The organism is Geminicoccus roseus DSM 18922 (assembly GCF_000427665.1).
GTDB lineage: Bacteria > Pseudomonadota > Alphaproteobacteria > Geminicoccales > Geminicoccaceae > Geminicoccus > Geminicoccus roseus.
On sequence record NZ_KE386572.1, the window covers coordinates 2,940,517 to 3,050,599 of the forward strand.

Genomic DNA, 110,083 nt, shown 5'->3' on the forward strand with positions numbered 1-110,083 from the left:
CATGCGCACCGAGCTGAAGGCCCTGCAGCGGCGCACCGCGATCACCTTCGTCTACGTCACCCACGACCAGGCCGAGGCCATGGCGCTCTCCGACATGGTCGCGGTGTTCAACCGGGGCGAACTGCAGCAGCTGGGCACGCCCCGGGAGATCTACGACCGGCCGGCCAACCTGTTCGTCGCCGACTTCATGGGCTCGACCAACATGCTGGAAGGAAAGGTCGCCGAGCACGGCCCGGACGGGCTGCTCGTCCAGGCCGGACGGCTGACGCTGCGGGCGCAGCCAGGTCCCCGCGTGAACCCGTCCGGCCGGGTCACCCTGGTGGTGCGGCCGGAGGCGGTGCGGCTGGGCGAGGACGCGGTCCGCGACGCGGCCCCAGGAGCGGCCGACGGCGCGGCCAACCGGTTCGAGGCGACGATCACCGACGCGACCTTCCTGGGCAACCTGGTCGAGTACGTCGTCGACATCGCCGGGACCACGCTCAAGGCGCAGTGCCAGCCCCATCTCCACCACCCGGTCGGCTCCATTGTGCCGCTTTCGATCCCGGTCGCGGCCTGCACCGCCATGGCGACCGAAACCCCCGCCTGAACCCCGTCAGCCCGGCATACCGCCAGTCACTCAGGAAGCGATCATGAGGAAACCCAACGTCCTGGTCATCATGTCGGACGAGCACGGCCGCGGCATGTCCGGCGCCTATGGCAACCGCGTCATCCAAACACCCCATCTCGACCGGCTGGCCGAACAGGGCACCCTGTTCGAGAACGCCTACTGCAACTCGCCGATCTGCGTGCCGAGCCGCGCCAGCTTCGTCACCGGCCGTCATGTCCACGAGATCGGCACCTGGGACAACGCGATCCCCTATACCGGCACGCCCCGCTCCTTCGGCCACGAGATGCAGGATGGCGGCTATCGCTGCGACTCGATCGGCAAGCTGCATTTCCGCTCCAGCGAGGATCCCAACGGCTTTCAGAACGAGATCCTGCCGCTGCACGTGCTGGACGGGGAGGGCGACGTGCAGGGCATGCTGCGCAGCCCGCCCATGCCGCGCAAGAGCACCCAGGACCTGGCCGGCGACGCGGGCGAGGGCGATTCCACCTACCTGGACTATGACCGGCGGATCACCGAGCGCAGCGTGCAGTGGCTGGCGGAGGCGGCCGGCCAGCCGGAGCAGCCCTGGTGCCTGTACGTGTCGCTGGTCTGCCCGCATTTCCCGCTGGTGGCGCCGCCGGAGTTCTTCCGGATGTACCCGCTGGACAGCCTGCCGATGCCGGACCTGCGCGACCCGTCCGACTTCCCCGACCACCCGGTCCTGCGCAAGCTGCGCGAGGTCCAGGATTATGAGGACTATTTCCGCGACGAGACCCATGTCCGCACGGCGATCGCCGCCTATTACGGCATGGTGTCGTTCCTGGACGACAATATCGGCAAGATCCTGGCGGCGCTGGACGCTAATGGCCAGGCGGGCAACACCACCGTGGTCTACACCAGCGACCATGGCGACAATCTCGGCCGGCGGACCTTCTGGGGAAAGTCCAACATGTACGAGGAGGCCGCCGGGGTGCCGATGCTGATGCGGGGCCCGGGGGTCGAGGCGGGCAAAAGGGTGGCGACGCCGGTCTCGCTGGTCGACGTCCATGCCACCATCATGGACGTCACCGGGATCCGGCCGAAGGCGGACAAGGAACTGCCGGGCCGTTCGCTGCGGGCGATCGCGGAGGGCGCCGACCCGGACCGGACCGTGTTCAGCGAGTACCATGCGGTGGGGGCCATGACCGGCATGTTCATGGTCCGGTTCGGCCGCTTCAAGCTGGTTCATTACGAGGGCTACGCGCCGCAGCTGTTCGACCTGGAGGCCGATCCGGGCGAGACGAACGACCTGGCGGGTTCGCCTGAACATGCCGATGCGCTGGCCGAGGGCCAGCGGCGGCTGCGCGCGATCTGCGACCCGGCGGAGGTGACCAGGCGGGCGTTCGCCGACCAGCAGAAGCGGATCTTGGACCTGGGGGGCGAGGAGGCGATCCGCAACCGGCCCACCTATCCCTACACCCCCGCACCCGGGGAGGCGCCGCGCTACTCCTGATCCGGGGACCGGGGGGCGTAATGCTCCGCCCCCCGGGTCCTGCTCACTTCAGGAGGACCGGGCCGGCGTCGATCGGGATGCGGAACAGGCTGTAGGGCTTCTCGCGCAGGTCCTGGCCCTCGTGGAACTGGGCCTGGCGGTGCAGCTGGTTGGCGGTGACGTAGAGATGACCGTCGCCTGCCACCGACAGCGTGTCCGGCCAGAGCAGGCGCGGGTCGTGGACGAGCGTCTCCCAGGTGCCGTCCGGGTCGCGCCGGTGGATGGCGTTGTTCTCGTAGTCGGTGGCGTAGACGCGGCCCTGCGCATCCGATTCCAGGCCGTCGGAGGCGCCCTTCTCGCCCAGGTCGGTGACGGCCTGGGCCAGCGTTTCTTCGGAAGCCTGCCGGTCGCGCAGCAGGTCGGTCGGCACCGAGTAGAGGTGGCGGCTGGAGAGCGGGCTGTAATAAAGGGTGGCGCCATCGGCGGAGAGGGCGATGCCATCCGAGGCGACCCGGAAGGGCTGGGGCGGCTGGCCCGGCTGGCGGATCGCCAGGCGCTGGCCCTCGACCACCCCCACGAAATCCGGGTCGGGGCTGGTGGAGGGATGGCCGCTCAGCTTGCGCCAGGCTTCGCCGGTCTGGAGGTCGACCACGATGATGCCGCCCGGGCCGTTGGTCGAAGAATCGGTGATGTAGGCGATGCCGGCCTCGCCTTCGGTCAGGTCGAAGCGCACGTCGTTCAGGTAGGTCGTGTCCAGGACCACGTCGGGCGGCAGGACGATGGTCTGCGCCACCTGGTTGGTTGCCAGGTCGACCGCCACCAGCTTGGCGGCGCCGTCCAGGGGCTCGGCGAAGGACGGTGCCGCGGTGTCGAGCAGCCAGAGCCGGCCGGCCGGGCCCACCACCACGCTCTGCACGCTGCTCAGGGTCTCCGCCGGGCGATCCGGGTCGAAGACGTTGGTGGCGGCGTCGGGGAAGGGCCGGACCTCGCCGTCGCGCAGCTCGCCCACGGTGAACGGCACCGCGTCGCCCCAGCGCGGGAAGTTGACGAAGATCCGGCCGTCGGCCGCGACGGTGACGCCGGTCGGCATGGCGTCCCGGAAGGCGAAGACCGGCTCCAGCTGGCCGATGGCCTTCTCGGACGGCAGCGGTTCGGCCAGGGCCGGGGCGCCCAGCGGCGCCAGAAGGGTGCAGGCCAGCAGCAGGTGGCGCATGGCAGGGGTCCTCATCGCAGGCTCTTTGGCGGGGTCAACGGCCATGCAGGGCATGGGTTGCCCAGGCCGTCCCCGGGCCGCGTGCCCAGGGTGCCCGTTCGCCAACCAGACGATGATCGCCACCCAGCGCGCGCGGTTCTTGAACAGAACCCGCCTGGCATGAAGGCGCCGAGGCGGCGGCCGCGACAGCCGCCGCCCCGCAGGCCTGGACCTATTCGATCACCAGGCGGTCGGCGCTGTTCTTCCGGATGAAGTCCCAGTCATAGCTCACCCCCAGGCCCGGGCCGGTCGGGACCGGGAAGCAGCCGTCCTTGCCGACATCCTCGGGCTCGTCCGAGTAGCCGCAGGTATAGATCGGCGGCTTGGGGTTGCCGATCTTGGGCGCGCACAAGGCGAGCTCGTAATAGTTGGTGTTGCGCATCGCCGCCATGCAGTGGCGCTGGGTGGGGCCGGCGCCGTGCATCTCGGCATCCAGGCCGAACGCCTCGGCCAGGTGGACCATCTTCATGGCGCCGGTGATGCCCATGTCCAGGGTCGGGTTGACCCGGACATAGTCGGTGGCCTCGGCGGCGATCATGTCGGCCTTGGCCTCCAGCCCGCGGACATGCTCGCCCATCAGGATCGGGGTCTTCAGCATCTGGCGGAGCTTCTTGTGCGCATGGCGGGAATAGCCGCCGTCGCGATAGGGATCCTCGTACCAGAAGAACTTCGCCTCGTCGCAGGCGCGCCCGACATAGAGCGCATCGCCGAAGGTCTTGAGCTCGCAGGCCGGGTCCAGCATCAGGTCCATGCGGTCGCCGACCCGCTCGGCCACGTGCAGGACGTTGGCGGCCTCCTCGCGGCGGTCGGCGTCGGTCCAGCCATGGATCTTGAAGGCGCGGAAGCCCAGCTCGTAGCAATACTCGGCATAGTCGCCGAACGCTTCCTTGGAAGAGAGGCCGCCGTTGCGGTCGCCGTGGAAGGTGCTGGCATAGGTCGGCAGGCGCTCGCGGAAGCCGCCCAGCAGCCGGGAGACCGGCACGCCGTAGCGCTTGCCGGCCATGTCCCAAAGGGCGATGTCGAGATCGGCATAGCCCAGGCCCCAGGTCTTGCGCTGGGCGCGCTTGCAGTCGTCGTACATCTTCTCGCGGCTGTCGGCGTCGCGGCCGATCAGCATCTTGGCCAGGTACTTGGCCTGGGCGAGCAGGGTGGCGTCGTGGTTGATGTTGACCCACTCGCCGACGCAGCCCTCGCTGTCGGTGATCGTCACCGCGTAGCCGGTGCGGGTGATCCGGCCGCCGGGCGTGTAGGTGGCGTTCATGCTGTGGTCGACCGTCAATCCCTCGATCGGGAAGGTGAAGGTCTCGAACTCGATCCGCTGGATGGTCGGCACGTTCGGCAGGTCCTCAGGTTTTATCGGGAAAGGGTCAGCCCTTGACGGCGCCGGTGGTGAGCCCGCTCACCAGCACGCGCTGGATGAAGGCGAACAGGACGACGACGGGGATGATGCTGATGACGCCGCCGGCGGCGAGCATCCCCCAGGGCAGCTGGAATTCGCCGATCATCAGCTGCAGCCCGACCGGCCAGGTGCGCGAGCCCTGGCTGGTGGTGAGCATCAGGGCGAACAGGAACTCGTTCCACGCACCGATCGCCACGAACACGGTGGTGGCGACCAGGCCGTTGCGCGCCAGCGGCAGGACGATGCGGACCATGGCCCCCAGCCGGGTGCAGCCATCGATCCGCGCGGCCTCCTCCAAATCGTCGGGCAGGGCGTCGAAGAAGCCCTTCATGATCCAGACGAACAGCGGCAAGAGGAAGCTGGAATAGGCAAGCGCCAGGCCGAAGCTGCTGTCGAGCAGGCTGAGGGAGCGCATGATGATGAACAGCGGGATGATCTTCACCACGGCCGGGAACATCCGCACCACCAGCAGGCCCAGCAGCATCTGGTTGCGGCCGGGGAAGCGGAAGCGCGAGAAGGCGTAGGCGCCGAGGCTGCCGGCCACCAGGCAGATCGCGATGGTCATCAGCGTGGTCTTGGCGCTGTTGAACACCAGCACCGAGAAGCCCGACTGCCACCAGATGTTGGTGTAGTTGTCGAAGGTGATCTGGTCCGGCCAGTACTTGACCCCGAGGGCGGTGACGATCTCGTTCTCGGGCTTCACCGAGGTCAGCACCAGCCAGACCAGCGGCAGGGTGGTGAACAGGAGGAAGGCCAGGACTGTCGCATAGGTCACGATGGTCCAGGTGCGGCGCGACTTGCGCGAGCCGACGATCACGAGTTGGCCATGATGTTGGAGGCCCGCACGTAGAGGTAGCAGAACAGCATCAGCAGCAGCAGCATCACCACCGAGAGTGCTCCGGCATAGCCGAAGTCGAAGGCCCGGTACGCGGTCTGGAAGGCGTAGAGCGAGAGGACCATGGTGGTGTTGGCGGGACCGCCATTGGTCAGGATCAGCAGGAGGTCCGGCGAGTTCACGATTGAGATCACCCGCAGCACGACGGCGGCCACGATCACCATCTTCAGCATCGGCAGGGTGACGTGCCAGAACCGGCCGGCCACCGTGGCGCCGTCCACCGCGGCGGACTGGTGCAGTTCCTCCGGCACGCCTTTCAGCGCCGCCAGGAGCAAGAGGGTGAAGAACGGGAAGCCGTGCCAGGCCTCGACCACCACCGCGGCGCCGAGTGCCGTGGACGGATCGGCGAACCAGGCCTTGTAGCTCTCCAGCAGGCCGACCCGGACCAGGATGTCGTTGATCACCCCCAGGCGCGGATCCAGCATCAGCGCCCACATGTTGCCGGCCACGACGTTGGGCAGGAACCAGGGCAGCAGGATGATCACGCCCATCCAGCGCAGGCCCGGCAGGCGCTGGTTGAGCGCCAGCGCGCTGGCCAAGCCCAAGGACAGCTCCAGCGCGATGGCGAGCGTGGTGTAGGTGACGGTGTTCTTGACCGAGATCCAGAACGTGCCGTCCTGGAGGATCGCGGCGTAGTGCTTCAGCCCGACAAAGCCGGTGCCCAGGCCCGGCCGGGTCAGGCGCATCTCGCGGAAGCTGAGCGAGATCCCGTAGATGGTCGGGTAGATCACGATCAGCGCCACGATCACCACGCAGGGCAGCAACAGGAACCAGGCCCAGTGGCGGCTTTCGGAGAACTCCGCGATCCGGGTGAACGGGTTCAGCCGGTCGAGGGCGGGGGCGCCGCCGCCCGGCCCGCCCCGGTTCCAGTTGCGCGTGGCCATGATCCGCTCACACGCTGGCCAGCGCGGTGCGCTGGACATGATCCCAGTCGAAATCCTCGCCCAGGCCCGGCTGGTCGGAAACGGTCAGGTAGCCGTCCACCACCGAGAGCGCGCGCTGGTCGTCGAGCTGGTCGATCTGCCCGGTGCCCATGACCAGCTGCTCGTAATAGTCGTTGTTGCGCATGGCGGCGCAGATCTGCGCGTTGGGCAGGCCCATGCCATGCACCTGGCAGCGCATCCCGAAGCTGTCGGACAGGTGGGCGACCTTCATGGCGCCGGTGATGCCGCCCTTGAAGAACCAGCTGGTGCGGGTCATGTCGAGCGCGCCCATCTGGATCCAGGTCGCCATGTTCCAGTGGCAGCCGTCCGGGGTCTCCGCGGCCAGGACCGGCACGTCGAGCGCGTCGCACAGCTTCTTGTAGGAGCCCAGCTCGAACTCGCGCATCGGCTCCTCGTACCAGAGGAAGTTGCACTCCTCCATGACGCGGCCGAACTTGAGCGAGGTGACATAGTCCCAGCCGGCCGAGCCGTCGAACATCAGGTCGGCGTCGTCGCCGGTCCATTTGCGCAGGTTGCGCGAGAGCTTCGCGTCCTCCTTGGGATCGCCCCAGGCATGCAGCTTGAACGCGGTGAACCCCTTGTCCATGCAGTGTTTGATGTGGCGCTCGTACTCGTCCATCGTGTCCCAGGTGACCGTGGACGCATAGACCGGGACCTTGCGGTCGTTGCCGCCCAGCATCTGGTAGACCGGCATCCCGGCCTTCTTGCTCTTGATGTCCCACAGGATGCAGTCGAGGATCCCTAGGTGCCGCACCGGGATCTCCTCGACCCGGTCGATCTCCCAGACCAGCCACCACAGGCGCTCGGTGAGCAGCGGGTCCTGGCCGACCAGCGTCTTCAGGCGCCGCTCGACCAGGCTCATCACCGACGGGCCCTGCGGGACGCGCATCGCCCCGTAGATGCCCTCGTCGGTATCCACCCGGATGATCGCCTCCAGGGGCTTCTTGTCCAGGGCGGTGCCGTCGCCGGAGCCGGCCAGGCCCTTGCGCCAGGCGAACGGCCAGCGCGGGTGCTCGCCTTCGACCAGCCAGCAGCGGATGTCGGTGATCTTCATGGGTAGGTCCGGAAAAGAGATGCCTGGAACGGGACGAGGTTAACGAAGCCTCAGCTCTCCAGGCCCTGGATCATGGTGTCGACCGCCTGCTCCACGGTGGAGGAGCCGATCAGCACGCCCTGCATCGCCGGCAGGACGATGTTCTCGCGCCAGTGGTTGGAGCCGACGAAGCTGATCGGCGGCTGGCCGTTCGGCACGGTGTCGGCTGCGGCCTTGTAGATCGGGTTGTCCGCGATGCGCGGGTCCTCGGCGACCTTGGTGGATGCCGGGAAGTAGCCGGTCGCCTCCAGCATCGCGATCTCGGGATCCGCCTCGCCCCAGAACGTGATCCAGTCGAAGGCGGCATCGACCTGGGCGTCGCTCATCAGGCCGTTATAGGAGAAGGAGGTGCGGCGGTAGGACTCGACCGGGCCGGCCGGCACCTGGGCGGTCATGAACTCCTCGCCGGGCTTCAGCGCGGCGGAGATCTCGGCGAGCGAGCCGGTATGGTGCCAGATCATCCCGGTCTGGCCGGTGCGGAAGCCTTCCATGACCTGGCGGTAGCTGTCGCCGGTGACGCTGGGCGGCACCGCGTTGCGCTTGGTGGCGATGCCGGTGAAGTACCCGACCGCGTCGATCGCCGCCTGGCGGTCGATCACGCCGCGGCCGTCCTCGACCTTGATGGCGCCGAACTGCAAGAGCACCGCCAGCATGTAGTTGTCGCCGCCGGCCCCGCCGCGCATCCCGTAGCCGTAGCGGCCCTTGGACGGGTCGGTCAGCTTCTCGGCGATCTCGGCGAACTCCTCCATGGTCTTGGGCGGCCCGTCGATGCCGGCCTCCTCGAACCAGTCCTTCCGGTAATAGATCCAGTCGACGAAGGTGAAGGCGGGGGTGCCGTAGATCTTGCCGTCGCGGGTGATCGCGTCCCAGGCGGACGGGGTGAAGTCGCCCTTCAGCTTCCAGTCGTTTACCCGGTCGGTCAGGTCGACCAGCCCGTCCATGGCGACCAGGTCGTCGACCCGCTCGGCCTGGACCATCACCGTGTCGGGCCGGCTGCCGGTGAGCACCGCCGAGGTGACCTTGGCCATGAAGTCGTTGTTCGGGATGTTCTCCTGGACCACCGAAATCTCGGGGTGGCGCTCCTGGAACATCTGGATGACCCGCTCCAGCCCGGCGAACTCGCTCTGGCTGGTGAAGGAATGCCAGTAGGCGATGGTGGACGCGGCCAGCGCCGGGTTTCTCCGGGCGAGCAGCCCACCGGCGGCCATCGCCGTGGCGAGCATGAGCTGGCGGCGGTTCAAGCCTGGATCGAACCTCATCTTCGGCCTCCCTGCGGGGTCTGCGCCCCGTCGGCACGTTCTGGAGGCAGCGCATGGCGGCTGCCGGGCGAACCCCGGGCCGGCGGTGCGGCGCGCGATGGTCCAACCCCTCGTGCCTTTGATGATCCCTGATCGACGGGCCGGATGCTCGCACCACATCCGCCGTCTGACAATAGTTATTGTCACGACTGATCGGATCAGGTTGCATTGCTGAACATATCAACGGGTGCTGCCTGCGGAAAACCGGCTGCCGGATCCGGCGCGGGCGCGCTATAGCGGGCCCGGCGGAGGGCCGATGCGGCCGGCCGGGCCAGCCCTGCCGCCGATGCCGGGCGGGCCGTGCAGCGAGAGAGAAGCATGTCGTCGTCTGACCCGATCGAACCCGCCATCCAGGAGACCGAGAAGCGCGCGGCCAAGGTCGGCCAGCTGGCCTATGAACGCTTCAAGCAGATGCTGTTCGACCAGCGCATCCCCACCGGCGCCACCATGACCCAGGCCGAGCTGATGACGCTGATGGAGGTGCCGATCGGGCCGTTGCGCGAGGCGCTGCAGATCCTGGCGAGCGAAGGCCTGGTGACCATGCTGCCGCGCTCAGGGATCCGGATCGTGAAGCCGGACATCACGCTGATCCGCAACTGCTTCCAGCTGCGCCGGATCATCGAGTGCGAGGCGGTGCGCAAGTATGCCGACCACGCGGCCGCCACCGAGATCGAGCGCTGGCTGGCCCGCCACCAGGACGTGCTGGCGAGGACCGAGACGGTGAACGAGGACCTGATCGTCGAGGCGCACGGGCTGGACGTCGCGTTCCACACCGCCATGGTGAGCAGCCTGCGCAACCCGCTGATCGACGAGATCTATGCCCGGACCAAGGACCAGGTCCGGCTGATCCGCATGGACAATCTGTACCGGCTGTCCTGGGCGATGGTCGGCAAGACCATGAACGAGCATCTGCGGATCCTGGAGGCGGTGCGCCTGCGCGACGGCGATGCGTCGGTGCGGGCGATGGAGGACCATCTGAGCGCGTCGCTGCAGCGGGCGATGGGGATCTGAGCGGCCGAAACAGACCGGAGCCGGCCTGAACTGGAGCGTTTCCGCCCGGCGGCGGGCCGCGCTTGCTCGTGCCGGCGCGGAACTCCCGGCTGATACTTGGTCACGATATCAATACTGACAATGCACCGGCAAATAACAATAATGTATCCGGGAAATCTTTTATAAACAGTCAGCCGACAGAAATAGTGAAGTTACGTGGGTAAAGGTCGATGGAATCTGTCAAGATTGCTCATGAGAACTTGCCGAATGTCCAAGATTGCTCGATAGTGGAATGACGCTGATTAGCGTGTCGGCCAGGCCCCACCTGCCGGGGTCCGAGGCGGCCGATCAGGGAGATTCCACATGATCCGCAGCATTTTCCTCGCATCCCTCCTCGCCCTCGCGGTGAGCGGCGCCCAGGCCCGCGAGCCGTATGAGTGGAAGCGGCCCGACCCGCCCAAGCCCCCGCAGCGCAGCCTGTTCGTGGTCAAGCTCGACAGCTACCAGGAAGTGCCGGCCGTGGTGACCAAGGGCAGCGGCACCGCGACCCTGCGCATCCTGGGCCAGACGATCCAGTATGTCCTGGACTACCGGAACACCGAGAGCACGGTGAAGCAGGCGCACATCCATATCGGGCGCAAGGCCACCAATGGCGGGGTGTCCGCCTTCCTGTGCAGCAACCTCGGCAACGCCCCGGCCGGCACCCCGGCCTGCCCGAAAGCCGGCAAGGTCAGCGGCACGATCAAGCAGGTCGGCGGCCCGGCCGCCCAGGGCGTCGACAACATCGCCGAGCTGATCAAGGCGATCCGGGCCGGGGCGATCTACGTCAACGTGCACAGCGAGAAGTATCCGGCCGGCGAGATCCGCGGCGATCTCGGCCATGGCCACCATACCGGCCACCACTGAGCAGGGGCGCGCTTTCCGCTAGCTCCCGGGCCGGGCCCGTCCGGACAAAGAAAAGGCCCACGGCGATCGCCGTGGGCCCGAGGGGGGAGGAGAAGGATGCCGGCCGGTCGCGGCCGGCCCGGCCCTGCAGGTCAGCGCAGCTTGCCGACCACGATCAGGCTCTGGCTCCAGGTCACCAGCTCGTCCTTGCCGTCGTTGTTGACGTCGTACAGCAGCGGGAAGGCGACCCACCGGTCATAGATGTTGGAGGTGCTCTTCTCGGTGACCTTGCTGCCCTTCAGGTCCCAGTACCAGTTCTTGGACAGGATCCGCTTGCCGGCACCGTTATAGACCTCGCCGAACATCGACACGATCTCGTCGGTGCGGGCGTCGCCGTCCAGCTCGGCGTTCTGCAGCGGCAAGAGCCGGGCGCCGATCACCTTGACGATCTTGCCGCTGGCATCGAGCACATGGGTCTTGCCGCTGCTGGAGCCGCGCTCGGTGACGGTGATCGACAGGGGCTTGGGCGCGGGATCGAGCTGGGCGATGCCCAGTTCCTGCGGGTTGGGGATCAGCTTGGAGAAGCCCCACAGCCACTTGCAGTTGCTGGCGTCGAACGCGCCGCCGCCGGTCATGCCGACCGCCACCGCGGTGATGCGCGACGAGTTCGGATCGAGCTTGGCCACCCGGATCGCGTCGACATGGTCGGTGGAGGTCCAGCCCTTCAGCGTGCAGCGGATCTTGCCGTTGAAGTCCAAGGCGTACTTGCCGACGAAGAAATACTCCTGATAGCCGTCATTGTTGGCATCGACGCCCGCAGTGACGTGGCCGGCATGGCAGGTGTCGGTCTTCCACAGCTCCTTCAGGCTGGTATCGAACGCGGCCACCTGGGTCCAGTTGTCGACCCAGTTCTTGCCGTTGCACTTGGCGCTGCCGCCCGGCTGCTGGTGCGCCACCAGCACGATCGGCTTCTTGGTGGCCTGCTGCCGGTAGACCGAGATCAGGCACAAGGACGCAGCACCGTTGCTCTGGCCGCTCAGGTTGATGGTCTTGATCGCCTTGCCGGTCTTGCCGTCGCGGGCGACCAGCTGCTTGGTGGAGCCCGACTGCCAGCAATGCAGCACGTCGTCGATCTTGTCGCCGTTCAGGTCGAGGATCGCCGCGGAGTCGCGATGGGTGTAGGCTTCGGAGCCCAGGGTGCGGCCAGTGCTGTTGGTGACCTGCCAGATCTTGTTCCCGCCGCTGCCGTAGAGACGCATGATCCGATGGCCGTTCCAGTGCAGGAACTCGGAGGTGCCGTTCTTATTGTAGTCGAGCGGGAGGACGCTGGAATAGACGTTGGTGATCGGGTTGCCGTCGAGGTTGATCTTGTTGAGGACGTCGACGCCGAGGGAGGACTTGCCGGACGCCGAGGAGCCGGCCTTGGCGGTGGGCACGTATTCCATGCCGCGGGCGGGGGCGCGGTGCAGGAGGACCCGGTCCTTCAGGCTGAGCGGCACGACGCTGCTGCTGCCGCCCGTGTTGCCGCCGGTGCTGCCGCCGGTGCTGCCGCCATCGTTCGGCGTGCCGGAGCCGGAGCCGAACATGGCCTCCACCGCGGCCGCATAGGCGGCGACGTAGGCGTCGGTGACATTCATCTTGACGAGGTAGGCGGCGTACTGCTCGGCCTTGAACGGATCGGTCTTCGCCTGCTCGCGCATGACCGTCATGTTGTAGCGCCAGCCGCTGGTGTCGATCACCGCGTTGCCCAGGATCGGGTCGGGGACGAAGCCGCTGCCCGATTCGGCCGAGGAGCCGCCGTTGAACTTGGCGTCCACCGCCGCGGCATAGGCGACGATGTACTCGTCGGTGACGTTCATCTTGTCGAGATAGTAGGCGTACTGCTCGGCCTTGAACGGATCGGTCTTGGCCTGCTCGCGCATGACCGTCATGTTGTAGCGCCAGCCGCTGGTGTCGATCACGACATTGCCCAGGCTGACCGCCCCCCAGGCCGCAGTCGGACCGACCATCAAGCTGACGGACAGGCCAAGAAACAGGGCAGCAGAAATTGCCGCGCAATTGCCACGCTTCATGATCCCCCCACGGATCCATCAGAAACACCCAAGGCAAGGGCAGCCGAATTCCCAGCGAGGCACCGACGGGCCTGGCGATCTGATCGGATCCAGCGTTATTCGCCCTTCAAGATTTCCGGATATTTTGAAGATATCGCGGAAATCCCGTTACGAGGCCCTAGATGATCGGGGCGGGGGTGAGAATGGCGAGGTATCTCAAGATGCATAAGGTGAAGTGATTTTCATGATTCCGGAAAAAACACATTCATCATCTGGATGGATGTTAAATTTCTCAACCCATTGCGCAATCGGGTGTTTTAGCTTTCCGGAAAGAGATCATTCAAAGCGAGAAAGACTATAGTATTACCAGTAACAGGTGAGATGTTCTGCCACAGTTACAAGCGCAGCCGAACATGACCCAGCCGCCGGCAAGCAACCTAAAGGTGTCCGCGGCAACGTTTGTTCGCTCGGGAGGATGAATAGGCCGCGCTGGCGGGGCTCAGGCACCCGCCGGGCTGTCGGCCCGCTCGTGCTGGCGGCGCCACATCTGCGCGTACAACCCGCCATGGGCCAAAAGGCGGGCATGGCTGCCGCGCTCGATCACCTTTCCGTGCTCCAGCACCAGGATCTCGTCGGCATCCACCACGGTGGAGAGGCGGTGGGCGATCACCAGCGTGGTGCGGCCGCGCGCCACCCGCTGCAGGCCGTCCTGCAGCGCCTGCTCGGTGCGGCTGTCCAGGGCCGAGGTCGCCTCATCCAGGATCAGGATCGGCGGGTCCTTCAGCATCACCCGCGCCATGGCGACCCGCTGCTTCTCGCCGCCCGACAGCTTCAGGCCGCGCTCGCCGACCACGGTGTCGTAGCCCTCGGGCAGAGCCTGGATGAAGTCGTGGATCTGCGCGGTGCGCGCCGCCCCCACGATGTCCGCCTCCGGCGCGTCCGGCCGGGCATAGGCGATGTTGCTGCGCACCGTGTCGTTGAACAGCACGGTGTCCTGCGGCACCACCCCGATCGCCTGGCGCAGGGAGTGCTGGCGGACCGTGCGCACGTCCTGACCGTCGATCCGGATCGCGCCGGAGGTCACGTCGTAGAAGCGGAACAGGAGGCGGACCACCGTCGACTTGCCGGCCCCGGACGGTCCCACGATCGCCAGCTTCTTGCCGGGCGGGATGGTGAAGGACAGATCGTCCAGGATCGGCCGGCGCGGGTCGTAGGCGAAGCTGACATGCTCGAAGCGCACCTCGCCGCCGGCATGGTCGGCATGGCTGGCCAGCTTCAGAGGCTGGGCATCCGGGGCGTCGGCGACCTCGGGGCGCAGGCCGGACAGGCCGGCCAGGTTCTCCAGGTCGGTCGTCGACTGCTTGAGCTCGCGGTAGAGCACGCCCAGGAAGTTCAGCGGCAGATAGAGCTGCAGGATGAAGGCGTTGATCAGCACCACGTCGCCGACCGTGGCCTCGCCGGCGACCACGCGGGAGGCGGACAGCGCCATCAGCGCGGTGACGCCCACCGCGATGATCGCGGCCTGGCCGGTGTTCAGGATCGAGAGCGAGGTCTGCGAGCGGACCGCGGCGTCCTCGTACTGCGCCATCGCGGCGTCGAGCCGGCGGGTCTCGTGCTCCTCGGCGGTGAACGCCTTGACCATCTCGTAGTTGATCAGCCCGTCCACCGCCTGGCCGGCGAACAGGTTGTCCAGCCGGTTCATCTCGCGCCGGTACTTGGTCCGCCAGTTGGTGGTCCAGATGGTGAAGACGGCGTAGAGGCTGATGGTCAAGAAGACCGTGAACGCCCAGGTCCAGGGATAGAGCTTGAGCAGGATGCCCAGCACCAGGACCAGCTCGACGATCACCGGCACCATCGAGAACAGGGCGGTGGTCAGCAGGAAGCTGATCGCCTTGACGCCGCGCTCGACCGAGCGGCCGAGCTCGCCGGTGCGCCGCTCCAGGTGGTAGCGCAGCGACAGGTCGAACAGATGGCGGTAGACGCCGATCGCGACCCGCCGGCCGGCCCGCTCGCCGACCCGGGCGAAGATCGCGCCGCGCAGCTCCTGGAGCAGGGCGGCGCCGAGCCTGGCGGCGCCGTAGGCCAAGAGCGCCGCCAGCGGCAGGGTCACCAGCAGGTCGTCGGGCAGGCTCAGCGCATCGACGATGCGCTTGAGGAAGAACGGCACCTGGATGTTGAGGAGCTTGGCGGCGACCATCACGATCGTCGCCAGCACCACCCGGGTGCGCAGCCCCGGCTCGTTCTTCGGCCAGAGGTAGGGCAGGACGAAGGCCGTCAGGCGCTTCAGTTCGGCCATGGCCGGCCGCTTCTCGATCCGCTCGCTCATCCGGTCCCCGTCGCCCGACACGGCCCGGGAACAGGCCGACAATCTCGACAGGACCGGTGGTTACGCCCGGATCTGGAGCGGGTCCAGGGAAAGTCCGGCTTCAGCCGAGGTCGAGCTGCACCGCGACCGGCTGGTGGTCGGACAGATCGCCCTCCAGGATCGTGCAGGAACGGACCAGCGGCACGAGGCCGGCGGTGACCAGCACGTAGTCCAGCCGGCGCGGGTTAACCGCCGGGTCGTCCCACCAGGTCAGTCCCTCGTCCTCGGCATGGCCGGTGAGCGTCCAGCTGTCGGCGAACCCGTCCAGATGGGCGACCCGGCCGAAATAGCTGTCCCTGGCGCCGACCAGGCGGGTGTAGGCGTCCTCGGTGTGGACCATGTTGAAGTCGCCGACCAGGACCATGTCGGCGGGCACCGGCGGCGCGTCGATCTCCTCGCCCCACCAATGGTCGTCGCTCGCCCGGGCCCCATGGCTGACGCCGCCGGAAAGCTGCCCCTCGCGGAACAGGCGCAACAGCGCCTCGGCCTGCTCCAGGCGCAGGTCGGGCTGGGCATGGTCCAGATGGGTCGAGCAGAAGCGCAGGTGCCGGCCGGACGGGAGCTGGAGGATCGTGTCCAGGGCGATGCGGGCGCTGGTGGGGATGCCGATGGCGGCGCGGCGCGGCAGGCTGACCGGGTTGGCGGTCAGGATCGGAAAGCGGGAAAACACCGCGTTGCCGAACTGGCGGCGCACGGCGCCCTTCGGCCCCGGCCCGTGCTGCTTGAGGATGTCGGTGGCGGGCGCATAGACATGGTAGTGGTCGGGCAGGAGCTCGGCCAGGCGGGCGACCTGGTCGACCTCGCCGGTCCGGCGCCAGCAGCGGTCGACCTCCTGCAGCCCGATGACGTCGAACGAGCGGAGCAGATCGGCCTGGCGCTCCAGGTCGACGCGGTCGTCGCGGCCGCGTCCGTACTGGATGTTCCAGGTGACGAGCGAGATCATGCGGTGGGGTCCAGCGTGAAGAGTTCCTGGGGGCGGGTGACGCCGCGCAGGGCGTAGCGCCCCAAGGAGACGAAACGGTGACGCTCCGGCCCCGCCGCCGCGGCGAACGCCTCGCTCAGGATCACCGGCTGGTCCAGCCCGCGCGACATCGCCGCGATCCGCGCGGCCTGATTGACCGCCTGGCCCAGGACGGTGAAGTCCATCCGGGTGGTGCTGCCGAAATTGCCGTAGAGCAGCTCGCCGTGGTGCAGGGCGATGTAGACCCCGGTGGTGGGGGCCGAGCGCGCCCGGCGCTGGTCGTTCAGCCCCGATACCGCCAGGCGGACGCCCCGGACCGCCTCCAGCGCCCGGGCGGCGCCGTCGCCTTCCTGGAACACCGCCAGGATGCCGTCGCCGGTGAACTTCAGGACGTTGCCGCCATGGCGGGCCAGCTCGTCGGCGACGGTGGCGGCATAGTCGTTGAGCAGGGCCAGCACGCCCTTGGGCGGCTTCTCGTCGGTGATCTTGGTGAAGTCGGCCAGGTCGGAATACCAGATCACCGCCTCGATCGGGTCGGCGCGGCCGCGCACCACGTTGCCGTCCAGCACCTTCTGGGCGGCGTCGGTGCCCAGATACACGCCCAGCAGGCCGCGCGCGGTGGCCACGGCGGCGTTGGCCTGGATGATCAGGATCAGAAGATGCGCCAGGCGCTGCAGGCCCTTGGCGGTGGGCTCGTCGATCTTGAACCGGCCGCCATGGGCGAACGAGACATAGACGTCGTTCTCGGCGGTGATCCGCAAGGCGCCGCCGACCCGCTCCACGAACAGAAGATATTCGGCGGCCCCTTCCTCGCGCATGTCGGCCAGGATCGGGAAGCGGGCGACCATGCGGTCGTCGTCCACGGGCAGCTGCAGCGAGCGCCCGCTGTTCTCGATCAGATGGAGGATCGGGCTCTTCAGCCAGTCGTCGCTGTCCCAGTTCTCGCGGCGCTCCAGGACCCGGGGGACCACGCCGCTGTCCGGCCGCCACAGCCAGCCCATGGCCTCGATGGTCGGGTGCAGCAATTCGCCGCCGGCGGCCAGGCGGAGGATCGGCAGGCCGATCCCGGTCAGGCGCTCCGCCACCAGGGTGATGAACGCGCCCGGATCGGGGAAGTCGGAGGCGCGGGCCAAAAGGTCGTCGCACAAGGCGGCGATCGCCTCGGCGCAGTCCGGGCACTGGTCAGAAGGAGGCGCGGCCATGCAGCTCCACCCCGGTGAGCAGGGACAGGAGGTGGGCGGAACCCAGCACGATCCCGATCACGCCGACCCCCAGCCAGAACAAGGGCGGCACGAGCGGCGCCGGGGCCAGGCCCACCGGCCGGCGGTCCTGCCAGATCCCGACTCCGGCGAAGGTGAGCGAGGCGACGAGCCAGGCGATGGTCCAGGGCAGGGTCATGCGGGGCAGGCTCGCTTGGGAGGTGGCGCCGGCGAATCGGGCGGGAATGCATGTGCGCCTTCCTCCCGCCCGGTTCAACACCCGCCGGCTGCCGGGGGGCTCAGGGAACCACCAGCACCTTCACCTCGCCCGGCGCCGGCGGCGCGCCGATGACGGAAGGGGCCTCGTCCAGGCCGACCTGCCGCGTGACCAGCCGGTCCAGCTCGATGGCGCCGGACGCCACCAGCAGGGCAGCGCGGCGGTGGACGAACGGGTTGATGAACGAGCCCAGCACCCGCAGCTCGCGGAACAGGATGTCAAACGGCTCGATCTCGACCTTGGCCCCCTGCGGCATCACGCCCAGGATCACCACGGTGCCGCCGGCCTTGGCCAGCCGGGTCGACTGCTGGACGGTCTCGGCGACGCCGGCGCACTCGATCACCACGTCGACCCCGCCCGGCGCCAGGCCCTCTGGCCCGGCGACCTGCTCCACCACGTCGGCGGCGGTGGGATCGACGCTGTCGGTGGCGCCGATCTCCAATGCCAGCTGGCGGCGGGACTGCTGGCGGGTGGAGAGGATGACGCGGGCTGCACCTGCCAGCCGCGCCAGCTGCACCACCAGCAGGCCGATCACGCCGCCGCCCAGCACCACCACCGAGGCGCCCGGGCGGATCTGCGCGACCTCGATTCCGTGCAGGCAGCAGGCCAGCGGCTCGCAGAACGCGCCATGTTCGGGCTTCACCTGGGGCGGCAGCTCGACCGCCTGCTTTTGCGGCACGATCACGTACTCGGCCAGGCCGCCGTCGCGATGGATGCCGATCGCCTGGAGGTTGCGGCACAGATTGACCCGGCCGTCCTGGCATTGCGGGCAGCGGCCGCAGGCGATGTTCGGGTCGCCGGTGATCCTGGCCCCGACCTCGAAGCCCTGCACGGCGCTGCCGCGCGCCTCGACGATGCCGCAGAACTCGTGGCCGAGCGTGGTGTTGGGGGTGGAGGGGAACTCGCCGTGCAGGAGGTGGCGGTCGGTGCCGCAGATGCCGCAGGCTTCCACCCGGACCAGGAGGTCGTCCGGGCCGGGGGTGGGCTTCGGCACCTCGCGGACGAACAGGTTGCCGATGGATTCCAGCCGTACGGCCTTCATGAGCCATTTCCTTTATTCTCGGGCGTCCGCCGGCTTCCTCGGCCGGCGGGCGGTCCGCCGTCAACCGCGCAGCCCGGGCGGTCGGTCGCCGGGAAGAGAGACCGCGCTTGAAGAAGGCCGGTGGAGGCAGGGCGGCCACGCCGATCACGAAGCCTGTTGCGAGGGATGGTCGACATCCCGTGCCTGCGGGGCGATCCGCCACGGCTGATCGTTCTACCTCCCACCGGAAGGTTCGTCGCGCGCTTCGGGCGTGCCAGGGTCAGGGCACAGAAAGAGGGATTTCCCGATGATGCGCTTGCTTGCCGCGATGACCGTCCTGTCTGTGTCGCCGGCCCATGCCCGGGCGGAAACCTATGCGGCGGACGTCTGGGCCGACAACTGGTTCGAGATGCGGATCAACGGCGCGAAGGTCGCCGAGGACAGTGTGCCGATCACGACCGAGCGATCGTTCAATGCCGAGAGCTTCCAGTTCCAGGCGGAGCGGCCCTTCGTCGTCGGCCTGGTCGCGAAGGACTTCAAGGAGAACGATACCGGGCTCGAATATATCGGCACGCGGCGGCAGCAGATGGGAGACGGCGGCGTCATCGTGCAGATCAGGGACGCATCGGGCGAGACCGTCGCAGTCAGCGATGCGGCCTGGCAGTGCCTCGTCATCCACACCGCCCCCATGGACAAGGCCTGCGAACGCGCGCCCCACCCGGTGGCCGCCGAAGGAGCCTGCATGTTCGAGGCCGCCGAAGAGCCGGCCGGCTGGGACCAGGCCGGGTTCGACGCGTCGGACTGGCCGCAGGCCACGGTCCATTCCGAGCGCGAGGTGAGCCCCAAGGACGGCTATGACGACATCCGGTGGTCCGCCGCCGCGAAGCTGATATGGGGGCCGGACCTGGAGCAGGACAACACGATCCTCTGCCGGTTCACGGTCGAGTGAGCCCTGCCGGTGCGACGGCCACACCCCGCTGTGCACCGGCAGGGTGGAAGGGCTGCTGCGAGTTCGCCACCCGAACGGCCACGCGGGGTGGGGAAGCCCATCCGGGTCGATGTTCTTTGCTGAACGGGTCAGGGTCCCAGCACAGTGCATCGTGCCGACCGCGCCGCTGGCGTCGATGGCGAAGGCGTCCGGTCGCTCGGCCTCCCTTTGCGGACAGGACCTAGACCAGCGAGGCGATGTCCGAGCCGGCCGAGGGATAGGCGCTGTGGAAGCCCTGCAGCTGCTCGGCAGTCAGGCCGGCATGGACGGCCAGCGAGAACAGGTTGATCAGCTCGCTGCTCTCCGGCCCCAGGAGATGGGCGCCGACGATCCGGCCGCTGTTCCGGTCGACCAGCACCTTGCCGGCGGCATGGCTCTCGCGCACCCGCTTGACCGTGAACCATTCGCGCATGTCGGTGAACTTCACCTCCACGTCCAGGCCCTGCTCCCTTGCCTCCTCCTCGAGCAGGCCGACCCTGGCCAGGGCGGGCAGGCTGAACACGACGCTGGGGACGCCGCGATAGTCCGGCCTGGAATGATTGCCCTCCAGGAGGTTGGCGGCCACCGCCTTGGCCTCCAGGGCGGCCACCGGGGTGAGCGGCGGCCCGTCGGTCGCGGCCACGTCGCCCGCGGCATAGACGGCGGGGTTGGAGACGCTCTGCAGGTACTCGTTGACCAGGATGCCCTTCCTGCCAGCCTGCACCCCGGCCTTGTCCAGGTCGAGCTCGTCGATGTTCGGGACCCGGCCAGCACCATGCACCACCAGGTCGGCGTCGAAATGGCGGGTCTCGCCGTTCACCTTGGCGCGCACCCGCAAGCCGTCGCCCTGGCGCTCGATCGCCTCGACCTCGGCCCGGTCCTGCAGGTCGATGCCCGTGTGGCGGGAGCGTTCGGCCAGCATGTCGACCAGGTCCGGGTCGAAGCCGCTCAACGGGCGCGGGCCGCGGTTCAGCACGGTCACCGCCGCATCCGAGTGCGCCGCCATGTGGGCGAACTCGAAGGAGATGTAGCCGCCGCCGATGAACAGGACCCGGGGCGGCAGCGATTCCAGCTCCAGGAAGTCGTCGCTGACGATCGCGAGCTCGGCGCCGGGGATGGCGAGGGGGCGCGGCTTCATGCCGGTGGCCAGCACGACGTGGCGGGCCTGCAGCTCCCGGCCGTCCACTGCCAGGCTGGTGCCGCCGGTGAAGCGGGCCATGCCGTGCAGGGTGGCGATGCCGGCGTCGGCGAACTGCTTCTCGCGCTGCTCCGGCACCGGGTCGGTGAAGCTGCGCTTGTGGGCCTGCATCCCCGCCCAGTCCAGGTGCAGCCCGTCCGGCGCCACGCCCCGCCCTTTCATCCGCCAGGCCGCGTCGATCACCTCGGGGGAGCGGCGCAGCATCTTCTTGGGGTCGCAGCCGCGCAGCTGGCAGGTGCCGCCATAGGGGCGGGCATCCACGATCGCCACCGACCATCCCTTGCCGGCGCAGGTGGAGGCCACGGTCCCCGCGGCGACGCCGGTGCCGATCACCACCAGATCGTACTGCTTCATGGGTCGGGGTCCTCCCTTGGCCAATCAGAAGTAACCCCGGGGACGAGCCGGCGTTCCGTCCGGCCGGTCAGTAGCGGTGCTGCTGGATGAACGTCGCCGCGCTGCCGTCGGCCGGGTCGACGAAGATCACGTCGGACGGGTCGCGGCGCGGGGTGTCGATCGAGAAGAACACCAGCGGGCCCTCGGTGATCTCCGGCAGGGCGTGGACGGTGTTGCGCTGAAAGAACAGGAGGTGGCCGGGGCCGAACGCGCCGCCCTGGTCGGGGCTGCCGATCCAGAAGGTGCCCCGGCCGGACAGGACCAGGAGATGCTCGTCGCACCCCGCATGGTAATGGGGCGGGGTCGGCCGGTAGACGCGGAAGACCCGGGCGCTGGCGCTGGACTGGTCGGTCAGGTAGCGGTCCAGCAGCAGGGTCTCGGCGCTGTCCGGAAAGGAGCGGGCGATCTCGTTCAGGTCGAAGCGGCCGGATCCGGCAGCGGGCTGGTTCTGGTCCATGGCGCTACTCTCCATCTAGGGGGTGCCGGCCGATCTGGTCCGGCGACCGTGGGGCAGGGGAGGTGGTGATCCGCCGGGAACGCGTCAGGGCGCTACCTGGAAGCTCCGCTCCAGCCGGTAGGGGGTTCCGTCGCGCCGGACCTCGGCCCGGGCCTGCCAGGTGCCGGGCATCCAGCCGCCCTCGGGCCGCTTGCGCCCGGCGAACAGCATGGTGCGCGCCTGGTCGCGGGCCTGGTCCTGCTGGTGGCTCACCATCTCGGCGCCGTCCGGGGCGACCAGGGTGAGTTCGATCCGGTCGCCCTGGCGCAGGGCATAGCCGCCCAGGAACACCACCAGGGCCGGCGAATCGGCGGTGACTGCCTCGGCCTCGGCGCGGCCGTCCCAGACCGCCTCGCTCTCGACCGGGCCGTCGGCGATGCCCAGGAGGGTCAGCGCCAAAGGCTGGTAGGCGAGCTGGTCGGCGGCGGCAGCGCTCCACAGGGACGGGCCGCCCTGGCCGCAGGCCGCCTCGACCGGGGTGCCGTGGAACGGGTCGAGCTCCTCGCCGTCCTTGCGCAGGCTCAGATGCAGGTGGGGGAAGCTGGTCATCCCGGACAGGCCGACCAGGCCCAGCTTCTGCCCCGCGGCCACCTTGTCGCCGGTACGGACCGCAATGCTGCCCTCGCGCAGGTGGCAGTACTGGGTCTCCCAGCCCTGATCGTGCTGCAGGAGCACGCCGTTGCCGCAGTCGATCCCGGTCACCGCCTCCTTGCCGCCCTTCTCCACGGTGATGTCCGGCACGCCGTCGCGGACCGCCTTCACCACGCCGCCCGAAGCGGCCAGCACGTCGACCCCGGCGCGCATCGCAGCCCCGTCGCGGATCGCGAAGTCGGTGCCGTCATGGCCGTCATAGGTCATGGAGCCGCAAAAGCTGTCGGCGACACCCGGGCCGGGATCGTGGTCGACGTAATGGATGATCCAGCAGTCGGCGCCGGGCGTGCAGGCGACCGGCAGGTCCAGCTCCAGCGCCCCGGCCGAGGCCGGCAGCAGCGGAAACAGGAAGAGCGGCAGCAGCGCCAGGCGACAGGTCATTCCGGGGGTGCTCCCACCGCGTAGAACACGAACTTGGCGGCGCCGTAGCGGCGCACGTCGTCCACATGGAAACCCTCCAGCTCCGGCGGGTCCTCCTTGCGGCCGATCTCGGCCACCATCAGCACGCCCACGTCCAGCCAGCCGCCCAGCATCAACCGCTCCACGGTCGGCCGGACCAGGTCCTTGCCGTAGGGCGGGTCGAGCAGGACCAGGCCGTGCGGCCGGTCGGCGGCGGTCAGCTTGGTGGCGTCCGCGCGGATCACCTTGGACCGCCCCGCCTCCTTGCAGGCTAGGACGTTCTTGCGGGTGATCGCCACCGCGTCCGGGCTGCTGTCGACGAAGGTGGCGTGCGCCGCCCCGCGCGAGAGGGCTTCCAGGCCCAGCGCCCCGGTGCCGCAGAACAGGTCGAGCACCACCGCGTCCAGGAGGACCTGGCGGGAGTGCAGCATGCTGAACAGGGCCTCGCGGGCCCGATCGGAGGTGGGACGCACGCCCTCGCCCTCGAATTCCTCGAGGCGGCGGCCGCGATGCTGGCCAGCGATGATCCTCATGCCCGGCGCGTCCGGTCGCGGCGCACCACCTTGGGCGCCGCAGCGCCCAGCTGCTCGCGCACCACCCTGGGGTTGACCTCCTCGACCTCGCCGCGCGGCAGCTGGCCCAGCTGGAACGGGCCGTAGGCGATCCGGATCAGGCGGCTGACCGGATGTCCGATATGTTCCATGACGCGGCGCACCTCCCGGTTCTTGCCTTCCTTCAGCGAGACCATGATCCAGCTGTTGTCGCCCTGTGCGCGGTCGACGCTCACCTGGATCGGCCCGTAGGTGATGCCCTCGATGGTGATCCCGGCCAGCAGGCGCGCCAGCGCCTCGGGCTCGGGCATCTTGTGGACGCGCGCCCGGTAGCGGCGGGTCCAGCCGGTGGAGGGCAGCTCCAGCCGGCGCTTGAGCTCGCCGTCGTTGGTGAGCAGCAGCAGCCCTTCGGAGCCGATGTCCAGCCGGCCGACCGGCACCAGCCGCGGCAGGTCCGGCGGCAGGCGGTCGTAGATCGTCGGACGGCCCTCGGGGTCGCGGGCGGCGGTGAGCACGCCGCGCGGCTTGTGGTAGCGGAACAGCCGGGTCGGCTCGGCGGCCGGCAGCGGCTTGCCGTCGACCACGATCCAGTCGTCGGCGCCGACATTCAGGGCGGGCGAGGGAATCACCTTGCCGTTCACCGCGACCCGGCCCTCGGCGATCAGCCGCTCGGCGTCGCGGCGCGAGCAGAGCCCGGCCCGGGCGATCCGCTTGGCGATCCGTTCGCCGCCCGGCGTTTCGTCGCTCATGACCGCACCCCCCGCGCCGCGTCGACGAAGGCCTGGAAGATCGCCCGGTCGCCGGGCGAGATGGCGTATTCCGGGTGCCACTGCACGCCCAGCAGGAAGCGGCGCGCGGGATCCTCGATCGCCTCGATCACCCCGTCGGCGGCGCGGCCGGTGACCGCCAGGCCAGGGGCCGGGCGGTCCACCGCCTGGTGGTGGGCGCTGTTGACCGGCAGGGTCGCCATCCCGGTGATCCGGTGCAGGAGGCTGCCGGGCTCGACGGCCACGTCGTGGCCTGGCTCCGTGCGCGGGTTGGGCTGCTCGTGGGCGAGACCGTCCGGCACGGCGTCCGGGATGTGCTGGATCAGGCTGCCGCCCAGCACGACGTTGAGGAGCTGCTGGCCGCCGCAGATGCCCAACACCGGCAGGTCGCGCGCCAGGGCCGCCCGGGTGACCGCCCACTCGAACTGGGTGCGCCGGTCCTTGGTGGTCACGGTCGCGTGGGTCTCGCCGGCGCCGTACAGGCCGGGGTCGACGTCGAAGGCGCCGCCGGTGACGATCAGGCCGGCCAGGCGGCCGGCATAGGCTTCGGCCAGTTCCGGCTCGTGCGGCAGGGCCACCGGCAGGCCGCCGGCTTGCGTCACCGCCTCGAAATAATTCTGGCGCAGCGCGTACCAGGGCAGCTTCGACCAGCCGCCCGCGGGCTCGGCGTCGAGCGTCAGGCCGATCAGCGGCCGGGTTTGGGCGTTCGTCATGACAATGTTCCGATCAGGCACCGGGCGCGGTATGCGGCGCATTCACCTCGGCGCGCAAGGACGCGCGCTCCAGGCCCAGGTCCATCTGCTCGCAGAACCGGCGCAGGTTGGGGAACTCGTCGGCGATCCGGCGCAGCTCCGTCTCCATCGGCACCAGCAGGATGTTGGCCAGAAAGCCGTAGGCGACCGCGTCGATGGTCGAGGTGTGGGAGCCCATGAAGAAGCGGTTGCCGCCCAGGAGAATCGAGGCGGCGGCCAGGTCTTCGCGCGCCATGGCGTAGATCTCGCGGGCGCTGTGGCGGCCAAGGCCGTGGCTGCGCAGCTGCCGGTTCATCCGCCGGCGCAGGAGCGGCCCGATCAGCCGGTCGGCCGGGGCCGGGAAGGTGGCGGACACCACCTGCTTCAGGGAGGCCCAGCCCTCCGGGTCGATCCAGCGGGCATAGACCAGGGCGTGGTAGAGATGATTCTCGAAGGTCCGCTGCAGGGCCAGGCTCTCGGCGAGCTGGCGGCCGTCCAGCCAGGCGTCGGGGTCGATCAGCCGGCTGCGCTTGAGATGCTCGATGATCAGGCCGCTGTCGCCGACCCGGCGGCCGCCATCGATGATGAAGGGCAGCTTGCCCTTGGGCGAGAGAGCCGGGTTGCGCTGGAAGCGGACGGTGTAGGGGACGCGGGCCAGGCGCAGCCAGGTCTCCAGCTTCAGGGTGAACGGGCTGAAATTGCGGCCCCAGACCGGCGGGAACTGCACCAGCACGATCTCGTCGGCCGCCGGCGCTTCCAGGGCGGCCGCGTCGGTGGCGGGGTCCTCGGGGGCAGGGGGCTTTGGGGCCGCCTCGTCCAGCTCGACGTCGCTCGCCATCACCCTCGCCTGTCCCGCCCCGCCATGGCACCGATCGCGATCGCCCCCGGCAAGGCCACGGCCGCCAGCACAGCGTAGGCGGGGCCGAAACCGCCGGCAAGCGAGGCCACCGCGGCGAACAGGAGCGGCCCGGCCACGATCCCGCTATAGGTGAAGAGCTGCACCCCGCCGGTGGCTGCGGCGGCCTCCTCGGGGCGCACCAGCCGCACGATCTCGGCGAAGAACACCCCGTTCCAGGCGAGCGAGGTGGCGCCGAACCAGGTGGAGAGCAGGATCATCGCCGGCAGCGGCCAGTCCGGGTTCAGGATCGCGGTGAGGAACCCGGCGATCGAGCCCAGGACGCCGATCAGGCCCAGGGTGCGGGCGGCCGAGCCGGTCCAGTCGGCGAGCCTGCCCCAGAGCGGCCGGGCGACAGCACCGCCGATCTGCGAGCAGGCGAACACCTGGCCGGCCGCGACCAGGGACAGGCCGCCGTTCAGCACCAGATGCGCGGTCAGGAAGGTCGACAGGCAGAGTTGCAGGGCAGCCAGGGCGAACGAGCCGGACGCGAGGACCAGCAGCGGCCGGTGGGTCCGCAGCAGGCCGACCCCGCCGGGCGGGCTTTCGCCCGAGCCGCGCCCCTGCCGGAAGCCGCGCAGGGCGATGCCGGCGAACGGCAGGACCACCAGGACGCACAAGGCCGAGATCAGGAACAGGGTCGCCTGCCAGCCGATCGCGTGGGCCAGAGGCGGAGCGAGAAAGCCGCCAAGCGCGCTGCCCAGCGGCACGCCGGTCTGCTTCACCGAGAACACCCAGCCGCGCCGCTCCGGCCGGGTCACCCGCACCAGCAGGGCCGAGGCGGTCGGGTTGACCAGGCCGTAGCCGAACCCGGCGAACAGGACGGAGGGGGCCAGGAGCGGCAGCCAGCCGGCCGAGAGGACGGCGATGCCCAGCCCGATCAGCACGATCGAGGCGAGGCTGCCGGCAAAGGCGCCCACGACCTGGGCGACCCGGCCGGCCAGGGCCGAGCCGGCGATGGCGCCGGCGAACAGGGTCGCGGTGTAGAGCCCGGCCACCACCGGATCGAGGCCCAGATCGGCGGCGATGTCGGTGGCCAGGACCGGCACGGTGAAGATGGCCAGCGCCGCCAGCACCTGGACCAGGAAGGTCTGCACCAGGATGGCGCGGGTCAGCTTGGGGTCGAGCTCCAACCGGGCGGACGCGGTCAGCGCGACAGGTTGCGGGCGGCCAGCGCTTCCAGATAGGCCGACCACAGCCGGTCATGGTCGCGGCCCATCCGGTAGAGGGTCGGCCAGGCGAAGATCCCGGTGGAATGGCCGTCCGAGAAGACCAGGCGCACCGCATAGTTGCCGACCGGGTCGACCGCGGTGATGGTCACGTCGCGCTTGTTCGGGACGATGGTCTTCTGGTTCGGCCCGTGGCCCTGCACCTCGGCGGACGGGCTCTCCACCCGCAGGAACTCGGCGGGCAGAAAGAAGCTGGCGCCGTCGTCGAAGGCGACCTCCAGGGCGCGCGCCCCCGGGGTGACGCGGATCTCGGTGGGCCAGGGCTCGCCCTTGGCCGCGCTCATCGGCGCAGCTCGGGCGGCACGCGCGGGAGCGGGTCGTCCTCGATCCGGCGGGCCTCGTCGACCAGCATGATCGGGATGCCGTCGCGGATCGGGAAGGCCAGGCCGGCCTTCTCGGAGATCAGCTCGCCGGCTGCCCGGTCGTAGCGCAGCGGGCTCTTGGTGAGCGGGCAGACCAGGATGGCCAGGAGATGGGGATCCACCGGAGAGGGGGCGGGGGCGGTCGGCGGAACCGGGGCTACGGACATGGGGCGTCGTCTCGCTGGTCAGTGCATCTGGGTGGGCGTGCCGCCGGGGCTGGTCAGCGCGTCCATCTGCATGAGCGCGGTCAGGATCTCGGTCTGCCGGTTCAGGTCGGCGGCTTCCAGCAGCGCCTGCTTTTCCGACGGCTCGAACGGGCAGATCATCGCCAGGGAGGTGACCAGGCCCGACATCGGCGCCTGCTCGATCCCCGACCATTCGGCGGCCAGCTCGTGGGCGTCCAGGAATTGCCGGAGCGCCTCCAAAAGCTCGTCGCGCAGTTCGGTGGAGGGCTCGGACGGCTCCAGGTCGCCCAGCCAGCGGCTGAAATCGGCGCGGACCTGGCGGTAGAGCGTGCCGCAGTCCAGCTCCTCGGCCACGTCGAACCGGCACACCCCGGTCAGCGCGATCAGGAAGCGGCCGTCGTCGTTTTCCTCGAAATGGGTGATCCGCCCGGCGCAGCCGACATCATAGAACTTCGGCTTGCGCTCCCGCTCCTGGTCCGGGCGGGGCTGCACCATCCCGATGATCTTGTGGGTCTGCATGGCATCCCGGACCATCGCCAGGTAGCGGGGCTCGAAGATGTTGAGCGGCAGGTTGCCGCCCGGCAGCAGCAGGGCCCCGGCCAGCGGGAAGACCGGGAAGTGCAGCGGCAGGCTTTCGACCGACGCCGTCATCAGGAAAACAGTACCGAGCTCAGCTGGCGGCGGCCCTTCAGCGTGGCCGGATGCTGCAGGCCGAGCACGTCGAAGAACTTCACCAGCTGCTTGCGGGCGCGGTCGTCCTCCCATTCGCGGTCGCGGCGGATCACGGTGAGCAGCTGGTCGATCGCCTGCTCGACCTGGCCGCGCAGGAACATCAGCGTCGCCAGCTGGCAGCGGGCGTCGTGGTCGGCGGGATCGGCCTCCAGCCGCGCGGCCAGCGCCACCGGGTCGCCCAGCTCGCCGGACTCCTTGGCCAGCGCCACAGCGGACTTCGCCCCGGTGATCTCGGCATTGTTGGTCAGCGCCACCGGGGCCTGGCCCAGCACCTCCTCGGCGCTGGGGATGTCGCCCATGGCCACCAGCGCGCGGGCGAGCCCGCCCAGCGCCGCCGGGTTCTCCGCCTCCAGCTGCAGGACCTCGCTGTAGATCGCGGCAGCGCCCTGCACGTCGCCGGCCTCCGCCATCTCCTTGGCCTGGGCCAGCGCCGCGGCGATGTCGTCGGCACCGCCGGCAGCGCCGCTGGACCCGGCCATCTTCAGGAGCTGGTCGATCAGCGCCTTGATCTGGCTCTCCGGCTGGGCGCCCTGGAATCCGGTCACCGGCTGGCCGTTGAAGAAGGCGTAGACCGTCGGCACCGACTGGATGCGGAACTGCTGGGCGATCTCAGGATTCTTGTCGATGTCGATCTTGACGAGGCGGATCTTGCCCCGGGCGTTGTTGACGGCTTTTTCCAGCATGGGCGTGAGCTGCTTGCACGGCCCGCACCAGGTTGCCCAGAAGTCGACCAGCACCGGGACCGGCGACTGGATGACGTCCTGGGCGAAGGTCTCGATGCTGCCGTCGACGATCCAGTCGTTGCCGCTCGCTTGTGCGGGTGCCGGAGCCGTACCGGTGCCGAACAACGCCATGACGCCTCACCAGGGAAGAAGATCAGAAAGACCGGCGCCGGGATCGGCCCGCCGCCTCGCGCTCTTGCAAGATGGCGGCAGGCTCCTGCCGATACAAGGGCTGCGAAAAGCTGCGAAATGGGGCTTGCCGGCTCCGCAATTTCCCCCTAGAAGCCGCTTCACCCAAGGACGCGGGCGTAGCTCAGGGGTAGAGCACAACCTTGCCAAGGTTGGGGTCGAGGGTTCGAATCCCTTCGCCCGCTCCAAAGACTTCCCAAGATCGCAAGTTGCCGTGAACAGTCGCTCCAGACTGTTCGAGCTGTCCCGGCACCGCTGAAGCAGCGGCCGGCCTGCATCATCCCTTTATCGCGAGAACTTCAGTCCAGCGCACCGGCTCGTCTGCGCCGCCGCTCCCGGCGACATGGCCTGGCGGTCCGGCCGCCGCCCGGGCGGGGCGGCGGCACTTGCCCGGCGGCCTCAGCGCGGCGGCACCCGTCCCAGGAGGGGACCCAGCGCCTCGGCCATGGTCGGGTGCGCCAGGACCGCCTCGCGCAGGACCGGGAAGGGCATCCCCGCCAGCATCGCGACCTGCACCACCGCCACCACCTCGCTGGCATCCGGGCCGATCATGGTGAAGCCCAGGATCCGGTCGCTGTCGGCCGCGACCAGCACCTTCATGAAGCCGTCGGTGGCCGAAAGGGTCCGGGCGCGCAGGACGCCCGCGATCGGCAGGCTGGCCGTGCGCACCGCGATCCCGCGCCTGGCGGCCTCGCCCTCGTCCAGCCCGACCCGCGCCAGCTGCGGCTCGGTGAACAGCGCGTAGGGCACCAGCCGGTCGCCCGTGCTGCGGCTGCCGCCGGCGAGGTTGTCCCGGATGATGCGGAAATCGTCCAGCGAGGCGTGGGTGAATTGCGGGCTGCCGGCGACCTCGCCCAGGGCCCACACGTTCGGCTGGCTGGTCTCCAGCCGGTCGTTCACCGCAATGAAGCCGCGCCCGGTCAGCTTGATCCCGGCTTCCTCCAGGCCGATCCCGGCCGTGTTGGGGATGCGGCCGGCGGCTGCCAGGATGTGGCTGGCCTGGATGGTGAGCGAGCCGTCCGCGGTCTCGGCCAGGACCAGGACATGGTCGCCGGAGCGGCCGGAGACCTGCCGCAGCTTGACACCGGTGCGCAGCTCGATCCCGTCGGCGCGCAGGATGCCGCCCAGGGTCGCCGCGACGTCGGGATCCTCGCGGCCGGCGATCTGCCCGCCCTGTTCCAGGACGGTGACGCTGGCGCCGAAGCGGCGATAGGCCTGGGCCAGTTCCAGGCCGACATAGCCGCCGCCGATCACCACGAGATGCTCAGGCACATGGTCGAGGTCCAGCGCCTCCACATGGGTGAGCGGCCGCGCCGCCGCCAGCCCGGGCACGTCCGGCACGGCGGCGTGGGTCCCGAGGTTGAGGAACAGCCGCTCCGCGGTGAGGGTGACGGCGCCGCCCTCGTTCAGCTGGACCTCGACCCGGCGGTCGCCCACCAGGCTCGCCTGGCCCATGATCAGCTCGGCGCCGCTGCCGCGGAACTGGTCCAGATGCATGTCGATCAGGCCGTCGACCATGGCGCGCTTGCGTTCCTGGACCCGCGGCATGGTGACCCCGCCGGGGGCCGGGGCGATGCCGTGGCGGGCGGCCTCCTGGCCCAGGCTCACCAGATGCGAGCTCCAGATCACGTTCTTGCTGGGCAGGCAGGCGATGTTCGGGCAGGAGCCGCCGATCCAGCGCCGCTCGACCACGGCGGCGCACTGGCCGGCGCGCGCCAGATGCCATGCCAGGTACTTGCCGCCCTCGCCGCTGCCGATGACCAGGGCGTCGTAATGGCCGGTTTGCGCCATGATGGAGGTGCCTCGCGTTGCTTGGGGCGGTCGGAACAGGCGGCCTGTGCGCCGCACGCCACCTGATCCCGCGTCCGGGCACTGCCGTATTGAATGAAAGAGCCGATGGCCCGGGCGGTACGGCACCCAAGTGGACGGAGCTTTTCCGGCGACATGCCAGGAACGTCTGGGGTAGGTGGGGTTTGATCTGCTTGACGAAGACAGCCCGTGAGGAGCCGAAGAATGACCTGGGAAACCCCGATCCTGATCGAAATGCGCGTCGGCATGGAGGTCACCAGCTACGAATCGGCCGAGATCGAGGCGCCGGAAGGCGACCTGATCGACTGATGCCAGCGCCGCACGGCCGCGGGCCTGGTGCGGCGTCGTGAGGATCATCGTTCTCGGATCGGCGGCCGGCGGCGGCTTTCCCCAGTGGAACTGCCGCTGCCCGGTCTGCCGGCTGGCCTGGGCGGGCGACAAGCGGGTCACGCCCCGGACCCAGTCCGGGCTGGCGGTCAGCGCGGACGGCGAGCGGTGGATCCTGCTCAACGCTTCGCCCGACCTGCGCCAGCAGATCCTGGCGACCCCGGCGCTCCACCCGAAAACAGGCCTGCGTCACAGCCCGATCGCGGCCGTGATCCTGACCAATGGCGAGCTCGACCACATCGCCGGGCTTCTGACCCTGCGCGAGCGGCAGGCCTTCCGCCTGTACGCGACCGAGACGACCCATGCTTCGGTCAGGAGCAACGACCTGTTCCGCGCGCTCGACGAGAAGCTGGTCGAGCGCTGCCCGATGCAGCCGGGCGAACCGCTGGACCTGCCGGGCCTGCGCTTCGTTCCGTTCGTGGTGCCGGGCAAGGTGCCGCTCTACCAGGAAAGCGGCGACGTCGCGCTGGGCGAGGAGACCGAGCATGTGCTGGGGCTGGAGATCATCGCGGACGGCCAGCGCTGCCTCTATGTGCCGAACTGCGCCCGGATCACGCCGGAACTGCGCGAGCGGCTGGCGGGAGCCGACCTCCTGTTCTTCGACGGCACCACCTTCACCGACGACGAGATGGTCCGCCACGGCCTCTCGCCCAAGACCGCGGCGCGGATGGGGCATCTCGCCATGGACGGGCCCGACGGCTCGATCGCGGGCCTGGCCGGCCTCCCGCTCGGACGGCGGGTCTTCCTTCACCTGAACAACAGCAACCCGGCCCTGGTCGAGGGTTCAGCCGAGCGGCTGCAGGTGGCCGCCGCCGGCTGGGAGCTGGCGCATGACGGCATGGAGTTCACGCTTTGACCGAACGGCTGGGACGCGGGGAACTGGAGGCCGCGCTGCGGCAGGTCGGCGCCGAGCGCTACCATCACCTGCACCCGTTCCACCAGCGGCTGCACGGTGGTGCCTGCAGCCGCGGCGAGGTGCAGGCCTGGGCGCTCAACCGCTACTATTACCAGTCGATGATCCCGGTCAAAGACGCGGCCGTGCTCGGGCAGATGCGCGATCCGGCGCTGCGGCGGGCCTGGCGGCAGCGGATCGTCGACCATGACGGCGACCGGGACGGCGAGGGCGGCATCGCCCGCTGGCTGGCGCTGACCGACGGGGTCGGGCTCGACCGCGACCTGGTGGTGTCCACCCGCGCCGTCCTGCCGACCACCCGGTTCGCGGTCGAGGCCTATGTCGCGTTCTGCCGGGACCGGACGCTGCTGGAAGCGATCGCGTCCTCGCTGACCGAACTGTTCTCGCCGCAGATCATCGGCGAGCGGATCGCCGGGATGCTGGCCCATTACGACTTCGTCGACCAGGGCGTGCTGGCCTATTTCACCGCCCGCCCGCCCCAGGCCGAGCGGGACAGCGCCTTTGCGCTGGCCTACGTGCTGGAGCATGCGGTCACGCCGGAGACGCAGGCGGCCGCGCTGGCGGCCTTAAGCTTCAAGACCGAGGTGCTGTGGGCGCAGCTCGACGGGTTGTGGATGGCCTATGTGGAAGGCCGCCCGCCGCCGGGCGCGTGGAGGCCAGCACCATGAGCCACGCGATCCCAAACGACGCCCGCCCGCGTTTGCCGCGCGGGGTGCGGCTGCGCCAGGACAAGGCGCGGAACTGCTGGCTCCTGCTGGCGCCGGAAACCCTGTTCGAGCTGAACCAGAGTTCGGTGGAGATCCTGCGGCGATGCACCGGCGAGCAGAGCTTCGCCCAGATCGTGGACGAGCTGGCCCAGAGCTTCGGCGTGGACCGGATGCGAGTCGAACAGGACAGCCAGGCCCTGCTCGGCCAGCTGCTGGCCAAGCGGTTGATCGACCTGTGAGCATGCCGCCACCGGTCGGCCTCCTGGCCGAGCTCACCCATCGCTGCCCGCTGGGATGCCCGTATTGTTCCAACCCGCTCCGGCTGGACCAGAAGGGCGCCGAGCTGGACACCGCCGCATGGCAGCAGGTGTTCCGGCAGGCGGCGGAGCTGGGCGTGCTGCACGTCCATCTGTCGGGCGGCGAGCCGGTGGCCAGGCCGGACCTGGCCGACCTCGTCGCCACCTGCGCAGAACAGGGCCTCTACACCAACCTGATCACCTCGGGCATCGGCCTGAGCGAGCGGCGGGTGGCGGCGATCGCGGAAGCGGGCCTGGACCATGTCCAGCTCTCGATCCAGGACGCGCTGCCGGACAGCGCCGACCGGATCGCCGGCTATAGCGGCGCGTTTGCGCGCAAGCGGGAGACCGCCCGGCTGGTGGTGGCGGCGGGCCTGCCGCTCACCGTCAACTTCGTGCTGCACCGGGCCAACATCGAGCGCGCCGCCGGCCTGATCGAGCTGGCGATCGAGCTTGGCGCCCGGCGGGTCGAGATCGCCCATGCCCAGTATTATGGCTGGGCGCTGGCCAACCGCGCGGCCCTACAGCCTGCGCCCGACCAGGTGCGCCGGGCGGTGGCCGAGGTCGAGCGGATGAAGGCCTCGACCGGCGGCACCATCGTGATCGACCATGTGGCCCCGGACTACCACGCAAGGTTCCCCAAGGCCTGCATGGGCGGCTGGGCCAGGCGCAGCCTGAACGTCACGCCGTCCGGCCGCGTGCTGCCCTGCCATGCCGCCGAGACCATCCCGGGCCTGGAGTTCTGGTCGGTGGCCGAGCGCTCCCTGGCCGAGATCTGGGCGCAGTCGCCGGCCTTCAACGCGTTTCGCGGGACCGACTGGATGCAGGAGCCCTGCCGGTCCTGCGCGCGCAAGGAGGTCGATTTCGGCGGCTGCCGCTGCCAGGCGATGGCGCTGGCGGGCGACGCCCGCGCCACCGACCCGGTCTGCGTGCTGTCCCCGCACCGGGGCCTGGTCGACGCGGCCCTGCAAGGCGAGACCGCCGGCGACGCCAGGCCGGACTATGTGTACCGGCGCTGACGGTCCGGGGGAGCCGGGCATCCTTTGGAGGATGCCGGGCTGACCCATCCGGAGCGGGGCAGCACCTTCAGCCGGCCGCGAGCGGCAGGCCCGGCAGGAGCTGGTCCAGCGAGACCGGCAGGCTGCGCACCCGGACACCGGTGGCGTGCCAGATCGCGTTGACCACCGCCCCGGCGGTGCCGGTGATCCCGATCTCGCCGACCCCCTTGGTGCCGATCGCGTTGACGTGCGGGTCGTGCTCCTCGACCAGGATCGCCTCGATCGACGGCAGGTCGGCGTTCACCGGGACATGGTACTCGGCGAGGTTCGGGTTCATCGGCCGGCCGCTGCGCCGGTCGAGCAGGGCATGCTCGTGCAGGGCGAAGGAAACGCCCCAGATCATCCCGCCCCGGTACTGGCTCTCCACCATGCGCGGGTTGACGATCCGCCCGGCGGCGAACGCGCCGACCAGCCGGGCGACCCGGACCTGACCCAGTTCCGGATCGACCCGCACCTCGGCGAACACCGCCCCGTGGGCGTGGCGCGCGAACGGGTCCTGGGCGCCCGGCGGGGGTGCACTCTGGCCGTGGCCGCTGATCGAGGCGAGGCCGGCCCGGTCCAGGATCGTGGCGAAGCTCTCGCTGACTCCCGGGTCGTCGCGCCGCACCAGCCGGCCGTCCTGGGCGCTCACCCCGGCATTGTCCGCGCCGAACAGGAGCGAGCCCGGATCGGCCATGGCCAGGGCGGCCAAGGCGGCGATCGCGTCCGCGCCGGCGGCATGGATCGCCGAGCCCGCCGTCGCGGTCTGCGCCGAGGCGCCGGCGATGCCGCCCGGGGGCAGGTCCGAGCGGCCCATGCGCAGCTCCACCAGCCCCAGCGGCAGGCAGACGCTGTCCGCGGCCAGCTGCGCCAGCGCGGTCCAGGCACCCTGGCCCATGTCGATGGCACCGGTCTCCACCAGCGCGGTCCCGTCGCGGCGCAGCTCGACCGTCGCTTCCGCCTGGAACATCCGGGTCGGGAAGGTGGCGGTGCCGACGCCCCATCCCAGCAGGAAGTCCTGCTCGTCCCGCATCTGCCGCGGTGCCAGCGGGCGGCCCTGCCAGCCGAACCGCTCGGCCCCGGCGGCGTAGCAGCGGCGCAGCTCCTTGGAGGAGAACGGCTTGCCGGAGATCGGCTCGCGCTCGGCATGGTTGGCCAGGCGGAACGCCAGCGGATCCATGCCGCAGGCCTCGGCCATCTCGTCGACCGCCGCCTCCAGGGCCACGCTGCCGGACGCCTCGCCGGGTGCCCGCATGTAGATCGGCGTGCCGATGTCGAGCCGGACCGCCTCGTAATGGGTCCGGAGCGCGCCGGTCGCGTAGAGCGTGTGCGAGATGCTGCTGCTGGGCTCGTAATAGTCGTCGAACCGGCTGGAGGCGGTCAGGGTGTGGTGGTCGAGCGCCGCCAGTGTCCCGTCCGCGCGCGCACCCAGCCGGAGCGTCTGCCGGGTCGCCGAGCGGTGCCCGACCGGGCCGAACATCTGCTCGCGCCGCAGCACGAGCTTCACCGGGCGGCCGACCAGCCGGGCGGCGAGGATGCCCAGGACCTGCGGCCCGGAGATCACGAATTTCGAGCCGAACCCGCCGCCCAGGAAGGGTGCCCGGATCAGGATGTGCTCTGGGTCCATGCCGAGCAGCCCGGCTATCCGCTGCCGCGCCACGCCCAGCCCCTGGTTCGGCGTGTCGATCACCAGCCGCTCGCCCTGCCATTCCGCCACGATGGCGTGGGGCTCGATCGGGTTGTGGTACTGCTCCGGGGTCTCGTAGACCGCCTCGATCCGCCGGACCGCGCTGTCCAGGGCGGCCTCGATCTCGCCGCCCGCGGTCTCCACCGGCAGTTCGCCCACCCCCACCCGCTCCGGCACGAACCGGCCGGGCGCGTCGAGGCCGACCTGGACCGGCTCCGCCAGATAGGTCGGCGCAAGCAGGGCGGCGCCCTCGGTGGCCGCTTCCAGGGTCTGGGCGATCACCACCGCGATCGGCTGGTGGGCGTAGCGGACGCTGTCGTCCTGCAGCAGCTCCATCTTGAAGGTGAGGATCTCGCCGACCTGGTCGGGATCGCGGGCGATCTTCGGCACGTTGCGCGGCGTCATCACCTCGACCACGCCCGGATGGGTCCTGGCCGCCGCCTCGTCGAGCGCCAGCACCCGGCCGCGCGCGATGCTGCTAACCGCCAGCACCGCATGCAGCATGCCGGGCGGGTGGTTGTCGGCGGCATAGGTGGCGGCGCCGGTCACCTTCAACTCGCCGTCGCGCCGGGTCAGGCCCTGGCCGATGCTGGAGCCGAACCGGGGCATGCCGTTCGAAAGGTCAGCCATGGGCCAGGGCCTCCTTGGGGGTGGCGAGGGGCGAGGCGGGCAGCGGCGGCAGGCGCTCGGGCGTGCCGGCCGCGGCCAGGCGCAGCGCGCGGGCCACGACCCGGCGCGCCAGCTCGATCTTGAACGCGTTGGCGCCGGAGGGGCGCGCATCCGCAAGCGCCGCCCAGGCAGCGTCGGCATACGCCGCCTCGCCGGGCGCGCGGCCCGCCAGCGCGGCCTCGGCGGCATGTGCCCGCCAGGGCCTGGCGGCGACGCCGCCCAGCGCCACCCGCGCTTCCTGGATGATCCCGCCTTCCAGGCGCAGGGCCGCCGCGGCCGAGACCACCGCGAAGGCATAGGAGGTGCGCTCCCGCAGCTTGACGTAGCGGGCGTTTCCGGAGAACGCGGCGGCCGAAGCCGGCAGCCGCACCGCCAGGATCAGCTCGCCCGGGCGCAGGCTGGTTTCCCTGGCCGGATCCTCGCCCGGCAGAAGGTGCAGTTCCTCCACCGGCAGCTCGCGCGGGCCGGCCGGCCCGTCCAGTTCCAGCACCGCGCCCAGCGCCACGAGCGGCACCGCAAAGTCGGAGGGATGGGTGGCGATGCAGGCCGGGCTCCAGCCCAGGACGGCGTGCAGGCGGTTGTCGCCCTCGCGGGCGTCGCAGCCGGCCCCGGGGCTGCGCCGGTTGCAGGCGCTGGCCGGGTCGTAGAAATGCAGGCAGCGGGTGCGCTGCAGAAGGTTGCCGCCGACCGTGGCGGCATTGCGCAGCTGGGCGGACGCGCCGGAAAGCAGGGCTTCCGCGACTGCCGGGAAGGTGCCGGCGAACTCCTGGTCGTGGGCGAGGTCGCTGTTGCGCACCAGGGCCCCGATCCGCACGCCGCCATCGGCCAGGCGCTCGACCCGGTTCAGGCCGGGCAGGCGGGTGATGTCGACGATCCGGCCGGGCTGGGCGATGCGGCCCTTCATCAGGTCGAGCAGGTTGGTCCCGCCGGCCAGGTAGACCGATCCGGGCGCGGACCCGGCGTCGATCGCCTCGGCGACGCTGGCCGGGCGGAGATAGTCGAACCGGTTCATGCCGCCTCGCTGGTGCCGGGGTGGGAGGCCTGGGCGGCCATCGCGTCGAGGATCGCCGCGGTGATTCCGGCATAGGCGCCGCAGCGGCACAGATTGCCGCTCATGGCCTCCCGGACCCGCTCGGGCGTGTCGGCCTGGTTCTCCCGGATCATGCCGGCGGCGCTCATGATCTGCCCTGGGGTGCAGAAGCCGCACTGGAAGCCGTCATGGGCGATGAAGGCGGCCTGGAGCGGGTGCAGCCCGTCCGGGCCGGCCAGGCCCTCGATGGTCTGCAGGCTGGCGCCGTCATGGCTCAGGGCCAGCGCCAGGCAGGCATTGAGCCGGCGGCCGTCGACCAGGATGGTGCAGGCGCCGCACTGGCCGCGGTCGCAGCCCTTCTTGGTGCCGGTGAGGTGGAGACGCTCGCGCAGGAGGTCGAGGAGCGTCACCCTGGGATCGTCCAGGGTCAGGTCATGCGGCTGACCGTTGACGACGAGATGCAGCGGAAAGGTCATGCGAATATCCCACCAGGTGGGGGTGCGCCTGCCGGCGTGGCGCCAGACGGTTCCGGCCGATGCCGGGGATATCCAGGGTGCGGGGGGCTGCGGTCTTGCACGAAACGGCGCAGTCCGGAGCGGCTAGAGCCGGCGGAGCATGTCCATCAGCTGGCCGACCCTGACGCGGTGGGCGTCGGGATCGGCGGCGAGATTGGCGTCGATGCAGGCGCCGGAGAAGAAGGTCGCGATCAGCCCGGCGATGGTCTCGGCATCGGCGTCAGGCCGCTCGGCCCGGACGTTGCGGGCGATGTCCTGCAGGCGCAGGCGACCATGGTCGGCGATCAGGGCCACCGCGCGCGGCGGCAGCCCGGCGACGTCGCGGGTAGAGTTGATCGAGAAGCAGCCCGGCCGCCCGGTGGTGGCGAAGGGGGCCTGCAGCAGGAACTGCTCGATATTGTCCCAGCCGGCCGGCTCCCGGGCCAGGATCCGCCGGGCGGGCCCGGTCTCGAGATAGCGCTGCAGGGCGGCGACAAAGAGATCCTCCTTGTCGTCGAACTCCGCATAGAGCCCCGACTTGTTGACCCCGGTGGCCCGTTCGAGCTGCTGCAGGTTGGTGCCCGCCAGCCCGAACTGCCAGAACACCGGGATCGCCTTGTCGAGCACGCCGTCGCGGCTGAATTTCCTGGGTCGCGCCATGGGCAGGAACATACTGTTCTGAACCGAAAGGTTCAATACGCGCCGTGCCGGTTCCGCCGAGAGTGGCCGCATTCCGGTAATGAACCGTTTGGTTCGAAACGTGGTTGACGCGCCGGACCAGGCGCCGCTAGGTTTTGAACTGTTCGGTTCGTTAAGGCCGGGCGTTCCCCTCGGAAAGGAGTCGAGGCATGGCCGCGCAGCTCCCGCCAAAGGCGGGCTTCCTGGTCGCATCGGCGGTCGTGGCGCACACGCTGTGGACCAGCGCAGCGCCGGCCATGGTCTATCCGCTCTACGCTGAAGAATGGGGCCTCTCCCCGGCGGTCACCACCGCGATCTTCGCGGTCTACCCGGTGACGGTGGTGGCAGTCCTGATCGGGTTCGGCGACCTGGCGGAGCGGGCCGGGCGGCGGGCGGTCATGTCCTGGGGCGTGGCGGCGTCGGCCGCCGGCACGCTGCTGTTCGTCCTGGCCGGCGACGTGGCGACCCTGATGGCCGGTCGGGTGCTGATGGGGATCGGGGTCGGCCTGGCGGCCGGGCCGTCCGCAGCGGCTCTGGTCGCCGCCGCCGGCGGGGCGCGCCAGGGCAGCGCCGCCACCATCATCGCCCAGGCCGCCGGGCTTGCCGCCGCCCTGCTGATGGGCGGCGCCCTGGTGCAGTACGCGCCCTACCCGACCCGGCTCAGCTTCGTTGTGCTGTTCAGCCTGCTCGTGCTCCTGCTGGCCGCCCTGTCCCGACTGCCGCCGGAGCGGCAGGCCGCATCGGCCCGCCCCTGGCGTCCAAGCCTGCCGCAGGTGCCGGCCGACCTGCGCCGGCCGTTCCTGTTCGCCGCGCTCACGGTCATGACCGCCTACAGCCATGGCGTCCTGATCGCGTCCCTGGGCGCGCAGGTCGCCCATGACCTGGTGCACTCGGCCAACGCCCTGGTGAACGGCGCGGTGCTCGCCCTGTTCGCGGTGACGCTGGGCCTGACCGGCGTCCTCGCCCGGCGCCTCCCCGCCCATGCCGCCGTCCTGTCGGGCTCGCTCGCCTCGATCGCCGGGATGGGCAGCCTGGCTGCCTCGGTCCTGGACCACAGCCTCGCCTGGTTCCTGGCGGCCACGGTCGCTTCGGGCGTGGGCTATGCGCTGATGACGTATGGCGGGCTCGCCGCGGTCGGCGCGGCCGCGCCGGGCCGGCGCCAGGACGGGCTGATCTCCGGCGTCCTGATGCTCGCCTACCTGTTCAGCGGGCTGCTGGCGCTGGGCCTGGGCGAGATCGCCACCCTGGCCGACATGACCAGCGCCGTGCTGATCGGCGGATCGATCATGACGCTGCTGTGCGCCCTGGTCGCGCTGCTGGCCGGCACCGGGCGCCGTGCTTCCTGCGACCATTATGAACCAATTGGTTCATAACAAGCCATTCCCACCCGAATACATTCAACCAAGGAGTCTCGACATGGCCCTGAAGATCTTTCCGATGAGCTACGGCCGCCTGACCATGGACGCCTCCGGCCTGGTCCTGTTCCGCACGCCGGGCACCAAGACCACGATCCCGTTCCTGGGCTTCCTGATCACCGGCGGGCAGGAGCCGGTCCTGGTCGACACCGGTGCCCGCGCCACCCAGGACTTCGCGGCGTTCGGGATGGACTTCGTCCGCACGCCGGAGATGACGATCGACCACCAGCTCGCCCGGCACGGCCTGCGTCGCGGCGACATCCGCTACGTCGTCCACACCCATGCCCATATCGACCATGCCGGCGGCGACGACCAGTTCCCGATGTCGACCACCGTGGCGCTGGCCCGCCGCGAGCTGGAATTCGCCGCCTCCGGCATCATGGGGTCGGTCATGTACACCGCCGAGGACACCAAGCACCTGATCGACCGCCTGCACACCCGCAACGCGCTGCGGCTGTTCGACGTCGACGGCACCTTCGAAGAGGAGGTGATCCCCGGCGTCGCGGTCCGCCTGTCGGGCGGGCACACGCCGGGCTCGCTCTCGATCCTGGTCGAGACCGACGAGGGCATCGCCAACCTGGCCGGCGACATCGCCTACCATGTGGACGACCAGCTGGTGTCCCCGCTGCTGGACCACGGGGCGCACGAGCCGACCATCTCGGCCAACCGGGCGATGACCTCGCTGGAGGAGAAGAAGGCCATCAAGCGCGCCTTGTCCGACAGCCGCTTCCTGCTGGTGGGCCATGACGATCCGGCCCTGGTATCCGGCGGCCGGATCGTCGGCCGCTATGCCGGCGCCACCGACAACCCCCGGGCGGACGTGACCGCCGCCGCCAACTACGCGCCGCTGCGCAGCACCTCTCTCCAGGCGGCGTGAGGAGGGGGCCCTATTTCTCGAAGTCGCCGAACATGTCCTGGAGCCGGGTGAGGCGGGCGACCCGGTCGCTCACCTGATCGCCCAGCACCACGATGATGTTGCTGATCAGGAGGTCCAGCACCGCCACCACGGTGGCGGAGCCGTCCCACAAGGGGCTGCGCGAGCCCGGCACCACCAGGCAGATGTCGGCGGCCTCCTCGGCCCAGGTGCAGTACTCGTCGGTGACGAACACCACGGTGATGCCCTGTCGGCGGGCTTCCTGCGCCAGCGGCCGCGCCTTGGCGGCGAAGCGGCGGACATCGAACAGGAACAGGCAGCGGTTCTCGACCGCGCCGTCCAGCAGTTCGCCATAGGTGCCGTTCAGCCCGTCGACGAACCCGACCCGCGGCCGGGTGTAGGATAGCTGGGTGGCGAAGTACTGGCCGATGCCGCGCACGTTCTGCCAGGCCGCCACGTAGACCTCGCTGGCGCCCACCAGCGCGTCCACCGCCGCCTGCCAGGAAGGGGAGGCGGTGAGCTCGTAGATCCGGTCGAGGTCCTCGATCTGGCGGCGGATCTGGTCGGCCAGGAGCTTGCCTTCCCTGGCATCCGCCCGGAGCCGCTCGAAGCGGTCCTTGACCTGCCAGGCCGGGTTGCTGCCGCCGTCGCGCAAGGCGTGCTTGAGCGGCTCCAGCCCGTCAAAGCCCAGCCGGCGCAGGTAGCGCCCGACCGTCATCGGGCTGACGCCGACCCGGCGGGCGATCGACTTCGCCGTCTCGAACGGCAGCTCGGCCAGGTGCCGCTCCAGGAAGTTGCCGATCAGAAGGTCGGATCGGGTCTGCCGGAGCGCCTCGTCGCGCAGCCGGGCCAGGATGTCGGCGGACATGGTTCCTCCGGTCTTCCGCCGATATCCCCTGCCGGACCCGGGACACCGCCGGTCCCTCGGGCCGGCGGTCGGGGTCGCGGCCGGCGCGCCTACTGCGCGGTCTTGATCTTGGTCCACACCCGGTCGACCTGGCGGATGTCGCCGCCCAGGTCCTCGAAGATCTGCAGCCGCTCCATGGTCTCCGGCGGCGGGTTGATCTCCTCGCTGTTCCTGATGTGCTCAGGAGTCATCTCGCGCGCCGGCACGTTGGTGGTGCCGTTGGTCTGCTGCGAGACGTTCAGCGCCGCCACTTCGGGCCGGGTGTAGAACTTCATGAACTCGATGGCGTTGTCCTTGTTCGGCGCGTTCTTCAGGACGCAGATGTCTTCCTGGTACATGGTCGCCCCTTCCTCGGGGATCACGTAGCCCAGCGTCTCGCTGTCCTCGAACACGTCGATCATCGCGCCGATGAAGAAGTGGGCGGCGGCGACGTCGCCGGACTTCACCATCGGCCGGGAGTCGTAGGTGAACGCCGCCACGTAGGGCTTCATGTCGATGATGGTCTGGGCCGCCTCCTGCAGCGCCTCCGGGTCGGTCGAGTTGACCGAGTGGCCGTTCAGGATCAGGCCGACCCCGATCACCTCGCGCATGTCGTCCAGGAGGGTGAACTTCAGGTTCTTCTCCTTGACGGTGGCGAGCAGGTCGTTCCAGCCGGTGATGTCCTTACCCAGCGCCTTGCGGTCGTACATGATCCCGACCGAGCCCCAGGCATAGGGCAGGCAGTATTCGGCGTTCGGGTCGCTCTTCGCGCGCAGGGAAGCCGGGTCGATGTTCTGGAAGCCCTCGTAGGAGCCGATGTCGGTCTCCGCCAGGAGGTCCAGGCTCGCCATGATGTCGTGCATGTGCACCGACGGGAACACGATGTCGTAACCGGCAGCACCTGCCTGGATCTTGGCCAGCATCTCCTCGTTGGACGAGTAGGTGTCGAGGTTGACCTCGGTGCCGGTTTCCTCCTCGAACTTCTTCAGGACCTCCGGGTTGATGTACTCGCCCCAGTTGTAGACGTTCAGGGTGCCGTCGGCGGCGGCCGGCGCGGCCGCACCCAGGAGCGCGGCGAAGGCCAGTGCGGCCGCCCCGGCCGGGGCCGTGGCTCGGTTTCTCTCAACCCGGGCTGCCGGAAAACATGCGTGCTTGTCGTGACGTGTCATGCTGATTCCCTGAAAAAAGGACCGCCTGAGCGATCCGAGACGATCCTCACCACCCGTTGGCCCGGTTTTTGTTTGGAAGCATTGACTTCGATAAGTCCACGTTATCAACGTAACGGGATCGCACAAGCGCTATCTCGATAACATCGACCCGGCGGGCGCCCATCCATGCAGGACAGCATCGTCAAGCTCTCGAAGGCCTCGAAGACGTTCGCCCTGCCCGAGGGCGGCACCATCACCGCCCTCGGTGGTATCGACCTGGAAGTGCGCCGCAACGAGTTCCTGACCCTGCTGGGGCCCTCGGGCTGCGGCAAGACCACGCTGCTGCACGCGATCAGCGGCTTCGTCGACCTGGATGCCGGGCGGATCTTCGTGGACGGCGAGGACGTCACCCAGACCCCGCCGCACCGCCGGCCGGTCAACACCGTGTTCCAGAACTACGCCCTGTTTCCGCACATGAGCGTCGGCGACAACACCGGCTATGCCCTGGACGTCGCCCGGGTGAACCGGGCCGAGCGCCAGGAGCGGGTCGCGGCCGCGCTGCGCATGGTCGGGCTGGAAGGGCTGGAGAACCGCCGGCCGCGCCAGCTCTCGGGCGGGCAGCAGCAGCGGGTCGCCTTGGCCCGGGCGATCGTGGCCAGGCCCAAGCTCCTGCTGCTCGACGAGCCCCTGTCGGCCCTGGACCGCAACCTGCGCCAGGCCATGCAGATCGAGCTGAAGACGCTCCAGCACGAGCTGGGCATCTCCTTCATGTTCGTGACCCACGACCAGGAGGAGGCGCTGACCATGTCCGACCGGGTCGCGGTCCTGCATGGCGGGGTGATCCAGCAGCTCGACACGCCGCGGCAGATCTACAACCACCCGGCCAACACCTTCGTCGCCACCTTCATCGGCGCCAGCAACCTGTTCGAGGGGCGGCAGTGCTCCGGGGTGGTGGCGACCGAGGACGGGGAGGTGGTCCGGCTGGACGACGCGCCGGCCCGGCCGGCGGTGCAGGGCGGCACGGTCACCGCGATGATCCGGCCGGAGCAGTTCTCCCTGGACGGGCCGCGCGACGCGCCCGGCCTGGAGATCACGGTCGACCAGGTGGTGTTCGTCGGCGCCTCCTTCGAGGTGCTGGGCCGCACCCGCAGCGGGCGCAAGCTGATGGCCCAGGTGCCGGCCAGCCAGCAGGCGGCGGTGGCGCTGGTCGAGCAGCAGCGCCGTGCGCGCCTGACCTACGATCCGGCTGCCGTGCACCTGATCCGGCACAGCGGGCCGCAGCCGGCGGCCGTTCCATGACCGGCATGCGCCTGCGCCGCCGCCTGCAGCTCACGGCATTGCTGGGCCCGGTCACCCTGTTCCTCGGCATCTTCTTCCTGGGTCCGCTGGTGATCATGGTGATCACCAGCTTCCTCGCACCCGGGCTCTATGGCGGGGTCGTCTGGGAGTTCTACCCGCACAGTTTCGGGCGGATCCTGGGTTTTGCCGACCCGATGTTCGAGGACTACGACCCGGTCTATCTCGCGATCTTCTTCCGCTCGGTGCAGATCGCGGCGCTCACCGTCGTGGTGGCGCTGCTGGTCTGCTACCCGGTGGCGTTCCAGATCAGCCGGCTGTCCGACCGCTGGAAGAATTTCTGCCTGTTCCTGATCACGCTGCCCTTCTTCATCAGCCTGATCGTGCGGCTGTTCATCTGGGTGCTGATCCTGCGCCAGACCGGCATCGTAAACGGGGTGCTGATGGCGACCGGCCTGATCGAGCGCCCGCTGGAGCTGATCTACACCGACGGCGCGATCGTGCTGGGCATGGTCTACGTGTTCATCCCGTTCATGTTCATGCCGGTCTATGCCAGCGTCGAGAAGCTGGACTGGTCGCTGGTGCGCGCCTCGCAGGACCTGGGGGCCGGGCCGGTGCGCACCTTCTTCCGGGTGATCCTGCCGCTCACCCTGCCGGGCATCATCGGCGGCTCGATCATCGTGTTCATCCCCGCGCTCGGCAATTTCGTGGTCCCGGCAGTGCTGGGCGGGGCCAAGGTCCTGATGCTCGGCAACCTGATCGAGCAGCAGTTCCTCTCGGCGCGCAACTGGCCGTTCGGCGCGGCGCTGGCGATGCTGGTGATGGCCGCGGTGCTGCTGATCCTGTTCGTCCATGTCTGGCTGGACGGCCGGCGCGGCGGCGACGCCGTGCCCGGCCGGTGAGGGAGGCCGCCATGCAGCTGCTCAAGCGGATCGCCAGCGCCGGCCTCGCCGTCCACACCCTGCTGTTCTTCGCCTTCATCTACCTGCCGCTGGCGCTGATCGTGGTCTACTCGTTCAACGCCGACCCGGTGAACATGATGAACTGGTCGGGCTTCACCACCGAGTGGTACGCCCAGGTGCTGGGCTTCAAGACCGCGGTGTCGGAGAGCGCGCTCTACATCGAATCGACCGACCAGCTCCTCGAAGCCCTGCGCAACAGCCTGCTGATCGCCGCCTCGACCACCACGATCGCCACGGTGTTCGGCACCGCCATCGCGCTTGCGGTCTACCGCTTCGAGTTCTTCGGCCGGCGCTTCTACCGGGTGCTGATGTTCGCGCCGATGCTGATGCCGGACATCGTGCTGGGCATCGCCCTGCTGATCTTCTTCGTCGGCGCCGGCGTCCATCTGGGCCTTGGCACCATCATCATCGGCCAGTGCACCTTCCTGGTCTCCTACGTGTTCATCGTGGTTTCGGCGAGGCTGGCCGGGATGGACCGGACCCTGGAGAACGCCTCGGCGGACCTGGGCGCCAACGAGTGGGTGACGTTCCGAAGGGTGGTGCTGCCGCAGGTGCTGCCGGGCGTGATCGGCGGGGCGCTGCTGGCCTTCATCATCTCGATGGACGACCTGGTGATCACCTATTTCATCGCCGGCGTCGACACGACCACCCTGCCGATCTTCATCTTCGGGATGCTGCGCCGGGGCATCAAGCCGGAGATCAACGCCATCGCGGTGATGATGCTGGTGTTCTCCTTCCTGGTCGCCTCCCTCGGCCTCTACTTCCGCACGCGCCAGCGCTGACCCCCCGACCAACCATCAAGGCATTGCCATGACGAAGCCACGCGCCCGCGACCTCGGCCTCGACCTGGCCGGCACGCCCGGCCCGCTCAACGCCATCACCGACGTGCCGGGGGTCGCGGTCGGGCTTGCCACGATCCGCGAGGAGACGCCGCGCCCAGGGCGCCGGCTGCCGGTGCGCACCGGCGTCACCGCGATCCTGCCGCGCGGCCACGAGGCGGCGCCCGAGCCGGTCTATGCAGGCATCCACCGCTTCAACGGCAATGGCGAGATGACCGGCAGCCACTGGATCGAGGATGGCGGCTATTTCCTGGGCCCGGTGCTGATCACCAACACCCACAGCGTCGGCATCGCCCACCATGCCGCCGTGCGCTGGATGCTGGACCGCCACGCTTCGACCTATGGCGGCGACGACCTGCTCTGGGTGATGCCGGTGGTGGCGGAGACCTATGACGGGATGCTGAACGACATCAACGGCCAGCACGTGACCGTGGAGCATGTCCACGCGGCGCTGGACGGGGCGACCGGCGGGCCGGTGGCGGAGGGCTCGACCGGCGGCGGCACCGGGATGATCGCCTACGAGTTCAAGGGCGGCACCGGCACCGCGTCCCGGCGGGTCACGGTGGACGGGCGGGACTACATGCTGGGTGCCTTGGTCCAGGCCAATCACGGCCGGCGCGACTGGCTGACGGTCACCGGCGTCCCGGTCGGGCGCCACCTCCGCCAGGGCCTGAACGAGGGGCAGGTCCAGGAGCGCGGCTCGATCATCGTGGTGATCGCCACCGACATTCCCATGGCGCCCCACCAGCTCCAACGGGTGGCCCGGCGCTGTTCGATCGGGATCGGCCGCAACGGCACGCCTGGCGGCAACAATTCCGGCGACATCTTCCTGGCGTTCTCGACCGCCAATCGTGGGCCGATGCCGCACCAGGCGCCCGGGCACCGCCGCATCGAGATGGTCAACGACGAGCTGTTCGACCCGATCTACCTGGCGGTGGTGGAGAGCGTGGAGGAAGCGGTGCTCAACGCCATGCTGGCGGGCGAGGCCACCGGCGGCACCGTCCACGACCGGTTCCGGATCGAGGCGCTGCCGGTGGACGAGCTGCAGGATGTGCTGCGGCGGCACCGGCGGCCGCTGGCCGCCTGACCGCTCAGCGCCGCGCGCGCCCGGCCGCGAAGCCCAGGATCGCCGCGAGACCGAGCGCGCCGGCTGCCGCCAGCCCGCGCGCCGACCCGCCGCTCAGGCGCAGGGCGCGGTCGGTCGCCTCGTTGCTGAAGCTGCCGCGCACGGCATGGAGGCCCGGCACCGGCTGGAACAGGTTGTCCGGCCGGTCGGGACGGACCGGCACCTCGGTCGACTGGCCCTCCACGGCGTTGTGGGCGAGGTAGCTGTCGGCCAGGGAGGGGGCCAGCATGTCGCCCAGGATCGCGACGTCGGTGCTGGCGCCAAGCCAGTATTCCCGTTCGGCCTCGTGCGCGGCGCGATGGATCGCGTCGGCGGCGACCTCGGGCTGGTGGATGGTGCCGGCGGGCCTCGGCTGGTGGTTCAGATGGGTGCGCGCCCAGTCGAACTGGGGGGTGTTGACCGCGGGCAGGTGGACCATGGAGAGGCGGATGGCGCTGTTGGCGTGCAGCAGCTCGCTGCGCAGGGAATCGGTGAAGCCGCGTGCCGCGTGCTTGGCGCCGCAATAGGCGGACTGCAGCGGGATCGCCCGGTAGGCCAGGGCGGAGCCCACCTGGACGATGGTGCCCCGGTCGCGCGGGCGCATGTGGCGCAGCGCCGCCATGGTGCCGTGGACGAAGCCCAGATAGGTGACCTCGGTGACCCGGCGGAACTCGGCCGGGGTCAGTTCCCAGAACGGCGAGAACACCGTCACCATCGCGTCGTTGATCCAGACGTCGATCGGGCCGAGCTCGGCCTCGGCCCGCGCGGCGGCGGCGAAAACGGCATCGGGGTCAGCGACGTCGGCCGGCAGCGCCAGGCCCTGGCCGCCCATCTGCGCGACCTCACGGCACACCGCTTCCAGGGCGTCCGGGTCGCGGGCGATCAGGCCGATCCTGGCACCCTCGGCGGCGAAGCGGTGCGCGGTGGCGCGGCCGACGCCGGCCGAAGCGCCGGTGATGACGACCGTCTGCTGGGGATGATGCGCTGGCTGCACGGGCGGGACCGATCTCGGGCTGGGGTTGGAGCCTTTTCCGCGCCATGAACCCGGAAGCGGCCCCGCCCGTTCCTCCCGCTGCCGGCCGCTCCCCAACCCGGAAGACCATGATGGCCCTGTTCTTCACCAGCGACACCCATTTCGGCGACCCCAGGGTGCTGCGCATCGACCGGCGGCCGTTCGGGTCCTTGGCCGAGCACGACCTGGCGCTGGTGCAGCGCTGGAACGAGCGGGTCGGGGTGGACGACGAGGTCTGGCACCTGGGTGACGTGGCGCGCGGCGACCGGGCCAGGGTCGAGGACCTGCTGGCGCGGCTCCACGGGCGCAAGCACCTGATCACCGGCAACAATGACGGGCCGGGCACGCTGTCGGCCGCGGGCTGGGCCAGCGTGCAGGCCTATGCCGAGATGGAGGTGGACGGGCGGTTCCTGGTGCTCTGCCACTACCCGTTCCGGACCTGGAACCGGATGGGCAAGGGCGCCATCGACCTGCACGGCCATTCGCACGGAAGGCTGAAGCCGGCGACCCGCCAGTTCGACGTGGGCGTCGATGCCTGGGACTGCCGGCCGGTCACGCTGGACGAGGTCCTGGCTGCGCGGCGGCGGCGCGCCTCGAACTGAAGGCGCTCCCTGCCGGCGGAAGGGGGGGAAGCGCAGCCGCCGGCAGGGAGGCGCGATGCCGTGAGGACTTCTCCCGGCATCGTGCGGGTTCAGGACCAGGCGATGTCCGACTTCATCTGCAGGTCGGTCGGGAGCACATGGTCGAGGGTGACCACCAGGCTGGCGGCGGCACCGCCGGCACCGTCGGCATCCACCGAGATGTCGGTGCCGCCCCGGCCGTTGGCGGCGAGCAGCAGGTGCTGGTCGGCCACCGGGTCGGTGCCGGCATAGTCCTCGAACAGGTCGGTGAGGTCGATCTGGTCCTGGCCGGTCCGGAAGTCGGTGACGTGGCGGCCGGCGCCGGCGCTGTCGAACACGAACAGGTCCTCGCCGCTGCCGCCGGTGAGACGGGCCTTGCCGTCGCCGGCCACCAGCATGTCGTCGCCGCCGCCGCCGCTCAGGAACGACTTCACGTCGTTGCCGACCAGGATGTTGTCCAGGCGGTTGCCGTAGCCGATCTGGGTCGAGGAGCCGACCAGCTCGAGATTCTCGACATGGTCGGGCAGGGCGAACCAGGTCGCCTTGCTTTCCACGGTGTCGGTGCCCTGGTCGTGGCGCTCGACCACCCGGTCGCGGCCATGGTCGACCCGGTAGGTATCGTCGCCGCCCCGGCCGGTCATCCGGTCGGCGCCGCCCAGCCCGTCCAGCAGGTCATGGCCGTCGGTGCCATAGAGGCGGTCGCCCCGGCTGGTGCCGATGACCTCGTTGTCCGGCTCGGCGCTCTTCGGCAATTCGTGCGGGTCGGAAGGGGCAGGCTCGGGCATGGGCTCCGGGGTCGGCTTGGGCTCAGGCTCGGGCTCGGGCTTCGGGGTCGGCTCCGGCTTGGGCTGAGGAACCGGCTCGGGCTCCGGGATCGGCTCCGGCTTGGGTGCCGGCGTGGGCGTCGGGGTGGGGGCGGGGGCCGTGCTGGAGCCGGTCACGTCCAGCTTGACGTTCTGCGCGCCGATGGTGACCTGCTGGCTGTGGCTCACCCCGGCGCCGGCATAGGTGACGGTGTAGGTGCCGGACGCCAGGTCCATCTGGTAGCCGCCAGTGGCCATGGTGGTGGTGGTGAAGCTGCCGCCTGAGCCGGTCGCGGTCACGGTGACGCTGCCCAGGCCTTCGCCCGGGTCGTAGAACCTGTCGCCGTCGGCGTCCTTGAAGGCGACGCCGGTCAGGATCGACTGGCTGCCCTGGCGCCCGAACACCTCGGTGAGCATGGCGGTGTCGCCGCCGCGATACTCGCCCGTCTGCAGGCCGATGCCGATCTCGCGCAGGCCGGTATTGAGGATGTTGGCCCGGTGGCCCGGGCTGTTCATCAGCCCCTCATGCATCCGGTCGGCCTCGTCGCGCAGGCCGGAGGGAGCCCGGACCGACTGCAGGGCGACGTTCTCCGCCCAGCCGTTCCAGCCGGTATAGCCGGCGGCGGTGATGCGATCCCCGGGGTTCGAGCCGTTGGCGCCGGTATGCGAGAAGGTGTCGGTGGCGAGCATCCAGGAACTGTGCTGGTCGGCGGCGCTGTTGAGCGCGCTGTCGAAGGCCAGGGGCTGGGCGCCGGTCTTGGCGCGTTCGACGTTCACGAGTTCGAGCAGGTACTGCTCGTCGGCGGTCGGCTCTGTCGGCACGGTGCGCTTTCCTTCTGTCGGGGATCACCGCAGGGCGAGCGGCGGGCTTCCCGGGAAAGGCCTGTTTCCGGGTTGGCCGCTGTGCTGCGGGAGGTTCTTGCGGTCGGTGACCGTGGGAATTTCCACCACAGAGTTGATCCTGCCGCCAGAGGGCGCGGCAGGAATTATGATTAATTTCTGGTATGCGGGCTGAAATCTTTCCAAATATCCGGAACTCGCCAGTACATGCGTCTGATTTCCGGCAGGTAGGTGGTCGTTCCCTCAACCGCCGGCCGGCCGGCGGGACATGGACCGCGAACCGCCCGCCATCCTAGAATGGACGCGCATGGCGAAGGGCCGGCGGCCAGCCGGCACCTCGTGGACCACCGCATGCAACCGGCGCTTGCCTCGTGCGCTTAGCGGGTGACGCCGCGCCCCGTGCGCCCCCTTTAGAACGCCGAAGGATGGTTCCTTGCCGGAAGAACCGGTCGATCTGCTCAAGTTCTATCGCAGCGAGATCCAGTTCGAGAGCCAGATGCTCTCCAGCCGGCTGAACTCGTTCATCTCCTCCCAGTCCTTCCTGCTGATCGCCTATGGCTCCTCGATGGGCGTACTGGTCGGCCAGTGGCGCAACCCGTTCACCCTGGCCCTGCCGCCGTTCCTGGGACTGCTGGGCCTGGTGCTGGCGCTGCAGACCTGGCCCGGCATCCGCACCGCCTACGCGGCGGTCGAGGAATGGCACAAGAAGCAGGGCGTGCTGCTCGCCCGGCATCCCGACCTGGAGATCTATTTTCGGCGGTCCTTCGTCGACTTCCGGACGCGCGTCCAGGGCGAGACGGTCGAGTACCGGTTCCAGCAGGGCACCATGTTCACCCGGCACTCGCCTTGGATCCTCAGCATCGCCTGGTGCTATTTCACGGCACTGCCGGTCGTGATGTACCTGTTCTTCTGACCGGGCCAGGGCCGCGGGCAGGGCTGTCGGTTTTCCCTCAGCACCAGCGTGAGTGGCCTCGCTCTGTCGGTTTTTCTTCACTATCGGCAGCCGCTGGTTCATGCTTTGCGACAGCATGGATCCAGTGACGAGGTGACCGCCGATGGGAAATCGATGCCCCTGCGCGATCGGCTGACGCAGGCCGGCCTGTCGCTCACCCCCTCCGAGGCGAAGATCGCCCAGGTCCTGCTGTCCGACTACCCGATGTCCGGGCTGGGGACCGCCACCAGCCTGGCCCGCCGGGCCGGCGTGAGCGATCCGACCGTGGTGCGCCTGGTGGTGAAGCTCGGCTATGGCGGCTTTCCCGACTTCCAGGCCGATCTCCTGGAGGAGGTCGAGGCGCGCCTGCATTCGCCGCTCCTGATGATGGAGGCGAAGCGGCGCGGCGCGCCCAAGGAGAATGTCGGCCAGAGCTACCTGAACTCGGTCTTGCGCAACATCGACGAGACCCGCAGCAGCACCCCGGCGCAGAGCTACGACCACGCCACCCGGCTCCTGTGGGAGACCAAGGGCAAGATCCTGGTGCTGGGCGGCCGGTTCAGCCGCAACGTCGCCTCGATGCTGGCGGGCTACCTGGCCCAGCTCCGGCCGGGCGTGCAGGACCTGGGCGTGCTTTCCCCCGCCGACTGGGACCGGCTGGTCGACCTTGGCAAGCGCGACCTCCTGGTGGTGTTCGACTACCGCCGCTACCAGTCCGACGTGGTCGCGTTCGCCCGCCAGGCCCGGGAGCGCGGCGTCGCCATCGTGCTGTTCACCGATCCCTGGCGCTCGCCGATCGCCGAGATCGCCGAGGTCGTGCTGGTGGCGCCGATCGAGGCACGCTCCCCCTACGACACGCTGGCCCCGGCCGTGGCGCAGATGGAGGCGGTGATCGCCCATGCGATCGAGGAGATCGGCGAGCCGTCCCGGCGGCGCCTGGAGGCGATCGAGAAGATCCGCCACGCCAACGCCGTCACCATCGGCGACCCGCGGCCGCCGCCCGACCCGCGCCGGCGGGCCCGCAGGCCGAGGAGCCGGCCCGAGCCATGACCGCCTTCTGTTCCGTTCTTCCCATGACCCTGCCGAGAATGGCTTGCCGATGACCCCGACCCTGCCGCGCCGCGACGAACCCTATGCCCGAGGCGCGACCGCGCTGCTGCTGGTGGACATGCAGCGGATCTGGCTGGAGCCCGGCCTCGATCCGGCGCACGCCGACTGGGGCCCGGACCACCATTTCTACAAGGTCACCCGGGAGACCGTGATCCCCAACCAGCGCCGCCTCCTGGCGGCGGCCCGCGCGTCGGGGGTCGAGGTCCTGCACACCATCATCCAGAGCCTGACCGAGGATGGCCGCGACCGCTCGCTCGACCACAAGCTGACCCCTATCCACATCCCGCCGAGCCTGGCCGAGGGCCTGCCGCCGCCGGAGCTGGCCCCGGTCGGCGACGAGATCCTGCTGCCCAAGACCTCCTCCGGCGTCTTCAACTCAACCAACATCGACTATGTCCTGAAGAACCTGGGCATCCGGCACCTGGTGGTGGCGGGCGTGCTGACCGACCAGTGCGTCGACATGACGGTGCGCGACGGCGCCGACCGCGGCTACCTGGTCACCTGCGTCTCGGATGCGTGCGCCGCACCCACCCCGGAGCGCCATGCCATCGCGCTCAAGGCGTTCGGCGGCTATTGCTGGGTCGCGGACACTGACACCGTGGCGGCGCGCTTCGAGGCGCTGGGCAGGGAGGCCGGCTGATGGCCGATTGGACCACCACGCCGCTGGCCAGCATCGTCACCACCGACCTGGCCGGGATCACCCGGGGGCGGCCGGTGACCCATGAGCGGCTGGAGCGGGTCGCCACCGCCGGGGTCGGCTGGGTTCCGGCCAATCTGTGCCTGACCCCCTTCAACACCATCGCCGACCCGAACCCCTGGGGTTCGTCCGGCGACCTGCGGCTGATCCCCGACCTGCCGGCCCGCTATGCCACCGACCGGACCGGCGCCGACACCCAGTTCGACATGGTGATGGGCGACCTGGTCGAGCTGGACGGCCGGCCCTGGCCGGGCTGCACCCGCACCCAGCTCAAGGACGCGCTGGCGGCGCTGAAAGCCGCGACCGGCCTGTCGGTGCTGGCGACCTTCGAGCAGGAGTTCCAGCTCGCACCCGCCGACCCGGCCACGCCGCCCGGCCACGCCTTCTCGTTCGAGGCGCTGCGCCGGGCGGACCCGTTCGCGCCGCGCCTGGTCGCCTCCATGGAGCAGGCCGGGATCGAGCCCGAGATGGTGCTCACCGAATATGGCGACCACCAGTTCGAGGTCACCCAGGCGCCGGCCGACGCCCTGGTGGCGGCCGACCGGGCCATCGCGACCCGGGAACTTGCGCGCGAGGTCGCCCGCGTCCTGGGCCGGCGGGCCAGCTTCGCGCCCAAGCCGGCGCGTCACGCGGTCGGCAACGGCGTGCATGTCCATTTCAGCTTCGTCGACGGGCAGGGCCGCCCGGCCATGTACGACGCAAGCGGGCCGGGCGGGCTGTCGGGAGCGGCCGGCGCGTTCTGCGCCGGGGTGCTGCGCCACCTGCCGGCGATCACCGCGTTCACCGCGCCCAGCGTGCCGTCCTACTATCGCCTGGCGCCGCACAACTGGAGCGCGTCCTACACCTGGCTCGGCCAGTGCGACCGCGAGGCGAGCCTGCGGATCTGCCCGGTGGTCACGCTCGGCGGGCGGGATCCGGCCCGGCAGTACAATGTCGAGTACCGGGCCGCCGACGCCACCGGCAATCCCTACCTGACGCTCACCGCCATCGTCCGGGCGGGCCTGGCCGGCATCACCGGCAAGCTGGCGACCCCGCCTCTGGTTAGCGGCGATCCCAGCACGATGGACGCGGCGGAGCTGGCCCGCCACGGGCTGAAGCGGCTGCCGGAATCCCTGCCGGACGCGCTGGCGGCGCTCAAGGCCGACCCGGTGGTAACCGGCTGGTTCCAGCCGAGCTTCATCGAGAGCTTTTTGGGCGTGAAGCGCGCCGAGATCGAGTTCCTGAAGGGCCGGGACGAGCCCGCGATCTGCGCGGCCTACCGGATGCTCTACTGATGCTGGACGCCTGCCGGGTGGATACCGTCAAGAGCTCGACCGACTGGCCGCCGGCGGTCTCGGTGGTCAACGAGGCCGGCGGCTCGGACGTCGTGCTGATCTGCGAGCACGCCTCCAACCACCTGCCGGCGGAGTATGGCCGGCTGGGGGTGAGCGAGGCCGACCTGCAGCGCCACATTGCCTGGGACATCGGCGCGGCCGAGGTGACCCTCGGCCTGTCCCGCGCCCTGGACGCGCCGGCCTTCCTTGGCACCTATTCGCGCCTGCTGGTCGACCTGAACCGGCCGTTCGGGGTGCCCTCCAGCATGCCCGCGCGCTCGGAGGCCACCGACATACCGGGCAACCGGGAGCTCTGCCCGGCCGAGCGGGAGCGGCGGCGCCGGCTGATGTTCCAGCCCTTCCACGACCGGATCGCCAGCTTCCTCGATGCGCGCGCCGAAACGGAACGGCCGACCCGGATCGTCACGATCCACAGCTACACCCCGGTCTTCCTGGGCGAGCGGCGGCCCTGGCATGCCGGGATCCTGTTCGAGCGCTCCGAGGCGTTCGCCCGGCAGGTGATCGAGGGCCTGGCGGAGGACCGCTCGCTCCTGATCGGCACCAACGTGCCCTACGGGATCGACCGGGCCGAGGACTATGCGATCCCGGTGCACGGCACCGACCGGGGCCACCCGGCGATCCTGGTCGAGATCCGCCACGACCTGATCGCCGACGAGCGGGGCGTGGCCGAGTGGACCGAGCGGCTGCGCGCGGTGCTGGCGTGACCGCTGGCCGGGGCCGCGGCAAGGACGCGGTCCCGGCGACGAGACGACGAGCCGCCCGCACACCGCCGGCGGCGGAACGACCAAGGGGGTGACGGAGTGTCGACCAAAGAAGCCGCGATCTCGGCCGTGCAGGCGCAGATCGATTCCGAGCGGGACTGGGTGGTCGGGCTGACCCGGGACATGGTGCGGATCCCCACGGTCAACCCGAAGTTCCAGGAGGACGCGGCCCTCAACCGCGAGGCCGACCTGCAGGCGCTGCTGGAGCCGATCCTGCGCGACGAGGGTTTTGCCACCGAGCAGTGGGACGCCCTGCCGGGCCGGCCGAACCTGGTCGGCGAGAAGGCCGGCGCGGAGGAGCGCAGCCTGATCCTGTGCGGCCATATCGACGTGGTGCCGGTGGGGGCTGCCGGCGACTGGACCGTGGACCCGTTCGGCGGCGAGGTGAAGGACGGCCGGCTGTACGGGCGCGGCTCGATCGACATGAAGGGCGGGGTCGCCGCCTGCATCGCCGCATCGCGGGCGATCCGGCAGGCCGGCATCGACCTGGTCGGCCGGCTGGCCTTCCATGCGGTGGTCGACGAGGAGGCCGGCGGCTTTGGCGCCATGGACGCGGTCAAGCGCGGCAAGCTCGCCAAGGCGGTGCTGGTCGCGGAACCGACCTGGGGTGACGTGCTGCCGGCCGAGGGCGGGCTGGAATGGGTGCGCGTCACCATCCGCGGCCGCACCGCCCATGCCGGCTGGCGCTACAACGAGATCTACCCGCAGCGCCATGAGGAAGGCCGGCTGGAGCCCGGGGTCAACGCGATCGACCTCGCCAACCGCTTCATGCAGGCGCTGCGCCACTACGAGCTGGACCGGGCGCGCGCCAAGGACCACCCGCTGGTGCCGGTCGGCCTGAACACCATCAATGTCGGGGTGATCCAGGGCGGGGCCGGGCTCGGCGGGAACGGCCTGCCGACCATCATGACCAATCCGGCGATCATCCCGGACGTGGTGGTGCTCGACCTGGACATGAAGTTCCTGCCGAACGAGAGCTCGGCGGAGGTGCGCCGGGAGTTCGAGGCCTTCGTCCACCACTTCGCCCAGACCGACGCCTGGATGCGCGGCCATCCGCCCGCGGTGCAGTGGGAACTGGGCGGGCTGCATTTCCCGGCCATGAACACGCCGGTCGACCATCCTTTGGTGACCTCGCTGGTCGAGCACCAGACCCGGCTCGGCAAGGCGCCGGAGGTCCGCGGCTTCGTCGCGGTCTGCGACGCGGCGCACTATGCCGGGGCGGGGGTCGACGGGGTGATCTTCGGCCCGTCCGGCGACGGCTTCCACGGGGTCGACGAGTATGTCGACATCGATTCGCTGGTGCGCTCGACCAAGGTGATCGCCGCCTCGGTCATCGACTGGTGCGGGGTGCGCTAGCAGCCGCATTCCGCAAAGGGCTGCAGTAGGATAGAGCAGCGGGGCTGATCGGATCGTCCCCTGTGCGGGAGCGGCATGTCGAGCATTCGCGTGCGCCTGGCCCTGGTTGTTCTGCTCGCGCTGCTCCCGGCGCTGGGCCTCACCCTTCATGGCGCCTGGCAGGACCGCGCGGAGCATCTGGAGCAGGGCGGCCAGCGGCTGCTCCAGGCGGCGCTGCTGGTCGCGGAGGAGCACGAGCAGCTGGAGGAGGGGGCCCGGCAGCTCCTCCTGGCCCTGGGCACCTCCCCAGTCCTGGAAGGCGACGACATGGCGGCCTGCCGCGAACGGCTGGCCGAGGTGCTGGCGGATGCGGCCGGACGCTACGCCAATGTCCGCCTGTTCGGCCCGAACAGCCGCATGATCTGCGACGGGCGCGGCACTGGCTGGACCGAAGGCCCGGACGGGCAGCTCTATGCCCAGGAAGCGCAGGCTGGCGGGCTGGCGATCGGCGCGCGCATGGCTGTCCATGATGCAGCCGGCCGGCCGGTGCTGCCGATCTCCATGCCGCTGGAGGCGGCGCCCGGCCAGCCGGCCAGGATCCTGGTGGCCGACCTGTCCCTGGACTGGATGGCCGCCCATGACGAGCGCCTCGAACGGCCGGAAGGAGCGGCGCTGGTGATCGAGGACACCGACGGCCATGTCCTGGTCGCCCATGGCCCGGGCAGCCGGTCCGAGGGCGCGATGCCCAGGGTCGAATCCGGAACCGGGCCACGCATCGTCTCGGCCGCAGGGCGGCTGGTCGGCCTGGCGCCGGCCGCAGGCGGCGTCCTGAAGGTGGCGGTCTCCCTGCCGGAGGCGGAGGTGACCGCGGCGGCGGACCGCGTCCTCCGGATCGAATTGGTCGCCGGCGTGCTCGCCCTCCTGCTGGGCTCGGGCCTGGCCGCGGCCTTCGCCGAGATCGCGGTGGCGCGCCGGCTGCGTGCGCTCACCCGGTTCGCCACGCGCCTGCGCGACGGCGACCTGGCGGCGCGGCCGGTGGCCGGCCAGGGCGGCGACGAACTGGAGGAACTGGCGCGCGAGCTGGGCGTCATGGCCGGCCAGCTGGAATGGCGGGTGGGCGAGCTTGCCGCCAGCGAGGCCCTGCAGCGCCACCGCGCCCGCCACGACGAGCTGACCGGCCTGCCCAACCGGCGTGGGCTGGGCGAGCGGCTGAGCGGAGAGCTCGCGGCGGCGCGGCGGCACCAGGGCGCGCTCGCCCTGCTTTTGCTGGATCTCGACCACTTCAAGGAGGTCAACGACCGGCTGGGCCATGCCACCGGCGACGCCCTGCTGGCCGCGGCCGCCAACCGGATGCGCGCGGTGCTGCGGGAGGAGGACATGGTGGCGCGGCTGGGCGGCGACGAGTTCGCGGTGCTGCTGGTCGGGCGGGGCGGGCCGTTTTCGCCCGAGACCACCGCGCAGCGCCTGGTCGAGGCGCTGGCGCGGCCCTTCTCCCTGGAGGACCAGGAGGTCCGCTCGGGCGCCAGCCTGGGCATCGCCTTGTTCCCGGAGCACGGCGCCGCTGCGCAGGAACTGTTCGTGGCGGCCGATCGGGCGCTCTATGCCGCCAAGCAGGCCGGCCGTGCCACCTGGCGGACAACGGACCGCATGATGAGCGGCAAGGCCGGCCAGCGGCAGGAGACTTCGGACCCGGCCTGAGCATGGGCCTGCTCTTAATCCCGGCCGCCGGTGGCGCTATGGACTGGTGCCGATCGAGCCACGGGAGGTCCCTGATGTATGCAGTGATGGGAGCGACGGGAAAGACCGGCGGGGCGGTGCTGGCCGAGCTGCGCCGGCGGGGCGCCAGGGTGCGGGTGCTGGCACGCGACCCGGATAGGGCCCGGCACCTGGCGGCCAAGGACGTCGAGCTCGTGTCGGCCGACCTGGCCGACCCGGACGGGCTGGCGGAGGCCATGGAAGGGGCGGAGGGCGCCTATGTGCTGCTGCCGCCGGATCCGCAGGCCGCGGACGCGCTGGCTGCCGGCCGGGCCCAGGCCCAGGCGATCGCCCAGGCGGTGACTTCAGCCGGCCTGCCCCATGTCGTGGCGCTCTCCTCCGGCGGCGCGCACCTGCACCGCGGCACCGGCCTGATCCGGACCCTCTACGAGCTGGAGGGGGCGCTGTGCCGGACCGAGGTGGCGGCCACCCTCGTGCGCGCCTGCGACTTCATGGAGAACTGGTCCCTTCTGCTGCCGGGCGCGGTGGAGAACGGCGTGCTGGCCAGCCCGCGCCTGCCGCTGGACGCGAAGATGCAGATGGTCTCGGCCGAGGATGTCGGTCGGATCGCCGCCGCCTGCCTCCTGGAGCCGGACGGCGACCTGCGGATCGTCGACGTGCTGGGGCCGGAAGACTACGCGCCGCAGGACGTCGCCGACGCGGTGGGCCGGGTGGCCGGGCGCCCGGTGCGGGCGGTGCCGCTGCCGGGCGAGGCGCTTTATCAGGCGCTGGTGGGGGCGGGGATCGGACCCGACTACGCGCGCGGGACGGTCGAGATCTACGAGGGGCTGAACAGCGGCCGGATCCGGTTCGAGGAGGGGGTCGGCGAGATCCGGCGGGGCAGCGTCACGCTGGACGAGGCGGTCCGCCGGATGCTCACGGCCGGCTGAGGCCCGGGCTGCCCGTCTCCTGGCGGCGGAACCGCCCGGCCGTCGCCAGCCAGCCGGCCCGGATGATCCCGGCCAGGCCCGAGGGGTAGGCCAGCATCACCGCGATGATCAGCAAGGCGGTGATGATCGGCCGCCATGCGCCGAAATCGGCCATCGCTTCGCCGAAGAAGGTGAGCACGAAGGCGGCCACGATCGCGCCGTAGATCGTGCTGGTGCCGCCCAGCAGCACCATCGACAGGATGATGGTGGTCAGACTCGCTCCGAACACGTCGATCGAGGCGTTGCGCTGGTAGCCGGCGTAGAAGCCGCCGGCCATGCCGGTGAAGAAGGCGCTGGCCGCCAGCGTGATCATGCGCTGGCGCACGATCGAGATGCCGCGGCTGATGGCGTATTCCTCGTTGTCGCGAAGCGCCACGATCCCGGCCCCGATCCGCGAGCGCACGAAGACGCGCAGGAACACGGTGCTGGCGCCCAGCAGCGCCAGGGCGATGAAGAAGTAAGCGAACTTGCCGTCGCGGACCATGTTGTGGTCGAACCAGTACAGGCCCGGGATCCGCACCAGGCCCTGGGTGCCGCCGGTATAGTCCGACTGGCTGAGGATCACCTGCATGACCAGCTGGGCGAAGCCGAACGTCACCAGGATGATGAAGATGCCCTTCAGGCGCAGGATCGGGATGGTGACCACGATCGCCGCGATGGTCGCGATGACGCCGCTGGCCAGAAGGGCCAGCCAGGGATCCAGCCCGGTGAGCTTGGTGAGCATGCCGTAGGCGTAGACGCCGATCCCGAACAGGGCCAGGTGGCCGAAGTTGAACACCCCGCCATAGCCCAGGCTCAGGTCCCAGTTCGAGGCCACGACGGCGTAGATGAACGCCATGATCAGGACATGGCGGCTGTAGCTGTCGTCGAAGACCAGCGGCAGCAGCGCCAGGGCCAGAAAGCCCAGGGCCAGGCCAAAAGCCTCGGCCTTCCAGGAGGCGCGGCCGGGCATGCCGGCCACCGGGGCTATGCGGGCAAGGTCGGTCATGCTAGGCGCCCCGCCCGGCCGGTGAAGATGCCCTCGGGGCGGACCATCAACGTGAGGATCAGAACGGCAAACAGCAGGGCCGGGGTCCAGTACAGGCCGAAATAATAGCTGGCGGCGGCCTCGAAGAAGCCGATCAGGTAGGCGGCGAAGATCGGGCCCGAGATGCTGGAGATCCCGCCGAACACCACCACGATCAGCGCCTTGAGCAGGGGGTCGCTGCCCATCACCGGCGACATGAAGCGGTAGCCGCCCATGAAGATGCCGGCGAGGCCGGCCAGCGAGGCGGCGATGGCGAAGGCCAGGCCATAGAGGGCGGTGACGTTCAGCCCGACCAGCAGGCTGGCGTCCTCGTTCTGGGCGACCGCGCGCAGGGCGAGACCCAGCCGGGTCCGGTTCAAAAACAGCCACAGCGCCAGGAGGATCAGCGGCGTGACCAGGATGATCGCGATCTGGTGGAGCGACACGCCGATGCCGCCGATGGTGGCGGTGCCTTCCAACAGCGCCGGGATCTGCTTGGAGCGCGGTCCCCACAGCTCCAGCACGCCGTTCTCGATCAGGGAGGCGGCCGCCAGCGTGGTGATCACCACCACCAGCACGATGTTGGGCCGGCCGATCAGCGGGCGGACCACGCTCGCCTGCAGGATCCAGCCGACCCCGGCCATCGCCACCACCGCCATGGGCAGGGCAAGGGGGAAGGGCAGGCCCAGATCGACGAACTGCCAGGCGAGATAGGCGCCCAGCATCATGAACACGCCGTGGCTGAAGTTGAACACGCCGATCGTGGTCCAGACCAGCGCCAGCCCGACCGCCATCATGGCGTAGAGCGAGCCCTGGAAGAGGCCGCCGAACAGGATTTCGGCCATTGTTCCCATGGGTGGAGTCCTAGTGTCCGAAATACATCGACATGATCTCGCCATGGTCCATGGTCTGGCCGGGCTTGATCTCGGTGGCGACCTCGCCGTGATTGACGAGATAAAGGTGCTGGCTGAGCTCCAGGAGGAACTCGACGTCCTGCTCGACCACGATCAGGGGCACGCCGCCCTGCGAGATCGCCATCACCGCGGCGCACAGCTCGTCCTTGATCTTGGGGGCCAGGCCCAGGGTCGGCTCGTCCAGGATCAAAAGGCGCGGATGGCTCATCAGGGCGGTGCCGATCGAGACCATCTGCCGCTCGCCGCCGGACAGGGTACGGACCCGCTGGCGCCAGCGCTCCGCCAGCTTGGGGAAGATCCGGACCACCTTCTCGCGATTCTCGGCCTCGTGCGGCCGGGCGTGCGGGGCGTAGGCGCCGAGCGCCAGGCAGTCGGCGATGGACAGGTCGGGGAACAGCCGGTTGCCCTGGGGGACATGGATCAGGCCCCGCCCCATGATCGCCCGGGCGCTCTGCCCGCCGATGTCCTGGCCGTCGAAGCGGATCCTGCCGGATCTGGGCCGCAGCAGGCCGGAGATCGTGCGCAGCAGCGTGGTCTTGCCGTGCCCGTTCGGGCCGAACAGGCCGACATTGCCGTGGATGCCCGCCCGCATGGTCAGGCCGTGCAGCACGGTGACCCGGCCATAGCCGGCGGTCAGGTCCTCGACCTCGAGAAGCGCGCTCATGCCGCCGGCCTCCGGCTGCCCAGATAGGCCTCGACCACACGCGGATCGGCGATCACCGAGGCAGGGTCGCCTCTGGCCAGCACGCTGCCCTGGTTGAGCACCATCAGGTGCTGGGACAGGCTCATCAGGAAGGTCAGCACGTGCTCGATCAGCACGATGGTGATGCCGCGCTGAGCAATCCGCCGGATCAGCTCGATCGAGGTCTCGATCTCGGGCCGGGTCAGGCTGGAGGCCGGCTCGTCCAGGAGCAGGATGCGCGGGCCCATCGCGATGGCGGTGGCCAGCATCAGGCATTTGCGGTCGAACACCGAGAGCTCGCCCGCGGGCCGCCCGAACGCCTGGCGCCGCAGGCCCACGAAGTCCAGCGCCTCGGCGGCTTGGGCGCGCGCCTGCTCCGAGGCCTTGCCCGGCCGGCCGTAGGTGGCGCCGATCAGGGCGTTCTCGAACACGGTCAGCCCGTCGAAGCTGGTCTCGCGCTGGAAGGTCCGGGCCAGGCCGAGCTTGGCGATGGCGTGGCCGGGGCGGCCCTGCAACTCGACCCCGTCCAGGCGGACCCGGCCGCTGTCCGGGCCGAACGGGATCCCGGTGATGACGTTGAAGAGCGTGCTCTTGCCGCTGCCGTTCGGGCCGGCGATCCCGAAGATCTCGCCGGCCTCCACGCGAAACGACACGGCGTCGACGGCCTTCAGCGATCCGAAGGCCTTCGACACCTCCTCCACTTCCAGAAGTGCCACGCCTCACTGCATCCAGGGCTGCGGCTTGAACTCGCCGACCGCATATTTTTCCGGGGAGATCAGGATGCGCTCGCCGTCCCAGATCTGGAAGAAGGTGATCGGGATGTAGTCGTCGCCCTGCATGGCCAGGTGGGTCTCCGGGTCGAACTTCAGGCGGCCGGCGACCACCTGCTTGTCGGTGGCGCCGATGGACTCCATGATCCCGACATGGTCGTTGGGATCGCCGACCTTCTTCAGCGCATCGAAGTACAGGTTGACGATCTCGTAGAGCGCCACGCCGTAGGTGCCGCTCTCGACCCCGTAGGCGTCCTTGAACTTCGTCATGATCTCGTCGGCGCGCGGGTTGTTGGGCGAGACCAAAGGACCGCCCAGCAGGTCGTAGATCACGCCGTTGGACTTCTCGCCGGTGAGCTGGACGAATTCCGGCACGCTCGGGGCGTATTGCAGGAACACCAGGCTCTTGGTCGGCTGCTCCAGGAACTGGGTCAGGAAGGAGGCGGAGTTGCCGGGCAGGTAGTCGGTGTTGATCACCACGTCCGGGACGTCCTCGCGGACCTTGGCCAGGATCGAGCGCCAGTCGGTGACCTCGCCGAACGGCACGATCTCGTCGACGGTGATCGTCCAGCCCTGCTCGGTGAAGGTCTTCTTCATCCCTTCGGAGATCGTCTTGGAATAGGCGTTGTCGGAGGAGACGATCGCCACCTTCTTGGTCGGCAGCTCGATCTTGCCGTCGGCGGCGAGCTTTTCGGCGAACGCGGTCACGTCGGTGTTGTAGGCGTCGAAGGACGGGGTCCAGGACCAGCAGCAGGTGTAGTTCTCCGGCGCCAGGGCGATGATGTCCTTGGTCTGCTGCGAGTTGGCGGCGAGCACATAGGGCATCTCCGCCTCGGCCATGTTCTCGATCTCGAAATTGGTCAGGCTGGCATAGCCGGTCAGCATGAAATGCACGTCCGGATCGCCCAGCAGGCGCTCGACCGCGCTGGTGACGTTGCCGGCCGACTGGTCCTTCACGTCGCCCACCACCAGGGAGAAGGTGTGGCCGTTGATGCCGCCGGCGGCGTTCATCTCGTCGATCGCGAGCTGGGCGCCGCGCTCGAACTCCTGGCCGTCCGCGCTGGCCGGGCCGGTCAGGGGCGCCAGCAGGCCGATCTTGACCTCGTCGGCGAAAGCGCCGCTGCCCAGAAGGGCGGTCGCGGCCACCGTCATGAGCGCCTGGCGTGCGAGGCGGGACCGGATGAGGTGACGTGGCATGATGGCTTTCCCCCGATGATTGCTGAGTGGCCGGCCGGCTCCCGGTGGTGTCGTTCCCGCAGCGATGCGTGGCCGACGCATCCGTGTAGGAGAGACCTTCCAGTCCGGTGAGCAATCGCGGTGCCAGTCGCCCGCCGTCACCGGCCAGAAGGCAGGCTGCTCACCGGCCGGGCAGAGCAGCTTCCGGGAAAGTCGATATGTCGACAAACTAGGCAGGTTGCGCAAAGCTTGAAAAGATCATTTCATGACCCGGAGGTGGCGGACAAGGGGCGGCGGGAGCCGCGGGATGGGGAGAAAAATGCCCGTCAAGGAAAGCTCGATCGAGACCAGCCACGGCAGGATCGCCATCCGCGAATCCGCGGGCGAGGGCATGCCGGTCCTCCTGATCCACGGCAATTCCAGTTGCGGCGCCGTGTTCCGCAACCAGCTGCAGGGCGCGATCGGCGAACGCTACCGGCTGATCGCGCCGGACCTGCCCGGCCACGGCGATTCGGCCGACGCGCTCGACCCCGAGCGCAGCTACTGCATGGAAGGCTATGCCGATGCCATGACCGAGGTGCTGCGCCGGATGGGGATCGAGCAGGCCGTGGTGTTCGGCTGGTCGCTGGGCGGCCATATCGGGCTGGAGATGATCAAGCGCTTTCCGGGCATGCTCGGCCTGATGATCACCGGAACGCCGCCGGTGGCCCCGGACCAGGTGATGCAGGGCTTCCGCACCAGCCCGCACATGAACCTGGCCGGGCAGGAGCATTTCAGCGCGGAGGACGTCGAGAACTACGCGCACAGCACCTGCGGCGAACCGTTCGAGCCGTTCCTGCGCGACGTGGTGGCCCGCACCGACGGCCGGGCCCGCCGGCTGATGTTCGAGAAGTTCGTGGGCGGCAGCGGCGAGGACCAGAGCCGGATCGTGGCCACCGCCCGGGTGCCGCTGGCGGTGGTCAACGGCGTGGACGAGCCGTTCGTGAACGTCGCATTCCTGCGGGACATCGCGTACGCCAACCTCTGGGAAGGCCGGACGTTCGAGATCCCGAACTCGGGCCACGCTCCGTTCTGGGACGCGCCGGCCGCCTTCGACGCGATCTTCGCGCGCTTCCTGGACGACATGGCCGCCCGCCGATAAGCGCCAAGGCGGCTGGCCCGATTCTTGAACGGTTGTTCACGAAGCCGTCCCTCCAGGACGGCCGCATGGGACAGGGGGAGAAGAGAGATGAGCAGACTGCTCAGGTTCATGCAGGTAGGCGCCGCCATGGCGGCGTTCGGAGCGATCCCGGCCAAGGCGGAGATTACCATCGGGGCGGCGCTCAACCTGACCGGCATCCAGGCGCCGATGGACGAGCCCGGCTTCCGGGGCGCCCAGGTGGCGATCAAGGAGCTCAATGACAAGGGCGGGCTGCTCGGTCAGCCGGTCAAGCTGGTCAGCATCGACGGCAAGTCCGACCCGGTGACGGTCGGCAACGTCGCGGTGGAACTGATCGACGACGGCGCCGAGCTGATCATGGCGCCCTGCGACTTCGACTTCGGCGGCCCGGCCAGCCGCGAGGCGCAGTCCGCCGACATCGTCGGCATCTCGACCTGCGCCTCCGACCCGCTCTACAGCTCCTGGTCGCTCGGCGACAAGCAGTTCACCCTGTCCATGTGGAACACCACCATGGGCGCAGTCGCGGCGGACTTTGCGCTCGAGAAGGGCTGGAAGAAGGCCTACGTCGTCACCGACCAGTTCATCGCCTACACCAAGTCGCTGCCTAAGTACTTCATGGAGCAGTTCAAGGCCGGCGGCGGCGAGATCCTGCTCGAGGACAGCTACAACAACGGCGACAACGACTTCTCGGCGCAGCTCTCCCGGCTGCAGGCCCTGCCGGAGAAGCCGGACGTCATCTTCCTGTCCTCCTATGGCACCGACATCGGCGTGATCATCCGGGCACTGCGCGAGGTCGGCTACGACGCGCCGGTGCTGGGCGGCGACGCCTATGACGATCCGGCGCTGCACCAGGCGCTGGGCGAGAAGTTCGGCAACGACGTCTACTTCGTCACCCATACCTGGATGGGCTCCGACGCCGGGCCGCAGATGCAGAAGTTCATCGAGCTCTACAAGGAGATGTATGGCGGCGAGCCCGACACCTCCTTCGTCGCGACCGGCTACGACACCGTGATGCTGCTGGCCCAGGCCGTCGAGGCCGCCGGCACCACCGACGGCGCCGCGGTCGCCAAGGCCCTGGAGGAGGGCGAGTTCGAGCTGCTTACCGGCAGCCTCGACTACGGCACCGCCGAGGAAGGCCACATGCCGAACAAGGCGGCGGCGATCATCGAGCTGAAGGACGGCAAGACCTCCTTCGTCAAGTGGCACCGCCCGGACAGCGTCCCGGCGCCCTGAGCGGCAGGGGCGGGCGCGCCGGCCGGCGCGCCCGCCCAAGCACCGTCGCCGCCCTTTCTCTGAATTCAAGGTCCCCCGGATGTCTGAAGGCCGCCTCGTGGCGCGCGACGTTCATGTCGAGTTTTCCGGGCTGCGCGCCCTGGATGGCGTCACCCTGGACCTCGCCCGCGGCGAGATCGTCGGGCTGATCGGGCCGAACGGCTCCGGCAAGACCACGCTGGTCAACGCCATCACCTGCCAGGTCCCGCTCGCGGGCGGCGAGGTGACGGTGGACGGCGTCTCCATGGCGGGGCTGAAGCCCAGCGACGTCGCCCGCCACGGAATCGCCCGCTCGTTCCAGATCGTGCGCCTGTTCGACCACCTGACCGTGGCCGAGAACATCGAGACCGCCGCCCTGGCCCAGGGCCACGGCCGGCGCGCGGCGCAGGCGAAGGTCGCCGCCCTGCTCCATGATTTCGGCCTGGACCGCCATGGCGACACGCTGGCGGCGGCCCTGAACTATGGCGACAAGCGCCGGGTGGAGATCGCCCGGGCCTTGGCCGCCGAACCGTCCTTCCTGATCCTGGACGAGCCGGCCGCCGGCATGAACGAGGGCGAATCCGAGGTGCTCCTGTCGCTGTTGGCCGCGCTGCCGGAAAAGCGCCGCCTGGGCCTTTTGATCATCGACCACGACATGCCGCTGATCATGCGGCTGTGCCACCGCCTGCACGTGCTGGCGTCGGGCAGGACCATCGCCGAGGGCGACGTGGAGAGCGTGCGCCGCCATCCCGCCGTGATCGAGGCCTATCTCGGCTCCTCCGCGCAGGCCCAGCATGCTTGAGGTCCAGGGGCTCCAGGTGAGCTACGGGGCGATCGCCGCGGTGCGCGACGTTTCCTTGACGCTGGCCGACGGCGAGCTGGTGACGCTGCTGGGCGCCAATGGCGCCGGCAAGTCCTCGACCCTGCTGGCCATCGCCGGGGCGCTGAAGTCCAGCGGCACCATCCGGCTGGACGGCACCGACGTCTCGTCCTGGTCGCCGGAGCGGATGGTGCGCAAGGGCGTGGCGATGGTCCCTGAGACCCGCGACGTGTTCCCCGACCTGACGGTGGGCGAGAACCTCGTGCTGGGCGCCTATACCAGGCGGCGCGACCGGGACGGGGTGGACGCCGACACCGAGCGGATGTTCGCCCTGTTCCCACGGCTCAAGGAGCGGTTCCAGCAGCCGGCCGGCACCCTTTCCGGCGGCGAGCAGCAGATGCTGGTGATCGCCCGCGCCCTGATGTCTCGGCCGCGCCTCCTGCTGCTGGACGAGCCGTCCCTGGGCCTGGCCCCCACCATCGTGGACCAGATCTTCGAGATGATCGCCGAGCTCAAGCGCGACGGCCTGACCATCCTGCTGGTGGAGCAGAACGCGTCCAAGGCGCTCTCCGTGGCCGACCGGGCCTATGTGATGCGGCTGGGAACCATCGCGGCGCAAGGCAGCGCCGCCGAGATCGCGGCGGCCTCCGACCTCGAACAGCTCTATCTGGGCGGCTGAGCGCACATGCAGTTTCTCCTCCAGTTCACCATCGACGTGCTCAGCCTGGGCGGCGCCTACGCGCTGATGGCGCTGGGCCTGGTGATCGTCTACGGCATCCTCAAGCTGGTGAACTTCGCCTATGGCGAGCTGATCATGGTGGCGGGCTACGGCCTGTTCCTGATGAACGGCTCAGGGTTGCCCTGGATCGTGATGGCCGCGGTGGCGGTGCTGATCGCGATCGCCACCGGGGTCGCCACCGACTACATCGCCTTCCGGCCGGTGCGGGCGAAATCGGTGACCGCGGTGCTGATCACCTCCTTCGCCTTCTCGACCATCCTGCAGAACGCCGCGCTGCTGTTCATCTCGCCTAGGGCGCGCAACGTGCCGCTGCCGGACCTGTTCTCGCAGACGGTGGAGTTCGCCGGCATCCTGATCCCGGCGCGCAACCTGATCACCATCGTCGCCTCGATCCTGCTGCTCGTGCTGTTCGCCTGGGCGATGAAGAGAACCGTGCTCGGCATCGCGATGCGGGCGGCCGCGACCCAGTTCCGCATGGCGCGGATGCTGGGGGTGCCGGCCAACCTGATCATCTCCAGCGCGTTCGCGATCAGCGGGTTCTTCGCCGGGGTGGTGTCGCTGCTCTGGATCGGCCGGATCGGCTCGGTGACGCCGGGCATCGGCCTGGAGCCTTTGCTGGTGGCGTTCATCGCGACCGTGATCGGCGGGATGCGCAGCCTGCAGGGCGCGGTGCTGGGCGGGTTCCTCCTGGCCTTCGTCAACACCGGCCTGAACTACACGCTGCCGCAGGACCTCCTGCAGTTCCGCGACGCGTTCACCTTCACCCTCGTGATCCTGATCCTGTTGTGGCGTCCCGAGGGCCTGATCCGCGGCCCCGCCACCGGCCAGCGGACCTGAAGCCCTTGAAACGCGGCAACATCCTCACCCTCGTCATCCTCCTGGGCCTGGTGGCCCTGCTGGTGGCCGTGCCCGCCGTCCTGCAGGACCGCCTGACCGAGCGCATCGCGACCGCGATGGCGATCAGCCTGGTGCTGGTGGTGGGCCTGCAGACCTTCACCGGCAATTCCGGGATCCTGTCGTTCGCCCATATCGGCTTCATGGGGGTGGGCGCCTACGCCTCGGCGGCGATCACCATCCCGGTGCAGATGCGCGGCATGGCGCTGCCCGACCTCTACGAGATTATCAAGACCGTGCAGGTCTCGGGCTATGTGGGCATCCTGATCGGCGGGCTGGTGGCGGCGCTGATCGCCGCGGTGATCGCCTACCCGCTGATGCGCCTGTCCGACGCCCCGGCGGTGATCACCTCCTTTGCGCTGCTGGTGGTGCTGCACACCATCATCGCCCACTGGAGCGCCGTCACCAACGGGCCGCGGACCCTGTTCGGCCTGCCGAGCGTCACCAGCCTGCCGCTGGCGGGCGGGATCGCCGCGGTGGCGGTCGTGGTGGCGCTGTTGTTCAAGGAATCGCGGATCGGGCTTCTGTTGCGGGCGTCGCGGGACGACGAGCGGGCCGCTGGCGCGCTCGGCGCCAACATCCCCTCCCTGCGCTGGCGGGCCTTCATCCTGAGCGCGCTGTTCGCCGGGATCGGCGGGGCGCTGTGGGGCCATTTCGTGACCTCGTTCTCGCCCAAGGCCTTCTACCTCAAGGAAACCTTCGTGATCCTGGGCATGCTGGTGATCGGCGGCACCAACACGGTGACCGGGGCGGTGATCGGCACCTTCGCGGTGACGATCCTGTTCGAGAGCCTGCGCGCGCTGGAGACCTCGCTGAACGCGGCCGACATCTTCGCCGACCAGGTGGTGGGGCTCACCGAGATCGTGCTGGCGATGGCGATGATGGGCGTGATGTTCCTCAAGCCGGGCGGGCTGTTCGCCGCGACCGAGATCGGGCCGCTGCTCCTGCGCCGGTTCAAGAAAAAGGGCTGATCGATGAGCTGGAAGACCCGGCACCGCTCCTTCTACTACGCCAACGCGCCCGAGCCCGAGGACATGGTGCTCGATCCCAAGGAGACGGCGCTGCTCGTGATCGACGTGCAGAAAACCTATCTCCTGCCCAAGAGCGATCCGGCCGAGAACGAGGCGTGGCAGCCGTTCTTCGAGCGCATGAACCAGGTAGTGATCCCCAACATCAAGAAGCTGATCGACGACAGCCGCCGCCGGGGCGTGGAAGTGATCTATGCGCGGATCGCCTGCCTGAAGAACGACGGGCGCGACCGCTCGCTCAGCCAGAAGCGGCCGGGCTTCAACTACCTGCTGCTGCCCCGCAACGAGGACGAGGGACAGGTGGTCGCCGCGCTGGCGCCGCAGGGCGACGACATCGTGGTCGAGAAGACCACCGACAGCGCGCTCACCGGCACCAACCTGCGGATCCTGCTCGCCAACATGGGCATCAAGAACGTGGTCGCCACCGGGATCTTCACCGACCAGTGCGTGTCGTCCACGGTGCGCAGCCTGTCCGACGAGAGCTTCAACGTCCTGGTGGTCGAGGACTGCTGCGCGGCGGCGACGATGGAGCTCCAGAACCGCGAACTGGAGATCATCAACATGATCTACTGCCACGTGGTCGACTCAAACGAGCTTCGGAGCTTCTACTCGGCCTGATCTTTCCGTCGTCCATCGACAGGTCCGGAGCGAGGGCGCCGGATCTGTCGGCATGCCCTGAAAAGACGCCCCAGCGCTGTGTTTTCACCCGGATCAGCCCTATTGACAGGGCTGCTACCATACAAGAGGGTCGGGCGAAACGCCGGCCCCGAGAGCCGGCCAAGATCAGGGAATGACCATGACCGGCCCGATCCTCAGCCGTCGCAGCGCCATCCAGACGGCCGGCGCCGCAGCCGCCTTGTCGCTGCTGGGCGCTCCCCGCGCCCGCGCCGCTTCCCCCGTGCAGATGATCAGCCACCGCTACCCGGCGCTCGAGCTGTTCGCCGAGAAGATGCGCGGCGCGGTGGACGGGGTGGAGGTCAACACCCAGCTGATGCCGTTCGACAAGGCCAACGAGCTCGCGACCATCGCGCTCTCGTCCAAGGCCGACACGCTGGACATTGTCTACGCCAGCGACAGCACGGTGCAGAAATACGCCAAGAACGGCTGGCTGATGCCGCTCGACGACCTGTTCGCGAAGTACAAGGACGAGTTCGGCCTCGGCGACTTCCCGGAAGCGGGGCTGGCGCCCTACCGCTACGAGGGCAAGCTCTACGTCCTGCCGCACACCGTCAACGTGATGATGCTGTTCTACCGCAAGGACCTGTTCGAGGCGGAAGGCAAGCAGCCGCCCAAGACGATCGCCGAGTATCATGAGCTCGCGGAGCACTTCAATTCGCCGATGCGCGCGGGCTCGGTGAACTGCCTGAAGCCGGTCGATGCCGGCCTCAACGAGGCGCACTGGTACATCAATGCCCTGGCCGACGGCTGGTTCGACGACCAGTGGAAGCCGGTGTTCAACAACGAGAAGGGCGTGGCGGCGATCGAGCAGCTGAAGGAGATCACCCAGTTCGCCCAGCGCGGCTATGCCACCGCCGCGAACGACGAATGCTCGCTCGCCTACCAGCAGGACATCGGGGTAATGGGGCTGCAATGGGCCACCCGCGCCGCCTCGATGGACGACCCGGCCAAGTCCCGGGTGGTCGGCCAGATCGACTGGGCGGCGCCGCCGGACGGCCATGCCCGGCTGTCCGGCGACGGCTACGCGATCTCCGCCTTCACCAAGCAGGACCCGGATCTCCTGTTTCGGATCATCGCCACCTCGTCCAGCGACGCCACCCAGCGCGAGGCGGCAGCCCTGATGGTGCCGCCTCGCGAATCGGTGCTGCGCGACCCGAAGCTGGCGGAGCAGTACCGGCACTATCCCGCGATCCTGGCCTCGCTGGAGACCGCCACGCCGTTCCCGCCGCTGCCGGAGTTCTACGAGGCAGGCGAGTTCATCACCCGGCGGATCCTGCAGGCGGTGGCCGGCGAGATGGAGGTGCAGGAGGCGCTGGATGCCGCCGCCGGCGAGACCGAGCAGCTCCTGCAGAGCCGCGGCTACTACAACTGAGTGGACGGGGCCGAACAGGAAGCAGGGTGGGGAATCGCGGATGACTGCATATGGGATCGACCGGCGCCGGGCGTTGCAGACGCTCGGAATGGCGGCCGCGGCCTCCATGGCGGGAGGGCAGGCGAGAGCCGCAACGCCGGTGCAGATGATCAGCCACCGCTTCCCGGCTCTGGAGTTCTATGCGGAGAAGATGCGTTCGGCCGTGCCCGGGGTGGAGGTCAACACCCAGCTCATGCCGTTCGACAAGGCCAATGAGCTGGCGACCATCAGCCTGTCCTCGAAGTCGGACGCGCTGGACATCGTCTACGCGAACGACACCACCGTTCAGAAATACGCCAAGAACGGCTGGCTGCGTCCACTGGACGACTTGTGGGAGAAGCACCGAGGGGAGTTTGCCCTTGCGGACTTCCCCGAGACCGTGCTGGCGCCGTACCGGTACGAGGGCAAGCTCTACTGCGTGCCCCACAACGTCAACGTGATGCTGCTCTTCTTTCGGCGCGACCTGTTCGAGGAAGCCGGCAGGCAGCCGCCCACCACCATGGACGAGTACCTGGCGCTCGCGGAGAAGTTCAACACGCCGATGCGGGCAGGCACGATCAAGTGCCTGAAGCCGATCGACGCGGTGATGAACGAGGCGCACTGGTACTTCAACACGATCGGCGATGGATGGTTCGACGAAGACTGGCATCCGGTCTTCAACGGCGAGAACGGCGTCAAAGCGATCGAGGCGCTCAAGAAAAGCGCGGGTTATGCGCAGCGTGGCTATGCCACCGCTGCCAACGACGAGTGCACCCTGGCCCTGCAGCAGGACTTGGCGGCGATGGGCCTGCAATGGGCCAGCCGCACCGCATCGATGGACGATCCGGCCAAGTCGCGCGTGGTGGATCTGATGGGGTGGGCCGCCCCGCCCGGCGGCCACAGCCGGTTGGCGGCTGATGGCTACGCAATCTCGGCGTTCAGCAAGCAGGACCCCGAACTCCTGTTCCGGATCCTGGCGACCTCGTCGAGCGAGGCCAACATGCGCGAGGGGGCTGCCATGCTGGTGCCGCCGCGCGACTCCGTGCTGCGCGATCCGGAGCTAGCGAAGAAGTTCCGGCACTATCCCGGCATCCTTGCAGCGCTGCCTACGGCCCTGCCGACTCCGCCGCTGCCCGAGTTCTACGAGGCGGGCGAGTTCATCTCGCGCCGCATCCTCCAAGCGGTGGCCGGCGAGATGGAGGTGAAAGCAGCGCTCGATGCGGCGGCTGCCGAGACGGAACAACTATTGAGGAGCCGCGGCTACTACGGTTGACGCCTGTTCCCGGCCTGTCCAAACGCTCCCGATCCGGAAGACTTGACCTGACATGCAGACCCAACGGGGCCTTTGGCTCTTCCTGGTGCCGAGTGGGCTGATGATCGCCCTGGTGCTGCTCTACCCGCTCGGCTACGCGATCTATCTGAGCTTCTTCAACTATTACCTGGGCGGCCAGGAGCCGAGCTTCATCGGGCTGGGCAACTACACGGCTCTGCTGGGTGACGAGCGGTTCTGGAGCTCGATCGGCAAGACGGTGATGATCGTCGCCGGCGCGGTCAGCCTGGAGTTCGTGCTGGGCCTCGCGGTGGCGTTCGGGCTATACAAGCTGACCTTCGGGGTCAAGCCGCTCAATCTTTTGATGTTCCTGCCGCACATCGTGACGCCGGTGGTGGCGGCCCTGTTCCTGCGCTGGATCTTCACCGGACGCTGGGGACTGCTCGACGCGATCATCATGAGCTTCAACATCTTCCCGCCGGACTGGCTGGGCACGCCCGGCTGGGCGCGGTTCACCGTGATCCTGGCGGATGCCTGGCAGTTCACGCCGTTCATGATCCTGGTGCTCTATGCCGGGCTGAACACGGTGGATTCCAGCCAGATCGAATCGGCGCAGATGGACGGGGCGGGCAACTGGACGGTGCTGACCAAGGTCATGCTGCCGGCGATCAAGCCGCTCATCCTGTTCGTGCTGGCGATCCGGATCATGGATGCCTTCCGGTTCTTCGACCAGATCTACGTGCTGACCGCGGGCGGTCCCGGCACCGCCACCGAAACGCTCACCATGTACACCTATGCACTGGCGTTCCGGCTGCTCGAGATCGGCAAGGCCTCGGCGCTGGGCGTGCTGACGCTGCTGCTTTCGGCGCTCACCATCGGCCTGCTGATCGCGGTACTGTACCGGCGCGACAAGGGAGCGTTCTGATGCGTCCCTCGCGCGCCTCGCAGACCCTCCTGTTCCTGGCGCTGTGCGCGTTCACCGTGGTGAACCTCACGCCGATCATCTGGGCGTTCCTGACCTCGATCAAGCTGCCGGTGGACGCCTTCTCGGTGCCGCCCAAGCTGATCTTCACGCCGACCTTCGAGTTCCACTACCAGGTCTGGGTCGAGAAGGAGTTCTGGCGCTTCTTGATCAACAGCGCGGTGATCGCGGTCTCCACCGTGTGCATCTCGGTGCCGATCGGCACCATGGCGGCGTTCGCGCTCTCGCGGATGCGGGGAAGCGGCTCGCGCGGGATCCTGTTCGGCCTGCTGGCGATGCGGATGTTCCCGCACATCCTGCTGGCGATCCCGTTCTTCGTGCTGGCCCAGGGATTGAGCCTGATCGACACCTATCCGGCGATGGTCCTGGCGCTGGTGGCGATCAACCAGCCCTTCACGATCTGGATGATGCGCAGCTTCTTCATGGACGTGCCGCTGGAGCTGGACGAGGCGGCCCGGATCGACGGCTGCAACCTTTGGCAGGTGTTCTACCAGGTGGCGCTGCCGGTGGTGCGGCCGGGCCTGTGGATCACCTGCCTGTTCAGCCTGCTGCTCGCCTACAACGAGTTCCTGTTCGCGCTGGTGCTGACCGGCCCGAGCACCAAGACCCTGCCGGTGGCGATCGCCGAGTACGGGGCGGAAGACCTGAACTACTGGTCGCTGTCGGCCGCCGCCGCGATCGGGATCATGCTGCCGATCGTGCTGTTCATGATGGCGCTGCAGCGCCACCTGGTGCGCGGCCTGGCCTTCGGCGCGGTCAAGGGCTGAGGATGACGGAGAACTCCATGAAAGCCACCGGCGCCATCGACTGTGACGTCCATCCGACCGTACCGGGCATCCAGGCGCTGGTGCCCTATCTCGACCCGTACTGGCAGGAAATGGTCGACGTGCGCGGCATCGAGAGCTTCGAGAACCGCAGCTTCCCGGCACGTGCCCCGATCAATGCCCGGCCGGAATGGCGCGCCGGCGGCAAGGGGCCGGCGGGCGAGAGCGTCGAGCGGATCCAGAGCGAGCTGTTCGACCGGTGGGACCCGGCCATCGCGATCTGCAACTGCCTCTACGGCATCCAGCAGATCAACGACGAGCGGATGGCCGCAGCGTTCGCCAAGGCGGTCAACGACTGGCTGGCAGTGGAGTGGCTTTCCAAGGAGCCCCGGCTGCGCGCCTCGATCGTGGTGCCGGTACAGAACCCGGAGCTGGCGGTCGACGAGATCGAGCGGCTGGCCCACGACAAGCGCTTCGTGCAGGTGCTGGTTTTGGTGATGGGCGAGCTGCCGCTCGGCAAGAGCTTTCACTGGCCGATCTATCGCGCCGCCGAGCGCCACGGCCTGCCGATCTGCGTGCATCTGGGCAGCTCCTACCGGCATCCGGTCACGGCGTCGGGCTGGCCGACCTACCATGTTGAGGACTATGTCGTGCAGACCCAGGCCTTTCAGGCCCAGGTAGCCAGCCTGATCAGCCACGGCGTGTTCCAGAAATTCCCGAAGCTGAAGGTGGTGCTGGCCGAATCCGGGGTGAGCTGGCTGCCGACCTTCCTGTGGCGGTTCACCAAGGGCTGGCGCGGCCTGCGCATCGAGGTGCCCTGGGTCGACCGCTCGCCGATCGAGATCGTGCGCGAGCATTTCCGCCTGACCCTGCAGCCGTTCGACGCGCCGGCCGACCCGGCCGAAGTCGGCCGGGTGCTCGATCATCTCGGCTCGGACGATTTACTCCTGTACTCGTCGGACTATCCTCATTGGCAGTTCGACGGCGACGACCTGATCCCGGCTGGCTTCTCGCCGGAACTGCAGCGCAAGATCATGGTCGACAATCCACGCGCGACCTACCCGCGTCTGGGAGACACGGCATGACCCTCGAGGTTCTCGATCGTTCGCAGACGGAGACCGCGACGCCTGCGACCTCCACCCGCGCAGCACCGCAGCGGCTGGGCATCATCGACTGCGACCTGCACCCGACGGTGAAGTCGCTGGCCGACCTGAAGCACTACTTAAGCAAGCGCTGGTGGGATCGGATCCAGACCTACGGGCTGCGGCCGCGCCACGCCTTCGTGAACGGCGACCCGTATCCCAAGGCGGCGCCCCGCGCGGCGCGCCGCGACGCCTGGGGGCCTGATGGCGGCCAGCCCGGCAGCGATCTGGGCTTCATGCGCGAGCACTACCTGGACGCCTATGGCGTCGAGTACGCGATCATGGCGCCGCTCTATCCCAGCGGCCAAGCCGACCAGGATCCCGAGTTCACCACCGCGATGGTGAGCGCCGTCAACGACTGGCAGCTCGACGCCTGGGTGCGCCAGGAACGGCGGCTGAAGGCCTCGATCCTGGTGTCCTACGAGGATGCCGCGGCCTCGGTGGCGGAGATCGAGAAGCGCGCCGGCGATCCGGGCTTCTCCCAGGTCCTGCTGCTGACCCGCACCAACGAGCCGCTCGGGCGCAAGCGCTACTGGCCGATCTACGAGGCCGCGGAGCGGCACGGGCTGCCGGTGGCGATGCATGTGTTCGGCTATAGCGGCTTCCCGGTGAGCGGCACCGGCTGGCCGTCCTACTACCTGGAGGAGATGACCGGCCATTCGGCGGCCTGCCAGTCGGTGGTGGCGAGCCTGGTGCTGGAAGGCGTGTTCGAGCGCTTCCCGGGCGTGAAGTTCATCAACATCGAGGGCGGCTTCGGCTGGCTGGCGGCGCTCTCCTGGCGGCTGGACAAGCACTGGGCGCGCCTGCGCGCCGAGGTCCCGCACCTCAAGCGCCCGCCGTCGGAATATCTGAAGGAGCAGCTCTACATCACCACCCAGCCGATGGACGAGCCGGAAAGCCCGCGCCAGCTGATCGATCTGATGGAGCAGGTCGGCTTCGACCGGCTCTTGTTCGCCACCGACTATCCGCATTGGGACTTCGACGATCCGGCGCGCGCGCTGCCGCGCGGGCTGACCGACGAGCAGACCCGGGCGATCCGGTCGGAAAATGCGCGCAAGCTGTTCCGCTTCGACTGATGGCCCGGCATGTCGTCGCGACCGCCGCCGAGATCCCGCCCGGCGGTCGCAAGCTGGTCGAGATCAACGGAAGGCCGATCGCGATCTTCCACGTCAAGGACGAGTATTTCGCCCTGTACGACAAGTGCCCGCACGAGGGCGGCAGCCTGTGCAAGGGCAAGCTCACCAGCCTGGTGGAATCGGACGGCCCCGGCGACTACCGGGTGAGCCGCCAGGGCGAGATCGTCCGCTGCCCCTGGCATGGCTGGGAGTTCGACCTGCGCACCGGCAAGTCCTACTGCGACCCGGTGAAGATGCGGGTGCGCAACTATGCCGTCTCGGTGGAGCCTGGCACCCGGGTGGTCGAGGGGCCCTACCTTGCCGAGACCTTCCCGGTCTCGGTCGAAGGCGAGTACGTGGTGGTGGAACTGTAAGGGCAGGGGCGCCGCACCGGGCGCCTCCGACGCCGCCCGTTGCCGCATCCTCCGGCCGGTGATCCGTGCGGATCGTGGGTGGGGCAGGCCAGCAGAACGTCATCCTGATGCGCCCGATGGTTCCTGCGCGACAACGTGGCCGTAGCGCCCCGGCGGCCCAGCCTGCCTACCCAAAACTTAACCGATCGGAAAAGGTTCTCCTGGCAAGCAAGCGCAGGAGGTGATAGTTAGCAACATGACTAAGGATGACGCCGACCTCTCCCTGATCCTCCATGCGCTGGCCGATCCGACCCGCCGGTCCATCCTGAACCGGCTGGCCGAGAAGCCGGCCCGGGTCACGGATCTGTCCGAGCCCACCGGCCTGCGCCTGCCCACGGTGATGCGCCATCTTTCGGTGCTGGAGGACGCGGGGCTGATCGCTTCCTCCAAGGAGGGGCGGGTGCGCACCTGCGTCATCGTGCCGGAGGCACTGTCGCCGGTTCGGGCATGGCTCGACGAGCATCGGGCCACCTGGGAGGCCCGGCTCGACCGGCTGGAAGCGTTGGCGACACAGATTGCGAAGGAACGCGCGAGATGAGACCGAACCAGAATTCGGATGCCATGCCCGCGGCGGCAGGTCATCCGCCGGGCCGCTTCGCGACGCTGACCTTCGAGCGAAGCGTGGCCGCGCCCGTGTCGGTGCTGTGGCAGGCCTGGACGGCTCCGGCAGCCCGGGCGGTCTGGTCGGCTCCTTCGTCCGCGGTCACCGTGGAGATCCTGGAGGCCGACACCCGGGTGGGCGGGCGCGAAGTCTCGCTCTGCAAGGTCGAGGGCCAGCCGGACATCCGTTGCGAGTGCGGCTGGCTCGCGCTGGAGCCGGGGCTGCGCAGCGTCAACTACGAGGTCGTCTCGTCCGGGAGCACGACGCAATCGGCGGCGCTGGTGACGGCGGACTTCTCCGGTAATGACGAGCGCAGCTGGATAGCCGTGATGGTGCAGCTTTCGTCGCTGGCGCAGGACATGGAGGCGGGCTACCGGGAAGGCTTCGGTGGCGGCCTGGACCATCTCGCGGGCGTGGCCGCACGGACCATGGTGCTTCAGCGGGTGATCCGAGCGCCGCGATCCGTCGTGTGGGGCGCGTGGATGAACCCGGAGACGCTGCCGCAATGGTGGGGGCCCGACGGCTTTTCCTGCCGCACCCACCGGATCGACCTGTGCACCGGCGGGGAGTGGGTGTTCGACATGATCGGGCCGGACGGCACGGAGTTCCCGAACCACCATGTCTACACAGAGGTCCGGCCCGAAGAGAGGATCGGCTATGCGCTGCTGTGGGGCGAGAACGGGCCGAAACATGCCGACGCCTGGGCCTCGTTCGAGGACCAGGACGGGGCGACCATGGTGACGCTGGGCATGGTGTTCAGCACGGAGGCCGAGTTCCGGGAGGCGAAGGGATCCGGCGCGGTCGAACTTGGCCAGCAGACGCTGGGCAAGCTGGAGCGTTTCGTCGGATCCCGGCGGGACGCCGCCGCCTAGCAGCCGGGTTCCAGGATGGCCGGGGCGTCCGCCTGGTCGGCTGCCTGGCCGTTCGCGCCGGGCGACCAGGCGAACCGCCCAGGAGCGATGAGCTGGACGCTCACTCCTCCTTCTTCTCCACATGGCCGCCAAAGCCATAGCGCATCGCCGAGAGCATCTTTTCGCCGAACGTGTTGTCCTGGCGCGAGCGGAAGCGGGCGAACAGGGCGGCTGAGAGGACGTTGACCGAGACGGCTTCTTCGATCGCCGCGTTGATCGTCCAGCGGCCTTCGCCGGAATCGTCGACCTTGCCGTCGAAGCCGGACAGGTCCGGCTCTCTGGCCAGGGCACTGGCGGTGAGGTCGAGCAGCCACGAGGAAATCACGCTGCCGCGCCGCCAGACCTCGGCGATGTCGGCCATGTTCAGGTCGAACCGCTCGTTCTCCGGCAGGTCCGCGCTGTTCTTGTGGCGCAGGATGTCGAAGCCTTCGGCATAGGCCTGCATCAGGCCGTACTCGATCCCGTTATGGACCATCTTCACGAAATGGCCGGACCCGCACGGGCCGGTGTGGAGGTAGCCGAGCTCTGCCCTTGGATCCAGGCCGTCGCGGCCCTCGGTGGCCGGGATGCTGCCCTTGCCGGGGGCCAGCGCCTGGAAGATCGGGTCCAGGTAGTCGACCGCTTCCTTCTCGCCGCCGATCATCATGCAGTAGCCGCGCTCCAGGCCCCACACGCCGCCGGACGTGCCGACATCGACATAGCGGATGCCCTTCTCGGCCAAAGCGGCGGCGCGGCGGATGTCGTCCTTGTAGAAGGTGTTGCCGCCGTCGATGACGATGTCGCCGGCTTCCAGCAGGCCGCCAAGCTCGGTGATCTGCTTCTCGGTGATCTCGCCGGCCGGCAGCATCGACCAGACGATCCGGGGCTTGTCCAGTTTCCGCACCATCTCCGCGACCGAGCCGCTGCCGGTGGCGCCTTCCTCCGTCAGCGCCGTCACGGCGGCCGGCGCCAGGTCATACACCACCGCTTGGTGGCCATGGCCAAGCAGGCGCCGCACGATGTTGCCGCCCATCCGGCCGAGGCCGATCATCCCGAGTTGCACGTTTCTTGTCCCTGGCACGTCGTTTTTATGGAAAGGCCCTGGCGGGATCCGCCAGGGCCTGTTTTCTGCGCGACCTCAACGGTCCTTGCGGGTCCGGGCGATCTGGTCCTTCGCGGCCTGGGCCACCGCTTCGGCGGTGAAGCCGAAATGGCTGAGCAGGGCCTTGAGCGGGGCAGAGGCGCCGAACGATTCCATGCCGATCTTGGCGCCGCGCCGGCCGGCATAGCGGTCCCAGCCGATCACGGAGGCCTGCTCCACGCTGACCCGCGCCTCGATGGCGGTGGGCAGCACCTCTTCCTGGTAGGCGGCGTCCTGGGCCTCGAACAGTTCCCAGCTGGGCATCGAGACCACCCGGCTGCGGATGCCCTCCTTGATCAGCGCCTCGTGGGCGGCGACACAGATCTGCACCTCGCTGCCGGTGCCAATCAGGATCACGTCGGGCTTGCCGCCCTCGGCATCGGCCAGCACGTAGGCGCCCTTGGCCACGCCGGCGGCCGGGCGGTAGCGCTCGCGGTCGAAGGTCGGCAGGGGCTGGCGGGACAGGACCAGGCAGGCCGGCTGGTGGGTGAGGCCGGCCACGACCCGCCAGGATTCGGCGACCTCGTTGGCGTCCGCCGGGCGCAGGGTGATCAGGCCCGGGATCGAGCGCAGGCTGAGCAGCTGCTCGACCGGCTGATGGGTGGGGCCGTCCTCGCCTACGCCGATCGAATCATGGGTGAACACCCAGATCGCCGGCAGCTCCATCAGCGCAGAGAGCCGGATCGCCGGCTTCATGTAGTCGCTGAAGATCAGGAAGGTGGCGCCGTAGGCGCGCAGCTTGGAAAGTGCCAGGCCGTTGCAGGCCGCACCCATGGCATGCTCGCGGATGCCGAAATGCATGTTGCGGCCGCCGGGATTGTCGGGTTCCAGCGCGCCGGCACCCTCGAACTTGAGCAGGGTCTTGGTCGACGGCGCCAGGTCGGCGGCACCGCCCAAGAGCCAGGGCAGGTGCTGGGCGATGGCGTTCTGCACCTGGCCGGACGCGTCACGCCCGGCCATGCCCTTGGCATCGGCGGGGAAGCTCGGAATGTCCTTGTCCCAACCCTCGGGGAGCTCGCGGCGCTGCATCTGGGTGATCTGGCGGGCCTCGTCGGGGTACTGCTCCGCGTAGCGATCGAACAGTTCCTTCCAGGCGGCGTTCTCCTTGCCGCTCCGCGCGCCGATGCCGTCGGCGAAATGCTCGTAGACCCCGTCGGGAACCAGGAACTGGGCGTCTTCCGGCCAGCCATAGGCCTTCTTGGCGCCCTTGATCTCCTCGGCACCCAGGGGCTCGCCATGGGCCGAGGCGGTGCCGGCCTTCTTGGGCGCGCCATAGCCGATCACGCTGCGCACCACGATCATGGTCGGCTTGTCGGTGCGGGCGCGGAAGCCGGCCAGCGCCTTGTCCAGGGCCGCCCGGTCGTTGGCGTCGTCGACATGCTCGACATGCCACCCATAGGCGGCGAAGCGGGCGCCGACATCCTCGGAGAAGGCGAGGTCGGTGCCGCCCTCGATGGTGATCTGGTTGCTGTCGTAGATCCAGCAGAGGTTGGCGAGCCGGAGATGGCCGGCCAGCGAGGCGGCCTCGGCGGAGATCCCCTCCATCAGGTCGCCGTCGCCGGCCAGGGCATAGACCTTGTAGTCGAACAGCTCGAAGCCCGGCCGGTTGTAGTGGGTGGCCAGCCAGCGCTCCGCCACCGCCATGCCGACGCTGGTGGCGACGCCCTGGCCAAGCGGCCCGGTGGTGGTCTCGACGCCGGAGGTCAGGTGATATTCCGGATGGCCCGGGCACTTGCTGTCGAGCTGGCGGAAGTTGCGGATGTCGTCGAGCGACACCGACACGTTGCCGGTCTTGTTGTAGTCGCTGTCGACCGCCTGGGTCCGGGTCAGGTGCAGGAGGCTGTAGAGCAGCATCGAGGCGTGGCCGACCGAGAGCACGAACCGGTCGCGGTTCGGCCAGATCGGGTCATGCGGGTCGAAGCGCAGATGGTTCTGCCAGAGCTGGTAGCCGACCGGCGCCAGCGCCATCGGCGTGCCGGGATGCCCGGAATTGGCCTGCTGCACCGCATCCATCGCCAGGGTACGGATGGTGTCGATGCAAAGCTGGTCCATGTCGCCGCGGTTCAAGCTCATCTTCTGTCCCATCTCGTAGGTCGGACCCCGGGGGGTGGCGCGGCCAGCACCCGGGACATCGGCCGCCAGACGCCTGCCATCTCTTCCATACCCCCCGATCTGCCATACCATCAACGCAAGGCGGCCCGGCGGGTTGCCTGCGAACCGGGGGTGACGGGGCGATGGTGGCAGGGACCCAGCAGGACGGATTGAAGAAAGCCGCGGCGGAAGCGGCAGTGGAGCTGGTGCAGGACGGCATGCTGGTGGGCTTGGGCACCGGCTCGACCGCCTGGTTCGCGATCGAGGCGCTGATCCGCCGGGTGCGGGAGGGGCTGCGGATCCTGGCGATCCCGACCTCGGAGCGCAGCGCCGCCCAGGCGCGGGCCGGCGGCATCCCGCTCACCGACTTCTCCCGGCACGACCGGCTCGACCTCACCATCGACGGCGCCGATCAGGTCGCCAAGGGCAGCCTCGACCTGATCAAGGGGATGGGCGGGGCGCTGCTGCGCGAGAAGATCGTGGCCGCGGCCAGCGACCGGCTGGTGATCGTGGTGGACGAGAGCAAGCTTGCCGACCGCCTGGACCTGCCGGTGCCGGTGGAGGTCGTGGAATTCGGCTGGCAGGCCACGGCGCGGCGGATCGCCGGGCTTGGCGGGGTGCCGGTCCTGCGGCAGATGGAAGGGACGCCCTACCGCACCGACGGCGGCAATCTCATCCTCGACTGCGGGTTCGGGCCCATCGCCGATCCCGCCTTCCTGGACCGGGAACTGCACGGGATCGTGGGGCTGGTGGAAACGGGGCTCTTCATCGGAAGGGCGCAAAGCGTGCAGGTCGCGGCGCCGTCGGGCATCCGCGAGCTGCGGCGCAGCTGATCGGGCAGGTGCATGAAGAACTTGGTTCTGGTGGTGATGGGCGTGACCAGCTCGGGCAAGACCACCGTGGCGAAGACGATCGCGGAGCGGCGGGGCTGGTTGTTCCAGGAGGGCGATGCCCTGCATCCTGAGGCCAACGTGGCGAAGATGGCGGCGGGCACGCCGCTCAACGACGAGGACCGCTGGCCCTGGCTCGACCGGGTGGCCGCGTGGATCGACGAGCGCCGGCAGGCCGGCCAGTCCGGGGTGATCACCTGCTCGATGCTCAAGCGCGCCTACCGGGACAAGGTCATCGGCGGCAAGGATGACGTCCGGGTGGTCTTCCTCAAGGGCAGCAAAGAGGTGATTGCCGAGCGGATGGCCAAGCGGAAGGGCCACTACATGCCCACCAGCCTCCTGGACAGCCAGATCGAGACCCTGGAGCCGCCCACGGCGGACGAGCGCCCGCTGGTGGTCGATATCGAAGGCAGCATCGACGACATGGTCGTCCAGGCGGAGCGGCTGGTGGAGGAGGCGCTCCGCCAGGCCTGAGACTGTCCGCCGGCCCCGGCCAGCGCGCCGGACTGCCCGCGTGCTACCGGCAGTTGTACGTCCGGCGCGCGCGGGCCGAGGCGGCGGAAATGACTTCTCCCCCAACCTCCCGGCGGGATCGAGCCGCGGGGCAACGGGCTGCCCATGAAGACCGCATTGCATGGCAAAGTCGTCGATCTGCCGCCAGACTGTCACATTCTAGTGCAGCAATACTTGCTAGCGGCCTTACATGCCGAGGCGGTCGCCGTTCTAATGGATGAGTGCGGCTTCCTCCTGGATCGAGTGGGCGAATGTGGCTGCCCTGCCCGATTTGCCATGGGATGAACTGGGTCAGGCGCAAGAAGCTGGATTGTCCTGGAACCCTGCCTTATCGTGATGGTTGATATCGTCAGTAGAACCGGGTTTTGAGGGGGACCGAGCAGGTCCGGGAGCGAGGTGAAGGAATTGCGGATCCAGTACGGCGCATTGCCGGTCACCGAGCATCTGGGCGAACCGATGGTCATGCTCGTGACGTCGCGCGGCACCGGCCGCTGGATCATTCCCAAGGGCCGGCCGGAAAAGGGCGTGGCACCGCACAAGCTGGCGCAGCGCGAGGCATGGGAAGAGGCCGGGCTGATCGGCCGGATCGGGCGCAACCCGATCGGCCGCTTCGTGCATCCCAAGCGGAAGGCCGACGGAACCACGGTGCGTTGCGAGATCGAGGTGTTCCGGCTCGACGTCGACGAGGAACTGACCGACTGGCCGGAGAAGGGCCAGCGCGAGCGCTGCTGGTGCACGGTCTCCGAGGCGATCGAGAAGGTCGGCAAGCACAGCCTTGCAAAGCTGCTGCTGCGTTTCGAGAACTGCACCTGAGGCCCTGCCGACACTAGATATCCGCTGGCGACGGATCACGGGCCGATCCTGGCCCGATGCTGTCCGCCGCCGGGAGAACGGTTCTGTCGGAGTTGGCGCGCCAGCGCATGATGATCATCGTCGTGGCGGCGGCGCTGTTCATGGAGAACCTGGACAGCACCGTGCTGGTCACGGCGCTGCCGACGATCGCCGCGGATCTCGGGACCGACCCGGTCCGCCTGAAGCTGGCGCTCACCACCTATCTGGTCAGCCTCGCCGTGTTCGCGCCGGCCAGCGGCTGGATCGCCGACCGGTTCGGCGCGCGCCGGGTGTTCGCGCTGGCGATCGGGCTGTTCTGCCTGGCCTCGCTGCTGTGCAGCCTGGCCTCCACCCTGCCGCAACTGGTTGCCGGTCGTGCCCTGCAGGGCGCGGGCGGCGCCCTGATGCTGCCGGTGGGACGGCTGGTGATCCTGCGGCTGGTGCCCAAGCACGAGCTGGTGGGCGCCATGGCCTGGTTCACCATGCCGGCGCTGCTCGGGCCGCTGCTGGGGCCGCCGGTGGGCGGTTTCATCGTCACCGTCTCGGACTGGCGCTGGATCTTCTGGATCAACCTGCCGGTGGGGGCCGCGGCGCTGGTCGGCGCATGGTTCCTGATGCCCAGGATCACCCCCCGGGAGGTGCCGCGCTTCGACCTTTCCGGCTTCCTGCTGCTGGCGCTCTGCCTGGCCTCGCTGGTGGCGGCCGAGGCGTTCCTCGGCAGTGGAGAGAGCCCTGTGCTGGCCACAGCGGTGCTGGTTATGGTCGCGGCGCTGACCGGCTGGAGCTATGTCCGCCATGCCGGGATCGTGGCCCACCCCGTGCTGGACCTGCAGCTCCTGCGGATCCCGACCTTCCGGGCCGGGATGCTGGGCGGGCTCCTGTTCCGCGCCGGCGCCGGCGCCACCCCATTCCTCCTGCCGCTCCTGCTGCAGCTGGGCTTCGGCCTGGATCCCCTGGCGAGCGGCCTGACCACGTTTGCCAGCGCGCTCGGCGCCATCCTGATGAAGCCGCTCACCCACCCGATTTTGAGCAGGTTCGGCTTCCGGCGGGTGCTGGCGGTGAACGCGGTGCTGAGCGCCCTGTTCATGATGGCGCCGATCCTGTTCGGGGTGTCGACGCCCTGGCTGGTCATGTTCGGAATCCTGATGATCGCCGGGCTGACCCGCTCCCTGCAGTTCACCGCGATCAACTCGCTGTCGGTGGGCGACCTGCCGGAGGAGCGGCACAGCCAGGGCACCAGCTTCACCAGCGTGGCCCAGCAGGTGTCGGCGTCCCTGGGGGTGACCATCGCGGCGCTCTCGCTCGATGCGGCGCGGCTGGCGCACGGGGGCGGGGAGGCCCTCACCGTCGCCGACTTCCACTGGGGGTTCATCGCCGCTGGGATCGCCGCGCTCCTGGCGGTGCCGGTGTTCCTGGGCCTGTCCCGGGACGCGGGGGCGGGACTGGTCGGCGGTCCGGCCGGGCCGCGCTCAGGCCCGAAGTAGCTCCGCCTCGCGCTCGGGCAGGGTCACCGCGAAGCCGCGCGGCCCGGCCTCGGCGAAGAAGCGCTGGATGAGCCGGATCAGGCGGCGCACGAACAGCGGCTTCTGGCTGCCGTAGATGTCGGCGACCATCAGGGTGGGCGTCGGCAGCTCGTCGATGATCGGGCGGCGGACCAGGCCGCGGCCGTCCGGGGAAGCGCTGGAGAGCGGGCGCATGTTCAGGACCGAGACGCCCAGCCCGGCGGCCACCGCGCTGCGCACCGTCTCGTAGGTGCGGGTGCGCATCTGCACCCGCGGCCGCCGCCCGTACAGGTCGAACACCGCCAGCAGGAAGTGCGAGGTATGCGGCAGGTCGAGCAGCACCAAAGGCCGCTCGGCCAGCGCCGCGATGGTCACGGCCGGGAGCTCGGCCAGCGGATCCTCGGCCGGCAGGATCGCGTGGGTCGGCACGCCGCAGATCGGGGTGCAGCTCGCGGCAAAGGTCGGGCCGATGTCGTAGGCGACCACCACGTCGACCATGCCGGCCGCCAGCCAGGCCTGCAGCTCGGTCTGGTCGCCGCCCATCAGCGACACCTCGACGGGGCCGACCTCGTCCAGGTAGCGGCGCACGATGCTGGTCATGAACAAGGGGCCGAACGGCTCGAAGCAGCCGATCCGGATGCTGGGCGGGGTCGCCTCCGCAAGCACGTCGATCGCCCGCGCGAACTCGGCCTCGGCGGCAAGCAGGGCGCGGGCGGCGTGCAGGAACCGCTCGCCCACCGGCGTGACGGTTACCCCGCGGGCGGGGCGACGGTCGAACAGCGCGCCGCCGGCATCATCCTCGGCCCGCTCGATCGCCGCCAGGATCGAGGACTGCGAGATGGTCAGGGCCCGGGCGGCTGCCTGGATGCTGCCCAGCCGGGCCACCTCGGCGACGTAGCGGATCTGCCGGAGCGTGAGCTGCATGCCTTCTCCTTGTGCAGCGCACCATGATTGTGCGGTGCGGCGGCAAGTTCTGACATCAAATGTATCTATACAATCCCAATTATACATTTTCTGGGTGGTGGCGAGCGGTCTAGGGTCTTTCCGGTCGAGGGAACAAGGACAAGAGCCAGATGAGCACGCCACGCGAGCCCCTTGCGGATGCCGAGCCGCTCTGCCGCATGAGCGCGGCGGAACTGAGCGAAGGCTATGCCAGCGGCCGGATCTCGCCGGTCGAGGTCGCCCGCGCCACCCTGGCCCGCGCCGAGGCGATCCAGCCCGAGCTCAACGCGTTTACCCGGATCGACCATGACGGCGCCCTGGCGGCGGCCGAGGCGTCGCAGCGGCGCTGGGCGGCGAAGGAGCCGCTCTCCCCGGTGGACGGCGTGCCGGCGACCATCAAGGACATCGTGTGGATCAAGGACCAGGCGGTCCGCTACGGCACCGTCGCCGTTCCCGCGGTCGAGGCCGACCAGGATGCCCCGGCGGTCCAGCGGATGCGCGAGGCCGGCCTGGTGTTCCTGGGCCTCACCACCACGCCGGAGTTCGGCTGGAAGGCGCTCACCGACAGCCCCGGCTTCGGGATCACCCGCAACCCGCACCGCCCGGACGTGACTCCCGGAGGCTCCAGCGGCGGGGCGGCGGTGGCGGCGGCCTGCGGGGCCGGGGTGTTCCACCTGGGCACCGACGGGGGCGGGTCGATCCGGATCCCGTCGACCTTCACCGGCATTGTCGGCCTGAAGCCCAGCTTCGGCCGGGTCGCGGCCTATCCGGCCAGCCCGTTCGGCACCGTCGCCCATATCGGGCCGATGACCCGCACCGTCGCCGATGCCAAGGCGATGCTGGCGGTGATGGCCGGCCCGGACCCGCGCGACTGGTACCAGCAGCCAGGCCAGTTTCCAGGCCTGCACGCGCCGGCCGAGAAGGTCGCCGGGCTGAAAATCGGCTACTGGAGCAATCCGCCGTCCGGCAGCGTCCATCCAGAAGTGGCGGCGCGGATCGAGCGGGTCGTCCGAGCCCTGGAGGCCGCTGGCGCGGTGATCGAGCCGTTCGAGCTGCCGGGCCAGGACCTGCACGCGGTGTTCCAGACCCTCTGGTTCGCCGGGGCCGCGGCCAGGCGCGAGATGGTGCCGGCCGGGCAGCGCGCTGCGCATGACCCCGGCTTCCAGGAGATCGCCGAAGCCGGCCTGCGGATCGGGGCTGCCGACTACATCCGGGCAAGCTCGGCTCGCGCCACGTTCGGGATCGCCATGGACGCGGCGCTGGCGCGCTACGACGCGCTGGTCTCGCCGGGCGCCGCGATCCCGCCGTTCACCGCCGGCCTGGAGGTGCCGGAAGGGTCGGGCCTCGCGCGTTGGACCGAGTGGGCGGGCTTCAGCTACCCGATCAACATGACCCAGCAGCCGGCCGCGGTGATCCCGGCCGGCAAGACCGACGACGGCAGGCCGATCGGCCTGCAGATCGTGGGCGCCCGCGGCGAGGACGCCCGGGTGCTCGAGATCGCGCAGAGCTTCCAGGAAGCCGGCGTGATGCAGGGCTGATCAGCCAACCAGGGGGAAAGCGGACAATGGCGAACCGGCGTGCGTTGTTGAAGGGCTCGGCGGCACTGGGCGGTGCCGCGATGATGCTGGCCTCGATGAACCGGGAGGCGCGCGCCGAGGGCGATCCGATCCCGATCGGCTCCGCTTTGCCGCTGTCCGGCTTCGCCGCGGCCGACGGCATCGAGTTCAAGAACGGACTGGAACTCGCCGCCGAGGAGATCAACGCGGCGGGCGGCATCCTGGGCCGGCCGATCGAGCTGCACATCGAGGACACCAAGGACATGGGCGCCGACGTGGTCAGCCAGGCGATGCAGCGCCTGGTCGACCGCTACGAGGTGCCGGCGATCATCAACGGCTACAATTCCGGCACCAACATGGTGGAGATGGACGTCGCGGCCGACAACGACATCATCTTCACCCACTACAACACGCTGATCTCGCACAACGAGAAGTTCAAGAGCGACCCGGAGCGTTACTACGGCTGCTTCCAGGGCGACCCGCCCGAGTATTACTATGGCCCCGGCTGCCTCAAGTTCCTGAAGAACCTGATGGAGACCGGGCAGTGGAATGCCCCGAACAACAAGATCGCGATCGTCCCGTCCGCGAACGAGTATTCGGTGGTCATCGCCAACGCGGTGAAGGCGCAGGCCGAGGAATACGGCTTCACGGTCAGCCTGTTCGAGACCGTGCCGTTCCCGACCAACCAGTGGGGGCCGACCCTCGCCAAGCTGCGCCAGGACCCGCCGGCGGCGATCATCGTCACCCATTTCCTGCCGCAGGACCTGGCCCAGTTCATGGTCCAGTTCCTCACCCAGCCGATCGATTCGCTGGTCTACATGCAGTACGGCCCGTCCCTGCCAGCCTTCCGCGAGATTGGCGGGGAGGCGGTCAACGGGGTGATCTACTCCACCGTGGTCGGCTGCCTGCCGGACGAGTTCTCCAAGCCCTTCCGCGACGCCTATCGCGAGAAGTTCGGGCCGAACTCGGCGCCGATCACCGGCTCGCAGACCTATGACGGGCTCTGGCACTATGCGCTCGCCGCGGCGATCGCCGGCGGGCCGGGCGAGCCGTTCGACCGCGAGCAGGCCGAGAAGGTCGCAGCCTCGATGCGGCGGCTGGTCTATCGCGGCATGAACGGCATTCTGCGGATCGATCCGGATGGGCAGTCCGCCTACTGCTATCCGACCCAGATCTACGACCCGTCGCTGGGCATGCCGCACCAGTTCCTGCAGCACCAGGACCACACCACCGACCCGAAGCTGATCGCGCCGGAACTCTACGCCACCGACCAGTTCGTGCTGCCGCCCTGGATCAAGGCGTGAGCCGGGCGGCCTGCCGATGACCCGGAGCGACACCGCCCTCCTGGTCTGCGAGAACGTCAGCAAGCACTATGGCTCGCTCAAGGCCGTGGACGGGCTCTCGCTCTCGCTGGCGCCGGGGGAGGTGCTGGGCATCGGCGGGCCGAACGGTGCGGGCAAGACCACCCTGTTCGACGTGATCACCGGCATCGCCCCTGCCACGCAGGGGCGGGTGCTGGTGCAGGGGCAGGACGTCACCAGCGCCACGCCCGACCGGATCTGCCAGCTGGGCCTGGTGCGCACCTTCCAGCTCAACGCCGCGTTCGACTCCTTGAGCGTACGCGACAACATCCAGCTGGCCGCCTATTTCGGCAGGCCCCGCAAGGGCCTGCCGGGGTTCCGGTTCGGTCCGGACGCGCTGCGGCGCAGCGAGGCGGCGATCGAGTTGCTGGGCCTGGGCGACGCTGCCGGCCGCACCGCCGGCGAGCTGCCGGTCCTGGAGCGCAAGCTCCTGATGATCGCCAGCGCGGTCGCCACCGACCCCAGGGTCGTGCTCCTGGACGAGCCGGTGGGCGGGCTCAACCCGCATGAGATCGACCGGGTGGTCGAGGTCGTCCAGAAGCTGCGGGCCCAGGGGATCACGGTGGTGCTGATCGAGCACGTGATGCGCTTCCTCCTGCAGCTTTCCAGCCGGGTGATGATCATGCACCAGGGCCGCTCGATCTACGAGGGACCGCCGCGCGGCGTGCCGGAGGACCCAAAGGTCGTGGAGACCTATCTGGGCGCCGCCACCACCAAGCGCCTGCAGCGCTTCTTCGAGGCGGGAGCCGCCCATGGCTGAGGCTGCCCTGGCGATCGAGGGGCTGGTCACCGGCTATGATCGCCGTGACGTCCTGGCCGGCATCTCCTTCCAGGTGCCCGACGGCGCCCTGGTCACGGTGGTGGGGCCCAACGGGCACGGCAAGTCCACCCTCCTGCGCGCGATCTCTGGCCTCCTGCCGACCCGAAGGGGCTCCATCCGGCTGTTCAACCAGGACCTGGCGGGCCTGGCGCCCCATGCGGTGGCCGCGGCCGGCATCGTCCATGTCCCCCAGGGCGACATGCTGTTCCCGCAGATGAGCGTCCACGAGAACCTCCTGATGGGGGCGTATCTGGAGAACGACCCGGCGGTGGTGCGCAGCCGGCTGGAGGAGGTGCAGGCGCTGCTGCCCAAGCTCGCCGAGCGGCGCGACCAGCTTGCCTCCTCGCTGTCTGGCGGCGAGCGCCGCATGGTCGGCATCGGCCGCGGCCTGATGATGGGCGGCCGGGTGATGCTGATCGACGAGCCGTCTTTAGGCCTGGCGCCGATCATCATCGAGCAGGTCTACGAGGTGATCGCCCGGCTCAAGGCGTCGGGGCGGACCATCCTGCTGGTCGAGGAGAACCCGGCGCGGGTCGCCGACCTCGCCGACGAGATCCACCTGCTCGACAATGGCAAGATCGTCTGGTCGGGCCTGCCCCATGTCCTGCTCGAGCGCGACGAGTTGCTCGAAACCTATCTCGGAGGCTGACGTCCATGGAGATCCTGGGCCCGGTCTTCGTGGCGGGCATCACCACGGGTGCGCTCTATGCGCTGGCGGCGCTGGGCCTGGCTCTGGTCTGGGGCGCGCTCGGCATGCTGAACATGGCGCACGGCGCGCTGCTCACCATCGGCGGCTATGCCGCCTTCACGCTCGCGACCTGGCTGGGCGCGCCCTGGCCGCTGGCGGTGCTGGCACCAGTGGTGGTCGGCGCCCTGATCGGCGGGGCGATCTACCTGCTGGTGGCCCATCCCCTGCTGGTGGGCGCGCCCCAGAGCTTCGAGACCAACGTCATCATCGCCACGTTCGGGGTCGCCATCGCGCTGGAGAACGCGGTCCTGCTGATCTTCGGCGGGCAGCCGTTCGGGCAGTCGATCGCGCTGGCCGGCAACGTGGAGGTCGGGGGCGTCTTCATTCCGTGGCAGAATATCCTCATCGTGCTGGTGGTTTTGGCGATGATGGCCGCCACCGCGTTCTTCCTTGCGCGCACCCGTACCGGTCGTGCTATCCGCGCAACTGCTCAGAGCCGCGAGGCCGCCCAACTCCTGGGTGTGCCTGTGGGTCGGGTGTATCTGCAGGTGCTGGCGTTGTCGGGGGGCATCGCCGGCACCTGTGGCCTGCTGGTGAGCTCGATCACCCAGCTCTCGCCTTCGCTGGGCGCCGACCCGATGCTGAAGGCGTTCATCATGTGCGTGGTGGCGGGGCTGGGCAATCTGCCGGGCGCCATCGCCGCCGCCTTCGTGCTGGCGCTCACCGAGGCGTTCGCCAGCTACATGCTGGGCGCCCGCTGGGGCTTTCCCCTGCTGCTCGCCATCGTGATCCTGGTGCTGATCTGGCGCCCGGACGGGTTGTTTGGACGTGCCGCGGTGCGGCGGCTGTGAGGAGGCACCGATGAGCCGTTCCGATCGTGGCCACCTGATCACCGCCCTGGTCGTGCTGGCCCTGCTGGCCTCGCTGCCGTTCGTCGCCGACAGCCGCTACGTGATCGGCCAGGTGATCCTGGCCCTGTTCTACGCGATCGTCGCGTCGCAGTGGAATTTGCTGTTCGGCTTCGCCGGGGTGTTCTCGCTGGGCCAGATGGCGCTGTTCGCGTTCGGCGGCTACGTCACCGCGATGCTGGGCTTCTACCTGGACTGGTCGATGTGGCTGGCCATGCCGGTGGGAGCGGTCGCCACCGTCCTGATCAGCCTCGCCATCGGCCTGGCCTGCCTGCGCCTGGCCGGCGCCTACGTCGCGCTGCTCACCCTGGCGGTGGCGCAGGTCATGTATCTGCTGATCGTCACCGACACCGACTGCTTCATCATGCAGGGCGCCACCTGCCGGCAGTTCACCGGCGGCGCGGTCGGTTTCGCCCGGTTCGGCGACCTCGGCACCCGCGCCATCTTCAAGGGCGACTACATCATCGCGAACTACGCGATCGTGGTGGCCCTGTTCGCGGTGACCATGGCGTTCACCTGGGCGGTGATCCGCTCGCCTCTGGGGCTGGCCTTCCAGGCCCTGCGCGACAACCCCGGCTGCGCCGTCGCCCGCGGCATCAACCGGTTCTCGACCCAGCTGCTGGTGTTCGGCGCCTCGGCGTTCTTCACCGGGCTGGCCGGCGGCCTCTACGCCGCGCATTTCCAGGCGATCGGGCCGAACGTGCTGTCGCTCTCCACCCTGATGTTCATCATCGCGATTGCGGTGGTGGGCGGCATCGGCAAGCTCTGGGGGCCGCTGGTGGGGGCGGTGATCCTGGTGCTGGCCGACGAGGCGCTGCGCGAGGTCGGCGGCGACTATCGCACGCTCGGCCTGGGCCTGATCATCGCCGCCGCCATGGTGCTGATGCCCCGCGGCGTGATCGGCCTGGCCGAGGGGCTGGCCGCCCGGTTCCGCTCCACCGACACCCCAGCACGCTTGGCCGAAACCCCGGGAAGCTCGCATGTTTGACACGATCATCGTCGGTGGCGGCACGGCCGGCTGCGTGCTGGCCGGCCGGCTGTCGGAGGATCCGGGCCGCAAGGTCCTGATGCTGGAGGCGGGCCGGGCCGCACCCTTGCTGTCGAAGATGCCGGCCATGTGGATCAGCATGGTCAACACCGAGGTCGACTGGGGCTATCACACCGTGGCGCAGCCTGGCTGCCGGATGCGCCGGATCTTCTGGCCGCGCGGCAGGATGCTGGGCGGCTCGGGCGCCCTCAACGCGATGATCTACGTCCGCGGCCTGCCCTCCGACTATGACGGCTGGGCGGCGGCCGGAGCGACCGGCTGGGGATGGCAGGACGTCCTGCCGGTCTTCAAGAAGTCCGAGCACAACCAGCGCCACCCGGCCGGGCCGTTCCACGGCAGCGGCGGGCCGCTCCACATCGCCGACGTTCCCCATGTGGACCCGGCCGAGCGGCTCTGGCTGGAAGCCTGCCAGAACGCGGGCATCCCGTACTGCGACGACTTCAACGGGCCCCGCCAGGAAGGCTGCGGGTTCTTCCAGCTGTTCGTGAAGGACGGCGAGCGGTTCGGGACCGGCAAGGCCTATCTGGAGCCGGCGCTGGCGCGGCCGAACCTGACCGTCGAGACCGGCGTGCTCACCATTAGGCTGATCATCGAGAAGGGACGGGCGGTCGGCGTCGAGTACCTGAAGAACGGCCGGCCGCACACGGTTCACGCCGCGTCCGAGGTGGTGCTGGCCTCGGGCTCGATCGGGTCGGCGCAACTCCTGCTCCTGTCCGGGATCGGCCCGGCCGACGAGCTGAAGCCGCTCGGGGTGGAGATGGTCCACGACCTGCCGGGCGTGGGCAAAGACCTGCAGGACCACATCAACGTGCCGGTCACCTTCCACACCAAGGACCCGGTCGGCATTGGCGGGATGAGCGGCGAGCAGATCCGGGCCGCGATCGACGAGTGGACCGAGCGGCGCACCGGGGCGATCACCAGCAACTGGGCGGCGGCCGGCGGCCATGTCCGCAGCCGGCCGGACGTGGCCGAGCCCGACCTGCAGCTCTATGGCGTGATGGCGGCCGGGCGCGACCATGCCCGCTACCTGCCGGGCCGCCCGGGCCTGACCCTGCACACCACGCTGCAGCGGCCGAACAGCCGGGGCGAACTGACCCTGCGCTCGGCCGACCCGCTGGAGCACCCGAACCTGGACCCGCGCTATTTCGCGTCCGATGCCAGCGGCAGCGACCTCGCCACCCTGGTGGAGGGCGTGCGGATCAGCCGGCGGATCGCCGCGGCCGAGCCGCTGGCCGGGCTGATCGACCAGGAGATCACACCGTCGGTCGAGGCGCAGAGCGACGCGGAGATCGCCGACTATGTGCGCGGGCACTGCACCACGCTCTACCACCCGGCCTGCACCTGCCGGATGGGCACGGACGAGATGGCGGTGACCGACCCGCAGCTCCGGGTGCGCGGCATCGACGGGCTGCGGGTGGCCGACGCCTCGGTGTTCCCGAAGATGGTGTCGGGCAACACCAACGCCCCCACGATCATGGTGGCGGAGCGCTGCGCGACGTTCATCCGGGAAGGGTAGGGAGCGGATCCTCGGGTTCGTTCGTGCAAATCGGCGCGGACGAACCGATCCGGCCGGATCGGCGCCGGTCAGAAGCCGCGCTGGTCGAGCTGGTGCTCCATGTTGGACATCGCGGTCAGGCTGCGCAGGCGGAACAGGTCGATGAGCTGGCCGATGCCGAGCAGGCCGAAGGTGAACAGCCAGAGCAGGCCGGTCCAGATGAAGCCCAGATAGAAGCGATGGACCCCGCAGAACCCGAAGATGCAGAGCAGCCAGAGCCAGAACGAGGTTCCGGTGGTCTTCACGCGCATCGAGCAACTCCAGGGGACGAACAGACCCGTTCACAATGATCCGGGTGGGGAATGGTTCCAAGCCTGCCCAGCCGGAGCAAGCCCCGATCTGCAGGCGGCAGCACCGGGACCGGGCGGCCAGGTTCAGTCCAGGCTGCCCTCATATGGGCTGGCGACCACCGCACAACAATTGCCCAGCACCACCCGCCCGGGCTGGCGGTGGCCATAGACCATGCCATCGGCGCCATAGCGCAGTGTCTCCGGGGGGCGGGACGGGTCGGCCAGGTGGTGGATGCGCCCGGCTTCCTGGCCGGACCTGACCATAGTCCCCAGCGGGTGGCAGGGCTCGAACACGCCGTCGGCGGTGGCGAACACGAAGCCAGCCTGGCCGGGTATCTTGAGGATCGCCTCGGGTTCGCGCGCCGCCGGCGCCGCGGCGGCCGGCAGCAGCACGCCGGCATGGGCCAGCACGTTGCGCACGCCCTGGCGGCATATCTTCAGGGCGTCCAGCGACACCGTGCCGGCGCCGGCCATCTCGGTGCCGACCGTGGTCAGCCCGGCGCGCACCGCGCAGGCGGTCGAGGTACGCGGCTCGCCCAGATTGTCGATCACCACGGTGAGCGGCGCGCCGAACGCCAGGACGGCCTCGACGTTGCGGCGGCGATGGGCCGGGTCCGGGGCGGGCTCGATGATGGCGCTCGGCAGGATGTTCAGGGACGAGCCGCCCGAGTGCAGGTCGACGAACATGTCGCCGATCGGGAAGATCACGTCGCTGACGAAGGCGGAGATCTGCTGGGTGATCGTGCCGGCGGGATCGCCTGGGAAGGTGCGGTTGAGGTTGAGGCCGTCGACCGGCGAGGTGCGCCTGCCGGCCAGGACCGCCGGCAGGTTGATCGCTGGAAGGATGACGAGCCGGCCGCTGATGGTGGCCGGATCGAGATCCCGGATCAGCTCGCCCAGGACGATCGGGCCCTCGTACTCGTCGCCATGGTTGCCGCCCTGGAGGATGACGGTCGGGCCGCTGCCGTTCCGGATCACGCAGATCGGGATGCGCACGGCGCCCCAGGCGTCCTCGTGGGGCGAATGTGGAATGCTGATGAAGCCGACCTGCTTGCCGGCCTTGTCGAGGTCGACGCCCAGATGGGCGGTGGAGGGGCGGGCCATGGTCTTGTCCGGAAGGGCCGGACGGGCAGGGGCGAGCCCGCCCGTCCGGCGGGGATCAGATCGGGGGGAGGTTCGCCGGCAGCGGCATGCCCAGCCACTGCTCGGACAGGCTGGAAAGCCAGCCCTCGTTCTTCACGTAGAAGATGAAGGTGTCGAGCCAGCGCAGGAGTTCGGGATTGCCCTGCTGCAGGCCGATATGGGTCGGCGCCAGGCGCATGATGAATTTCGGGTTGAGCTGGACGTCCGGGTTGTTGGTCATCAGGTCCTTGGCGACGACGTTGGCGGTCGCCAGCAGCTGGGCCTGGCCAGACAAAAAGGCCGCGGCGGCGGTGGCGTCGTCGTCGAAACGCTGGATGTCGGCATCGGGCGCGGCCTTGGTCAGCTCGATGTCCTGGGTGGTGCCGCGCGCCACCGCGACCGTCTGGTCGGTGATGTCGGCCGGGCTGGAGACGGCGATGTCGTCCGGGCCGAACACGCCGATCGACAGGGCCGAGTAGGGCGAGGAGAAGGCGATCTGCTGGGCGCGTTCCGGGGTGGCGCCCATGGCCGAGATCACCAGGTCCAGCCGGTCGGTGACCAGATAGGGGATGCGGTTGCCGCTGGTGATCTGCTGCAGCTCGACCTCGACGCCCAGCGCCTCGCCGATCCGGCGGGCGACGTCGACATCGAGACCGACCGGCTGGTTGTCGGCGCCGACAAAACCGAACGGCGGCACGTCGACCGGCACGCCGATCCGGATCTTGCCGGCGGAGATGATGTCCTGGAGGTCGGCCGCGGCGGCGGGGGCCGCCGTGGCCAGGGTGGCCAGCGCCAGCATGGCACCGGCGCGGAACAGGGATCGCAACATCGTCAACCTCTCCGATCTGGTTGGGAGGCATCCCTCCTAATGGAGGACGGCCTCCAGGAAGCTTTGGAGCTCCGGGGTCCGGGGCTCGATCAAGGTGGCGCGCGCGGGTCCGTCCTCGTGGATCCGGCCCTCGTGCATGAAGACCACCCGATGGGCGACGTTCTTGGCGAAGTTCATCTCGTGGGTGACCAGGATCATGGTCATGCCCTCGGCGGCGAGGCCTTCCAGCACCTTCAGGACCTCGCCGACCAGTTCCGGGTCCAGGGCCGAGGTGATCTCGTCGAACAGCATCAGGGCCGGCTGCATTGCCAGGGCACGGGCGATGGCGACCCGCTGCTGCTGCCCGCCGGACAGCTGGTCGGGATAGGCGTGCAGCTTGTCGGCCAGCCCGACCTTGCCCAGCATGGCCAGGGCGAGGGCACGGGCGTCGGGCAGGGTCGCCTTCCGCACCAGCCGGGGCGCCAGCATGATGTTGCGCTCGACCGTCAGGTGCGGGAACAGGTTGAAGCTCTGGAAGACCATGCCGGCGCGCTGGCGCAGCAGGTCGAGGTCGGCGCCGGGGGCGGTGACCTCGATCCCGGCCACCTGGATGCGGCCGTCCTGCACCGTCTCCAGGCCGTTGATGCAGCGCAGGAGCGTCGACTTGCCCGAGCCGGAACGGCCGATCAGGGCGACGATCTCGCCGCTCTCGACCTTGAGCGACACGCCTTTCAGGACCTCCAGCGCCGCGAATCGCTTGTGGACCGCCTCAAGCTCAACGAGCGACATGGAGCCTCCTTTCCAGCACCCGGCTCAGCTTGGAGAGGCTGAAGCAGATCGCGAAATAGATCAGGGCCGCGGCCAGGTAGACCCGCAGCGGCGCGAAGGTGGCCGCGGTCATGATCTGGCTGGCCCGGGTCAGCTCCACGAAGCCGATCAGGGCGGCGAGCGAGGTATTCTTCACCAGCTGGACCAGGAAGCCCACGGTGGGGGCGATCGAGATCCGGATCGCCTGGGGCAGGACCACGTGGCTCAGCCGCTGCCGGTAGGGCAGGCCCAGCGCCGCGCCGGCCTCCCACTGGCGGGGCGAGACCGACTGGACGCTGCCGCGCCAGATCTCGCCCAGAAAGGCGCTGGCATAGATCGACAAAGCGGCGCAGGCGGCGAACCAGGCGTCCACGGTCACCCCCAGCACGGGCAGGGCGAAGAACAGCACGAAGAGCTGGGCCAGGAGCGGGGTGCCCTGGATCAGGTTGACCCAGGCGATCGCCAGCCAGTTCAGCGGCCGGAACGGCACGATCCGGGCAAGGGCCACGACCAGGCCCAAAAGGGCGCCGCCAAAGGTCGCCACCAGGGCCAGGCCGATGGTCCAGCGGGCGGCGAACAGGAGATAGACCAGGTCGTCCGCACCGAATTCCCGGATCATCGGGCGGGCCTCCGCACGAACACCAGATGGTAGATGGCGGCGAACAGGCCGCGGAACGCCAGGGTCAGCAGCAGGTAGACCGCGGTGATCAGGGTGTAGGTCTCGAACGAGCGGTAGGTGCGGGATTCGATGAAGGCCGCCTGGTGGAACAGTTCGGTGGCGCCGATCGAGGAGACGATCGAGGTGGTCAGCATCAGCAGCACGAACTGGCTGGCCAGGGCCGGGTAGATCGCCTTGAGCGCCTGGAACAGCACGACATGGCGGAAGGTCTGCCAGGCGGTGAGGCCCAGCGAGCGGCCGGCCTCCACCTGGCCGTGGCGGATCGATTCGATGCCGGCGCGGATGATCTCCGCGCTGTAGGCGCCGAGATTGACCGAGAGCGCGATCAGCGCCGACTGGTTGGCGCTGAGCTTGATGCCGATGCTGGGCATGCCGAAGAACACGATGAACAGCTGGATCAGGAGCGGCGTGTTGCGGATCGCCTCGACATAGGCGCGGGCGAGGCTGCGCAGCGGGCCGGCCGGTCCGATGCTGGCGGCGGCGACCAGGATGCCGATCGCGAGGCCCAGGACCATGGTGGCCGCCGAGAGCTGCAGGGTCAGGCCGACCCCGGCGACGATCTCGTCGCTGTAGCGCAGCAGAGCTTCAAATTTGAAGTTGTATTCCATGAGCGCTGCATCGACCTTCGGCGTGCATCGGATGGAAAGCGAGTGTCCTGATCAAGGTGACGGTAGGGGTGGTTCATTCATGAAGTCAACCGTCGCTAATGAAACACAAAACAGCGAGGAGCGGATTATCTACGCAGCACCGGCCCTGGAGAAGGGCCTGGACATCCTGGAAATGCTCGCCCGCCACGGCGCCCCGGCCGGCACCCGGCAGATCGCCGCGGAACTCGGCCGCTCCAAGAACGAGATCTTCCGGATGGTGCATGTCCTGCTGGCGCGGGGATATCTCATGCGCGAGCGCGGCGGCGACGGGCTGATGCTGTCCAACAAGCTGTTCGAGCTGGGCATGCAGACCGCGCGGGCCCGCGACCTGGTGGGCGTCGCGGCGCCGATCGTCGAGCGCTTCGCCGAGGAGGTGCGCCAGGCGACCCATCTGGTGGTGGCCCATCGCGGCGAGACGGTGGTGATCGCCGCCGCCTCGGGGGGCGCCGACATGAACTTCTCCCTGAAGCTGGGCTACCGGCGCCCGCTGGCCGACGCCCATTCCGGCCTGGTCCTGATGGCGTTCCAGCCCGGGCCCGTGCGCGCGCGGATGATTGCCGAGAGCCTGGTGCTGATGCGCGACGCGCCGGACCCGGCCACGCTGGAGGCGTCGCTCGACCGGATCCGCGCGGAAGGGGCGGTGATCCACGAGAGCCGCGACATCGTCGGGGTGACCGACCTCTCCTGCCCGGTCCTGCGCCCGGATGGGCGGGCCGTGGCGACCGTCACCGTGGCCGCCGTCGCCCGGCGCCACGTCACCCCTCGGTTCGACGCGATCCTGGCGCGCCTCAAGGCCGCCTGCGCGGAGATCGAGGCGGGGCTGTACGGCTAAGGCCCGGGCAGGGCGGCGGGCCGGCGCCGTTGACCGGGCATGCTCCCGCCGCCAACAACGATGACAACATGTGAAACGAAGGACCAGGGATGCGCGACGGCAAATTCGGCTTCGGCCTGATCGGCGCCAGCACGATCTCGCGCGAGCGGATGATCGGGGCGATGAACGACAGCGGCGTGGCGCTGCCGGTGGCGGTCTTCAGCCGCGACATGGCGCGCGGCCGTGCGTTCGCCGACGAGATGGGCATCCCCAAGGCCTATGACCGGCTGGAGGACATGCTGGCCGACCCGGAGATCGACGGGGTCTATGTCGCCAGCACCAATGAGCGGCACCATGCCGAGGTGCTGGCGATCGCGGCTGCCGGCAAGCATGTGCTGTGCGACAAGCCGCTGGCGATGAGCGTCAAGCAGGCCGAGGAGATGGTGCGGGCCTGCGAGGAGGCCGGGGTGGTGTTCGCCACCAATCATCACATGCGCTGCGGCGCCCACCACATCGCGATGCGCGAGATCGTGCGCTCGGGCCAGTTAGGCGAACTCGTGGTGGTCCGGGTGGTCCATGGCGCGCTCCTGCCGGCGCATCTGCAGACCTGGCGGATCAACGACCCGGCCACCGGGGCCGGGGCGATCATGGACCTGGCGGTGCACGACGCCGACATCATCCGCTTCCTGACCGGCGACGAGATCGTCGAGGTGAGCGCCATGAGCAAGAACAGCGGCATGGGCACCGACCGGATCGAGGACACGGCGCTGGCGATCTTCCGCACTGCCAATGGCACGCTCGGCCACATCCACAACGTGTTCAACACGCCCTTCAACCGCGGCTCGATCGAGATCCACGGCACCATGGGCTCCCTCTATGCAGTGGACAACATGGGCCAATCTCCGGGTGGAACCCTGCATCAGCGCGATGCGCAGGGCGAGCGCGAGATCCCGCTGCAGCACGAAGAACTCTACGTCCGCATGGTGCGCAGCGTGGTGGCCGCGGCAAACGGGCAGGGCGAGGTCGCGTGCAGCGGCCGGGACGGGCTGCGCTCGCTTGCGGTGGCGCTGGCCATGCTGGAAAGCGCGCAGCTGGGACGTGCGGTGGCGGTCCAGCCATAGGGGAATGTGCCCGGTCGGCAGCCAGTCGATGCGGCTGCTCCGGGCAATCTTGGCCAAATTGAATTCGGACCTTTACTTGGATCGAAAAGAGGAGCCGATTGAAGCGATGGTGAGGATTGGTAGCACCGGCTGAGCCATCAGCCGCCAGGGAGTTGGCCATGCGCCATCTGCTGATGATTTTTGCCGTCTTTTTCCTGACGACATCCGGTTCGTTTGCCGGGGATGCCGAAGTCGCCCGTCCCGATCTGCTGCTCAAGCAGGTGGTCGAGGGGATGCCGAACGGCGACCAGCAGGAGATCAAGGTGCTCACGGCCACCATCGCGCCTGGCGGCAAGACTCCCTTCAATACCCATCGCTTCCCGGTGTCGGTCTACATCCTGGAAGGCAGCTTCACCTTGGAGATGGAGGGCCTGCCGACCAGGACCCTCAAGGCGGGGGAAGCGATGGTCGAGCCGCCGAACGTCAAGATGACAGGCTACAACAAGAGCGGCTCCGAACCGATGAAAGTCGTCATCTTTTATGTCAGTGATCCCGACAGCCCATTCCTCGATCCGGTCCACTGATGCCGCCAATGTGCCGGAGATGAACATCTCCAAGAGATCCAGATCTCGAAAGCATCGGAATTTCACGCAGCGAGCGTCGGTGTTCGTCAGTTGCGTGGCTGGGACGTTGAACGATTCGTCTAGACGAATAGACTTCCACCTTCATGCCGTAATCGCTATCTGGAGCGGCATGACGATCGAAACACTGACCTGACGTTCGAGATGGCGCCATCGAAGATCGCGGCTGCCGGTCCCAAGGCGCACAAGGCTTCCACTTCGAAGAAGCACAAGGCGGCACCGGGCAAGGCGGAAGGCCCGGCGGGAAAGCCCAAGGCGAAGGCCTCGCCGGACAAGCCGAAGACGTTGCCGAAGAAGGCTTCGGGCGGCCATGCGTTGCCGCGCCTGCAGTTTGGCGTGCTGGCGCTGCGCATGCAGGGTGAATCGGTGAGCGTGATGCTGGTGACGTCGCGCGGCACGCGCCGCTGGATCATCCCCAAGGGGAACCCGGAGAAGGGAAAGAGCGGCGCCGAAGTGGGCGCCATCGAGGCTTTTGAGGAGGCTGGAGTTCTGGGCGAGGTATGGAACGCGCCGATCGGCAGCTATGTTTCGCTCAAGCACCTCGCCAATGGCCGGGTGGTGCCCTGTGCCATCGAGGTCTATCGGATGGACGTCGACGAGGTGCTGGACGACTGGCCGGAGAAGGGGCAGCGGCAGCGGTGCTGGGCCACGCTCGACGAGGCGGCGATGATGGTCGGCGAGGGCGGGCTGGTGACGCTCATGCTCAAGCTGAACGCCGAGCTGATCGGGCACTGACCGTCACCGCGCTGTCATGGGACCGACCTATGCAGCGACGCGACTGGACACCACCAGCCCGGCCGCCTGCCCGGGACCGTCGAAACCGTATGGAAAGCCTGCCGATGAACCGTCCGATCGCCGCGCTCGCCGTTGCCGGCGCCCTGCTGGCCCAGCCGGCCCTGGCCGCCGAGGGCAGCCTTGTCCTCTACACCAGCCAGCCGCAGACCGACGCCCAGCAGACGATCGACGCCTTCAAGGCCGAGCATCCGGACGTCGACATCAGCTTCGTGCGCGACGGCACGCCCAAGATCATGGCCAAGCTGCGCGCGGAACTGGAGGCCGGCGCTCCCCAGGCCGACCTGATCCTGATCGCCGATGCGGTGACCATGGAAGGCCTCAAGCGCGACGACGCGCTGATGGCCTATCCGGGCGCCGACGTGGCGGCCTATCCCGAGGGCACCCACGATCCCGAGAAGTACTGGTTCGCCACCAAGCTGATCACCACCGGCATCGTCTACAACGATGCGGCGCCGTTCGTGCCGGCTTCCTGGGAGGACCTGCTGAAGCCCGAGGCCAAGGGCATGATCGCGATGCCGAGCCCGCTGGCCTCGGGTGCTGCGCTGATCCACCTGCAGACCCTCACCGGCAACCTGCCCCAGGGCTGGGGCTACTATGAAGGGCTGGCGGAGAACGGCGCCGTGGCCGAGGGCGGCAATGGCGGCGTGCTCAAGGCGGTGGCCGGCGGCGAGAAGCTGTACGGCATGATCGTCGACTTCATGCCGATCCGCGAGAAGGCCAAGGGGGCGCCGGTCACCTTCGTGTTCCCCGAAGAGGGCGTCTCCGCCGTGACCGAGCCGGTGGCGATCCTGAAGTCCACCGACAATCCCGACGCGGCCAAGGCCTTCGTCGACTTCCTGCTCTCCGAGAAGGGCCAGGAACTCGCCGCGGCCCAGGGCTATGTGCCGGCCGATCCGTCGGTCGCCGCACCCGAGGGCTATCCGGCCCGCGCCGAGATCAAGGTGCTGCCGTTCGATCCCGCCGCGGCGCTGGCGGCCGAGGAGGAGAACCGCGCCCGCTTCGAGACGATCTTCCAGAAGTGATCGCGGCCCGGCCCGTCAGGCGTCCGAGCGGCCTGCGCGAGGGGCGGCTCGGGCCGGGCCTCCTGTTCACGCTCGTCCTGGTCCTGGCCGGGCTGCCGGTGGCGCGCCTCCTGGCCCAGGCGCTTGGCGGCATGGATGGCGCCATGGCGCTCCTGCTGGCGCCGGCCAGCCTGGAGGCAGCCTGGCACAGCATCGAGAGCGCCCTGTTCTCCACCCTGCTGGCCATGCTGCTGGGCGGCGGGATGGCGGTCCTGCTGGGCCTGTCCGACCTGCCGCAGCGGCGCGCCATCGGCATCCTGTTCGTGCTCTCGATGCTGATCGCCCCGCAGGTCACCGCCCTGGCCTTCACGGTGATGGCCGGGCCGGCCTCGCCGCTGCTCAACGCGCTGGGGCTGGCCCCCGCGGCCGGGACGCCCAACCCGCTGATCGGACGGGGCGGGGTCGTGCTGGTGCTGGGCCTGCACCATGCCCCGCTGGTGACGATCCTGCTCCTGGCGGGCCTGAAGACCATCCCCGACGAGCTGGCGGAAGCGGCCAGCCTGGGCGGCGCCGGCACGGGCGCAATCCTTCGCCGGATCGTCCTTCCGCTGCTCTACCCGCAGATCATCGCCGCCATGCTGCTGGCCTTCGTCGCGGGCTTCGGCAATTTCGGCATCCCGGCGCTCCTGGGCATGCCCGCCGGCTACCTCACCCTGCCCACCCTGATCTTCCGGCGCCTGGTCGGCAGCGGCGCGGAAGTGATCGACGAGGCGGCCATCCTCTCCATGCTGATGGCGATCCTGGTCCTGGTGCCGGCCGGGGCCGCCGCCGCCGTGCTGGCCAGCACCGCGACCAGGCGCAGCAGCGAGCGGCCGCTGCGGCGGTTCTGGCGGCTGGGTCCGTGGCGGCCGGCGGCCTCTGCCGCTGCCTGGGCGGTCGTCGGCATCGTCCTTTTCCTGCCGCTCTGCTCCCTGCTGGCCTCGGCGCTGGCCCCGACCTATGGCGCCCGCCTGACGCTGAACTCCGCGACGCTCGGCCATTTTGCCGAGGTGCTCTGGCGCCAGGACGTCACCGTGCGGGCGTTCCGCAATTCCTTCGCCTTCGCCGGAGGCGCTGCCCTGGTCCTGGCCCTGGTCGCGGTGCCGCTGGCCCACGCGCTCGACCGGGCACCCGGCCGGGTGCGCGGCTTCCTCCTGCCGCTGGTCGAACTGCCCTATGCGCTGCCGGGGATCGTGCTGGCGATCGCCTGCATCCTCCTGTTCGTGAAGCCGCTGCCGCTCCTGGGCATCTCGATCTACGCCACGCCCTGGATCATCCTGTTCGCCTATGCCGCCCGGTTCCTGCCGATCGTGCTGAAGGCGCCACTGGCTGCGATGGCACAGCTGGAGCGCGCGCAGGAGGAGGCCGCCGCCGTGGACGGGGCCGGCCCATGGGCGCGGCTGCGCCACGTGGTGCTGCCGGCGCTGTGGCCGGCCATGGCGGCGGGCGGCCTGTTGGCCTTCCTGCTGGCGTTCAACGAGCTGACCGTCTCGGCGCTCTTGTGGACCGCCGGGACCGAGACGCTGGGGGTCGTGCTGTTCTCGCTGGAGGAGGCGGGCCTGGTCAGCGAGGCCAGCGCGGTCGCGCTCTCCGCCACGGCGGTGGTGGCGCTCCTGGTGGTGGTGATCGACCGGCTGGGCGACCGGCTGCCGGAGGGGACGCTGCCCTGGCGGTTCTGACCTGCCTTCTGACCTGCCGTTGTCGCCCACGCGAGCCGGCATGATGTGCTAGGGTGTGCGGGTCGTGCCGGTCACGACACCGACCCCGGGAGACGTCGCCATGCCGCACAGCCCGACCGACATGCAGCCCTGCATCGATGCCTGCCTGAACGCCTACCAGGTCTGCCTGTCCACCGCGATGGGCCACTGCCTGACCGAGGGCGGCCCGAACACCGAGCCCCGGCATTTCCGGCTGATGATGTCCTGCGCGGAGATCTGCCGGTCGGCGGCGCACTTCATGCTGATCGGCTCGCAGCACCATCCGCATGTCTGCGCCGAATGCGCCGAGATCTGCCAGGAATGTGCCGCCGACTGCACGCGGATCGGCGGCATGGATCCGTGCGTGGAGGCGTGCCGCCACTGCGCGGAGTGCTGCTGGAAGATGTCGGGCTGACCGCTCAGCCGATCTCCAGGATCACCGGCGCATGGTCCGACGCGGTCTTGGCGGCCCTGGGCGCCGGGTCGATCCGGCAGGCGCTGGCCTGGTCCATGGCGTGCGGCGAAAGCAGGAAATGGTCGATGCGCAGGCCGTGGCCGAGTTCGAAGGCACGCGCTTGGTAGTGCCACCAGGAGAAGTCCTCGCCGGCCGGGTTCAGCCAGCGATAGGCGTCGTAGAAGCCGCGATGGCACACCCGGCGCCAGGCGGCGCGTTCCTCGGGATGGTAGCAGATCTCGCCGTCCCAGGCGCGCGGGTCGTGGACGTCGCAGGGCTCCGGGGCGACGTTCCAGTCGCCGCCGACCACCACCGGAGTGCCGTCGGCCGAAAGCGCGGCCATCCGGGAGCCCACCCGGTCGAAGTAGCGCAGCTTGTAGGCAAAGGCGTCGGAGCCGACCGAGGTGCCGTTCGGCAGGTAGAGCGACGCCATCCGGTAGGGGCCGACCGTGGCCTCGATCCAGCGGGCCATGCTGTCGCCGTCCTCGCCCGGCAAGCCACGCACTACGTCCTTGGGCTCCGGCCTGGACAGGATGGCCACGCCGTTGAGCGGCGCCGAGCCCCACAGCGACAGGTGGTAGCCGCGCTCGGCGAACGGAGCGGCCGGGAACTTGTCGTCGGTGACCTTGGTCTCCTGGAGGAGGAGCACGTCCGGCTGCTCGGCGTCGATCCAGCCCAGCAGGGCGTCCAGGCGTGCGCGCACGCCGTTCACGTTCCAGGCGACCAGCTTCATCGGGATCTCTCGGAGGGGCGAGCCTGGCGGCTCACATGGCGAAGCTGGTGCCGCAGCCGCAGGACGACTTGGCGTTCGGGTTGCGGACCTGGAAGTAGGACCCGTTCAGGTCCTCCACGAAGTCCAGCTCCGAGCCGATCAGGTAGAGCAGCGACATGCCGTCGATGACGACCTTCGCCCCCTGCTTCTCGATCGCGATGTCGTCCGGCTCGTTCTGAGTGCCGAGTTCGAACTCGTACTTGAAGCCGGAGCAGCCGCCGCCCGAGACCCCGACGCGCAGGTGACCGTCGCCCAGCCCCTCGCGATCCAGGATCGCACGGATCCGGCGGGCCGCGCTGTCGGAGACCTGGAAGGGGTCGGGCCGCGGGTTCGGTTGCGACATGGGACGCCTCTGTGGTTGATCCGCCCCATCGGACCGGGCAAGGACGGGTTCCGAGGAAGCGTGCTCATCCCAAAGTAGGTAGCGGCGTAGTATTGTCAAACGGCGCCAGCACCATGGAGGGTGTCATTTCGCAATCCGGGCCATCCACCGGGGCAGGGCGCGCCCCGTTCGCCGCCGACCCCGGCCGCAGCCGCGGACGCATGCTGGCGGAGCCGGACAGCGCGCCGCGCTCGCCCTGGCAGCGCGACCGCGACCGGATCGTCCACGCCACCGCGTTCCGCCGCCTGGAGGCCAAGACCCAGGTGTTTGCCGCGCTGGAAGGCGACCATTTCCGTACCCGGCTGACCCACACGCTGGAAGTCAGCCAGATCGGCCGGACCATCGCCCGCTCGCTTCTTGTCGACGAGGACCTGACCGAGGCGATCGCGCTCGCCCACGATCTCGGCCACAGCCCGTTCGGCCATGCCGGCGAGGAGGCGCTGGACGACTGCCTGCGGGCGTTCGGCGGATTCGACCACAACGTGCAGACCTTCCGGATCCTGACCCGGCTGGAGCGGCGCTACGCTTCGTTCGACGGGCTGAACCTGACGGCGGAGACGCTGGAGGGCGTGGTCAAGCATAACGGGCCGCTCTTTGGCGAGGTGCCGGCGGTGTTCGCCGACTGGAGCCGCCGCCAGGACCTGCGCCTGCACCTGCAGCCCTCGGTCGAGGCGCAGATCGCCGCCCTTGCCGACGACATCGCCTATTGCAGCCACGACGTCGACGACGGGCTGCGGGCCGGCTTCTTCCTGCCTGACGAGCTGCGCGCCCTGCCGCTGGCCGCGCCGGTGGTGGACGAGGTGCGGGCGCTGCGGCCGGACCTGGAGCCCTCCCGGATGGCCGGGGAGATCCAGCGCCGCCTGATCGACCGGATGGTCCGCGACCTGATGGCCGAATCCGGCCGGCGCCTCGCCGAGCTGGCGCCGGGCTCGCCGGAGGAGGTGGCGCAGGCGCCCGGACCGTGCGTGGGCTTCTCCGCACCCATGCATGCGGCGGTCCTCGACCTCAGAGCGTTCTTGCGCGACCGGGTCTGGCACCACTACACGGTCAACCGGATGACGAGGCGCGCCAAGCAGATCCTGCGCGCACTGTTCGAGACCTTCTTCGAGGCGCCGGAATGCCTGCCCGAGGAGTGGCGCGCCCGGGCCGGGAGCGCTGGTTCGCGAGCATGTGCGGAGGCTGTGCGCGACTATGTCGCCGGGATGACCGACCGTTTTGCGCTCGATGAGCACGACCGTCTTTTCAGGATTGCCCGTACCCGACCATGAACCCGTTCGCGCTCATCGAAGCTGACCTCCGCGCCGCCCTGGACCGCCTCGTCGCCGAGGGGCGCCTGCCGGACGGGCTGGACCTTTCCCGGGTCTCCGTGGAACTGCCGAAAGACCCGAGCCATGGCGACGTCGCCAGCTCGATCGCGATGATGCTGGCCAAGCCGGCCCGGATGCGCCCGCTCGACATCGCCCAGGCGGTGGCGGAACAGCTGCGCGCCCAGGAGCGGTTCGCCGAGGTGGCGGTGGCGCCGCCGGGCTTCGTCAACATCCGGATGCAGCCGGGCTTCTGGCAGGCGGTGGTCCCGGCGATCATGCAGGCCGGCGCCGATTTCGGCCGCAGCGACACCGGCAGGGGCCAGAAGGTCGACGTCGAGTACTGCTCGGCCAACCCGACCGGGCCGCTCCATGTCGGCCACGCAAGGGGCACCGTGTTCGGCGACGCGCTGGCCTCGATCCTGGAGCGGGTCGGCTACGACGTCACCCGCGAGTACTACGTCAACGATGCCGGCGCCCAGGTCGAGACCCTCGCCCGCTCGGTGCACCTGCGCTACCGCGAGGTGATGGGCGAGGACATCGGCGAGATGCCGGAAGGATATTACCCGGGCGCCTATCTGGTGCGGACCGCCCAGGCCCTGGCGGTGCGCGACGGCGACCGGTGGCTCGGCAAGCACGAGGACGAGTGGCTGGAGCCGCTCAAGCGCTTCGCGGTCGAGGCCCAGCTCGAGATCATCAAGGACGACCTGGCGGCTTTGGGCGTCCACCACGACCTGTTCCTGTCCGAGCGCTCGCTGATCGAGGACGGGATGATGGAGGCCGCGCTGAAGCGGCTGGAGGCACTGGGCCTGCTCTATGTGGGTGAGCTTCCGCCGCCCAAGGGCAAGCCGTCCGAGGACTGGGAGCCCCGCCCGCAGCTCCTGTTCCGCGCCACCGACTTCGGCGACGACGTCGACCGGCCGCTCAAGCGCTCCAATGGCGCGTGGACATATTTCGCCGCCGACCTGGGCTGCCATTTCAGCAAGCTGCAACGCAGCCATACCTGGCTGGTCGACGTGCTGGGCGCCGACCATGGCGGCTACGTCAAGCGGCTGAAGGCGGCGGTGAAGGCGCTCTCGGAGGGCAAGGTCGAGCTGGAGGTGCGCCTGTGCCAGCTCGTCAACCTGATGGACGAGGGCAAGCCGCTCAAGATGAGCAAGCGGGCCGGCCGGATCGTGACCATGCGCGACGTGGTCGACGAGGTCGGCAAGGACGTGATGCGGTTCATGCTGCTCACGCGCAAGAACGACGCGCCGCTCGACTTCGACCTGGCCAAGGTGGTCGAGCAGTCCCGCGACAACCCGGTGTTTTATGTCCAGTACGCCCATGCAAGGGTCCGCTCGGTATTCCGCCAGGCGGAACAGCGCGGGCTCGGCCATCTGGCGCAGGACCTGGACCAGGCCGACCTGTCGCTGCTGACCCATCCGGCCGAGCTCGACCTGATCAAGAAGGCCTCGCTCCTGCCGCGGGTGCTGGAACATGCCGCCGTGCATGCCGAGCCACACCGGATTGCCTTCTGGACCATGGAACTCGCCGCGGAGTTGCATGGGCTCTGGACGAAAGGGTCGGAGGACGAGAATTTGCGGTTCCTCGTCGAGGCCGAGCCGGAGCGCACGCGGGCGCGGCTGGCCATGCTCGAGGCGGCTCGGACGGCGATCGCGGCCGGCCTCGACATTCTCGGGGTGACCGCG

General features: G+C 69.3%; 110 protein-coding genes and 1 tRNA gene (2 of these 111 running past the window's edge). 62 read left to right on the top strand and 49 right to left on the bottom strand.

What is annotated here, in order from left to right; all coding sequences use genetic code 11:
* Both GEMRO_RS0114690 and GEMRO_RS0114695 read left to right on the top strand, forming a co-directional pair.
* Positions 1-586, top strand: the 3' portion of a protein-coding gene (locus GEMRO_RS0114690; RefSeq protein WP_027134592.1) for an ABC transporter ATP-binding protein. The gene continues 524 nt to the left of window position 1, outside the view; 586 of the gene's 1,110 nt are visible here — the last part of the coding sequence; its start codon lies beyond the left edge, outside the window; the stop codon is at positions 584-586.
* Between the two features lie 43 nt (positions 587-629).
* Positions 630-2,078: a sulfatase-like hydrolase/transferase gene (locus GEMRO_RS0114695; protein ID WP_035485363.1), complete on the top strand. Its 1,449-nt coding sequence runs from the start codon at positions 630-632 to the stop codon at positions 2,076-2,078.
* Positions 2,079-2,121: 43 nt separating this feature from the next.
* Here the strand turns inward: GEMRO_RS0114695 and GEMRO_RS0114700 are convergent, their stop codons facing one another.
* The 6 genes from GEMRO_RS0114700 to GEMRO_RS0114725 form a co-directional block, all read right to left on the bottom strand.
* A complete protein-coding gene (locus tag GEMRO_RS0114700; protein ID WP_027134594.1) occupies positions 2,122-3,285 on the bottom strand; it encodes an L-dopachrome tautomerase-related protein in 1,164 nt (387 codons plus the stop codon).
* A 196-nt stretch (positions 3,286-3,481) separates the two neighbouring features.
* Positions 3,482-4,642 (bottom strand): enolase C-terminal domain-like protein, encoded by a 1,161-nt coding sequence (locus tag GEMRO_RS0114705; RefSeq protein WP_027134595.1) that lies wholly within the window; start codon positions 4,640-4,642, stop codon positions 3,482-3,484.
* Positions 4,643-4,676: 34 nt separating this feature from the next.
* Positions 4,677-5,525, bottom strand: coding sequence for a carbohydrate ABC transporter permease (locus GEMRO_RS0114710; RefSeq protein ID WP_027134596.1), 849 nt, complete (start codon positions 5,523-5,525; stop codon positions 4,677-4,679).
* Positions 5,522-6,487 (bottom strand): carbohydrate ABC transporter permease, encoded by a 966-nt coding sequence (locus GEMRO_RS0114715; RefSeq protein ID WP_051329090.1) that lies wholly within the window; start codon positions 6,485-6,487, stop codon positions 5,522-5,524. Before GEMRO_RS0114715 ends, GEMRO_RS0114710 begins: the two co-directional genes overlap by 4 nt.
* Positions 6,488-6,494: 7 nt before the next feature.
* Positions 6,495-7,601: an enolase C-terminal domain-like protein gene (locus tag GEMRO_RS29840; protein ID WP_051329091.1), complete on the bottom strand. Its 1,107-nt coding sequence runs from the start codon at positions 7,599-7,601 to the stop codon at positions 6,495-6,497.
* Between the two features lie 50 nt (positions 7,602-7,651).
* Positions 7,652-8,899, bottom strand: a complete 1,248-nt coding sequence (locus tag GEMRO_RS0114725) for an extracellular solute-binding protein (RefSeq protein ID WP_035485366.1) — start codon at positions 8,897-8,899, stop codon at positions 7,652-7,654.
* A gap of 357 nt (positions 8,900-9,256) precedes the next feature.
* On the opposite strand from GEMRO_RS0114725, the gene GEMRO_RS0114730 reads away from it, so the two are divergent.
* Positions 9,257-9,949, top strand: a complete 693-nt coding sequence (locus tag GEMRO_RS0114730) for a GntR family transcriptional regulator (protein WP_051329092.1) — start codon at positions 9,257-9,259, stop codon at positions 9,947-9,949.
* Positions 9,950-10,291: 342 nt separating this feature from the next.
* The gene (locus GEMRO_RS0114735) at positions 10,292-10,834 is read left to right on the top strand and encodes a CHRD domain-containing protein (protein ID WP_027134600.1); all 543 of its coding nucleotides are present in this window, start codon (positions 10,292-10,294) and stop codon (positions 10,832-10,834) included.
* A gap of 131 nt (positions 10,835-10,965) precedes the next feature.
* Here GEMRO_RS0114735 and GEMRO_RS0114740 read toward each other — a convergent pair whose 3' ends face one another.
* The 6 genes from GEMRO_RS0114740 to GEMRO_RS0114765 all read right to left on the bottom strand — a co-directional run bounded on the left by GEMRO_RS0114740 (position 10,966) and on the right by GEMRO_RS0114765 (position 18,708).
* Positions 10,966-12,885 (bottom strand): hypothetical protein, encoded by a 1,920-nt coding sequence (locus tag GEMRO_RS0114740; RefSeq protein ID WP_027134601.1) that lies wholly within the window; start codon positions 12,883-12,885, stop codon positions 10,966-10,968.
* A gap of 478 nt (positions 12,886-13,363) precedes the next feature.
* Complete coding sequence (locus GEMRO_RS0114745; protein ID WP_027134602.1) at positions 13,364-15,190, bottom strand: ABCB family ABC transporter ATP-binding protein/permease; 1,827 nt, start codon at positions 15,188-15,190, stop codon at positions 13,364-13,366.
* Between the two features lie 100 nt (positions 15,191-15,290).
* Positions 15,291-16,172 (bottom strand): endonuclease/exonuclease/phosphatase family protein, encoded by an 882-nt coding sequence (locus tag GEMRO_RS0114750; RefSeq protein ID WP_027134603.1) that lies wholly within the window; start codon positions 16,170-16,172, stop codon positions 15,291-15,293.
* A complete protein-coding gene (locus GEMRO_RS32760; RefSeq protein WP_084506999.1) occupies positions 16,169-17,392 on the bottom strand; it encodes an adenylate/guanylate cyclase domain-containing protein in 1,224 nt (407 codons plus the stop codon). Before GEMRO_RS32760 ends, GEMRO_RS0114750 begins: the two co-directional genes overlap by 4 nt.
* Positions 17,373-17,588, bottom strand: coding sequence for a hypothetical protein (locus GEMRO_RS0114760; RefSeq protein ID WP_027134604.1), 216 nt, complete (start codon positions 17,586-17,588; stop codon positions 17,373-17,375). Before GEMRO_RS0114760 ends, GEMRO_RS32760 begins: the two co-directional genes overlap by 20 nt.
* Positions 17,589-17,688: 100 nt before the next feature.
* The gene (locus tag GEMRO_RS0114765) at positions 17,689-18,708 is read right to left on the bottom strand and encodes a zinc-dependent alcohol dehydrogenase family protein (RefSeq protein WP_027134605.1); all 1,020 of its coding nucleotides are present in this window, start codon (positions 18,706-18,708) and stop codon (positions 17,689-17,691) included.
* Positions 18,709-18,994: 286 nt separating this feature from the next.
* Between GEMRO_RS0114765 and GEMRO_RS0114770 the strand changes: the two genes are divergently transcribed.
* Positions 18,995-19,636: a PEBP family protein gene (locus GEMRO_RS0114770; protein WP_027134606.1), complete on the top strand. Its 642-nt coding sequence runs from the start codon at positions 18,995-18,997 to the stop codon at positions 19,634-19,636.
* Positions 19,637-19,856: 220 nt separating this feature from the next.
* On the opposite strand, the gene GEMRO_RS0114775 is transcribed toward GEMRO_RS0114770, so the two are convergent.
* The 12 genes from GEMRO_RS0114775 to trxA form a co-directional block, all read right to left on the bottom strand.
* Entirely contained in the window at positions 19,857-21,206 is a 1,350-nt protein-coding gene (locus tag GEMRO_RS0114775; protein WP_027134607.1) for a dihydrolipoyl dehydrogenase family protein, read from the bottom strand.
* 67 nt (positions 21,207-21,273) lie between these two features.
* Complete coding sequence (locus tag GEMRO_RS0114780) at positions 21,274-21,702, bottom strand: cupin domain-containing protein (RefSeq protein WP_027134608.1); 429 nt, start codon at positions 21,700-21,702, stop codon at positions 21,274-21,276.
* 84 nt (positions 21,703-21,786) lie between these two features.
* Entirely contained in the window at positions 21,787-22,773 is a 987-nt protein-coding gene (locus GEMRO_RS0114785) for a M23 family metallopeptidase (protein WP_027134609.1), read from the bottom strand.
* Positions 22,770-23,324, bottom strand: a complete 555-nt coding sequence (gene rsmD, locus GEMRO_RS0114790; protein ID WP_027134610.1) for a 16S rRNA (guanine(966)-N(2))-methyltransferase RsmD — start codon at positions 23,322-23,324, stop codon at positions 22,770-22,772. The genes GEMRO_RS0114785 and rsmD overlap by 4 nt, the downstream gene beginning before the upstream one ends.
* On the bottom strand, positions 23,321-24,091 hold the full coding sequence (locus tag GEMRO_RS29850; RefSeq protein ID WP_035485370.1) for a pseudouridine synthase: 771 nt from the start codon (positions 24,089-24,091) through the stop codon (positions 23,321-23,323). The genes rsmD and GEMRO_RS29850 overlap by 4 nt, the downstream gene beginning before the upstream one ends.
* Complete coding sequence (locus GEMRO_RS0114800) at positions 24,088-24,822, bottom strand: gamma-glutamyl-gamma-aminobutyrate hydrolase family protein (RefSeq protein WP_027134611.1); 735 nt, start codon at positions 24,820-24,822, stop codon at positions 24,088-24,090. Before GEMRO_RS0114800 ends, GEMRO_RS29850 begins: the two co-directional genes overlap by 4 nt.
* Before the next feature lie 13 nt (positions 24,823-24,835).
* Positions 24,836-25,678 carry a glutathione S-transferase family protein gene (locus tag GEMRO_RS29855; RefSeq protein WP_051329094.1) on the bottom strand — a complete coding sequence of 281 codons (843 nt, stop codon included), beginning with the start codon at positions 25,676-25,678 and terminating at the stop codon, positions 24,836-24,838.
* On the bottom strand, positions 25,678-26,868 hold the full coding sequence (locus GEMRO_RS0114810) for an MFS transporter (protein WP_027134612.1): 1,191 nt from the start codon (positions 26,866-26,868) through the stop codon (positions 25,678-25,680). The genes GEMRO_RS29855 and GEMRO_RS0114810 overlap by 1 nt, the downstream gene beginning before the upstream one ends.
* A gap of 14 nt (positions 26,869-26,882) precedes the next feature.
* Entirely contained in the window at positions 26,883-27,248 is a 366-nt protein-coding gene (locus GEMRO_RS0114815; protein ID WP_027134613.1) for a gamma-butyrobetaine hydroxylase-like domain-containing protein, read from the bottom strand.
* Entirely contained in the window at positions 27,245-27,493 is a 249-nt protein-coding gene (locus GEMRO_RS0114820) for a Trm112 family protein (RefSeq protein ID WP_051329095.1), read from the bottom strand. The genes GEMRO_RS0114815 and GEMRO_RS0114820 overlap by 4 nt, the downstream gene beginning before the upstream one ends.
* 18 nt (positions 27,494-27,511) lie before the next feature.
* On the bottom strand, positions 27,512-28,162 hold the full coding sequence (locus GEMRO_RS29860; RefSeq protein ID WP_051329096.1) for an LON peptidase substrate-binding domain-containing protein: 651 nt from the start codon (positions 28,160-28,162) through the stop codon (positions 27,512-27,514).
* The gene (gene trxA / locus GEMRO_RS0114830) at positions 28,162-29,097 is read right to left on the bottom strand and encodes a thioredoxin (RefSeq protein WP_027134615.1); all 936 of its coding nucleotides are present in this window, start codon (positions 29,095-29,097) and stop codon (positions 28,162-28,164) included. Before trxA ends, GEMRO_RS29860 begins: the two co-directional genes overlap by 1 nt.
* Before the next feature lie 170 nt (positions 29,098-29,267).
* Between trxA and GEMRO_RS0114835 the strand changes: the two genes are divergently transcribed.
* Positions 29,268-29,342: transfer RNA gene (locus tag GEMRO_RS0114835), tRNA-Gly, on the top strand.
* A 211-nt stretch (positions 29,343-29,553) separates the two neighbouring features.
* On the opposite strand, the gene GEMRO_RS0114840 is transcribed toward GEMRO_RS0114835, so the two are convergent.
* Positions 29,554-30,945, bottom strand: a complete 1,392-nt coding sequence (locus GEMRO_RS0114840) for a dihydrolipoyl dehydrogenase family protein (protein WP_027134616.1) — start codon at positions 30,943-30,945, stop codon at positions 29,554-29,556.
* A gap of 222 nt (positions 30,946-31,167) precedes the next feature.
* Between GEMRO_RS0114840 and pqqA the strand changes: the two genes are divergently transcribed.
* Genes pqqA through pqqE form a run of 5 tightly spaced genes read left to right on the top strand, consistent with a single transcriptional unit; the run spans position 31,168 to position 34,285 of the window.
* Positions 31,168-31,272, top strand: a complete 105-nt coding sequence (gene pqqA, locus GEMRO_RS0114845; RefSeq protein WP_027134617.1) for a pyrroloquinoline quinone precursor peptide PqqA — start codon at positions 31,168-31,170, stop codon at positions 31,270-31,272.
* A gap of 37 nt (positions 31,273-31,309) precedes the next feature.
* Positions 31,310-32,206 carry a pyrroloquinoline quinone biosynthesis protein PqqB gene (gene pqqB, locus GEMRO_RS0114850; protein WP_027134618.1) on the top strand — a complete coding sequence of 299 codons (897 nt, stop codon included), beginning with the start codon at positions 31,310-31,312 and terminating at the stop codon, positions 32,204-32,206.
* Entirely contained in the window at positions 32,203-32,931 is a 729-nt protein-coding gene (pqqC, locus tag GEMRO_RS0114855) for a pyrroloquinoline-quinone synthase PqqC (RefSeq protein WP_027134619.1), read from the top strand. The genes pqqB and pqqC overlap by 4 nt, the downstream gene beginning before the upstream one ends.
* Positions 32,928-33,209 (top strand): pyrroloquinoline quinone biosynthesis peptide chaperone PqqD, encoded by a 282-nt coding sequence (pqqD, locus tag GEMRO_RS34695; protein WP_027134620.1) that lies wholly within the window; start codon positions 32,928-32,930, stop codon positions 33,207-33,209. The genes pqqC and pqqD overlap by 4 nt, the downstream gene beginning before the upstream one ends.
* Before the next feature lie 2 nt (positions 33,210-33,211).
* Positions 33,212-34,285 (top strand): pyrroloquinoline quinone biosynthesis protein PqqE, encoded by a 1,074-nt coding sequence (pqqE, locus tag GEMRO_RS0114865; RefSeq protein WP_035485374.1) that lies wholly within the window; start codon positions 33,212-33,214, stop codon positions 34,283-34,285.
* 67 nt (positions 34,286-34,352) lie between these two features.
* Here pqqE and GEMRO_RS0114870 read toward each other — a convergent pair whose 3' ends face one another.
* The 4 genes from GEMRO_RS0114870 to GEMRO_RS0114885 form a co-directional block, all read right to left on the bottom strand.
* Positions 34,353-36,620 carry a xanthine dehydrogenase family protein molybdopterin-binding subunit gene (locus GEMRO_RS0114870; protein ID WP_027134622.1) on the bottom strand — a complete coding sequence of 756 codons (2,268 nt, stop codon included), beginning with the start codon at positions 36,618-36,620 and terminating at the stop codon, positions 34,353-34,355.
* Positions 36,613-37,671 carry an FAD binding domain-containing protein gene (locus tag GEMRO_RS0114875; RefSeq protein ID WP_027134623.1) on the bottom strand — a complete coding sequence of 353 codons (1,059 nt, stop codon included), beginning with the start codon at positions 37,669-37,671 and terminating at the stop codon, positions 36,613-36,615. Before GEMRO_RS0114875 ends, GEMRO_RS0114870 begins: the two co-directional genes overlap by 8 nt.
* A complete protein-coding gene (locus tag GEMRO_RS0114880) occupies positions 37,668-38,165 on the bottom strand; it encodes a (2Fe-2S)-binding protein (RefSeq protein ID WP_027134624.1) in 498 nt (165 codons plus the stop codon). Before GEMRO_RS0114880 ends, GEMRO_RS0114875 begins: the two co-directional genes overlap by 4 nt.
* 123 nt (positions 38,166-38,288) lie before the next feature.
* Positions 38,289-38,843: a TetR/AcrR family transcriptional regulator gene (locus GEMRO_RS0114885; protein ID WP_027134625.1), complete on the bottom strand. Its 555-nt coding sequence runs from the start codon at positions 38,841-38,843 to the stop codon at positions 38,289-38,291.
* A gap of 188 nt (positions 38,844-39,031) precedes the next feature.
* Between GEMRO_RS0114885 and GEMRO_RS0114890 the strand changes: the two genes are divergently transcribed.
* Together GEMRO_RS0114890 and GEMRO_RS0114895 are read left to right on the top strand one after the other, a co-directional pair.
* Positions 39,032-40,234, top strand: coding sequence for an MFS transporter (locus tag GEMRO_RS0114890; RefSeq protein ID WP_027134626.1), 1,203 nt, complete (start codon positions 39,032-39,034; stop codon positions 40,232-40,234).
* Between the two features lie 43 nt (positions 40,235-40,277).
* A complete protein-coding gene (locus tag GEMRO_RS0114895; protein ID WP_027134627.1) occupies positions 40,278-41,153 on the top strand; it encodes an N-acyl homoserine lactonase family protein in 876 nt (291 codons plus the stop codon).
* Between the two features lie 10 nt (positions 41,154-41,163).
* Here the strand turns inward: GEMRO_RS0114895 and GEMRO_RS0114900 are convergent, their stop codons facing one another.
* Positions 41,164-42,018 (bottom strand): MurR/RpiR family transcriptional regulator, encoded by an 855-nt coding sequence (locus GEMRO_RS0114900; protein ID WP_027134628.1) that lies wholly within the window; start codon positions 42,016-42,018, stop codon positions 41,164-41,166.
* Between the two features lie 89 nt (positions 42,019-42,107).
* A complete protein-coding gene (locus tag GEMRO_RS0114905; RefSeq protein WP_084507003.1) occupies positions 42,108-43,205 on the bottom strand; it encodes a polyamine ABC transporter substrate-binding protein in 1,098 nt (365 codons plus the stop codon).
* A gap of 165 nt (positions 43,206-43,370) precedes the next feature.
* Between GEMRO_RS0114905 and GEMRO_RS29865 the strand changes: the two genes are divergently transcribed.
* From GEMRO_RS29865 to GEMRO_RS0114925, 4 genes are read left to right on the top strand one after another with little or no spacing between them, the layout of a single operon-like run.
* Positions 43,371-44,483: an ABC transporter ATP-binding protein gene (locus tag GEMRO_RS29865; RefSeq protein ID WP_035485376.1), complete on the top strand. Its 1,113-nt coding sequence runs from the start codon at positions 43,371-43,373 to the stop codon at positions 44,481-44,483.
* Positions 44,484-44,488: 5 nt separating this feature from the next.
* Positions 44,489-45,382: an ABC transporter permease gene (locus GEMRO_RS0114915; protein ID WP_035487317.1), complete on the top strand. Its 894-nt coding sequence runs from the start codon at positions 44,489-44,491 to the stop codon at positions 45,380-45,382.
* An 11-nt stretch (positions 45,383-45,393) separates the two neighbouring features.
* Positions 45,394-46,224, top strand: a complete 831-nt coding sequence (locus GEMRO_RS0114920) for an ABC transporter permease (RefSeq protein WP_027134631.1) — start codon at positions 45,394-45,396, stop codon at positions 46,222-46,224.
* Positions 46,225-46,252: 28 nt separating this feature from the next.
* The gene (locus GEMRO_RS0114925) at positions 46,253-47,368 is read left to right on the top strand and encodes a DmpA family aminopeptidase (RefSeq protein ID WP_027134632.1); all 1,116 of its coding nucleotides are present in this window, start codon (positions 46,253-46,255) and stop codon (positions 47,366-47,368) included.
* A 4-nt stretch (positions 47,369-47,372) separates the two neighbouring features.
* On the opposite strand, the gene GEMRO_RS0114930 is transcribed toward GEMRO_RS0114925, so the two are convergent.
* Positions 47,373-48,380 (bottom strand): SDR family oxidoreductase, encoded by a 1,008-nt coding sequence (locus tag GEMRO_RS0114930; RefSeq protein ID WP_027134633.1) that lies wholly within the window; start codon positions 48,378-48,380, stop codon positions 47,373-47,375.
* A 110-nt stretch (positions 48,381-48,490) separates the two neighbouring features.
* Here GEMRO_RS0114930 and GEMRO_RS0114935 point away from each other — a divergent pair, with 110 nt between their 5' ends.
* A complete protein-coding gene (locus tag GEMRO_RS0114935) occupies positions 48,491-49,000 on the top strand; it encodes a metallophosphoesterase family protein (protein ID WP_027134634.1) in 510 nt (169 codons plus the stop codon).
* An 89-nt stretch (positions 49,001-49,089) separates the two neighbouring features.
* On the opposite strand, the gene GEMRO_RS32765 is transcribed toward GEMRO_RS0114935, so the two are convergent.
* Positions 49,090-50,643 (bottom strand): CAP domain-containing protein, encoded by a 1,554-nt coding sequence (locus tag GEMRO_RS32765; protein ID WP_051329097.1) that lies wholly within the window; start codon positions 50,641-50,643, stop codon positions 49,090-49,092.
* Between the two features lie 451 nt (positions 50,644-51,094).
* Between GEMRO_RS32765 and GEMRO_RS29875 the strand changes: the two genes are divergently transcribed.
* The 8 genes from GEMRO_RS29875 (at position 51,095) to GEMRO_RS0114980 (ending at position 59,474) form a co-directional block, all read left to right on the top strand.
* Positions 51,095-51,574 (top strand): hypothetical protein, encoded by a 480-nt coding sequence (locus GEMRO_RS29875; RefSeq protein ID WP_051329098.1) that lies wholly within the window; start codon positions 51,095-51,097, stop codon positions 51,572-51,574.
* Between the two features lie 153 nt (positions 51,575-51,727).
* On the top strand, positions 51,728-52,642 hold the full coding sequence (locus GEMRO_RS0114950) for a MurR/RpiR family transcriptional regulator (RefSeq protein ID WP_027134635.1): 915 nt from the start codon (positions 51,728-51,730) through the stop codon (positions 52,640-52,642).
* A 49-nt stretch (positions 52,643-52,691) separates the two neighbouring features.
* Positions 52,692-53,342 carry a cysteine hydrolase family protein gene (locus tag GEMRO_RS0114955; RefSeq protein ID WP_027134636.1) on the top strand — a complete coding sequence of 217 codons (651 nt, stop codon included), beginning with the start codon at positions 52,692-52,694 and terminating at the stop codon, positions 53,340-53,342.
* Positions 53,342-54,673 (top strand): type I glutamate--ammonia ligase, encoded by a 1,332-nt coding sequence (locus GEMRO_RS0114960; RefSeq protein ID WP_027134637.1) that lies wholly within the window; start codon positions 53,342-53,344, stop codon positions 54,671-54,673. The genes GEMRO_RS0114955 and GEMRO_RS0114960 overlap by 1 nt, the downstream gene beginning before the upstream one ends.
* Positions 54,673-55,437, top strand: a complete 765-nt coding sequence (locus GEMRO_RS0114965; RefSeq protein WP_051329099.1) for an N-formylglutamate amidohydrolase — start codon at positions 54,673-54,675, stop codon at positions 55,435-55,437. The genes GEMRO_RS0114960 and GEMRO_RS0114965 overlap by 1 nt, the downstream gene beginning before the upstream one ends.
* Positions 55,438-55,533: 96 nt before the next feature.
* A complete protein-coding gene (locus GEMRO_RS0114970) occupies positions 55,534-56,850 on the top strand; it encodes a M20 family metallopeptidase (protein WP_051329100.1) in 1,317 nt (438 codons plus the stop codon).
* A gap of 75 nt (positions 56,851-56,925) precedes the next feature.
* Positions 56,926-58,527, top strand: a complete 1,602-nt coding sequence (locus tag GEMRO_RS0114975; protein ID WP_027134640.1) for a diguanylate cyclase domain-containing protein — start codon at positions 56,926-56,928, stop codon at positions 58,525-58,527.
* 74 nt (positions 58,528-58,601) lie between these two features.
* Entirely contained in the window at positions 58,602-59,474 is an 873-nt protein-coding gene (locus tag GEMRO_RS0114980; RefSeq protein WP_027134641.1) for an NmrA family NAD(P)-binding protein, read from the top strand.
* Here the strand turns inward: GEMRO_RS0114980 and GEMRO_RS29880 are convergent.
* The 5 genes from GEMRO_RS29880 to GEMRO_RS0115005 are packed head-to-tail and all read right to left on the bottom strand — an operon-like array spanning position 59,461 to position 64,082.
* Positions 59,461-60,501, bottom strand: coding sequence for a branched-chain amino acid ABC transporter permease (locus GEMRO_RS29880; protein ID WP_051329101.1), 1,041 nt, complete (start codon positions 60,499-60,501; stop codon positions 59,461-59,463). The genes GEMRO_RS0114980 and GEMRO_RS29880 overlap by 14 nt on opposite strands.
* Entirely contained in the window at positions 60,498-61,373 is an 876-nt protein-coding gene (locus GEMRO_RS0114990) for a branched-chain amino acid ABC transporter permease (protein WP_027134642.1), read from the bottom strand. Before GEMRO_RS0114990 ends, GEMRO_RS29880 begins: the two co-directional genes overlap by 4 nt.
* Before the next feature lie 10 nt (positions 61,374-61,383).
* Positions 61,384-62,097 carry an ABC transporter ATP-binding protein gene (locus tag GEMRO_RS0114995; protein ID WP_027134643.1) on the bottom strand — a complete coding sequence of 238 codons (714 nt, stop codon included), beginning with the start codon at positions 62,095-62,097 and terminating at the stop codon, positions 61,384-61,386.
* A complete protein-coding gene (locus tag GEMRO_RS0115000) occupies positions 62,094-62,831 on the bottom strand; it encodes an ABC transporter ATP-binding protein (protein WP_027134644.1) in 738 nt (245 codons plus the stop codon). Before GEMRO_RS0115000 ends, GEMRO_RS0114995 begins: the two co-directional genes overlap by 4 nt.
* Positions 62,832-62,834: 3 nt before the next feature.
* On the bottom strand, positions 62,835-64,082 hold the full coding sequence (locus tag GEMRO_RS0115005; protein WP_035485381.1) for an ABC transporter substrate-binding protein: 1,248 nt from the start codon (positions 64,080-64,082) through the stop codon (positions 62,835-62,837).
* A gap of 298 nt (positions 64,083-64,380) precedes the next feature.
* On the opposite strand from GEMRO_RS0115005, the gene GEMRO_RS0115010 reads away from it, so the two are divergent.
* From GEMRO_RS0115010 to GEMRO_RS0115085, 16 genes are all read left to right on the top strand, one after another.
* Positions 64,381-65,202: an alpha/beta fold hydrolase gene (locus GEMRO_RS0115010; protein WP_027134646.1), complete on the top strand. Its 822-nt coding sequence runs from the start codon at positions 64,381-64,383 to the stop codon at positions 65,200-65,202.
* Between the two features lie 108 nt (positions 65,203-65,310).
* A complete protein-coding gene (locus GEMRO_RS0115015) occupies positions 65,311-66,453 on the top strand; it encodes an ABC transporter substrate-binding protein (RefSeq protein ID WP_322100065.1) in 1,143 nt (380 codons plus the stop codon).
* Positions 66,454-66,532: 79 nt separating this feature from the next.
* Positions 66,533-67,273, top strand: coding sequence for an ABC transporter ATP-binding protein (locus GEMRO_RS0115020; RefSeq protein ID WP_027134648.1), 741 nt, complete (start codon positions 66,533-66,535; stop codon positions 67,271-67,273).
* The gene (locus GEMRO_RS0115025) at positions 67,266-67,970 is read left to right on the top strand and encodes an ABC transporter ATP-binding protein (protein ID WP_027134649.1); all 705 of its coding nucleotides are present in this window, start codon (positions 67,266-67,268) and stop codon (positions 67,968-67,970) included. The genes GEMRO_RS0115020 and GEMRO_RS0115025 overlap by 8 nt, the downstream gene beginning before the upstream one ends.
* 6 nt (positions 67,971-67,976) lie before the next feature.
* Positions 67,977-68,867 (top strand): branched-chain amino acid ABC transporter permease, encoded by an 891-nt coding sequence (locus tag GEMRO_RS0115030; RefSeq protein WP_027134650.1) that lies wholly within the window; start codon positions 67,977-67,979, stop codon positions 68,865-68,867.
* Positions 68,868-68,872: 5 nt separating this feature from the next.
* On the top strand, positions 68,873-69,895 hold the full coding sequence (locus GEMRO_RS0115035; RefSeq protein WP_035485383.1) for a branched-chain amino acid ABC transporter permease: 1,023 nt from the start codon (positions 68,873-68,875) through the stop codon (positions 69,893-69,895).
* Positions 69,896-69,898: 3 nt separating this feature from the next.
* Positions 69,899-70,570 carry a cysteine hydrolase family protein gene (locus tag GEMRO_RS0115040; RefSeq protein ID WP_027134652.1) on the top strand — a complete coding sequence of 224 codons (672 nt, stop codon included), beginning with the start codon at positions 69,899-69,901 and terminating at the stop codon, positions 70,568-70,570.
* 178 nt (positions 70,571-70,748) lie between these two features.
* The gene (locus GEMRO_RS0115045; protein WP_169728394.1) at positions 70,749-72,002 is read left to right on the top strand and encodes an extracellular solute-binding protein; all 1,254 of its coding nucleotides are present in this window, start codon (positions 70,749-70,751) and stop codon (positions 72,000-72,002) included.
* Positions 72,003-72,090: 88 nt separating this feature from the next.
* Entirely contained in the window at positions 72,091-73,293 is a 1,203-nt protein-coding gene (locus GEMRO_RS0115050; protein WP_027134654.1) for an ABC transporter substrate-binding protein, read from the top strand.
* A gap of 52 nt (positions 73,294-73,345) precedes the next feature.
* A complete protein-coding gene (locus GEMRO_RS29885; protein ID WP_035485385.1) occupies positions 73,346-74,215 on the top strand; it encodes a carbohydrate ABC transporter permease in 870 nt (289 codons plus the stop codon).
* Positions 74,215-75,039, top strand: coding sequence for a carbohydrate ABC transporter permease (locus tag GEMRO_RS0115060; RefSeq protein ID WP_035485388.1), 825 nt, complete (start codon positions 74,215-74,217; stop codon positions 75,037-75,039). The genes GEMRO_RS29885 and GEMRO_RS0115060 overlap by 1 nt, the downstream gene beginning before the upstream one ends.
* A gap of 17 nt (positions 75,040-75,056) precedes the next feature.
* Positions 75,057-76,121: an amidohydrolase family protein gene (locus GEMRO_RS0115065; protein WP_027134656.1), complete on the top strand. Its 1,065-nt coding sequence runs from the start codon at positions 75,057-75,059 to the stop codon at positions 76,119-76,121.
* Complete coding sequence (locus GEMRO_RS0115070; RefSeq protein WP_027134657.1) at positions 76,118-77,254, top strand: amidohydrolase family protein; 1,137 nt, start codon at positions 76,118-76,120, stop codon at positions 77,252-77,254. The genes GEMRO_RS0115065 and GEMRO_RS0115070 overlap by 4 nt, the downstream gene beginning before the upstream one ends.
* The gene (locus GEMRO_RS0115075) at positions 77,254-77,667 is read left to right on the top strand and encodes a Rieske (2Fe-2S) protein (RefSeq protein ID WP_027134658.1); all 414 of its coding nucleotides are present in this window, start codon (positions 77,254-77,256) and stop codon (positions 77,665-77,667) included. The genes GEMRO_RS0115070 and GEMRO_RS0115075 overlap by 1 nt, the downstream gene beginning before the upstream one ends.
* Before the next feature lie 235 nt (positions 77,668-77,902).
* Entirely contained in the window at positions 77,903-78,244 is a 342-nt protein-coding gene (locus tag GEMRO_RS0115080) for an ArsR/SmtB family transcription factor (RefSeq protein WP_205624982.1), read from the top strand.
* Positions 78,241-79,179 carry an SRPBCC family protein gene (locus GEMRO_RS0115085; protein WP_051329102.1) on the top strand — a complete coding sequence of 313 codons (939 nt, stop codon included), beginning with the start codon at positions 78,241-78,243 and terminating at the stop codon, positions 79,177-79,179. Before GEMRO_RS0115080 ends, GEMRO_RS0115085 begins: the two co-directional genes overlap by 4 nt.
* Positions 79,180-79,279: 100 nt before the next feature.
* Here the strand turns inward: GEMRO_RS0115085 and gnd are convergent, their stop codons facing one another.
* Both gnd and tkt read right to left on the bottom strand, forming a co-directional pair.
* The gene (gnd, locus tag GEMRO_RS0115095; protein ID WP_027134661.1) at positions 79,280-80,260 is read right to left on the bottom strand and encodes a phosphogluconate dehydrogenase (NAD(+)-dependent, decarboxylating); all 981 of its coding nucleotides are present in this window, start codon (positions 80,258-80,260) and stop codon (positions 79,280-79,282) included.
* A gap of 75 nt (positions 80,261-80,335) precedes the next feature.
* Complete coding sequence (gene tkt / locus GEMRO_RS0115100) at positions 80,336-82,411, bottom strand: transketolase (protein ID WP_157505600.1); 2,076 nt, start codon at positions 82,409-82,411, stop codon at positions 80,336-80,338.
* 161 nt (positions 82,412-82,572) lie between these two features.
* On the opposite strand from tkt, the gene rpiA reads away from it, so the two are divergent.
* From rpiA to GEMRO_RS0115120, 4 genes are all read left to right on the top strand, one after another.
* Positions 82,573-83,262, top strand: a complete 690-nt coding sequence (gene rpiA / locus GEMRO_RS0115105) for a ribose-5-phosphate isomerase RpiA (RefSeq protein WP_027134663.1) — start codon at positions 82,573-82,575, stop codon at positions 83,260-83,262.
* A gap of 12 nt (positions 83,263-83,274) precedes the next feature.
* Positions 83,275-83,793, top strand: a complete 519-nt coding sequence (locus GEMRO_RS0115110) for a gluconokinase (RefSeq protein ID WP_027134664.1) — start codon at positions 83,275-83,277, stop codon at positions 83,791-83,793.
* A 435-nt stretch (positions 83,794-84,228) separates the two neighbouring features.
* On the top strand, positions 84,229-84,645 hold the full coding sequence (locus tag GEMRO_RS0115115; RefSeq protein WP_027134665.1) for an NUDIX hydrolase: 417 nt from the start codon (positions 84,229-84,231) through the stop codon (positions 84,643-84,645).
* A gap of 107 nt (positions 84,646-84,752) precedes the next feature.
* Positions 84,753-86,147: a DHA2 family efflux MFS transporter permease subunit gene (locus GEMRO_RS0115120; RefSeq protein ID WP_035487324.1), complete on the top strand. Its 1,395-nt coding sequence runs from the start codon at positions 84,753-84,755 to the stop codon at positions 86,145-86,147.
* Here GEMRO_RS0115120 and GEMRO_RS0115125 read toward each other — a convergent pair.
* Complete coding sequence (locus tag GEMRO_RS0115125) at positions 86,133-87,089, bottom strand: LysR family transcriptional regulator (protein WP_027134667.1); 957 nt, start codon at positions 87,087-87,089, stop codon at positions 86,133-86,135. The genes GEMRO_RS0115120 and GEMRO_RS0115125 overlap by 15 nt on opposite strands.
* Positions 87,090-87,238: 149 nt before the next feature.
* Here GEMRO_RS0115125 and GEMRO_RS0115130 point away from each other — a divergent pair, with 149 nt between their 5' ends.
* The 7 genes from GEMRO_RS0115130 to GEMRO_RS0115160 are packed head-to-tail and all read left to right on the top strand — an operon-like array spanning position 87,239 to position 95,004.
* Entirely contained in the window at positions 87,239-88,645 is a 1,407-nt protein-coding gene (locus GEMRO_RS0115130; RefSeq protein WP_027134668.1) for an amidase, read from the top strand.
* Between the two features lie 26 nt (positions 88,646-88,671).
* Complete coding sequence (locus GEMRO_RS0115135) at positions 88,672-89,967, top strand: ABC transporter substrate-binding protein (protein WP_027134669.1); 1,296 nt, start codon at positions 88,672-88,674, stop codon at positions 89,965-89,967.
* 16 nt (positions 89,968-89,983) lie between these two features.
* Complete coding sequence (locus GEMRO_RS0115140) at positions 89,984-90,784, top strand: ABC transporter ATP-binding protein (RefSeq protein ID WP_027134670.1); 801 nt, start codon at positions 89,984-89,986, stop codon at positions 90,782-90,784.
* Complete coding sequence (locus GEMRO_RS0115145) at positions 90,777-91,493, top strand: ABC transporter ATP-binding protein (RefSeq protein ID WP_027134671.1); 717 nt, start codon at positions 90,777-90,779, stop codon at positions 91,491-91,493. Before GEMRO_RS0115140 ends, GEMRO_RS0115145 begins: the two co-directional genes overlap by 8 nt.
* A 5-nt stretch (positions 91,494-91,498) precedes the next feature.
* Entirely contained in the window at positions 91,499-92,383 is an 885-nt protein-coding gene (locus GEMRO_RS0115150) for a branched-chain amino acid ABC transporter permease (protein ID WP_027134672.1), read from the top strand.
* Between the two features lie 10 nt (positions 92,384-92,393).
* On the top strand, positions 92,394-93,428 hold the full coding sequence (locus GEMRO_RS0115155) for a branched-chain amino acid ABC transporter permease (RefSeq protein ID WP_027134673.1): 1,035 nt from the start codon (positions 92,394-92,396) through the stop codon (positions 93,426-93,428).
* A complete protein-coding gene (locus tag GEMRO_RS0115160; RefSeq protein ID WP_027134674.1) occupies positions 93,421-95,004 on the top strand; it encodes a GMC family oxidoreductase in 1,584 nt (527 codons plus the stop codon). The genes GEMRO_RS0115155 and GEMRO_RS0115160 overlap by 8 nt, the downstream gene beginning before the upstream one ends.
* A gap of 68 nt (positions 95,005-95,072) precedes the next feature.
* Here GEMRO_RS0115160 and GEMRO_RS0115165 read toward each other — a convergent pair whose 3' ends face one another.
* The 6 genes from GEMRO_RS0115165 to GEMRO_RS0115190 form a co-directional block, all read right to left on the bottom strand.
* A complete protein-coding gene (locus GEMRO_RS0115165) occupies positions 95,073-95,294 on the bottom strand; it encodes an NINE protein (protein WP_051329104.1) in 222 nt (73 codons plus the stop codon).
* Between the two features lie 123 nt (positions 95,295-95,417).
* Positions 95,418-96,437 carry a succinylglutamate desuccinylase/aspartoacylase family protein gene (locus GEMRO_RS0115170; RefSeq protein ID WP_027134676.1) on the bottom strand — a complete coding sequence of 340 codons (1,020 nt, stop codon included), beginning with the start codon at positions 96,435-96,437 and terminating at the stop codon, positions 95,418-95,420.
* A 55-nt stretch (positions 96,438-96,492) separates the two neighbouring features.
* Complete coding sequence (locus tag GEMRO_RS0115175; RefSeq protein WP_035485393.1) at positions 96,493-97,284, bottom strand: transporter substrate-binding domain-containing protein; 792 nt, start codon at positions 97,282-97,284, stop codon at positions 96,493-96,495.
* Between the two features lie 36 nt (positions 97,285-97,320).
* Entirely contained in the window at positions 97,321-98,052 is a 732-nt protein-coding gene (locus tag GEMRO_RS0115180) for an amino acid ABC transporter ATP-binding protein (RefSeq protein WP_027134678.1), read from the bottom strand.
* Positions 98,039-98,689, bottom strand: a complete 651-nt coding sequence (locus tag GEMRO_RS0115185; RefSeq protein ID WP_027134679.1) for an amino acid ABC transporter permease — start codon at positions 98,687-98,689, stop codon at positions 98,039-98,041. The genes GEMRO_RS0115180 and GEMRO_RS0115185 overlap by 14 nt, the downstream gene beginning before the upstream one ends.
* Entirely contained in the window at positions 98,686-99,357 is a 672-nt protein-coding gene (locus GEMRO_RS0115190) for an amino acid ABC transporter permease (protein WP_027134680.1), read from the bottom strand. Before GEMRO_RS0115190 ends, GEMRO_RS0115185 begins: the two co-directional genes overlap by 4 nt.
* Before the next feature lie 79 nt (positions 99,358-99,436).
* Between GEMRO_RS0115190 and GEMRO_RS0115195 the strand changes: the two genes are divergently transcribed.
* The 7 genes from GEMRO_RS0115195 to GEMRO_RS0115225 all read left to right on the top strand — a co-directional run bounded on the left by GEMRO_RS0115195 (position 99,437) and on the right by GEMRO_RS0115225 (position 105,895).
* Positions 99,437-100,228: an IclR family transcriptional regulator gene (locus tag GEMRO_RS0115195; protein ID WP_051329105.1), complete on the top strand. Its 792-nt coding sequence runs from the start codon at positions 99,437-99,439 to the stop codon at positions 100,226-100,228.
* A gap of 89 nt (positions 100,229-100,317) precedes the next feature.
* Positions 100,318-101,328: a Gfo/Idh/MocA family protein gene (locus GEMRO_RS0115200; protein WP_027134682.1), complete on the top strand. Its 1,011-nt coding sequence runs from the start codon at positions 100,318-100,320 to the stop codon at positions 101,326-101,328.
* Between the two features lie 158 nt (positions 101,329-101,486).
* Positions 101,487-101,891, top strand: a complete 405-nt coding sequence (locus tag GEMRO_RS29890) for a cupin domain-containing protein (RefSeq protein WP_051329106.1) — start codon at positions 101,487-101,489, stop codon at positions 101,889-101,891.
* Between the two features lie 201 nt (positions 101,892-102,092).
* On the top strand, positions 102,093-102,683 hold the full coding sequence (locus GEMRO_RS34700) for an NUDIX hydrolase (RefSeq protein ID WP_169728395.1): 591 nt from the start codon (positions 102,093-102,095) through the stop codon (positions 102,681-102,683).
* Positions 102,684-102,787: 104 nt separating this feature from the next.
* On the top strand, positions 102,788-103,765 hold the full coding sequence (locus tag GEMRO_RS0115215) for an ABC transporter substrate-binding protein (RefSeq protein ID WP_035487328.1): 978 nt from the start codon (positions 102,788-102,790) through the stop codon (positions 103,763-103,765).
* Positions 103,762-105,462 carry an ABC transporter permease gene (locus GEMRO_RS0115220; RefSeq protein ID WP_027134684.1) on the top strand — a complete coding sequence of 567 codons (1,701 nt, stop codon included), beginning with the start codon at positions 103,762-103,764 and terminating at the stop codon, positions 105,460-105,462. The genes GEMRO_RS0115215 and GEMRO_RS0115220 overlap by 4 nt, the downstream gene beginning before the upstream one ends.
* A 100-nt stretch (positions 105,463-105,562) precedes the next feature.
* Positions 105,563-105,895 carry a four-helix bundle copper-binding protein gene (locus GEMRO_RS0115225; protein WP_027134685.1) on the top strand — a complete coding sequence of 111 codons (333 nt, stop codon included), beginning with the start codon at positions 105,563-105,565 and terminating at the stop codon, positions 105,893-105,895.
* Between the two features lie 4 nt (positions 105,896-105,899).
* On the opposite strand, the gene xth is transcribed toward GEMRO_RS0115225, so the two are convergent.
* Positions 105,900-106,667 (bottom strand): exodeoxyribonuclease III, encoded by a 768-nt coding sequence (gene xth, locus GEMRO_RS0115230; RefSeq protein ID WP_027134686.1) that lies wholly within the window; start codon positions 106,665-106,667, stop codon positions 105,900-105,902.
* Between the two features lie 31 nt (positions 106,668-106,698).
* Complete coding sequence (gene erpA, locus GEMRO_RS0115235; protein ID WP_027134687.1) at positions 106,699-107,049, bottom strand: iron-sulfur cluster insertion protein ErpA; 351 nt, start codon at positions 107,047-107,049, stop codon at positions 106,699-106,701.
* 113 nt (positions 107,050-107,162) lie between these two features.
* On the opposite strand from erpA, the gene GEMRO_RS0115240 reads away from it, so the two are divergent.
* Positions 107,163-108,356, top strand: coding sequence for a deoxyguanosinetriphosphate triphosphohydrolase (locus GEMRO_RS0115240; RefSeq protein WP_051329627.1), 1,194 nt, complete (start codon positions 107,163-107,165; stop codon positions 108,354-108,356).
* Positions 108,353-110,083: the 5' portion of an arginine--tRNA ligase gene (argS, locus tag GEMRO_RS0115245; RefSeq protein WP_027134689.1), read on the top strand. It continues 18 nt past the right edge of the window; the window shows 1,731 of its 1,749 coding nt (coding positions 1-1,731); its start codon is at positions 108,353-108,355; its stop codon lies beyond the right edge, outside the window. The genes GEMRO_RS0115240 and argS overlap by 4 nt, the downstream gene beginning before the upstream one ends.

Excerpts from the sequence above, each read along its gene's own strand:
- GEMRO_RS0114695 (WP_035485363.1), top strand. The coding sequence starts at position 630 with ATGAGGAAACCCAACGTCCTGGTCATCATGTCGGACGAGCACGGCCGC.
- GEMRO_RS0114700 (WP_027134594.1), bottom strand. The coding sequence starts at position 3,285 with ATGAGGACCCCTGCCATGCGCCACCTGCTGCTGGCCTGCACCCTTCTG.
- GEMRO_RS0114715 (WP_051329090.1), bottom strand. The coding sequence starts at position 6,487 with ATGGCCACGCGCAACTGGAACCGGGGCGGGCCGGGCGGCGGCGCCCCC.
- GEMRO_RS29840 (WP_051329091.1), bottom strand. The coding sequence starts at position 7,601 with ATGAAGATCACCGACATCCGCTGCTGGCTGGTCGAAGGCGAGCACCCG.
- GEMRO_RS0114725 (WP_035485366.1), bottom strand. The coding sequence starts at position 8,899 with ATGAGGTTCGATCCAGGCTTGAACCGCCGCCAGCTCATGCTCGCCACG.
- GEMRO_RS0114730 (WP_051329092.1), top strand. The coding sequence starts at position 9,257 with ATGTCGTCGTCTGACCCGATCGAACCCGCCATCCAGGAGACCGAGAAG.
- GEMRO_RS0114735 (WP_027134600.1), top strand. The coding sequence starts at position 10,292 with ATGATCCGCAGCATTTTCCTCGCATCCCTCCTCGCCCTCGCGGTGAGC.
- GEMRO_RS0114740 (WP_027134601.1), bottom strand. The coding sequence starts at position 12,885 with ATGAAGCGTGGCAATTGCGCGGCAATTTCTGCTGCCCTGTTTCTTGGC.
- GEMRO_RS0114745 (WP_027134602.1), bottom strand. The coding sequence starts at position 15,190 with ATGAGCGAGCGGATCGAGAAGCGGCCGGCCATGGCCGAACTGAAGCGC.
- GEMRO_RS0114750 (WP_027134603.1), bottom strand. The coding sequence starts at position 16,172 with ATGATCTCGCTCGTCACCTGGAACATCCAGTACGGACGCGGCCGCGAC.
- GEMRO_RS32760 (WP_084506999.1), bottom strand. The coding sequence starts at position 17,392 with ATGGCCGCGCCTCCTTCTGACCAGTGCCCGGACTGCGCCGAGGCGATC.
- GEMRO_RS0114760 (WP_027134604.1), bottom strand. The coding sequence starts at position 17,588 with ATGACCCTGCCCTGGACCATCGCCTGGCTCGTCGCCTCGCTCACCTTC.
- GEMRO_RS0114765 (WP_027134605.1), bottom strand. The coding sequence starts at position 18,708 with ATGAAGGCCGTACGGCTGGAATCCATCGGCAACCTGTTCGTCCGCGAG.
- GEMRO_RS0114770 (WP_027134606.1), top strand. The coding sequence starts at position 18,995 with ATGATGCGCTTGCTTGCCGCGATGACCGTCCTGTCTGTGTCGCCGGCC.
- GEMRO_RS0114775 (WP_027134607.1), bottom strand. The coding sequence starts at position 21,206 with ATGAAGCAGTACGATCTGGTGGTGATCGGCACCGGCGTCGCCGCGGGG.
- GEMRO_RS0114780 (WP_027134608.1), bottom strand. The coding sequence starts at position 21,702 with ATGGACCAGAACCAGCCCGCTGCCGGATCCGGCCGCTTCGACCTGAAC.
- GEMRO_RS0114785 (WP_027134609.1), bottom strand. The coding sequence starts at position 22,773 with ATGACCTGTCGCCTGGCGCTGCTGCCGCTCTTCCTGTTTCCGCTGCTG.
- rsmD (WP_027134610.1), bottom strand. The coding sequence starts at position 23,324 with ATGAGGATCATCGCTGGCCAGCATCGCGGCCGCCGCCTCGAGGAATTC.
- GEMRO_RS29850 (WP_035485370.1), bottom strand. The coding sequence starts at position 24,091 with ATGAGCGACGAAACGCCGGGCGGCGAACGGATCGCCAAGCGGATCGCC.
- GEMRO_RS0114800 (WP_027134611.1), bottom strand. The coding sequence starts at position 24,822 with ATGACGAACGCCCAAACCCGGCCGCTGATCGGCCTGACGCTCGACGCC.
- GEMRO_RS29855 (WP_051329094.1), bottom strand. The coding sequence starts at position 25,678 with ATGGCGAGCGACGTCGAGCTGGACGAGGCGGCCCCAAAGCCCCCTGCC.
- GEMRO_RS0114815 (WP_027134613.1), bottom strand. The coding sequence starts at position 27,248 with ATGAGCGCGGCCAAGGGCGAGCCCTGGCCCACCGAGATCCGCGTCACC.
- GEMRO_RS0114820 (WP_051329095.1), bottom strand. The coding sequence starts at position 27,493 with ATGTCCGTAGCCCCGGTTCCGCCGACCGCCCCCGCCCCCTCTCCGGTG.
- GEMRO_RS29860 (WP_051329096.1), bottom strand. The coding sequence starts at position 28,162 with ATGACGGCGTCGGTCGAAAGCCTGCCGCTGCACTTCCCGGTCTTCCCG.
- trxA (WP_027134615.1), bottom strand. The coding sequence starts at position 29,097 with ATGGCGTTGTTCGGCACCGGTACGGCTCCGGCACCCGCACAAGCGAGC.
- GEMRO_RS0114840 (WP_027134616.1), bottom strand. The coding sequence starts at position 30,945 with ATGGCGCAAACCGGCCATTACGACGCCCTGGTCATCGGCAGCGGCGAG.
- pqqA (WP_027134617.1), top strand. The coding sequence starts at position 31,168 with ATGACCTGGGAAACCCCGATCCTGATCGAAATGCGCGTCGGCATGGAG.
- pqqD (WP_027134620.1), top strand. The coding sequence starts at position 32,928 with ATGAGCCACGCGATCCCAAACGACGCCCGCCCGCGTTTGCCGCGCGGG.
- pqqE (WP_035485374.1), top strand. The coding sequence starts at position 33,212 with ATGCCGCCACCGGTCGGCCTCCTGGCCGAGCTCACCCATCGCTGCCCG.
- GEMRO_RS0114870 (WP_027134622.1), bottom strand. The coding sequence starts at position 36,620 with ATGGCTGACCTTTCGAACGGCATGCCCCGGTTCGGCTCCAGCATCGGC.
- GEMRO_RS0114875 (WP_027134623.1), bottom strand. The coding sequence starts at position 37,671 with ATGAACCGGTTCGACTATCTCCGCCCGGCCAGCGTCGCCGAGGCGATC.
- GEMRO_RS0114880 (WP_027134624.1), bottom strand. The coding sequence starts at position 38,165 with ATGACCTTTCCGCTGCATCTCGTCGTCAACGGTCAGCCGCATGACCTG.
- GEMRO_RS0114885 (WP_027134625.1), bottom strand. The coding sequence starts at position 38,843 with ATGGCGCGACCCAGGAAATTCAGCCGCGACGGCGTGCTCGACAAGGCG.
- GEMRO_RS0114890 (WP_027134626.1), top strand. The coding sequence starts at position 39,032 with ATGGCCGCGCAGCTCCCGCCAAAGGCGGGCTTCCTGGTCGCATCGGCG.
- GEMRO_RS0114895 (WP_027134627.1), top strand. The coding sequence starts at position 40,278 with ATGGCCCTGAAGATCTTTCCGATGAGCTACGGCCGCCTGACCATGGAC.
- GEMRO_RS0114900 (WP_027134628.1), bottom strand. The coding sequence starts at position 42,018 with ATGTCCGCCGACATCCTGGCCCGGCTGCGCGACGAGGCGCTCCGGCAG.
- GEMRO_RS0114905 (WP_084507003.1), bottom strand. The coding sequence starts at position 43,205 with ATGACACGTCACGACAAGCACGCATGTTTTCCGGCAGCCCGGGTTGAG.
- GEMRO_RS29865 (WP_035485376.1), top strand. The coding sequence starts at position 43,371 with ATGCAGGACAGCATCGTCAAGCTCTCGAAGGCCTCGAAGACGTTCGCC.
- GEMRO_RS0114915 (WP_035487317.1), top strand. The coding sequence starts at position 44,489 with ATGCGCCTGCGCCGCCGCCTGCAGCTCACGGCATTGCTGGGCCCGGTC.
- GEMRO_RS0114920 (WP_027134631.1), top strand. The coding sequence starts at position 45,394 with ATGCAGCTGCTCAAGCGGATCGCCAGCGCCGGCCTCGCCGTCCACACC.
- GEMRO_RS0114925 (WP_027134632.1), top strand. The coding sequence starts at position 46,253 with ATGACGAAGCCACGCGCCCGCGACCTCGGCCTCGACCTGGCCGGCACG.
- GEMRO_RS0114935 (WP_027134634.1), top strand. The coding sequence starts at position 48,491 with ATGGCCCTGTTCTTCACCAGCGACACCCATTTCGGCGACCCCAGGGTG.
- GEMRO_RS0114950 (WP_027134635.1), top strand. The coding sequence starts at position 51,728 with ATGCCCCTGCGCGATCGGCTGACGCAGGCCGGCCTGTCGCTCACCCCC.
- GEMRO_RS0114955 (WP_027134636.1), top strand. The coding sequence starts at position 52,692 with ATGACCCCGACCCTGCCGCGCCGCGACGAACCCTATGCCCGAGGCGCG.
- GEMRO_RS0114960 (WP_027134637.1), top strand. The coding sequence starts at position 53,342 with ATGGCCGATTGGACCACCACGCCGCTGGCCAGCATCGTCACCACCGAC.
- GEMRO_RS0114965 (WP_051329099.1), top strand. The coding sequence starts at position 54,673 with ATGCTGGACGCCTGCCGGGTGGATACCGTCAAGAGCTCGACCGACTGG.
- GEMRO_RS0114975 (WP_027134640.1), top strand. The coding sequence starts at position 56,926 with ATGTCGAGCATTCGCGTGCGCCTGGCCCTGGTTGTTCTGCTCGCGCTG.
- GEMRO_RS0114980 (WP_027134641.1), top strand. The coding sequence starts at position 58,602 with ATGTATGCAGTGATGGGAGCGACGGGAAAGACCGGCGGGGCGGTGCTG.
- GEMRO_RS29880 (WP_051329101.1), bottom strand. The coding sequence starts at position 60,501 with ATGACCGACCTTGCCCGCATAGCCCCGGTGGCCGGCATGCCCGGCCGC.
- GEMRO_RS0114990 (WP_027134642.1), bottom strand. The coding sequence starts at position 61,373 with ATGGGAACAATGGCCGAAATCCTGTTCGGCGGCCTCTTCCAGGGCTCG.
- GEMRO_RS0114995 (WP_027134643.1), bottom strand. The coding sequence starts at position 62,097 with ATGAGCGCGCTTCTCGAGGTCGAGGACCTGACCGCCGGCTATGGCCGG.
- GEMRO_RS0115005 (WP_035485381.1), bottom strand. The coding sequence starts at position 64,082 with ATGCCACGTCACCTCATCCGGTCCCGCCTCGCACGCCAGGCGCTCATG.
- GEMRO_RS0115010 (WP_027134646.1), top strand. The coding sequence starts at position 64,381 with ATGCCCGTCAAGGAAAGCTCGATCGAGACCAGCCACGGCAGGATCGCC.
- GEMRO_RS0115015 (WP_322100065.1), top strand. The coding sequence starts at position 65,311 with ATGCAGGTAGGCGCCGCCATGGCGGCGTTCGGAGCGATCCCGGCCAAG.
- GEMRO_RS0115020 (WP_027134648.1), top strand. The coding sequence starts at position 66,533 with ATGTCTGAAGGCCGCCTCGTGGCGCGCGACGTTCATGTCGAGTTTTCC.
- GEMRO_RS0115025 (WP_027134649.1), top strand. The coding sequence starts at position 67,266 with ATGCTTGAGGTCCAGGGGCTCCAGGTGAGCTACGGGGCGATCGCCGCG.
- GEMRO_RS0115030 (WP_027134650.1), top strand. The coding sequence starts at position 67,977 with ATGCAGTTTCTCCTCCAGTTCACCATCGACGTGCTCAGCCTGGGCGGC.
- GEMRO_RS0115040 (WP_027134652.1), top strand. The coding sequence starts at position 69,899 with ATGAGCTGGAAGACCCGGCACCGCTCCTTCTACTACGCCAACGCGCCC.
- GEMRO_RS0115045 (WP_169728394.1), top strand. The coding sequence starts at position 70,749 with ATGACCGGCCCGATCCTCAGCCGTCGCAGCGCCATCCAGACGGCCGGC.
- GEMRO_RS0115050 (WP_027134654.1), top strand. The coding sequence starts at position 72,091 with ATGGCGGCCGCGGCCTCCATGGCGGGAGGGCAGGCGAGAGCCGCAACG.
- GEMRO_RS29885 (WP_035485385.1), top strand. The coding sequence starts at position 73,346 with ATGCAGACCCAACGGGGCCTTTGGCTCTTCCTGGTGCCGAGTGGGCTG.
- GEMRO_RS0115060 (WP_035485388.1), top strand. The coding sequence starts at position 74,215 with ATGCGTCCCTCGCGCGCCTCGCAGACCCTCCTGTTCCTGGCGCTGTGC.
- GEMRO_RS0115065 (WP_027134656.1), top strand. The coding sequence starts at position 75,057 with ATGAAAGCCACCGGCGCCATCGACTGTGACGTCCATCCGACCGTACCG.
- GEMRO_RS0115070 (WP_027134657.1), top strand. The coding sequence starts at position 76,118 with ATGACCCTCGAGGTTCTCGATCGTTCGCAGACGGAGACCGCGACGCCT.
- GEMRO_RS0115075 (WP_027134658.1), top strand. The coding sequence starts at position 77,254 with ATGGCCCGGCATGTCGTCGCGACCGCCGCCGAGATCCCGCCCGGCGGT.
- GEMRO_RS0115080 (WP_205624982.1), top strand. The coding sequence starts at position 77,903 with ATGACTAAGGATGACGCCGACCTCTCCCTGATCCTCCATGCGCTGGCC.
- GEMRO_RS0115085 (WP_051329102.1), top strand. The coding sequence starts at position 78,241 with ATGAGACCGAACCAGAATTCGGATGCCATGCCCGCGGCGGCAGGTCAT.
- tkt (WP_157505600.1), bottom strand. The coding sequence starts at position 82,411 with ATGAGCTTGAACCGCGGCGACATGGACCAGCTTTGCATCGACACCATC.
- rpiA (WP_027134663.1), top strand. The coding sequence starts at position 82,573 with ATGGTGGCAGGGACCCAGCAGGACGGATTGAAGAAAGCCGCGGCGGAA.
- GEMRO_RS0115110 (WP_027134664.1), top strand. The coding sequence starts at position 83,275 with ATGAAGAACTTGGTTCTGGTGGTGATGGGCGTGACCAGCTCGGGCAAG.
- GEMRO_RS0115120 (WP_035487324.1), top strand. The coding sequence starts at position 84,753 with ATGATGATCATCGTCGTGGCGGCGGCGCTGTTCATGGAGAACCTGGAC.
- GEMRO_RS0115125 (WP_027134667.1), bottom strand. The coding sequence starts at position 87,089 with ATGCAGCTCACGCTCCGGCAGATCCGCTACGTCGCCGAGGTGGCCCGG.
- GEMRO_RS0115130 (WP_027134668.1), top strand. The coding sequence starts at position 87,239 with ATGAGCACGCCACGCGAGCCCCTTGCGGATGCCGAGCCGCTCTGCCGC.
- GEMRO_RS0115135 (WP_027134669.1), top strand. The coding sequence starts at position 88,672 with ATGGCGAACCGGCGTGCGTTGTTGAAGGGCTCGGCGGCACTGGGCGGT.
- GEMRO_RS0115140 (WP_027134670.1), top strand. The coding sequence starts at position 89,984 with ATGACCCGGAGCGACACCGCCCTCCTGGTCTGCGAGAACGTCAGCAAG.
- GEMRO_RS0115145 (WP_027134671.1), top strand. The coding sequence starts at position 90,777 with ATGGCTGAGGCTGCCCTGGCGATCGAGGGGCTGGTCACCGGCTATGAT.
- GEMRO_RS0115150 (WP_027134672.1), top strand. The coding sequence starts at position 91,499 with ATGGAGATCCTGGGCCCGGTCTTCGTGGCGGGCATCACCACGGGTGCG.
- GEMRO_RS0115155 (WP_027134673.1), top strand. The coding sequence starts at position 92,394 with ATGAGCCGTTCCGATCGTGGCCACCTGATCACCGCCCTGGTCGTGCTG.
- GEMRO_RS0115160 (WP_027134674.1), top strand. The coding sequence starts at position 93,421 with ATGTTTGACACGATCATCGTCGGTGGCGGCACGGCCGGCTGCGTGCTG.
- GEMRO_RS0115165 (WP_051329104.1), bottom strand. The coding sequence starts at position 95,294 with ATGCGCGTGAAGACCACCGGAACCTCGTTCTGGCTCTGGCTGCTCTGC.
- GEMRO_RS0115170 (WP_027134676.1), bottom strand. The coding sequence starts at position 96,437 with ATGGCCCGCCCCTCCACCGCCCATCTGGGCGTCGACCTCGACAAGGCC.
- GEMRO_RS0115175 (WP_035485393.1), bottom strand. The coding sequence starts at position 97,284 with ATGTTGCGATCCCTGTTCCGCGCCGGTGCCATGCTGGCGCTGGCCACC.
- GEMRO_RS0115180 (WP_027134678.1), bottom strand. The coding sequence starts at position 98,052 with ATGTCGCTCGTTGAGCTTGAGGCGGTCCACAAGCGATTCGCGGCGCTG.
- GEMRO_RS0115185 (WP_027134679.1), bottom strand. The coding sequence starts at position 98,689 with ATGATCCGGGAATTCGGTGCGGACGACCTGGTCTATCTCCTGTTCGCC.
- GEMRO_RS0115190 (WP_027134680.1), bottom strand. The coding sequence starts at position 99,357 with ATGGAATACAACTTCAAATTTGAAGCTCTGCTGCGCTACAGCGACGAG.
- GEMRO_RS0115195 (WP_051329105.1), top strand. The coding sequence starts at position 99,437 with ATGAAGTCAACCGTCGCTAATGAAACACAAAACAGCGAGGAGCGGATT.
- GEMRO_RS0115200 (WP_027134682.1), top strand. The coding sequence starts at position 100,318 with ATGCGCGACGGCAAATTCGGCTTCGGCCTGATCGGCGCCAGCACGATC.
- GEMRO_RS29890 (WP_051329106.1), top strand. The coding sequence starts at position 101,487 with ATGCGCCATCTGCTGATGATTTTTGCCGTCTTTTTCCTGACGACATCC.
- GEMRO_RS34700 (WP_169728395.1), top strand. The coding sequence starts at position 102,093 with ATGGCGCCATCGAAGATCGCGGCTGCCGGTCCCAAGGCGCACAAGGCT.
- GEMRO_RS0115215 (WP_035487328.1), top strand. The coding sequence starts at position 102,788 with ATGAACCGTCCGATCGCCGCGCTCGCCGTTGCCGGCGCCCTGCTGGCC.
- GEMRO_RS0115225 (WP_027134685.1), top strand. The coding sequence starts at position 105,563 with ATGCCGCACAGCCCGACCGACATGCAGCCCTGCATCGATGCCTGCCTG.
- xth (WP_027134686.1), bottom strand. The coding sequence starts at position 106,667 with ATGAAGCTGGTCGCCTGGAACGTGAACGGCGTGCGCGCACGCCTGGAC.
- erpA (WP_027134687.1), bottom strand. The coding sequence starts at position 107,049 with ATGTCGCAACCGAACCCGCGGCCCGACCCCTTCCAGGTCTCCGACAGC.
- GEMRO_RS0115240 (WP_051329627.1), top strand. The coding sequence starts at position 107,163 with ATGGAGGGTGTCATTTCGCAATCCGGGCCATCCACCGGGGCAGGGCGC.